112 protein-coding genes and 1 tRNA gene (2 of these 113 running past the window's edge) are annotated in these 111,079 nt (G+C 72.3%); 63 read left to right on the top strand and 50 right to left on the bottom strand.

Annotated features, from left to right (window positions below; genetic code table 11):
- Positions 1 to 388, bottom strand: the 5' end (the start) of a protein-coding gene (locus tag ABLE53_RS12445) for a xanthine dehydrogenase family protein molybdopterin-binding subunit (protein ID WP_348859262.1). Its footprint begins 2,009 nt before the window's first position; 388 of the gene's 2,397 nt are visible here — the first part of the coding sequence; the start codon lies at positions 386 to 388; its stop codon lies off the left edge, out of view.
- A 131-nt stretch (positions 389 to 519) separates the two neighbouring features.
- Between ABLE53_RS12445 and ABLE53_RS12450 the strand changes: the two genes are divergently transcribed.
- Genes ABLE53_RS12450 through ABLE53_RS12495 form a run of 10 tightly spaced genes read left to right on the top strand, consistent with a single transcriptional unit; the run spans position 520 to position 8,594 of the window.
- A complete protein-coding gene (locus tag ABLE53_RS12450) occupies positions 520 to 1,248 on the top strand; it encodes a helix-turn-helix transcriptional regulator (protein ID WP_348859263.1) in 729 nt (242 codons plus the stop codon).
- Complete coding sequence (sufB, locus tag ABLE53_RS12455) at positions 1,245 to 2,690, top strand: Fe-S cluster assembly protein SufB (RefSeq protein WP_348859264.1); 1,446 nt, start codon at positions 1,245 to 1,247, stop codon at positions 2,688 to 2,690. The genes ABLE53_RS12450 and sufB overlap by 4 nt, the downstream gene beginning before the upstream one ends.
- On the top strand, positions 2,687 to 3,877 hold the full coding sequence (gene sufD / locus ABLE53_RS12460) for a Fe-S cluster assembly protein SufD (RefSeq protein WP_348859265.1): 1,191 nt from the start codon (positions 2,687 to 2,689) through the stop codon (positions 3,875 to 3,877). The genes sufB and sufD overlap by 4 nt, the downstream gene beginning before the upstream one ends.
- Positions 3,874 to 4,632 (top strand): Fe-S cluster assembly ATPase SufC, encoded by a 759-nt coding sequence (gene sufC, locus ABLE53_RS12465; RefSeq protein ID WP_348859266.1) that lies wholly within the window; start codon positions 3,874 to 3,876, stop codon positions 4,630 to 4,632. Before sufD ends, sufC begins: the two co-directional genes overlap by 4 nt.
- Position 4,633: 1 nt before the next feature.
- The gene (locus tag ABLE53_RS12470; RefSeq protein WP_348859267.1) at positions 4,634 to 5,908 is read left to right on the top strand and encodes a cysteine desulfurase; all 1,275 of its coding nucleotides are present in this window, start codon (positions 4,634 to 4,636) and stop codon (positions 5,906 to 5,908) included.
- A gap of 5 nt (positions 5,909 to 5,913) precedes the next feature.
- Positions 5,914 to 6,384, top strand: coding sequence for a Fe-S cluster assembly sulfur transfer protein SufU (sufU, locus tag ABLE53_RS12475; RefSeq protein ID WP_348859268.1), 471 nt, complete (start codon positions 5,914 to 5,916; stop codon positions 6,382 to 6,384).
- Positions 6,384 to 6,758: a metal-sulfur cluster assembly factor gene (locus ABLE53_RS12480; RefSeq protein WP_348859269.1), complete on the top strand. Its 375-nt coding sequence runs from the start codon at positions 6,384 to 6,386 to the stop codon at positions 6,756 to 6,758. The genes sufU and ABLE53_RS12480 overlap by 1 nt, the downstream gene beginning before the upstream one ends.
- Positions 6,755 to 6,994 (top strand): ASCH domain-containing protein, encoded by a 240-nt coding sequence (locus ABLE53_RS12485; RefSeq protein ID WP_348859270.1) that lies wholly within the window; start codon positions 6,755 to 6,757, stop codon positions 6,992 to 6,994. Before ABLE53_RS12480 ends, ABLE53_RS12485 begins: the two co-directional genes overlap by 4 nt.
- Before the next feature lie 26 nt (positions 6,995 to 7,020).
- Positions 7,021 to 7,980, top strand: a complete 960-nt coding sequence (locus ABLE53_RS12490; protein WP_348859271.1) for an L-lactate dehydrogenase — start codon at positions 7,021 to 7,023, stop codon at positions 7,978 to 7,980.
- On the top strand, positions 7,977 to 8,594 hold the full coding sequence (locus ABLE53_RS12495) for an acVLRF1 family peptidyl-tRNA hydrolase (protein WP_348859272.1): 618 nt from the start codon (positions 7,977 to 7,979) through the stop codon (positions 8,592 to 8,594). The genes ABLE53_RS12490 and ABLE53_RS12495 overlap by 4 nt, the downstream gene beginning before the upstream one ends.
- A gap of 55 nt (positions 8,595 to 8,649) precedes the next feature.
- On the opposite strand, the gene ABLE53_RS12500 is transcribed toward ABLE53_RS12495, so the two are convergent.
- Entirely contained in the window at positions 8,650 to 9,114 is a 465-nt protein-coding gene (locus ABLE53_RS12500) for a GbsR/MarR family transcriptional regulator (RefSeq protein WP_348859273.1), read from the bottom strand.
- Between the two features lie 54 nt (positions 9,115 to 9,168).
- On the opposite strand from ABLE53_RS12500, the gene ABLE53_RS12505 reads away from it, so the two are divergent.
- Positions 9,169 to 10,086, top strand: coding sequence for an ABC transporter ATP-binding protein (locus ABLE53_RS12505; protein ID WP_348859274.1), 918 nt, complete (start codon positions 9,169 to 9,171; stop codon positions 10,084 to 10,086).
- A complete protein-coding gene (locus ABLE53_RS12510; protein WP_348859275.1) occupies positions 10,083 to 11,651 on the top strand; it encodes an ABC transporter permease in 1,569 nt (522 codons plus the stop codon). The genes ABLE53_RS12505 and ABLE53_RS12510 overlap by 4 nt, the downstream gene beginning before the upstream one ends.
- Before the next feature lie 16 nt (positions 11,652 to 11,667).
- On the opposite strand, the gene ABLE53_RS12515 is transcribed toward ABLE53_RS12510, so the two are convergent.
- Positions 11,668 to 12,333, bottom strand: a complete 666-nt coding sequence (locus ABLE53_RS12515; protein WP_348859276.1) for a response regulator — start codon at positions 12,331 to 12,333, stop codon at positions 11,668 to 11,670.
- Complete coding sequence (locus ABLE53_RS12520) at positions 12,330 to 13,469, bottom strand: sensor histidine kinase (protein WP_348859277.1); 1,140 nt, start codon at positions 13,467 to 13,469, stop codon at positions 12,330 to 12,332. Before ABLE53_RS12520 ends, ABLE53_RS12515 begins: the two co-directional genes overlap by 4 nt.
- Positions 13,470 to 13,678: 209 nt before the next feature.
- Between ABLE53_RS12520 and ABLE53_RS12525 the strand changes: the two genes are divergently transcribed.
- Positions 13,679 to 14,356: a hypothetical protein gene (locus tag ABLE53_RS12525; RefSeq protein ID WP_348859278.1), complete on the top strand. Its 678-nt coding sequence runs from the start codon at positions 13,679 to 13,681 to the stop codon at positions 14,354 to 14,356.
- Between the two features lie 88 nt (positions 14,357 to 14,444).
- Positions 14,445 to 15,362: a phosphotransferase gene (locus ABLE53_RS12530; protein WP_348859279.1), complete on the top strand. Its 918-nt coding sequence runs from the start codon at positions 14,445 to 14,447 to the stop codon at positions 15,360 to 15,362.
- Positions 15,363 to 15,375: 13 nt separating this feature from the next.
- Here the strand turns inward: ABLE53_RS12530 and ypfJ are convergent, their stop codons facing one another.
- Complete coding sequence (ypfJ, locus tag ABLE53_RS12535) at positions 15,376 to 16,332, bottom strand: KPN_02809 family neutral zinc metallopeptidase (protein ID WP_348859280.1); 957 nt, start codon at positions 16,330 to 16,332, stop codon at positions 15,376 to 15,378.
- Between the two features lie 62 nt (positions 16,333 to 16,394).
- Between ypfJ and ABLE53_RS12540 the strand changes: the two genes are divergently transcribed.
- Genes ABLE53_RS12540 through ABLE53_RS12555 form a run of 4 tightly spaced genes read left to right on the top strand, consistent with a single transcriptional unit; the run spans position 16,395 to position 21,174 of the window.
- Complete coding sequence (locus ABLE53_RS12540) at positions 16,395 to 17,993, top strand: ABC-F family ATP-binding cassette domain-containing protein (RefSeq protein ID WP_348859281.1); 1,599 nt, start codon at positions 16,395 to 16,397, stop codon at positions 17,991 to 17,993.
- Positions 17,990 to 18,481 (top strand): DinB family protein, encoded by a 492-nt coding sequence (locus ABLE53_RS12545; RefSeq protein ID WP_348859282.1) that lies wholly within the window; start codon positions 17,990 to 17,992, stop codon positions 18,479 to 18,481. Before ABLE53_RS12540 ends, ABLE53_RS12545 begins: the two co-directional genes overlap by 4 nt.
- Positions 18,482 to 18,540: 59 nt before the next feature.
- Positions 18,541 to 20,439, top strand: coding sequence for an ABC transporter ATP-binding protein (locus ABLE53_RS12550; protein ID WP_348859283.1), 1,899 nt, complete (start codon positions 18,541 to 18,543; stop codon positions 20,437 to 20,439).
- The gene (locus tag ABLE53_RS12555) at positions 20,440 to 21,174 is read left to right on the top strand and encodes an SDR family oxidoreductase (protein ID WP_348859284.1); all 735 of its coding nucleotides are present in this window, start codon (positions 20,440 to 20,442) and stop codon (positions 21,172 to 21,174) included. It abuts the gene before it with no gap.
- On the opposite strand, the gene ABLE53_RS12560 is transcribed toward ABLE53_RS12555, so the two are convergent.
- Positions 21,060 to 22,091, bottom strand: coding sequence for an SURF1 family cytochrome oxidase biogenesis protein (locus ABLE53_RS12560; RefSeq protein WP_348859285.1), 1,032 nt, complete (start codon positions 22,089 to 22,091; stop codon positions 21,060 to 21,062). The genes ABLE53_RS12555 and ABLE53_RS12560 overlap by 115 nt on opposite strands.
- 64 nt (positions 22,092 to 22,155) lie before the next feature.
- On the opposite strand from ABLE53_RS12560, the gene moaA reads away from it, so the two are divergent.
- Positions 22,156 to 23,181 (top strand): GTP 3',8-cyclase MoaA, encoded by a 1,026-nt coding sequence (gene moaA, locus ABLE53_RS12565; protein ID WP_425474871.1) that lies wholly within the window; start codon positions 22,156 to 22,158, stop codon positions 23,179 to 23,181.
- A 12-nt stretch (positions 23,182 to 23,193) separates the two neighbouring features.
- Here moaA and ABLE53_RS12570 read toward each other — a convergent pair whose 3' ends face one another.
- The 3 genes from ABLE53_RS12570 to ABLE53_RS12580 are packed head-to-tail and all read right to left on the bottom strand — an operon-like array spanning position 23,194 to position 24,622.
- The gene (locus tag ABLE53_RS12570; RefSeq protein ID WP_348859287.1) at positions 23,194 to 24,015 is read right to left on the bottom strand and encodes a helix-turn-helix transcriptional regulator; all 822 of its coding nucleotides are present in this window, start codon (positions 24,013 to 24,015) and stop codon (positions 23,194 to 23,196) included.
- Between the two features lie 54 nt (positions 24,016 to 24,069).
- Positions 24,070 to 24,255 (bottom strand): acetone carboxylase, encoded by a 186-nt coding sequence (locus ABLE53_RS12575; RefSeq protein ID WP_348859288.1) that lies wholly within the window; start codon positions 24,253 to 24,255, stop codon positions 24,070 to 24,072.
- Positions 24,245 to 24,622, bottom strand: coding sequence for a DUF3099 domain-containing protein (locus ABLE53_RS12580; protein WP_348859289.1), 378 nt, complete (start codon positions 24,620 to 24,622; stop codon positions 24,245 to 24,247). Before ABLE53_RS12580 ends, ABLE53_RS12575 begins: the two co-directional genes overlap by 11 nt.
- A gap of 66 nt (positions 24,623 to 24,688) precedes the next feature.
- On the opposite strand from ABLE53_RS12580, the gene ABLE53_RS12585 reads away from it, so the two are divergent.
- Genes ABLE53_RS12585 through ABLE53_RS12600 form a run of 4 tightly spaced genes read left to right on the top strand, consistent with a single transcriptional unit; the run spans position 24,689 to position 27,026 of the window.
- Complete coding sequence (locus ABLE53_RS12585; RefSeq protein ID WP_348859290.1) at positions 24,689 to 24,901, top strand: dodecin; 213 nt, start codon at positions 24,689 to 24,691, stop codon at positions 24,899 to 24,901.
- A 59-nt stretch (positions 24,902 to 24,960) separates the two neighbouring features.
- Positions 24,961 to 25,686 carry a 3-oxoacyl-ACP reductase FabG gene (gene fabG / locus ABLE53_RS12590; RefSeq protein WP_348859291.1) on the top strand — a complete coding sequence of 242 codons (726 nt, stop codon included), beginning with the start codon at positions 24,961 to 24,963 and terminating at the stop codon, positions 25,684 to 25,686.
- Positions 25,687 to 25,699: 13 nt separating this feature from the next.
- The gene (fabI, locus tag ABLE53_RS12595) at positions 25,700 to 26,479 is read left to right on the top strand and encodes an enoyl-ACP reductase FabI (protein WP_425474872.1); all 780 of its coding nucleotides are present in this window, start codon (positions 25,700 to 25,702) and stop codon (positions 26,477 to 26,479) included.
- 40 nt (positions 26,480 to 26,519) lie between these two features.
- Positions 26,520 to 27,026 carry a SixA phosphatase family protein gene (locus tag ABLE53_RS12600; protein ID WP_348859293.1) on the top strand — a complete coding sequence of 169 codons (507 nt, stop codon included), beginning with the start codon at positions 26,520 to 26,522 and terminating at the stop codon, positions 27,024 to 27,026.
- A 5-nt stretch (positions 27,027 to 27,031) separates the two neighbouring features.
- Here the strand turns inward: ABLE53_RS12600 and serB are convergent, their stop codons facing one another.
- On the bottom strand, positions 27,032 to 28,273 hold the full coding sequence (serB, locus tag ABLE53_RS12605) for a phosphoserine phosphatase SerB (RefSeq protein WP_348859294.1): 1,242 nt from the start codon (positions 28,271 to 28,273) through the stop codon (positions 27,032 to 27,034).
- 33 nt (positions 28,274 to 28,306) lie between these two features.
- On the bottom strand, positions 28,307 to 29,080 hold the full coding sequence (locus ABLE53_RS12610) for a hypothetical protein (protein WP_348859295.1): 774 nt from the start codon (positions 29,078 to 29,080) through the stop codon (positions 28,307 to 28,309).
- Between the two features lie 73 nt (positions 29,081 to 29,153).
- Between ABLE53_RS12610 and ABLE53_RS12615 the strand changes: the two genes are divergently transcribed.
- Genes ABLE53_RS12615 through eutC form a run of 6 tightly spaced genes read left to right on the top strand, consistent with a single transcriptional unit; the run spans position 29,154 to position 34,495 of the window.
- On the top strand, positions 29,154 to 29,951 hold the full coding sequence (locus ABLE53_RS12615; protein WP_348859296.1) for an ABC transporter ATP-binding protein: 798 nt from the start codon (positions 29,154 to 29,156) through the stop codon (positions 29,949 to 29,951).
- A 46-nt stretch (positions 29,952 to 29,997) separates the two neighbouring features.
- On the top strand, positions 29,998 to 30,447 hold the full coding sequence (locus ABLE53_RS12620; RefSeq protein ID WP_348859297.1) for an NfeD family protein: 450 nt from the start codon (positions 29,998 to 30,000) through the stop codon (positions 30,445 to 30,447).
- A 19-nt stretch (positions 30,448 to 30,466) separates the two neighbouring features.
- The gene (locus ABLE53_RS12625) at positions 30,467 to 31,627 is read left to right on the top strand and encodes an SPFH domain-containing protein (protein WP_348859298.1); all 1,161 of its coding nucleotides are present in this window, start codon (positions 30,467 to 30,469) and stop codon (positions 31,625 to 31,627) included.
- A gap of 4 nt (positions 31,628 to 31,631) precedes the next feature.
- Positions 31,632 to 32,306 carry a nitroreductase family protein gene (locus ABLE53_RS12630; protein ID WP_348859299.1) on the top strand — a complete coding sequence of 225 codons (675 nt, stop codon included), beginning with the start codon at positions 31,632 to 31,634 and terminating at the stop codon, positions 32,304 to 32,306.
- A 24-nt stretch (positions 32,307 to 32,330) separates the two neighbouring features.
- Complete coding sequence (locus ABLE53_RS12635) at positions 32,331 to 33,734, top strand: ethanolamine ammonia-lyase subunit EutB (RefSeq protein WP_348859300.1); 1,404 nt, start codon at positions 32,331 to 32,333, stop codon at positions 33,732 to 33,734.
- Complete coding sequence (gene eutC / locus ABLE53_RS12640; RefSeq protein ID WP_348859301.1) at positions 33,731 to 34,495, top strand: ethanolamine ammonia-lyase subunit EutC; 765 nt, start codon at positions 33,731 to 33,733, stop codon at positions 34,493 to 34,495. The genes ABLE53_RS12635 and eutC overlap by 4 nt, the downstream gene beginning before the upstream one ends.
- Before the next feature lie 5 nt (positions 34,496 to 34,500).
- Here the strand turns inward: eutC and ABLE53_RS12645 are convergent, their stop codons facing one another.
- Positions 34,501 to 35,463 carry an alpha/beta hydrolase gene (locus ABLE53_RS12645; protein ID WP_348859302.1) on the bottom strand — a complete coding sequence of 321 codons (963 nt, stop codon included), beginning with the start codon at positions 35,461 to 35,463 and terminating at the stop codon, positions 34,501 to 34,503.
- 12 nt (positions 35,464 to 35,475) lie between these two features.
- Positions 35,476 to 36,237 carry a glycerophosphodiester phosphodiesterase gene (locus ABLE53_RS12650; RefSeq protein ID WP_348859303.1) on the bottom strand — a complete coding sequence of 254 codons (762 nt, stop codon included), beginning with the start codon at positions 36,235 to 36,237 and terminating at the stop codon, positions 35,476 to 35,478.
- A 131-nt stretch (positions 36,238 to 36,368) separates the two neighbouring features.
- Between ABLE53_RS12650 and ABLE53_RS12655 the strand changes: the two genes are divergently transcribed.
- Both ABLE53_RS12655 and ABLE53_RS12660 read left to right on the top strand, forming a co-directional pair.
- Complete coding sequence (locus ABLE53_RS12655) at positions 36,369 to 37,916, top strand: amino acid permease (RefSeq protein ID WP_348859304.1); 1,548 nt, start codon at positions 36,369 to 36,371, stop codon at positions 37,914 to 37,916.
- 49 nt (positions 37,917 to 37,965) lie between these two features.
- A complete protein-coding gene (locus ABLE53_RS12660) occupies positions 37,966 to 38,346 on the top strand; it encodes a VOC family protein (RefSeq protein ID WP_348859305.1) in 381 nt (126 codons plus the stop codon).
- A 10-nt stretch (positions 38,347 to 38,356) separates the two neighbouring features.
- Here ABLE53_RS12660 and ABLE53_RS12665 read toward each other — a convergent pair whose 3' ends face one another.
- The 3 genes from ABLE53_RS12665 to ABLE53_RS12675 are packed head-to-tail and all read right to left on the bottom strand — an operon-like array spanning position 38,357 to position 41,139.
- Positions 38,357 to 39,853, bottom strand: a complete 1,497-nt coding sequence (locus ABLE53_RS12665) for a glycosyltransferase family 39 protein (RefSeq protein WP_348859306.1) — start codon at positions 39,851 to 39,853, stop codon at positions 38,357 to 38,359.
- A gap of 23 nt (positions 39,854 to 39,876) precedes the next feature.
- On the bottom strand, positions 39,877 to 40,314 hold the full coding sequence (locus ABLE53_RS12670; protein ID WP_348859307.1) for a VOC family protein: 438 nt from the start codon (positions 40,312 to 40,314) through the stop codon (positions 39,877 to 39,879).
- Positions 40,315 to 40,341: 27 nt separating this feature from the next.
- A complete protein-coding gene (locus ABLE53_RS12675) occupies positions 40,342 to 41,139 on the bottom strand; it encodes a GNAT family N-acetyltransferase (RefSeq protein ID WP_348859308.1) in 798 nt (265 codons plus the stop codon).
- Between the two features lie 58 nt (positions 41,140 to 41,197).
- Here ABLE53_RS12675 and ABLE53_RS12680 point away from each other — a divergent pair, with 58 nt between their 5' ends.
- The 5 genes from ABLE53_RS12680 to ABLE53_RS12700 all read left to right on the top strand — a co-directional run bounded on the left by ABLE53_RS12680 (position 41,198) and on the right by ABLE53_RS12700 (position 45,217).
- Positions 41,198 to 41,833, top strand: coding sequence for a pyridoxamine 5'-phosphate oxidase family protein (locus tag ABLE53_RS12680; protein ID WP_348859309.1), 636 nt, complete (start codon positions 41,198 to 41,200; stop codon positions 41,831 to 41,833).
- A 98-nt stretch (positions 41,834 to 41,931) separates the two neighbouring features.
- Entirely contained in the window at positions 41,932 to 43,440 is a 1,509-nt protein-coding gene (locus ABLE53_RS12685) for an MFS transporter (protein WP_348859310.1), read from the top strand.
- A gap of 57 nt (positions 43,441 to 43,497) precedes the next feature.
- On the top strand, positions 43,498 to 44,058 hold the full coding sequence (locus ABLE53_RS12690; protein ID WP_348859311.1) for an NYN domain-containing protein: 561 nt from the start codon (positions 43,498 to 43,500) through the stop codon (positions 44,056 to 44,058).
- Between the two features lie 219 nt (positions 44,059 to 44,277).
- Positions 44,278 to 44,676, top strand: coding sequence for a thioesterase family protein (locus tag ABLE53_RS12695; RefSeq protein WP_348859312.1), 399 nt, complete (start codon positions 44,278 to 44,280; stop codon positions 44,674 to 44,676).
- Positions 44,677 to 44,692: 16 nt separating this feature from the next.
- Positions 44,693 to 45,217, top strand: coding sequence for a nitroreductase/quinone reductase family protein (locus tag ABLE53_RS12700; protein ID WP_348859313.1), 525 nt, complete (start codon positions 44,693 to 44,695; stop codon positions 45,215 to 45,217).
- A 42-nt stretch (positions 45,218 to 45,259) separates the two neighbouring features.
- On the opposite strand, the gene ABLE53_RS12705 is transcribed toward ABLE53_RS12700, so the two are convergent.
- Positions 45,260 to 46,615 carry an HNH endonuclease gene (locus ABLE53_RS12705; protein WP_348859314.1) on the bottom strand — a complete coding sequence of 452 codons (1,356 nt, stop codon included), beginning with the start codon at positions 46,613 to 46,615 and terminating at the stop codon, positions 45,260 to 45,262.
- 106 nt (positions 46,616 to 46,721) lie between these two features.
- Positions 46,722 to 47,735, bottom strand: a complete 1,014-nt coding sequence (locus tag ABLE53_RS12710; protein ID WP_348859315.1) for a zinc-binding dehydrogenase — start codon at positions 47,733 to 47,735, stop codon at positions 46,722 to 46,724.
- A 101-nt stretch (positions 47,736 to 47,836) separates the two neighbouring features.
- Here ABLE53_RS12710 and ABLE53_RS12715 point away from each other — a divergent pair, with 101 nt between their 5' ends.
- Positions 47,837 to 48,913, top strand: coding sequence for an FUSC family protein (locus ABLE53_RS12715; protein WP_348859316.1), 1,077 nt, complete (start codon positions 47,837 to 47,839; stop codon positions 48,911 to 48,913).
- A 33-nt stretch (positions 48,914 to 48,946) separates the two neighbouring features.
- On the opposite strand, the gene ABLE53_RS12720 is transcribed toward ABLE53_RS12715, so the two are convergent.
- The gene (locus tag ABLE53_RS12720) at positions 48,947 to 50,125 is read right to left on the bottom strand and encodes an MFS transporter (RefSeq protein WP_348859317.1); all 1,179 of its coding nucleotides are present in this window, start codon (positions 50,123 to 50,125) and stop codon (positions 48,947 to 48,949) included.
- Positions 50,126 to 50,160: 35 nt separating this feature from the next.
- On the opposite strand from ABLE53_RS12720, the gene ABLE53_RS12725 reads away from it, so the two are divergent.
- On the top strand, positions 50,161 to 50,664 hold the full coding sequence (locus tag ABLE53_RS12725; RefSeq protein WP_348859318.1) for a thioesterase family protein: 504 nt from the start codon (positions 50,161 to 50,163) through the stop codon (positions 50,662 to 50,664).
- A gap of 31 nt (positions 50,665 to 50,695) precedes the next feature.
- Here the strand turns inward: ABLE53_RS12725 and ABLE53_RS12730 are convergent, their stop codons facing one another.
- Positions 50,696 to 51,232 carry a hypothetical protein gene (locus ABLE53_RS12730; RefSeq protein ID WP_348859319.1) on the bottom strand — a complete coding sequence of 179 codons (537 nt, stop codon included), beginning with the start codon at positions 51,230 to 51,232 and terminating at the stop codon, positions 50,696 to 50,698.
- A gap of 158 nt (positions 51,233 to 51,390) precedes the next feature.
- Here ABLE53_RS12730 and ligD (ABLE53_RS12735) point away from each other — a divergent pair, with 158 nt between their 5' ends.
- Both ligD (ABLE53_RS12735) and ligD (ABLE53_RS12740) read left to right on the top strand, forming a co-directional pair.
- A complete protein-coding gene (gene ligD, locus ABLE53_RS12735; RefSeq protein WP_348859320.1) occupies positions 51,391 to 52,335 on the top strand; it encodes a non-homologous end-joining DNA ligase in 945 nt (314 codons plus the stop codon).
- Between the two features lie 25 nt (positions 52,336 to 52,360).
- A complete protein-coding gene (gene ligD / locus ABLE53_RS12740) occupies positions 52,361 to 53,239 on the top strand; it encodes a non-homologous end-joining DNA ligase (RefSeq protein ID WP_348859321.1) in 879 nt (292 codons plus the stop codon).
- On the opposite strand, the gene ABLE53_RS12745 is transcribed toward ligD (ABLE53_RS12740), so the two are convergent.
- Entirely contained in the window at positions 53,236 to 53,826 is a 591-nt protein-coding gene (locus tag ABLE53_RS12745) for a DNA polymerase ligase N-terminal domain-containing protein (RefSeq protein ID WP_348859322.1), read from the bottom strand. The two genes, ligD (ABLE53_RS12740) and ABLE53_RS12745, sit on opposite strands and share 4 nt — an antisense overlap.
- Before the next feature lie 25 nt (positions 53,827 to 53,851).
- Positions 53,852 to 55,231: a hypothetical protein gene (locus ABLE53_RS12750; protein ID WP_348859323.1), complete on the bottom strand. Its 1,380-nt coding sequence runs from the start codon at positions 55,229 to 55,231 to the stop codon at positions 53,852 to 53,854.
- Between the two features lie 74 nt (positions 55,232 to 55,305).
- Here ABLE53_RS12750 and ABLE53_RS12755 point away from each other — a divergent pair, with 74 nt between their 5' ends.
- Positions 55,306 to 56,553, top strand: a complete 1,248-nt coding sequence (locus ABLE53_RS12755) for a glycosyltransferase (protein WP_348859324.1) — start codon at positions 55,306 to 55,308, stop codon at positions 56,551 to 56,553.
- Between the two features lie 14 nt (positions 56,554 to 56,567).
- Here ABLE53_RS12755 and ABLE53_RS12760 read toward each other — a convergent pair whose 3' ends face one another.
- Positions 56,568 to 57,905 carry a hypothetical protein gene (locus tag ABLE53_RS12760; RefSeq protein ID WP_348859325.1) on the bottom strand — a complete coding sequence of 446 codons (1,338 nt, stop codon included), beginning with the start codon at positions 57,903 to 57,905 and terminating at the stop codon, positions 56,568 to 56,570.
- A gap of 251 nt (positions 57,906 to 58,156) precedes the next feature.
- On the opposite strand from ABLE53_RS12760, the gene ABLE53_RS12765 reads away from it, so the two are divergent.
- Genes ABLE53_RS12765 through ABLE53_RS12775 form a run of 3 tightly spaced genes read left to right on the top strand, consistent with a single transcriptional unit; the run spans position 58,157 to position 62,328 of the window.
- Complete coding sequence (locus ABLE53_RS12765; RefSeq protein WP_348859326.1) at positions 58,157 to 59,563, top strand: condensation domain-containing protein; 1,407 nt, start codon at positions 58,157 to 58,159, stop codon at positions 59,561 to 59,563.
- Positions 59,560 to 60,972 (top strand): condensation domain-containing protein, encoded by a 1,413-nt coding sequence (locus ABLE53_RS12770; RefSeq protein ID WP_348859327.1) that lies wholly within the window; start codon positions 59,560 to 59,562, stop codon positions 60,970 to 60,972. The genes ABLE53_RS12765 and ABLE53_RS12770 overlap by 4 nt, the downstream gene beginning before the upstream one ends.
- 3 nt (positions 60,973 to 60,975) lie before the next feature.
- Positions 60,976 to 62,328: a condensation domain-containing protein gene (locus ABLE53_RS12775; protein WP_348859328.1), complete on the top strand. Its 1,353-nt coding sequence runs from the start codon at positions 60,976 to 60,978 to the stop codon at positions 62,326 to 62,328.
- Here ABLE53_RS12775 and ABLE53_RS12780 read toward each other — a convergent pair.
- Positions 62,229 to 63,503: an MFS transporter gene (locus ABLE53_RS12780; RefSeq protein ID WP_348859329.1), complete on the bottom strand. Its 1,275-nt coding sequence runs from the start codon at positions 63,501 to 63,503 to the stop codon at positions 62,229 to 62,231. The two genes, ABLE53_RS12775 and ABLE53_RS12780, sit on opposite strands and share 100 nt — an antisense overlap.
- A 72-nt stretch (positions 63,504 to 63,575) precedes the next feature.
- Between ABLE53_RS12780 and ABLE53_RS12785 the strand changes: the two genes are divergently transcribed.
- Positions 63,576 to 64,430, top strand: coding sequence for a LysR family transcriptional regulator (locus ABLE53_RS12785; protein ID WP_348859330.1), 855 nt, complete (start codon positions 63,576 to 63,578; stop codon positions 64,428 to 64,430).
- A 57-nt stretch (positions 64,431 to 64,487) separates the two neighbouring features.
- The gene (locus tag ABLE53_RS12790) at positions 64,488 to 65,276 is read left to right on the top strand and encodes a phytanoyl-CoA dioxygenase family protein (protein WP_348859331.1); all 789 of its coding nucleotides are present in this window, start codon (positions 64,488 to 64,490) and stop codon (positions 65,274 to 65,276) included.
- On the opposite strand, the gene ABLE53_RS12795 is transcribed toward ABLE53_RS12790, so the two are convergent.
- The 3 genes from ABLE53_RS12795 to ABLE53_RS12805 are packed head-to-tail and all read right to left on the bottom strand — an operon-like array spanning position 65,264 to position 67,827.
- Positions 65,264 to 66,217 carry an ABC transporter ATP-binding protein gene (locus ABLE53_RS12795; protein ID WP_348859332.1) on the bottom strand — a complete coding sequence of 318 codons (954 nt, stop codon included), beginning with the start codon at positions 66,215 to 66,217 and terminating at the stop codon, positions 65,264 to 65,266. The genes ABLE53_RS12790 and ABLE53_RS12795 overlap by 13 nt on opposite strands.
- A gap of 13 nt (positions 66,218 to 66,230) precedes the next feature.
- Positions 66,231 to 67,037: an ABC transporter permease gene (locus tag ABLE53_RS12800; RefSeq protein ID WP_348859333.1), complete on the bottom strand. Its 807-nt coding sequence runs from the start codon at positions 67,035 to 67,037 to the stop codon at positions 66,231 to 66,233.
- Positions 67,030 to 67,827 (bottom strand): ABC transporter permease, encoded by a 798-nt coding sequence (locus ABLE53_RS12805; RefSeq protein ID WP_348859334.1) that lies wholly within the window; start codon positions 67,825 to 67,827, stop codon positions 67,030 to 67,032. The genes ABLE53_RS12800 and ABLE53_RS12805 overlap by 8 nt, the downstream gene beginning before the upstream one ends.
- A 148-nt stretch (positions 67,828 to 67,975) precedes the next feature.
- On the opposite strand from ABLE53_RS12805, the gene ABLE53_RS12810 reads away from it, so the two are divergent.
- Together ABLE53_RS12810 and ABLE53_RS12815 are read left to right on the top strand one after the other, a co-directional pair.
- Positions 67,976 to 69,151, top strand: a complete 1,176-nt coding sequence (locus ABLE53_RS12810) for an LLM class flavin-dependent oxidoreductase (RefSeq protein WP_348859792.1) — start codon at positions 67,976 to 67,978, stop codon at positions 69,149 to 69,151.
- A 39-nt stretch (positions 69,152 to 69,190) separates the two neighbouring features.
- Positions 69,191 to 69,850, top strand: coding sequence for an FMN reductase (locus ABLE53_RS12815; protein ID WP_348859335.1), 660 nt, complete (start codon positions 69,191 to 69,193; stop codon positions 69,848 to 69,850).
- A gap of 24 nt (positions 69,851 to 69,874) precedes the next feature.
- Here ABLE53_RS12815 and ABLE53_RS12820 read toward each other — a convergent pair whose 3' ends face one another.
- The 7 genes from ABLE53_RS12820 to ABLE53_RS12850 all read right to left on the bottom strand — a co-directional run bounded on the left by ABLE53_RS12820 (position 69,875) and on the right by ABLE53_RS12850 (position 81,678).
- Positions 69,875 to 71,032 (bottom strand): glycosyltransferase family 2 protein, encoded by a 1,158-nt coding sequence (locus tag ABLE53_RS12820; protein ID WP_348859336.1) that lies wholly within the window; start codon positions 71,030 to 71,032, stop codon positions 69,875 to 69,877.
- Positions 71,025 to 72,959: a glycosyltransferase gene (locus ABLE53_RS12825; RefSeq protein WP_348859337.1), complete on the bottom strand. Its 1,935-nt coding sequence runs from the start codon at positions 72,957 to 72,959 to the stop codon at positions 71,025 to 71,027. The genes ABLE53_RS12820 and ABLE53_RS12825 overlap by 8 nt, the downstream gene beginning before the upstream one ends.
- Positions 72,956 to 74,626 (bottom strand): hypothetical protein, encoded by a 1,671-nt coding sequence (locus ABLE53_RS12830; RefSeq protein WP_348859338.1) that lies wholly within the window; start codon positions 74,624 to 74,626, stop codon positions 72,956 to 72,958. The genes ABLE53_RS12825 and ABLE53_RS12830 overlap by 4 nt, the downstream gene beginning before the upstream one ends.
- 5 nt (positions 74,627 to 74,631) lie before the next feature.
- Entirely contained in the window at positions 74,632 to 76,746 is a 2,115-nt protein-coding gene (locus tag ABLE53_RS12835) for a cellulose biosynthesis cyclic di-GMP-binding regulatory protein BcsB (protein WP_348859339.1), read from the bottom strand.
- A gap of 107 nt (positions 76,747 to 76,853) precedes the next feature.
- Complete coding sequence (locus ABLE53_RS12840; RefSeq protein ID WP_348859340.1) at positions 76,854 to 79,091, bottom strand: EAL domain-containing protein; 2,238 nt, start codon at positions 79,089 to 79,091, stop codon at positions 76,854 to 76,856.
- A 16-nt stretch (positions 79,092 to 79,107) separates the two neighbouring features.
- The gene (locus tag ABLE53_RS12845) at positions 79,108 to 79,587 is read right to left on the bottom strand and encodes a GtrA family protein (protein ID WP_348859341.1); all 480 of its coding nucleotides are present in this window, start codon (positions 79,585 to 79,587) and stop codon (positions 79,108 to 79,110) included.
- 21 nt (positions 79,588 to 79,608) lie between these two features.
- The gene (locus tag ABLE53_RS12850) at positions 79,609 to 81,678 is read right to left on the bottom strand and encodes an elongation factor G-like protein EF-G2 (protein ID WP_348859342.1); all 2,070 of its coding nucleotides are present in this window, start codon (positions 81,676 to 81,678) and stop codon (positions 79,609 to 79,611) included.
- Positions 81,679 to 81,794: 116 nt separating this feature from the next.
- On the opposite strand from ABLE53_RS12850, the gene ABLE53_RS12855 reads away from it, so the two are divergent.
- Entirely contained in the window at positions 81,795 to 82,658 is an 864-nt protein-coding gene (locus tag ABLE53_RS12855) for a CmcJ/NvfI family oxidoreductase (protein WP_348859343.1), read from the top strand.
- On the opposite strand, the gene ABLE53_RS12860 is transcribed toward ABLE53_RS12855, so the two are convergent.
- From ABLE53_RS12860 to ABLE53_RS12870, 3 genes are read right to left on the bottom strand one after another with little or no spacing between them, the layout of a single operon-like run.
- Positions 82,646 to 83,773, bottom strand: a complete 1,128-nt coding sequence (locus ABLE53_RS12860) for an amidohydrolase family protein (protein WP_348859344.1) — start codon at positions 83,771 to 83,773, stop codon at positions 82,646 to 82,648. The two genes, ABLE53_RS12855 and ABLE53_RS12860, sit on opposite strands and share 13 nt — an antisense overlap.
- Positions 83,774 to 83,791: 18 nt before the next feature.
- Positions 83,792 to 85,135 (bottom strand): type I glutamate--ammonia ligase, encoded by a 1,344-nt coding sequence (locus ABLE53_RS12865; protein WP_348859345.1) that lies wholly within the window; start codon positions 85,133 to 85,135, stop codon positions 83,792 to 83,794.
- Positions 85,136 to 85,145: 10 nt separating this feature from the next.
- Positions 85,146 to 85,676, bottom strand: a complete 531-nt coding sequence (locus ABLE53_RS12870; protein ID WP_348859346.1) for a YbhB/YbcL family Raf kinase inhibitor-like protein — start codon at positions 85,674 to 85,676, stop codon at positions 85,146 to 85,148.
- A gap of 104 nt (positions 85,677 to 85,780) precedes the next feature.
- Here ABLE53_RS12870 and cobA point away from each other — a divergent pair, with 104 nt between their 5' ends.
- Complete coding sequence (cobA, locus tag ABLE53_RS12875; protein ID WP_348859347.1) at positions 85,781 to 87,010, top strand: uroporphyrinogen-III C-methyltransferase; 1,230 nt, start codon at positions 85,781 to 85,783, stop codon at positions 87,008 to 87,010.
- Positions 87,011 to 87,024: 14 nt separating this feature from the next.
- Complete coding sequence (locus ABLE53_RS12880; protein ID WP_348859348.1) at positions 87,025 to 87,828, top strand: TrmH family RNA methyltransferase; 804 nt, start codon at positions 87,025 to 87,027, stop codon at positions 87,826 to 87,828.
- A 1-nt stretch (position 87,829) separates the two neighbouring features.
- Here the strand turns inward: ABLE53_RS12880 and def are convergent, their stop codons facing one another.
- Entirely contained in the window at positions 87,830 to 88,435 is a 606-nt protein-coding gene (gene def / locus ABLE53_RS12885; RefSeq protein ID WP_348859349.1) for a peptide deformylase, read from the bottom strand.
- Positions 88,436 to 88,498: 63 nt separating this feature from the next.
- On the opposite strand from def, the gene ABLE53_RS12890 reads away from it, so the two are divergent.
- From ABLE53_RS12890 to ABLE53_RS12900, 3 genes are read left to right on the top strand one after another with little or no spacing between them, the layout of a single operon-like run.
- The gene (locus ABLE53_RS12890; protein ID WP_348859350.1) at positions 88,499 to 89,863 is read left to right on the top strand and encodes an acyl-CoA dehydrogenase family protein; all 1,365 of its coding nucleotides are present in this window, start codon (positions 88,499 to 88,501) and stop codon (positions 89,861 to 89,863) included.
- A complete protein-coding gene (locus tag ABLE53_RS12895) occupies positions 89,863 to 91,083 on the top strand; it encodes an acyl-CoA dehydrogenase family protein (RefSeq protein WP_348859351.1) in 1,221 nt (406 codons plus the stop codon). The genes ABLE53_RS12890 and ABLE53_RS12895 overlap by 1 nt, the downstream gene beginning before the upstream one ends.
- Positions 91,084 to 91,103: 20 nt before the next feature.
- Positions 91,104 to 91,655 carry a nucleosidase gene (locus tag ABLE53_RS12900; RefSeq protein ID WP_348859352.1) on the top strand — a complete coding sequence of 184 codons (552 nt, stop codon included), beginning with the start codon at positions 91,104 to 91,106 and terminating at the stop codon, positions 91,653 to 91,655.
- A 113-nt stretch (positions 91,656 to 91,768) separates the two neighbouring features.
- Here ABLE53_RS12900 and ABLE53_RS12905 read toward each other — a convergent pair whose 3' ends face one another.
- The 8 genes from ABLE53_RS12905 to ABLE53_RS12940 all read right to left on the bottom strand — a co-directional run bounded on the left by ABLE53_RS12905 (position 91,769) and on the right by ABLE53_RS12940 (position 99,219).
- Positions 91,769 to 93,004, bottom strand: a complete 1,236-nt coding sequence (locus ABLE53_RS12905; RefSeq protein ID WP_348859353.1) for an HNH endonuclease signature motif containing protein — start codon at positions 93,002 to 93,004, stop codon at positions 91,769 to 91,771.
- Positions 93,005 to 93,540: 536 nt separating this feature from the next.
- Complete coding sequence (locus tag ABLE53_RS12910) at positions 93,541 to 94,002, bottom strand: hypothetical protein (protein ID WP_348859354.1); 462 nt, start codon at positions 94,000 to 94,002, stop codon at positions 93,541 to 93,543.
- 104 nt (positions 94,003 to 94,106) lie between these two features.
- Positions 94,107 to 95,276 (bottom strand): galactokinase, encoded by a 1,170-nt coding sequence (galK, locus tag ABLE53_RS12915; protein WP_348859355.1) that lies wholly within the window; start codon positions 95,274 to 95,276, stop codon positions 94,107 to 94,109.
- A 94-nt stretch (positions 95,277 to 95,370) separates the two neighbouring features.
- Positions 95,371 to 95,985, bottom strand: coding sequence for a LysR family substrate-binding domain-containing protein (locus ABLE53_RS12920; RefSeq protein ID WP_348859356.1), 615 nt, complete (start codon positions 95,983 to 95,985; stop codon positions 95,371 to 95,373).
- 20 nt (positions 95,986 to 96,005) lie between these two features.
- On the bottom strand, positions 96,006 to 96,608 hold the full coding sequence (locus ABLE53_RS12925) for an endonuclease (RefSeq protein WP_348859357.1): 603 nt from the start codon (positions 96,606 to 96,608) through the stop codon (positions 96,006 to 96,008).
- 39 nt (positions 96,609 to 96,647) lie between these two features.
- Positions 96,648 to 97,379: an FAD-binding oxidoreductase gene (locus ABLE53_RS12930; protein ID WP_348859358.1), complete on the bottom strand. Its 732-nt coding sequence runs from the start codon at positions 97,377 to 97,379 to the stop codon at positions 96,648 to 96,650.
- A complete protein-coding gene (locus tag ABLE53_RS12935) occupies positions 97,376 to 97,987 on the bottom strand; it encodes a sulfite oxidase-like oxidoreductase (protein WP_348859359.1) in 612 nt (203 codons plus the stop codon). Before ABLE53_RS12935 ends, ABLE53_RS12930 begins: the two co-directional genes overlap by 4 nt.
- A gap of 242 nt (positions 97,988 to 98,229) precedes the next feature.
- Positions 98,230 to 99,219, bottom strand: coding sequence for a cation diffusion facilitator family transporter (locus ABLE53_RS12940; protein ID WP_348859360.1), 990 nt, complete (start codon positions 99,217 to 99,219; stop codon positions 98,230 to 98,232).
- 141 nt (positions 99,220 to 99,360) lie between these two features.
- On the opposite strand from ABLE53_RS12940, the gene ABLE53_RS12945 reads away from it, so the two are divergent.
- The 6 genes from ABLE53_RS12945 (at position 99,361) to ABLE53_RS12970 (ending at position 104,241) form a co-directional block, all read left to right on the top strand.
- A complete protein-coding gene (locus ABLE53_RS12945; protein WP_348859361.1) occupies positions 99,361 to 100,293 on the top strand; it encodes a universal stress protein in 933 nt (310 codons plus the stop codon).
- Positions 100,290 to 101,087, top strand: coding sequence for a universal stress protein (locus ABLE53_RS12950; RefSeq protein WP_348859362.1), 798 nt, complete (start codon positions 100,290 to 100,292; stop codon positions 101,085 to 101,087). The genes ABLE53_RS12945 and ABLE53_RS12950 overlap by 4 nt, the downstream gene beginning before the upstream one ends.
- 4 nt (positions 101,088 to 101,091) lie before the next feature.
- Positions 101,092 to 101,754 carry a response regulator gene (locus ABLE53_RS12955; protein WP_348859363.1) on the top strand — a complete coding sequence of 221 codons (663 nt, stop codon included), beginning with the start codon at positions 101,092 to 101,094 and terminating at the stop codon, positions 101,752 to 101,754.
- Positions 101,755 to 101,843: 89 nt separating this feature from the next.
- Positions 101,844 to 103,556 (top strand): sensor histidine kinase, encoded by a 1,713-nt coding sequence (locus tag ABLE53_RS12960; protein ID WP_348859364.1) that lies wholly within the window; start codon positions 101,844 to 101,846, stop codon positions 103,554 to 103,556.
- Between the two features lie 154 nt (positions 103,557 to 103,710).
- Entirely contained in the window at positions 103,711 to 103,974 is a 264-nt protein-coding gene (locus ABLE53_RS12965) for a hypothetical protein (protein WP_348859365.1), read from the top strand.
- 181 nt (positions 103,975 to 104,155) lie between these two features.
- A tRNA-Leu gene (locus tag ABLE53_RS12970) sits at positions 104,156 to 104,241 on the top strand.
- 65 nt (positions 104,242 to 104,306) lie between these two features.
- On the opposite strand, the gene ABLE53_RS12975 is transcribed toward ABLE53_RS12970, so the two are convergent.
- The 4 genes from ABLE53_RS12975 to ABLE53_RS12990 are packed head-to-tail and all read right to left on the bottom strand — an operon-like array spanning position 104,307 to position 107,262.
- Positions 104,307 to 105,296 (bottom strand): ABC transporter substrate-binding protein, encoded by a 990-nt coding sequence (locus tag ABLE53_RS12975; RefSeq protein WP_348859366.1) that lies wholly within the window; start codon positions 105,294 to 105,296, stop codon positions 104,307 to 104,309.
- 8 nt (positions 105,297 to 105,304) lie between these two features.
- The gene (locus ABLE53_RS12980) at positions 105,305 to 106,174 is read right to left on the bottom strand and encodes an alpha/beta fold hydrolase (protein ID WP_348859367.1); all 870 of its coding nucleotides are present in this window, start codon (positions 106,172 to 106,174) and stop codon (positions 105,305 to 105,307) included.
- A gap of 1 nt (position 106,175) precedes the next feature.
- Complete coding sequence (locus ABLE53_RS12985; RefSeq protein WP_348859368.1) at positions 106,176 to 106,448, bottom strand: hypothetical protein; 273 nt, start codon at positions 106,446 to 106,448, stop codon at positions 106,176 to 106,178.
- A 1-nt stretch (position 106,449) separates the two neighbouring features.
- On the bottom strand, positions 106,450 to 107,262 hold the full coding sequence (locus ABLE53_RS12990; protein WP_348859369.1) for a DODA-type extradiol aromatic ring-opening family dioxygenase: 813 nt from the start codon (positions 107,260 to 107,262) through the stop codon (positions 106,450 to 106,452).
- An 85-nt stretch (positions 107,263 to 107,347) separates the two neighbouring features.
- On the opposite strand from ABLE53_RS12990, the gene ABLE53_RS12995 reads away from it, so the two are divergent.
- From ABLE53_RS12995 to ABLE53_RS13005, 3 genes are all read left to right on the top strand, one after another.
- Entirely contained in the window at positions 107,348 to 107,941 is a 594-nt protein-coding gene (locus ABLE53_RS12995; protein WP_348859370.1) for a TetR/AcrR family transcriptional regulator, read from the top strand.
- Between the two features lie 205 nt (positions 107,942 to 108,146).
- Complete coding sequence (locus tag ABLE53_RS13000; RefSeq protein ID WP_348859371.1) at positions 108,147 to 110,264, top strand: hydantoinase/oxoprolinase family protein; 2,118 nt, start codon at positions 108,147 to 108,149, stop codon at positions 110,262 to 110,264.
- 1 nt (position 110,265) lies between these two features.
- Positions 110,266 to 111,079 carry the 5' portion of a hydantoinase B/oxoprolinase family protein gene (locus tag ABLE53_RS13005; protein ID WP_348859372.1) on the top strand. 1,385 nt of this gene lie beyond the right edge of the window, so the window shows 814 of its 2,199 coding nt (coding positions 1-814); the start codon lies at positions 110,266 to 110,268; its stop codon lies beyond the right edge, outside the window.

A 111,079-nucleotide genomic window follows, 5' to 3' on the forward strand; every position in this document is an offset into this window, starting at 1 on the left:
CGAGCGGCTCGTAGTCGACGAGCACGAGCTCGGCGGCGTCCACCGCGGCCGCCCGCGTCTCGGCGACGACGAGGGCGACCGGGTCGCCGACGTACCTCGCCTTGTCGGCCGTCAGCGCTCCCCGGGGGACGGCGGGGTTGACCGTCGCGAACGGCGTGAACGTCCGGCCCGCGAGGTCCTCCGCCGTCAGGACGCGTACGACGCCGGGCGCCTGCTCGGCCTCCGAGGTGTCGATCGACTCGATGCGCGCGTGCGCGAGCGGGCTGCGGACGAAGACGGCGTGGAGCATCCCGTGCTGCTGCTCGTTGTCGACGAACGTGGACCTGCCGACCAGCAGGTCGGGGTCCTCGACGCGGCGGACGACGGTCCCCAAGATCGATCCCGGCATGGTCGCCACTCTAGACAGGAGGACGAAGTCTCCGCTTTGGAGTTCCCTCGGCCGCGCCCCGTGGCGCATCGCACGCCAGGTAAGGGTCCCCTGGCTTGAAGGGCGCCGGTCAATATCGTCACAATGGTGTTGTGGAATTCGACGAGGCCGCCGTCCAGGCCAAGGACGGGCACAGCGACCGGACCACGCGCCAGCGTGTCGCCCGGTCGATCCTCGTCGACGGTCCCTCGACCGCCGCGGCGCTCGCGGAGCGGCTCGAGCTCACTGCCGCCGCCGTACGCCGCCACCTCGAGGTGCTGGTCGAGGAGGGGGCCGTGGAGCCTCGCGAGCCTCGGGCCCGGGTGCGCGGCCGCGGCCGTCCGGCCAAGGTCTTCGCCCTGACCGAGAAGGGCCGCGAGGGCTTCGACCAGCAGTACGACGACCTGGCCGTCGAGGCGCTGCGGTTCCTGTCCGAGGCGGCCGGCGACGACGGCGTCCGGGAATTCGCCGCGCGCCGGGCGGCTTTCATCGAGGAGGGCTTCGCCCGGGTCGCCGCCAGTGACCCTTCGCTGTCGCCCGCCGAGGTGCTCGCCCGGGTGTTCTCCGACGCGGGCTACGCCGCGTCCGTCAGGGAGCTTCCCATGATCGGAGGAGAGCAAGTGGGGGAGCAGCTGTGCCAACAGCACTGCCCGGTCTCTCACGTCGCCCATGAGTTCCCGCAGCTGTGCGAGGCCGAGACCGAGGCGATCGCCCGGCTTCTCGGCACCCACGTCCAGCGGCTGGCCACGATCGCCCACGGCGACGGGGTCTGCACCACCCACATCCCTCTGACCACCAGCTCGACAGACTCGACACAGAAGAAGGAGCAGGTCACCACATGACCTCCATCGCTGGATCCGATGGCTCGACCAAGGTCGAGCAGCTCAACCCCGAGCTCAAGGGCATCGGGAAGTACGAGTTCGGCTGGGCCGACCCCGACGTCGCCGGTGCCTCCGCGCAGCGCGGCCTCAACGAGGACGTGGTGCGGGGCATCTCGGGCAAGAAGGGCGAGCCGCAGTGGATGCTCGACCTGCGCCTGAAGGGCCTCAAGCTCTTCGAGCGCAAGCCGATGCCCACCTGGGGCTCGGACCTGTCGGGGATCGACTTCGACAACATCAAGTACTTCGTCCGCTCGACCGAGAAGCAGGCGGCGACCTGGGACGACCTCCCGGCCGACATCAAGAACACCTACGACAAGCTCGGCATCCCCGAGGCGGAGAAGCAGCGCCTCGTCGCCGGCGTCGCGGCGCAGTACGAGTCCGAGGTCGTCTACCACCAGATCCGCGAGGACCTCGAGTCCCAGGGCGTGATCTTCCTCGACACCGACACCGCCCTGCGCGAGCACGAGGACATCTTCAAGGAGTACTTCGGCACCGTCATCCCGGTCGGCGACAACAAGTTCGCCGCGCTCAACACCAGCGTCTGGTCGGGTGGCTCCTTCATCTACGTCCCGAAGGGTGTCCACGTCGACATCCCGCTGCAGGCCTACTTCCGGATCAACACCGAGAACATGGGCCAGTTCGAGCGGACGCTGATCATCGTCGACGAGGACGCCTACGTGCACTACGTCGAGGGCTGCACCGCGCCGATCTACTCCTCCGACTCGCTGCACAGCGCGGTCGTGGAGATCATCGTGAAGAAGGGCGGCCGCTGCCGCTACACGACCATCCAGAACTGGTCCAACAACGTCTACAACCTCGTCACCAAGCGAGCGACCTGCGAGGCAGGCGCCACGATGGAGTGGGTCGACGGCAACATCGGCTCCAAGGTGACGATGAAGTACCCCGCCGTCTACCTGATGGGCGAGCACGCCAAGGGCGAGACGCTCTCCATCGCCTTCGCCGGCGAGGGCCAGCACCAGGACGCCGGAGCCAAGATGGTCCACGCCGCGCCGCACACCTCGAGCTCGATCCTGAGCAAGTCGGTCGCCCGCGGCGGCGGTCGGACGTCGTACCGCGGCCTCATCCAGGTCAACGAGGGCGCCACCGGCTCGAAGTCCAACGTGCTCTGCGACGCGCTGCTCGTCGACCAGGTCTCGCGCTCCGACACCTACCCGTACGTCGACATCCGCGAGGACGACGTGTCGATGGGCCACGAGGCGAGCGTCTCGAAGGTCTCCGACGACCAGCTCTTCTACCTGATGAGCCGGGGCATGGCGGAGGACGAGGCGATGGCGATGATCGTGCGCGGCTTCGTCGAGCCGATCGCCAAGGAGCTCCCGATGGAGTACGCCCTGGAGCTGAACCGACTGATCGAACTGCAGATGGAGGGCGCTGTCGGATGACGGCCACTGTTGACAATGTCCGAGACGCGCTCGAGGTCGAGAAGGTGGAGTCGCACCTCCACCCGGAGGGCTCGTTCGACGTCGAGGACCACGCCGTCCCGACGGGCCGCGAGGAGATCTGGCGGTTCACGCCGCTGAAGCGGCTGCGCGGCATCGAGAAGGACGCCCCGTTCGCCGACGGCGCGGTGAAGCTCGAGGTCGAGCCGGCCCAGGGCGTGGTCGTCGAGACCGTGCCCGCCGACTCGCCGCTGCGCGGCTCGTCCGGGCTGGTCCCGACCGACCGCATCTCCGCCCGGGCCTGGGCGGCGGCGACCGGCGCCACGCTGGTCCGGGTGCCCGCCGAGACGGTGGCGCAGGGCGCGACCGTCGTACGCCACCACGGCACCGGCAGCGCGACCGCCGGCGCCGGCCACGGCATCATCCTCGCCGAGCGGTTCTCGAAGGCGACCGTCGTGCTCGCGTTCGACGGCTCCGCCACGGTCGCCGACAACATCGAGATCGTCGTCGAGGACGGCGCCGAGCTCACCGTCGTCTCCCTGCAGGACTGGGACGACGACGCGGTCCACCACTCGACCCAGCACGCCAAGGTCGGCCGTGACGCCAGCCTCAAGCACGTCGCGGTCTCGTTCGGCGGCGACGTCGTACGCCACGACGCCTCGGCCGAGTACTCCGGCCCCGGCGGCTCCGTCGAGATGCTCGGCCTCTACTTCGCCGACGAGGGCCAGCACATCGAGCACCGCCTCTTCGTCGACCACACCGCCCCGAAGACCAAGTCCCACGTGGTCTACAAGGGCGCGCTGCAGGGCGACGGCGCGCACGCGGTCTGGATCGGCAACGTGCTGATCCGCAAGGTCGCCGAGGGCATCGAGACCTACGAGGAGAACCGCAACCTCGTCCTCACCGACGGCTGCCAGGCCGACTCGGTCCCCAACCTCGAGATCGAGACCGGGGAGATCGAGGGAGCCGGGCACGCGTCGGCGACCGGTCGCTTCGACGACGAGCAGCTGTTCTACCTGCGCTCGCGCGGCGTCCCCGAGGCCGAGGCCCGGCGGCTGGTCGTCCACGGCTTCTTCTTCGACCTGATCAAGCAGATCGGCGTCGACGAGCTCGAGGACAAGCTGACCACCACGGTCGAGGCCGAGCTCGCCAAGAACATCAACAACCCGAACGGAGTCACCACCGCATGAGCACCCTGGAGATCAAGGACCTCCACGTCAGCGTCGAGACCGAGGACGGTCCGAAGGAGATCCTCAAGGGCGTCACGCTGACCATCGGTGACGGCGAGACCCACGCGATCATGGGCCCGAACGGCTCGGGCAAGTCGACGCTGGCCTACTCGATCGCCGGCCACCCGAAGTACACCATCACCGGCGGCACCGTCACGCTCGACGGCGAGGACCTCCTCGCGATGACGGTCGACGAGCGCGCCCGGGCCGGGCTCTTCCTCGCGATGCAGTACCCCGTCGAGGTGCCCGGCGTCTCGGTCGCCAACTTCCTGCGTACGGCGAAGACCGCGCTGGACGGCGAGGCCCCGAAGCTGCGCACCTGGGTCAAGGACGTCAACGGCGCCCTGTCGACGATGAACCTCGACGCCTCCTTCGCGCAGCGCTCGGTCAACGAGGGCTTCTCCGGCGGTGAGAAGAAGCGCCACGAGATCGCGCAGCTCTCGCTGCTCGACCCGAAGGTCGCGATCCTCGACGAGACCGACTCCGGTCTCGACATCGACGCACTGAAGATCGTCTCCGAGGGCGTCAACGACTTCCGCCAGCGCGAGCACAAGGGCGTCCTGCTCATCACGCACTACACCCGCATCCTGCGCTACGTGAAGCCCGACTACGTCCACGTCTTCGTCGACGGCCGGGTCGCCGAGTCCGGCGGTCCCGCGCTCGCCGAGGAGCTCGAGGCCAACGGCTACGACCGCTTCGTGAAGGCCACGGTCTGACATGACCTCCCTGCCCGGTCTCCTCCCCGAGCTCGAGGTGGTCCGCAAGGACTTCCCGATCCTCGAGCGCACCTTCGACGGCGTGCCGCTGGTCTACCTCGACAGCGCCAACACCTCGCAGAAGCCGCAGGTCGTCATCGACACGATGGTCGACCACCTCGAGCGCCACAACGCCAACATCGCGCGGGCGATGCACCACCTCGGTGCCGAGTCGACCGAGGCGTTCGAGGCGGCCCGCGACAAGGTCGCGCGCTTCATCGGGGCGCCGGACCGTGACGAGGTGGTCTTCGCGAAGAACATCTCCGAGGGCCTCAACCTGGTCGCCAACACGCTCGCCTGGGCGCGGGGCGACCTCGAGGTCGGGCCCGGCGACGAGGTCGTCATCACCGAGATGGAGCATCACTCCAACATCGTCCCGTGGCAGCTCCTCACCGAGCGCAAGGGCGCGACGCTGAAGTGGTTCGGGCTCACCGACGGTGGGGAGCTGGACCTGTCGAACATCGACGAGGTCATCACCGAGCGGACCAAGGTCGTCGCCCTCACGTGGGTGTCCAACATGCTCGGCACCATCAACCCGATCGCCGAGATCGCGAAGAAGGCCCACGCCGTCGGCGCGATCCTCGTCGTCGACGGCGCGCAGGCGGCGCCCCAGCTGCCGATCGACCTGGCGTCGATGCCCGACGACGAGCGGCCCGACGTGCTCGGCTTCACCGGCCACAAGACGGTCGGCCCGACGGGCATCGGCGTGCTGTGGGGCCGGCGCTCGCTGCTCGAGCAGCTGCCGCCGTTCCTCGGCGGCGGCGAGATGATCGAGACGGTCCGGATGGAGCGCTCGACGTACGCCGGCATCCCGCACAAGTTCGAGGCGGGCACGCCGCCGATCGTCGAGGCGGTCGGCCTCGGTGCCGCGCTGGACTACCTCGGTCACCTCGGCATGGACGCGATCCACCGCCACGAGCAGGCCATCACGGCGTACGCCCTCGAGGGGCTGCAGAGCGTCAAGGGGCTCACGGTGCTCGGCCCGCTCGACGCGGCCCGGCGCGGGGGAGCGATCTCGTTCGAGCTCGAGGGGGTGCACCCGCACGACGTCGCTCAGGTGGTCGACAGCCGCGGCGTGGCCGTCCGCGCCGGCCACCACTGCGCCAAGCCCGCCCATGCGCGGTTCGGCGTGCAGAGCTCGACCCGGATGTCGTCGTACCTCTACACGACGCCCGCCGAGATCGACGCCCTCGTCGACGCGCTGGAATACACCCGGTCCTACTTCAAGTTGGGCTGAGCGTCATGACTACCCAGGATCTCGACGCGCTGTACCAGGAGATCATCCTGGACCACTACAAGAACCCCCACCACAAGGGGCTTCGCGACCCCTTCGAGGCGGAGGTCCACCACGTCAACCCGACCTGCGGCGACGAGGTGACCCTGCGGGTGCACCTCGCCGACGCCCCCGAGGGGACCAAGCTGGTCGAGGACGTGTCGTACGACGCGGTCGGCTGCTCGATCTCCCAGGCGTCGGCCTCCGTGCTGACCGATCTGGTCATCGGCAAGCCGCTCGACGAGGCGATGGCGATCCACGAGGAGTTCCTCACCCTGATGCAGGGCAAGGGCGCGGTCGAGCCCGACGAGGAGGTCCTCGAGGACGGGATCGCGTTCGCCGGCGTCGCCAAGTTCCCCGCCCGGATCAAGTGCGCGCTGCTGTCGTGGATGGCGTGGAAGGACGCCACCGCGCAGTCGCTGTCCAAGGAGGACTCCTGATGACCGAGCAGACCACCGGCCAGACCACCGACGACGGGATCGAGGTCAGCGTCGCCGAGGGTGCCACCCTCGCCGTCGAGGACGTCACCGAGGCGATGAAGGACGTCGTCGACCCGGAGCTCGGGATCAACGTCGTCGACCTCGGGCTGCTCTACGGCGTCCACATCGAGCCGGAGTCGAAGGTCGTGCTCGACATGACCCTCACCTCGGCCGCCTGCCCGCTGACCGACGTCATCCAGGACCAGACAGCGACCGCGCTCGACGGACTGGTCAACGACGTCCACATCAACTGGGTCTGGATGCCGCCCTGGGGCCCCGAGAAGATCACCGACGACGGCCGCGAGATGCTGCGGGCGCTCGGCTTCAACGTGTGATCGGCGGCACGCCCGAGCAGGCCGACCGGCTGCTCGCGCTCGTCCTCGACGGCACCAAGACGGCGACCGCCAGTGCCCTGTGGGACTACGAGGCCGGGGGCGAGGACGACCGCACGCTCGACTCCTGGCGCCACGTGCACCGCGAGTTCTTCTCGACGTACGCCGCCCACGACCGCGGCTTCGCGTTCGACATGCCGGTCGTGCTCGAGCGGTTCGAGGTCCTCTACCGTCGCTGAGCCGCCGGTCGCCCTAGGCTGTCGGCATGGCCGGGAGCGCGGGCAGCAAGCTGAGCATCGTCGGGGCCGGCGCGGTCGGGTCGACGACGGCGTACGCCGCGCTGCTGCGCGGGCTGGCGGAGACGGTGACGCTGTACGACGTCGACGCGGCCCGGGTCCACGCCGAGAGCCTGGACCTGCAGCACGGCATGCAGTTCCTCCAGCCGGCACAGGTGATCGGCTCCGACGACCCGGCGGTGGTCGCCGGGTCCGACGTGGTGATCGTGACGGCGGGGGCGAAGCAGAAGCCGGGGGAGAGCCGCCTGGACCTCGCCGAGCGGTCGGTCGAGATCATGCGGTCGCTGATGCCGAAGCTGGTGGCGCACGCGCCTGACGCGGTCTACCTGATGGTGAGCAACCCCGTGGACGTCATCACGTACGCCGCGCTGCAGCTGAGCGGCCTGCCGCGTCACCAGGTGTTCGGCTCGGGGACCGTGCTGGACTCCTCGCGACTGCGCACGCTCGTGGCGCGCCACGCGGGGGTGGCGCCGCAGCACGTCCACGCCTACATCGTCGGCGAGCACGGCGACTCGGAGATCCCGCTGTGGAGCGAGGCCTCCATCGGGGGCGTGCGCCTCGAGCGCTGGCGCGGCGTCTCCGGGGTCGCCGGCCTCGACGAGGGCATCAGGGCGGAGATCGCGAAGGAGGTCGTCGCCTCGGCGTACACGATCGTGGCCGGCAAGGGCGCGACCAACTACGCGATCGGGCTGGCCTCGGTCGAGATCGCGGAGGCGGTGCTCCGCAACGAGCGCCGGATCCTGCCGGTCTCGACGCTGCTGCAGGGCTACGAGGGCCTGCCGGACGTGTGTCTCTCGCTGCCGTGCATCGTCGACGGCCGCGGCTGCAGCCGACCGGTCGACACCGAGATGAGCGCCGAGGAGCGGGCGGCGCTGGCGGCGTCCGGGCATGCGATCAGGGCCGTCATCGAGCGGGTCGGCCTGCAGTGACGCTCGTCGCCGTCCCCCCGTCCCGGGTGGTGCGCTGGGTCGAGAACTTCGCCTCGCGCCACGGTCCCACCGAGGTCCGGGTCGAGGTCGGCGAGCTGACCGGCTGGGCGGCCGACGGGTCGCACTTCATCGCGTCGCTGCCGTTCCGGACGCCGTACTCCGGGGCTCCCGACGTCGGGGCGTTCGCGTCCGCCGCCGCGCCACCGCCGGACTGGGGCGTGCTGCTGGTCCGCAAGGGTGGCTTCGCCGTCGCCCGGCTGCACGGTGACCAGCTGGTCGCGCACAAGGTGGGGCAGCGCCACGTGCAGGGCCGGTCGAAGGCGGGCGGCTGGAGCCAGCAGCGCTTCGCCCGGCGCCGCTCCCAGCAGGCCAGGGTGGCGTACGAGGCCGCCGCCGACCATGCCGCCCGGCTCCTCGACGGACTGAGCGGCCCGGTCGTGACCGGCGGCGACAAGGGCGCGCTGGAGGAGGTGCTCGCCGACCCGCGGCTGCGCGGCCTGACCGTGGCCGGGCCGCGCCTCGGCGTGCCCGAGCCTCGGCGGGACGTCCTCGACCGGGCGATCGCGGAGGCGACCTCGGTGGGCATCGAGGTGCTCAACGCCGACGAGGCGTGATGCTCGCTCGGCTCTCCGTCGGTCTGCGGTGATCGTGACCTGACGTCGCCGGGGCCTAGTCCAGCCCGAGCTCCTTGCGGCGTACCTCCCAGCGGGCGAGGATCCCGTCGAGCTCGCCCTCGAGGAAGAGCAGGAACTGCACCGCCCGGTCGAGGCGCACGTCGGCGGGCGACTCCTCCCCGAGAAGGTCCCGGCCCGCGGCCAGGGCGGCCCGGATCGGCCCGTAGAGCTGGTCGTGCCTGGTCATCGCGGTGTGCCAGGCGTCGTCGTCGACGACGTAGACGTCGCGGCGGGACCCGGGCTCGCGCTCGCGGCGAACGAGTCCTACGGGCAGGAGGTACTTCACCGCACCCGAGATCCCGGCGGCGCTCGCACCCAGGAACTTGGTCAGCTCGGCGGAGGTCATTCGGCCGTCGTCGTCGACGAGCAGGGCGGCGAACATCCTGGCGGGAAGGCGCGCCATGCCCGCCTGGGCGAGGGCGCCGGCGATCCGCTCCGCCGCTCGCTGCCGCTGGTCCATGGCGACAGCCTAGATAACTTTCAAAATTTTCTGAAATATCGATAGGCTCGTCACGTGACCACATCACCTGTCATCGAGGTCCACGGTCTGGTGAAGACCTTCGGCCGGGTCCGGGCCCTCGACGGTCTCGACCTGACCGTGGCACCGGGAGAGGTGCACGGCTTCCTCGGCCCCAACGGCGCCGGCAAGTCCACCACGATCCGTGTGCTCCTCGGGCTGCTGCGCAAGGACGCCGGCGAGGTGCGCCTGCTCGGCGGCGACCCGTGGCGGGACGCCGCGGCGCTGCACCGCCGGCTGGCGTACGTCCCCGGCGACGTCAGCCTGTGGCCGAACCTCACCGGCGGCGAGGCGATCGACCTCCTCGGTCGCCTCCGCGGCGGGCTCGACGAGAAGCGCCGCGCCGAGCTGGTCGAGCGGTTCGAGCTCGACCCGACGAAGAAGGCACGCAGCTACTCCAAGGGCAACCGGCAGAAGGTCGCACTCGTGGCCGCGCTCGCCTCCGACGTCGAGCTGCTCGTCCTCGACGAGCCGACCTCCGGGCTGGACCCGATCATGGAGGCGGTCTTCCAGGAGTACGTCGAGTCCTTCCGCGACGGCGGCGGCACGGTGCTGCTCTCGAGCCACATCCTCGCCGAGGTCGAGCGGCTGGGCGACCGGGTCAGCATCATCCGGGCCGGCCGCACGGTCGAGACCGGCACCCTCGCGGAGCTGCGCCACCTGACCCGCACCTCGATCTCCGCCGAGGTCGACACGCCGCCGGCCGGGCTGGGCGGACTGACCGGGGTGCACGACCTCGCGGTGGACGGTCACCGGGTGCGGTTCGAGGTCGACTCGGCCGAGCTCGACGCCGCGCTGCGGCTGCTGGTGGCCGGCGGCGTACGCACCCTGACCAGCACGCCGCCCACCCTCGAGGAGATGTTCCTCCGGCACTACGGCGACGAGCTCCCCGAGCTCGCCGAGGAGGAGGCGTGACCGGCGTAGGCGGCCTGCTCCGGTTCCACCTGCGGCGGGACTGGCTGATGGCGCTGTGGTGGTGCCTCGGGCTCACGCTCCTCTACTGGAGCCAGGCGGTGAGCGTGAAGGGGCTCTATGCGACCCAGGCGGAGTTCGACAAGGCCGCGGCCAGCATGGAGGGCAACGCGGCGTTCATCGCGATGGCGGGCCCGGCGCGGGCCCTGAACACCGTCGGCGGCCAGGTGGTCTGGCAGGCGAGCGCGTTCGGGGCCATCGCCGCGGGGCTGATGAGCATGTTCCTGATCGGCCGGCACACCCGCGCGGAGGAGGAGTCAGGCCGCGACGAGCTCGTGCGGTCGGGCGTCGTCGGCCAGCAGGCGCCGCTGGTCGCGGCGATGATCGTCGCGATGGCGGCCAACCTGGTGGCCGGCCTGCTGGTCGCGCTGAGCCTGATGTCGGTGCCGCTGGACGCCGCCGACTCGCTGGCGACCGGTCTCGGGATGACCTTCTGCGGCTGGCTGTTCGCCGCGACCGCGCTGGTCGCCGCCCAGCTCACCCAGAGCACGCGGGCGATGTACGGCATCGCCGGTCTGGTCATCGCCGTGGCGTACGTCCTGCGCGCGATCGGGGACGTCGGCGACCCGTTCCTCAGCTGGCTCTCGCCCATCGGCTGGTACCAGGCGATGCACCCCTTCTCCCGGCTGCGGTGGTGGCCGGCGGTGCTGCTCATCGCAGGCACGGCGGTGGCCGCCATGGCGGCGTACCGGCTGTTCGTCAGGCGCGATATCGGCGGCGGCCTCCTCGCCGACCGCCCCGGACCCGCCCGGGCCGGGGCGGCGCTGGCCAGCGGCTTCGGGCTCGCGTGGCGGCTGCAGCGTGGCTCGGTGATCGGCTGGACGATCGGGATGTTCCTCGGCGGGCTCTCCTACGGCTCGATCGGCAACGACATCGGCGACCTGGTCGGTGACGGCGAGTTCGCCCAGGACGTCCTGGTGCAGAAGGGCGACCTGGTCGACGGCTTCTACGCGACGGCCATCCTCATGCTCGCGATCATCGCGGCCGGCTTCTCGATCTCCTCGGCGCTCCGGCCGCGCGGGGAGGAGGACGGCGGCCGGGGTGAGCCGCTGCTCGCGACCGGGCTCTCCCGGTCGGCCTGGCTGGGTGGGCACGTCGCTGTGACGGTGCTCGGCACGCTCCTCGTGCTCGTCGCCTCCGGGCTCGGGCTCGGCGTCGGCAACGCCATGGTCACCGGCGACGGCGGCGCGGTGGTGCGGCTCGGCGTCCCGGTCCTCGCCCAGCTCGCGCCGGTGCTCGTGCTGAGCGGGCTGGCGCGGCTGCTGTACGGCGTGGCGCCCCGGCTGGCGCAGCTGGCCTGGGTCGGGCTGGTCCTCGCGTTCGTCGTCATGCTGTTCGGCGAGCTGCTCCGGCTGCCGCAGTGGCTGCAGGACCTCTCCCCGTTCGACCACCTCGCGATGGTGCCGGCCGAGGACTTCCGGGTCGTGCCGGTGGTCGTCGTCGCGCTGGTCGCCGTCGCGCTCTCCGCGGCCGGGCAGCTGGCGTTCCGGCGGCGCGACGTCGGCTGACGCGCGCTGGGCGTCCTCAACCGCGGTCCGGTGTGCGACCGGGGCGGACCAGGCCGGTCTCGTACGCCAGCACGGCCGCCTGGACCCGGTCGCGCAGGCCGAGCTTGGTGAGGATCCGGGTCACGTGGGTCTTGACCGTCGTCTCGGAGAGGACGAGGGTGGCGGCGATCTCGGCGTTGGACAGCCCGCCGGCGACCAGGACGAGCACGTCGCGCTCGCGCTCGGTGAGGCGGTCGAGCTCGGCGGGCGAGCGGTCCGGCCCGGGCCCGCTGACGAACTCCTCCACGAGCCGCCGCGTGATGGCGGGCGCCAGCAGCATGTCGCCGGCGGCGATGGTGCGTACGGCGTGGGCCAGGTCGTCGGGCCGGACGTCCTTGAGCAGGAAGCCGCTCGCGCCGGCCCGGATGGCGTCGTACACGTGGCCGTCGAGGTCGAACGTCGTCAGCATCAGCACCCGCACCGAGGAGCCCGAGGTGAGCCGCCGGGCGGCCTCCACGCCGTCCATGACCGGCATCCGCACGTCCATGAGTACGACGTCCGGGTGCTCCCGCGCGCACACCGCGAGCGCCTCGCGGCCGTCGCCGGCCTCGCCGACGACCTCGAGGTCGTCCTCCTCGCCGAGGATCATCGCGAAGCCGCGGCGTACGAGTGCCTGGTCGTCGACGACCACCACCCGGATCATCGGTCTGCCTCCAGCGGGAGCGAGGCAGCGACCGCGAAGCCGTCGGCGCCGTCGGCGGCCGCCGGGCCCGCGCGTAGGCTCCCGCCGCAGGCCTGGACCCGCTCGCGCATGCCGACCAGCCCGTGGCCGCCGCCCGGCGACGGGCGCGCGGGGCCGGGATCGTCGACCTCGACGCAGAACCGGCCGCCCTCGCCCCGGACCCGCAGGGTGGCGCGCCTCGCCAGCGAGTGCCGGAGCACGTTGGTGAGCGCCTCCTGCGCGACCCGGTAGGCGGTCATCGCGACGCCGGCCGGGACGGCGCCGGCGACCGGGCCCGCGTCGTACTCCACCTCCAGCCCCGCCTCCCGGAAGTGGGCGACGAGGGCGGGCAGCTGGTCCAGGCCCGGCTGCGGAGCGGTGTCGCCGCCACGGACGTCGTCGGCGCCGGGGCGGAGCACGCCGAGGAGCTGCCGGAGCTCGTCCATCGCCTCCCGGCCGGAGGCCTGGACGGAGCGCGCGGCCTCGGCGGCGGCGTCGGGGTCCCGTCGCGCCTTCCGCTCGGCGACTCCTGCCTGCACGAGCATCACGGTCACCGAGTGGGAGACCACGTCGTGGATGTCCTGGGCGATGCGCAGCCGCTCCTCGGCGACCGCACGCCGAGCCAGCTCGTCCCGGCTGGCCGCGAGCTCCGCGGTGGTCGCGCGCAGGTCCTCGATGAGCATGTGCCGGTTGCGAAGTGCGCGGCCGGCGCCCCAGGCTCCGCCGATGATCATGAGCAGCCAGCCGAGCGAGCCCCAGGTCACCTCCCCGCTTGCCACCACCGTCACGTAGGCGAAGGCGAAGGCGAGCGCCGCCTCCCGCGTGGGCAGGCGGTAGCCGGTGTGGAACACGAGCAGCAGGCACGCGACGATCGAGGAGAGGAAGTCCTCCTGCGAGAGCCCCAGCCGATAGCTCACCGGGATGGTCGAGAACGCGAGCAGGAACGCCGCCCACAGGGACGTGCACCGGAGCAGCAGCGCGACGGGGTAGCAGACGACCGCGACGGCCGCCACCGGTGTCGGTCCGTCCAGCTGTCCGGCAGCCAGCTCGGCCAGGCCGAGCGCGAGGACGCCGGCCGCGATCGCGAGGTCGAGCAGAGACGGGCGCTGCAGCCGCATGAGGGGAGCGTAGGGCGGCGCGGGGGCCGGCGCGTCGTACTTCCGGAGGAGGTCCCTCGTCCTGGGGACGTATGCCGGCGGGGTGAAGGTCGTCCGCGCTGCGGGCCCGGTCCCTTCCGGCGTACGACGTGGACGCCGGGGCCGCGGACCTAGGTTCGGTGCTCCGCAGGTCGCCGTACGACCACCGTCACGACACAGGAGCACACCTCATGACCGCCATCGCCACCGGGCTCACACCGGCCCCGAGCACCGCCGACGACCCGAGCAGCACGGCCGTCCGCCTGCGCCGCTACCTCGGCGCCGCCTGTCTGCCCGGCGTCTTCGTGCTGATGATCCTCGGCACGCTCGTCGTCGACCCGCTCGACGACAGCGCCTCGAGCACGACGATGTTCGAGCAGGCCGCCGGCCACCTCGGCACCATCCAGGTGCTCGCCTGGCTCGAGCTGCTCTGCGCGCCCGTCGGCGTCGCCGGGCTGCTGGCCGTGGTCGGAGCCGTACGACGCCGGGGCGCGGGCTGGGCGAACGCCGTCGGAGTCCTCGCGGTGCTGACCGCTGTCGGCCAGGTCGCCATCAGCCTCAACCACCTCGTCCTCGTCGGCCTCGCGAAGGCCGACATGTCGGCCGCACAACGCGTCGACGCGCTCGACTCGTTCCACCACGTCGGCGGCCCGATGCCGGTCCTGTTCTTCCTCAGCGCGCTGGCCTACCCGCTCGCCGGGGTGGCCGCCTCGCGGGCCGGGCTGGTGCCGAAGGCCGTCCTCGTGCCGTCGCTGCTGTTCTTCCTCACGGTCTTCCTGCCGGACTCGGAGATCGGCCAGTACGTCCCGCTCGTGGTGGGCGTCGTCCTCGGTGGCTGGATCGGCCGGGGCCTGCTCGCCCGGCGCTGAGGGGGCCGGCTCGCCCGGGGAGCCGGCGGGCGCCGATCGCCGCGTGGTGGCGCTGCCGCCGCGCGGCGATCGGCTAGCGTCCGGAGGCATGTGGCAGCCCGAACCCGGGTGGCATCCGCTGCCCGGCGGCACCGGACCCTCCACGCTGGGGGTCTGGCGGGCTGCCGTCGGCGACCGGCCGGTCGTGATCAAGAGGGTCGCCCCGCCGACGGCGTACGACCCGGAGGCGCTGAGCGACCCCCGGCACTTCGCCTACTGGCGGCGCGGGGCCGACGTGGCGACGTACGGCCTGGTCGACGACACGCCCGGACTGGTCGGATCACCGACCGAGGTGACCGAGGACGCCGAGGGCATCACGCTCGTCACCGACTGGGTCGAGGACGCCGCCAACTCGGGTCTGTTCGTGGCCCTCTCGCTCGGCCGGTTCGCGGGTGCCAAGCTCGGCCATGTCCGGTGGCTCGCACGCAGCCAGCTCCGCGACCGGCTCGCGCGGGTCGAGGAGCGCGGCGGCTGGCGTACGCTCGCGCGGACCACGGCCGCGGACGTCGCCGCCGTGCTCTGGGACCGGCGTGGTCGCTTCCTCGACCTGACCGACGCGCTCCCGCAGGTGCCGCAGCACGGCGACCCGACGCCCGGCAACCTCCCTGGCCGGACCGCCGAGGACGGCGAGGACCGGCTGGTCGCGATCGACTGGTCGAGCCTGGGCTATGGACCGGTCGGCGGCGACCTCGGGCTCTACCTGCTGACCGCGCGGGAGGAGTTCGAGCCGCTCCTCGACGCCTATCTGCTCGGGCTCCCCGACGGTCTCGCCACCCGCGAGCAGGCCGCCCTCGGTGCCCAGGTCAGCGCCGTCTACACCGCGATGAGCCGTGCCGAGTGGGCGCTCGCGCGCGTCGCCGGGGGAGAGGGCGCGCTCGCCGCGAAGTACCGCCACCCGGCCGTCGCGCCGCACCTGCGCGCCCTGCAGCGCCAGGCGGCCCTCGTCGAGGCGCTGCTGGAACGCTAGGTCGTACGCCGGCCTACGGGTTGTCGAGGTCGTTCGTGCCGAAGGTGTCGCACCCGTTGATGTCGTCGTTGGCGCTGCGTCCGGCGTTGAACCACGCGACCCGCTCGGCGGACGAGCCGTGGGTCCACGACTCGGGGTTGGTTCCGTTCTGCATGCGGTTCTGGATGTAGTCGTCGCCGACGTCATGGGCGGCGGCGATCCCTTCCTGGATGTCCTGGTCGGTGATGTCCTCGATGAGGCCGTCGCCCTCGGCGGCCGCGGTCCACATCCCGGCGTAGCAGTCCGCCTGGAGCTCGAGCCGGACCGAGTCGCTCTTCGGGCCCTGCTGCGTCTTGACCTGGCTCATCGTGCCGAGGAGGTTCTGGATGTGGTGGCCGTACTCGTGCGCGATGACGTAGGCGCGGACGAACGGCGAGTCCTGGCCGCCGAGCTGGGCGAAGATCGTGGTGAAGAAGTCGGTGTCGAGATAGATGGTCTGGTCGCCCGGGCAGTAGAACGGGCCCACGTCGCTGGTGGCAGTGCCGCAGCCGTCGGTCTGGACCGAGCCGTGGAAGACCTCGACGGCGTTCTCCGGGTGGAACCTGCCCTGCACCTGGGGCTGGTCCTTCCAGTAGTCGGTCAGCGAGTTCTCGACCGCCACGAGCGCGCACTCCGCGTGGTTGTTGGCGTCGTCGCCGGTCTGGCACTGGGAGTAGTCGAACTCCGACCCCGAGTCGGAGCCGGTGACCCCCGCGCCGCTGAACGCGGAGGCGTCGAGGCTGGTGCTGCTGCTGCCGCCGAGCTGACTGCTCAGGAACCACACGAGCAGGGCGACGATGATCGCGCCGATCCCGCCCCCGGCCTTGAGGCCGCCGGGGATCGGGATGCCCCCGCCACCACCGAGCCCGCCTCCGACGCTGCCACCGGATCCGCTGCCACCGACGTCACGCGTGCGACTGGTGTCGAGCCTGGCCTTCGGGTTGAACCGCATGACTGCCCCCTGGCGTACCGAATCGCGGGGCCCGGCGCCCCGCCCATACACTAGTGACGATCATGATCACCGCCCATGACCTGGAAGTCCGCGTCGGGGCGCGCCTTCTCATGGAGCACGTCAGCTTCCGCGTCGGACCGGGCGACAAGATCGGCCTGGTCGGCCGCAACGGTGCGGGCAAGACGACGCTCACGAAGGTGCTCGCCGGCGACCAGCTACCCGCCTCCGGGAACGTCACCCGGAGCGGCGATCTCGGCTACCTTCCGCAGGACCCGCGGGTCGGCGACCCGGAGGTCCTGGTCCGTGACCGGATCCTCTCCGCGCGCGGCCTGGACGACGCCGTACGCCGGATGCGGGCCGCCGAGGAGGAGATGGGCTCCGACGACCCGGCCACGCGCGAGCGGGCGATGAGGCGCTACCAGAAGGCGCACGACGCGCTCGACGCCGGCGGCGGGTACGCCGCCGAGGCGGAGGCGCTGCAGATGGCGCAGGCGCTCGGCATCCCCGACCGGCTCATGGAACAGCAGCTCAAGACCCTCTCGGGCGGCCAGCGGCGCCGCGTCGAGCTCGCACGGATCCTCTTCTCGGGCGCCGAGGTGCTGATCCTCGACGAGCCCACCAACCACCTCGACGCCGACTCCATCATCTGGCTGCGGGACTGGATGAAGTCCTACAAGGGTGGCTTCATCGTCATCTCCCACGACAACGACCTGCTCGGCGAGACGGTCAACAAGGTCCTCCACCTCGACGCCAACCGGGCGACCATCGACGTCTACAACATGGGCTGGAAGCTCTATCTCGAGCAGCGGGAGACCGACGAGAAGCGCCGTAAGAGGGAGCTCCTCAACGCCCAGAACAAGGCCAAGACGCTGACCGACCAGGCCAACAAGATGCGCGCGAAGGCGACGAAGGCCACCGCCGCGCAGAACATGCTCAAGCGCGCCGAGCGGCTGATGGCCGGCGTGGAGGGCGAGCGGCAGGCCGACAAGGTGGCGGCGATCAAGTTCCCCTCACCCGCGCCGTCCGGCCGTACGCCGCTCACCGCGTCGGGGCTGTCGAAGTCCTACGGCTCCCTCGAGGTCTTCACCGACGTCGACCTCGCCATCGACCGCGGGTCGCGGGTGGTCATCCTCGGCCTCAACGGCGCCGGCAAGACGACGCTGCTGCGCATCCTCGCCGGCGTCGACCAGCCCGACACCGGCATGGTCGTCCCCGGACACGGGCTGAAGGTCGGCTACTACGCCCAGGAGCACGAGACCCTCGACGTCTCGCGCTCCGTGCTCGACAACATGCAGTCCTCGGCCCCCGCGCTGACCGACACCGAGGCGCGCACCGTGCTCGGCGCGTTCCTCTTCTCCGGCGACGACGTCCACAAGCCGGCCGGTGTGCTCTCCGGCGGCGAGAAGACCCGGCTCGCGCTCGCCTCGCTCGTCGTCTCCAGCGCCAACGTGCTGCTGCTCGACGAGCCGACCAACAACCTCGACCCCGCCTCCCGCGAGGAGGTGCTCGACGCCATCCGGCGCTACGAGGGTGCGATCGTGCTCGTCACCCACGACGAGGGCGCCGTCCACGCCCTCGAGCCGGACCGCGTCCTCATCCTCCCCGACGGTGTCGAGGACCTCTGGAACGAGTCGTACGCCGACCTGGTGTCGCTCGCATGAGCAGCGACGACCCCGGCGTCTTCGACGCGCCGCTGCGCCAGCAGCTCGAGGCCTTCCTCGACGACCACCGGGCGGAGCTGGCGGCCTGCCTCGACGGCCTGACCGAGGAGGAGGCGCGGCGCCGCCTGGTGCCGTCGCGGACGACGCTCCTCGGCCTGGTCAAGCACGCGACCTTCGTGGAGAAGGTCTGGTTCGACGAGGCGGTCACCTGCCGCTCGCGCGAGGAGATCGGCATCCCGGCGACACCCGACGAGTCCTTCGGGCTGAGCGACGAGGACACGGTCGACTCGGTGAGGTCGGCGTACGTCGCGGCGTGCGAGGCGTCCCGGCAGGCTGTCGCCGGGCTCGGGCCGGACGACGTCGTACGCGGCAACCGGCGCGGTCCGCTCCCGCTGCGGTGGGTCTACCTGCACATGCTGCGCGAGCTGGCGCAGCACTGCGGCCACGCCGACATCCTGCGCGAGCAGGTGCTCGCAGCCCGCGGCTGACCAGCGCTGTCCGGAAACCGGCTCCGGTCGTGTCGGTGCCGGTCGCTAGCGTTGCTCCCATGTCGGGCATGGTGGGCATGAGCAGCGTGTGGCGGAGCATGCGCGCGGACCGGAGCGTCACCGACGCCCGGATCGACCGCCGGACGCTGCGCCGCGTGCTCGCGTTCGCCAAGCCCCACCGGCGTCCGATCGCGGTCTTCCTCGCCCTCAACGTGGTCAACTCCGCGATGGTCGTCGTGACGCCGCTGCTGATCCAGCGGATCGTCGACGACGGGATCCTGGCCGGCGACGCCTCGATCGTGACCTGGCTGGCGCTCGGCATGCTGGTCGCGGCGGCGGTCAACGCCGTGCTCAACGTCGCGCTCGGCTTCCTCTCGAGCCGGATCGGGGAGGGGCTGATCTTCGACCTGAGGACGGCGGTCTTCGGCCACGTCCAGCGCCAGTCGCTGGCGTTCTTCACCCGGACGCAGACCGGGGCGCTGGTCAGCCGGCTCAACAACGACGTGATCGGTGCGCAGCGGGCGTTCACCTCGGCACTCGGAGACAGCGTCGCCAACGTCATCTCCGTCGTGGTCGTCGGCGCGACGATGCTGGCGCTCTCGTGGCAGGTGACGCTGTGCTGCGTCGCCACGTTCCCGCTCCTGTGGCTGGTGAGCCGCTGGGCGAGCCGACGGCTGGCGGGTCTGACCCGGCGGCAGATGGACGGCAACGCCGACCTGGGCAACACCATGACGGAGCGGTTCAACGTGGGCGGCGCGATGCTGCTCAAGCTGTTCGGCCGTCGCGAGGAGGAGGACCTCGCGTTCGCCGAGAAGGCCGCCGTCGTCCGCGACCTCGGCGTGCAGATCGCGCTCACGACCCGGATCTTCTCGACCTCGATGTGGACGGTCCCGGCACTCGCCACCGTGCTGGTGTTCGGCGTGGGCGGCCACCTCGCCATGGACGGCAGCCCCTCGATCGGCACGCTCACCGCGCTGTCCACGCTGCTGATGCGGCTGCTCGCGCCGATGCAGGGGCTCTCCAACATCCGGGTCGACATCATGACGGCGCTGGTGTCCTTCGAGCGGGTCTTCGAGGTGATCGACCTGCCCTCGCTGATCAGGGAGAAGCCGGACGCCGTCCCGCTCCCCGCCGACGCCGCGTCGGTGGGGTTCGACCACGTCGCGTTCACCTACCCGCGCGCGGAGGACGTCTCGCTCGCATCGCTGGAGGCTGTCGCGAGGACGGAGGCGCGACCGACGACCCAGGTGCTGTACGACATCGACTTCGTCGCCGAGCCGGGGGAGATGGTGGCGCTGGTGGGGCCGTCGGGGGCGGGGAAGACGACGGTGACCCACCTGGTGGCGCGGCTCTACGACGTCGACGGCGGCGTCGTGCGGGTCGGTGGCCGCGACGTGCGCGACGTGACGCTGCAGTCGCTCGAGGACGTCGTGGGCTACGTGACCCAGGACGCCCACATGTTCCACGACACGATCCGCGGCAACCTGCTCTACGCCCGCCGTGACGCCACCGACGACGAGATCTGGGACGCGCTCGAGGCCGCCCAGATCGCCACCCTCGTCAAGGGGCTGCCGGACGGCCTCGACACCGTCGTCGGCGACCGCGGCTACCGCCTCTCGGGCGGCGAGCGGCAGCGCCTAGCCATCGCCCGGCTGCTGCTCAAGGCGCCTCGGATCGTCGTCCTCGACGAGGCCACCGCTCACCTCGACAGTGAGTCGGAGGCCGCCGTCCAGAAGGCCCTCGACGCCGCGCTCGAGGGGCGCACCTCGATCGTCATCGCCCACCGGCTCTCCACCGTCCGCAACGCCGACCGCATCCTCGTGGTCGAGGGGGGCCGGATCGTCGAGTCGGGCACCCACGCCTCGCTGCTCGCCCGCGGAGGGCTCTATGCCGAGCTCTACCGCACGCAGTTCGCGGAGGAGAGCAGCCAGCTCGAGCACCAGGGATCGGAGGACTGAGTGGACCTGCAGGTGAAGGACCGCGTCTACGTCGTCACCGGCGGCAGCCGGGGGCTCGGCCGGGCGACGGTGGACGCACTGGTCGACGAGGGCGCCCGGGTGGTGGTCTCGGGCCGGAGCGAGGAGTCGCTGGACGGCGTACGCCGGGCGCTGGGCGACGCCGTCGTGACCGTCGCCGCCGACAACGCCGACCCCTCGGCGGCGACCCGGCTCGTCGGAACGGCGCTCGAGGCGTGGGGGCGGCTCGACGGTGCGCTGATCAGCGTCGGCGGGCCGCCGCCCGGCACGGCGGGGGAAGCGAGCGACGAGCAGTGGCGGGCGGCGTTCGAGTCGGTCTTCCTGGGCGCGCTCCGGCTCGCCCGCGAGGTCGCCGCCGCGGTCGGCGAGGGCGGCTCGATCGCCTTCGTGCTCTCCTCCAGCGTGAAGGCGCCGATCCTCGGGCTCGGCATCTCCAACGGCCTGCGGCCGGGGCTGGCGATGGCGGCGAAGGCGCTCGCCGACGAGTACGGGCCCCGCGGCGTCAGGGTCAACGGCCTCCTGCCCGGCCAGCTGCTGACCGACCGGATGCTCGAGACCGGCACCGATCCCGACGCCGAGCCTGCGAGCATCCCGCTGCGCCGCTACGGCCGGCCGGACGAGTTCGGCCGGGTGGCCGCCTTCCTGCTGTCGCCGGCGTCGTCGTACGTCTCGGGGGCGATGGTGCCCGTCGACGGCGGCATGCTGCGCTCGCTCTGACCCGGCGCCTCGCCGTCGCGCCCGCGCCTCTCCGCGTCGTACGCCGCCTGGTACGCCGCGCGCACGGCCTGCTTGTGGGCGTTCTTCTCCGTCCGCCTCGCCTTGCGCTCGGCGCGGGCGGTGGCGCGCGGGTCCGGCAGCTCCTCGCCAGACTCGCTAGCGGCCTCGGCGCGCAGAGTCGACCGGCGCTCGTCGTACATCAGGTAGAAGAAGCCGAAGATCGCGAGCGCCCCGAAGAACCACCACTGGATCCCGTAGAAGAGGTGCGGCCCGTCGTTGAGCTCAGGCAGGTCGACCTGCTGCAGCGTGGTCGTGGGCGCGGGGTCCTCGGACTCGAGGTTGACGAAGCCGTCGTAGACCGGGTGCCCGATCCGCGGCCCGATCGTCGTGGACGACACCGCGCGGGTGCCGAGGAGCCCGCCGGAGACCTCGTCCACGCGGGTCGAGTCGCCGGTCGCGTCGACCCGGACCCACCCGGTGACTGTCACGGTGCCGGACGGCGGTGCCGGGATCGACTCCGGGTGGTCGTCCTGGTCGGGCGAGGCCATCCACCCGCGGTCGACGAGGAGGGCGGTCCCGTCGGTGGTGACGAGAGGTACGACGACGTCGATCCCCGCCGTCCCGTGGTCGTCGGTCCGGTAGCGCCAGACGACGGTGTGGGAGGTGTCGTAGGTGCCGGTCGCGGTGACCCGGCGCCACTCGTCCCGATCGTCGACCTCGCGGCCGACGGCGAGGACGTCGCCGACCGGTGCGGGGGAGGCGTGCTCGTTGGTGCGGATGATCTCGTTGCTCTGGCGCTTGTCGTGGAGCCGGCCGAACTGCCATTCGCCCAGCCACCAGGTCCCGTAGACCAGCACGGCGACCGCCACCGCGAACAGCGCCCACCGTCGACTGAGCAGGAACCGGAACGATCGCACCCGACGAGGCTATCCGCCGGGCGGTGAATCGCTCGGATCCGGGCGGACCTCCGCGTAGGCTGGCGTGGTGGAGACGACACCGAGGCCCCAGCCCACCACCGGACAGCTGGTCGATCGCTTCGGGCGCGTGGCCACCGACCTGCGTGTCTCGTTGACCGACCGGTGCAACCTGCGGTGCAGCTACTGCATGCCCGCCGATGGGCTGGACTGGCTGCCCAACGAGCGGGTCCTGACCGACGACGAGGTGGTCCGACTCATCCGGGTCGCCGTCGAGCGGCTCGGGATCCGTGAGGTGCGGTTCACCGGCGGAGAGCCGCTCGTACGCCGCGGCCTGGTCGACATCGTCCGGCGTACCCGGGAGCTGTCGCCGGACCTCGAGCTGTCGATCACCACCAACGGCCTCGGGCTCGCGCGTACCGCGCCGGCGCTGAAGGCCGCCGGCCTCGACCGGGTCAACGTCTCGCTCGACACCATCCGTGCGGAGACCTTCGCGGAGATCACCCGCCGCGACCGCCTCCACGACGTCGTCGCCGGGCTCAAGGAGGCGGCCGACGCCGGCCTCGGCCCGGTGAAGATCAACGCGGTGCTCCTGCGCGGGGTCAACGACCAGCAGGCGCCCGAGCTGCTGGCCTGGGCGATCGACATGGGCTACGAGCTGCGTTTCATCGAGCAGATGCCGCTCGACGCCCAGCACGGCTGGTCGCGCGACGGCATGGTCACCGCAGACGAGATCTTCACGATGCTGGAGCGCGAGTTCACCCTTGCGCCGGCGAGCGAGCCGCGGGGCAGCGCCCCTGCCGAGCTGTTCACCGTCGACGGCGGTCCCGCCACCGTCGGCGTCATCGCGTCGGTGACCCGTCCGTTCTGCGGCGACTGCGACCGGGTCAGGCTGACAGCCGACGGCCAGGTCCGCGACTGCCTCTTCGCCCGCAAGGAGTCCGACCTGCGCACGCCCCTGCGCGACGGCGCCCCGGACGAGGAGCTCGCCCGGCTCTGGACCGTCGCGATGGCCGGCAAGCGCGCCGGGCACGGCATCGACGACCCGACCTTCCTCCAGCCCGACCGGCCGATGTCGGCGATCGGCGGCTGACGCTCCGCCCCGTCACTCGGGTCCCTCCGAGGTAGGGCCCGGCCGCGGCATGTCCGAGTGGACGTTCCACACGAACTCCTGGGTGAGATCCTCCGCCCGCAACAGCCCGAGGTCGCGGCCACGCAGGACCGCGACGAGCCGGTCGGAGGTCCCGAGCTTGCCGTACAGGTGCTGCAGGTGCTTGCGGACCGTTGCGGGGCTCGCGCGGAGGCGCCGCGCGATCGCGTCGGCGGTGAGCCCGCCGGCGAGGTACTCGAGCACCTTCTGCTCCCGCGGCGTGAGTACGACGTCGTGCGGCTCGCCGCTCCGGTGCCGGTCGTCAGCGAGGCTGAGGCTGCGGTAGAGCGCGACGACCGCCGGCTGCAGCGCCACGCAGAACGCGAGCTCGTCGTCGGTGAAGTCGCGGTCGGAGCGGTTCATCGCGAAGTAGACCCATTCGGGGGTCGCCGTCGTCGTCAGCAGGATCACGATCGTGTGCCAGGCACCGATCGGGCCGAGCACCTCCCGGAAGAGCGTGGTCTCGCGGAACTCCCGCCACGGCACCACGTCGCTGATCCGGACCGGGCGCCAGTCCCGCTGCGAGGTGTACCACCGGAAGAGCGGGTGCTCGTCGAGGAGCCGGCTGACGCCGTCGATCCCTGCCTCGTGCTCGGGACGGTAGGGCCGGAAGGACACCGTCGCGGTCCGCTGGACCAGGTCCATCCGGTTGAAGGAGACCACGTCGACGCCGAGTGCCTCGGCGAGCACGCTCAGGGTCCGGTCGACGAGTCCGCCGACGGTGCGCACGGACGCGACGTCGTACCCGACCTCCAGCGCCCGCATCGCCGGCTCCATCCCCGAAACCCTCCTGAGGTCAGTGCTCCCCAGGACGATCTAACACTGCGGGGCTCAGTGCGTCTGGACTTCGCGGAGAAAGCCGCGCGCACCGAGGAAGTCGCTCAGCGACTGACGGTGCTCGTCGCAGGCCAGCCAGATCTTGCGGCGGTCGGGGGTGTGGATCTTCGGATTGTTCCACTGGAGCTCCCAGACGGCAGCGGCCTGGCAGCCCTTGGCGGAGCAGAGGTCAGGATCCATCCGCGCCGTCCTCGTCGTGCTGGTGGCGCTCGCGCCACTCCTTGCCGCCCCGCAGCTCGGGGTCGCCGAAGGGCGAGTCGACGAGGTCGAACCCGTCGCCCTTGGTGTTCGCGGCGTTGGCCATGACCACGGCGATGTACGGCAGCACGATGGCGCAGGCGATCAGGATCGGCCACAGCCAGTTGACGTGGGTGACGCCGGCCAGGACGGCGCCGATGAAGCAGACGGAGCGGATCGACATCGACACGATGTAGCGCTTCTGGCGGGCGGCGATGTCCTCCGCGCGACTCGTCTGGGCCGTCGTGATGCGGATCGGCGCCTCGCTCCTGTGCGACTGCCGGCGCGACGCGCTCCGGACCCTGGACATAAGAGCAACCCTACGTCGCTACGGTGGGAGTCCAACCACCGGTCCGCGCGCCAACGGAGGCCTGCCATGACGAACCGCACCTACCGCGTCACCGAGGTCGTCGGGACCTCGCCCGACGGCGTCGACGCCGCCATCTCCAACGCCATCTCCCGGGCGTCCAGGACGCTTCGCCACCTCGACTGGTTCGAGGTCGTCGGCGTACGCGGCCAGGTCAAGGACGGCGCCGTTGAGCACTACCAGGTCACGATGAAGCTGGGGTTCCGGCTCGAGGACGAGTGACGGAGCAGGTGGGTCGTCGGATTCGGCGTACTGCCCGGTAATCACTAGGTTCACCAGACGTGACCGAGACGACCGCGCCCGTACCCCGATCAGTCCTCGTCACCGGCGGCAACCGCGGCATCGGCCGCGCGATCGCGGAGGCGTTCCTGGCGCAAGGCGACAAGGTCGCGGTGACGACACGCAGCGGCGGCGCGCCGGAGGGTGCGCTGGACGTGCGCTGCGACATCACCGTGCCGGAGCAGGTCGAGGCGGCGTACGCCGAGGTGGAGGCCGCCCACGGACCGGTCGAGGTCCTGGTGGCGAACGCCGGCATCACCAAGGACACCCTCGTGCTCCGGATGTCCGAGGACGACTGGTCCGACGTGATCGACACGAACCTGACCGCCTCGTTCCGGCTGGCCAAGCGCGCCGCCAAGGGCATGCTGCGGCTGCGTCGCGGCCGGATCGTGTTCATCTCCTCGGTCGTCGGGCTGCTCGGCAACCCGGGACAGGTCAACTACGCGGCATCCAAGGCCGGGCTGGTCGGGATGGCGCGGTCGCTGGCCCGCGAGCTCGGCAGCCGCGGGATCACCGCGAACGTCGTCGCGCCGGGCTTCGTCGAGACCGAGATGACCGAGGTGCTGACCGAGGAGCAGCGGAAGGCGATCTCCGACCGCGTGCCGCTCGGCCGGTACGCCACGCCTGACGACGTCGCCGCCGCGGTCACGTGGCTGGCCGGCGACGGCGCGGCGTACGTCACCGGGGCGGTCATCCCGGTCGACGGCGGACTTGGCATGGGCCACTGAGAGAAGAGGAATGATGGGCATTCTGGACGGCAAGCGGATCCTGGTCGCGGGGGTCACGATGGACACGTCCATCGGGTTCGCGGCCGCCAAGGTCGCGCAGGAGCAGGGCGCGACGGTACTCATCTCCAACTTCGGTCGCGCGCTGGGCATCACGAAGCGGATCGCGAAGCGGCTGCCCGTCGAGCCACCGGTGCTCGACCTCGACGTGACCAACGACGACCACCTCGCCGGGCTCGCCGACACGGTGCGTGAGCACCTCGGACCGGACGCGGGGCTGGACGGCGTCGTCCACTCCATCGCCTACGGCAACCCCGAGACGCTGCTGGGCGGCAAGTTCCTCGACGGTCCGTGGGAGGACGTCGCGCAGGCGGTCCGTGTGTCGGCGTACTCCCTCAAGAGCCTCGCCACGGCCTGCCGCCCGCTGCTCTCGGAGGGGTCGTCGGTGGTCGGCCTGACCTTCGACGCGACGGTCGCGTGGCCGGCGTACGACTGGATGGGCGTGGCGAAGGCAGGGCTGGAGTCCACCGCGCGCTACCTCGCCCGCGACCTCGGCCCGGCCGGCATCCGGGTCAACCTCGTCTCGGCCGGGCCGCTGCGGACGCTGGCCGCCAAGGCGATCCCGGGCTTCGAGGAGCTCGACGCGATGTGGGCCAGCCGGTCGCCCCTCGGCTGGGACAACACCGACCAGATCCCGACCGCGAAGGCGATCTGCGCGCTGATGAGCGACTTCTTCCCGGCGACGACCGGCGAGATCGTGCACGTCGACGGCGGCTACCACGCGATGGGCGCCTGAGCGCAGCGCGGAGGCACAAAGGACCGTAGGCTCCACGATCATGCGGACCCTCGTCATCATGCGGCACGGCAAGGCCGAGTCCTCGGCGCCGAGCGACTTCGAGCGCCAGCTCACCGACCGGGGCCACGGCGACGCCCAGGACGCCGGGACCTGGCTGGCCGGTCAGGGGATCGAGCCGGACTACGCGCTCGTCTCCGCGGCCGCGCGTACGACGCAGACCTGGGAGGACGTCGCCGCAGGCGCGGGCTGGGACCTGACCCTGGCGGAGTACGACGACGGGCTGTACGCCGCCTCCACCGACGCCGCCCTCGACCTGATCCGCGAGATCGACCCGGGCGTCTCCTCGCTGGTCGTCATCGGCCACAACCCGACTGCCGCCCAGCTCGTCCAGCTCCTCGACGACGGCGCCGGCGACGACGAGGCGTGCAACGCCATGGCCGTCGGCTTCCCGACCTCCGCCGTCGCGGTCTTCTCCTACGACGGCGACTGGGCCGACCTCGAGGAGGGATCGGCCAAGGTCGTGGGCTACCACGTGGGCCGCGGCTGACGACCTCAGACCGGGGGAGCCGGGGTCACGATCCCGGCCTCCGCGTCGGCCGCCTCGATCTCCTCGCGGGAGATTCCGAGGAGATACATGATCGTGTCGAGGTAGGGCACGTTGATGGCCGTGCCGGCGGCGGAGCGTACGGCGGGCTTGGCGTTGTAGGCGACGCCGAGGCCGGCGGCAGCGAGCATGTCGAGGTCGTTGGCGCCGTCGCCGATCGCGACGGTGGCGGCCTCGGGGAGGCCGAGCTCGGCGGCGAACTCGCGCAGCGCGACCGCCTTGCCGGCGCGGTCGACGACGGGGCCGATCACGTTGCCGGTGAGCCGGCCGTCGACGATCTCGAGCTGGTTGGCGCGGGAGAAGTGGATCCCGAGGTCGGCGGCGAGCCGGTCGGTGATCTGGGAGAACCCGCCCGAGACGATGGCGAAGCGGTAGCCGAGCCGGCGCAGCGTGCGCACCATCGTGCGCCCCCCCGGGTTGAGCTGCAGCGACTCGTAGACCTCGTCGAGCGCCGACGCGGGCACCCCCTCGAGGAGCTTGACCCGCTCGCGGAGCGACTGCTCGAAGTCGAGCTCGCCCCGCATCGCGGCCTCGGTGACGGCGGCGACCTCGGCCTCGCAGCCGGCGTACGCCGCGATCATCTCGATCACCTCGCCCTGGATGAGCGTGGAGTCGACGTCCATGACGATGAGGCGCATCCCGCGGCGGAGCAGGTTGGCGCGCTGGACGGCGATGTCGACGCCCTGGGCGGCAGCCTCGACCGAGAGCGAGGCCCGCAGCTCGTCCGGATCCGCGCCCGACACGTGCAGCTCGAAGGCCGTCACCGGGTAGCCCGCCAGCCGGATGATCCGGTCGATGTTGGCGCCGGCCGCGGCGATCCGCCGGGTGACGGCCCCCATCGCGGAGGCCTTGAGCGGTGTGCCGAGGACGGTGACATGGGCGCGCTGCTTCGGCCGCCGCGGGGTGTCGCCGGTGCCGCTCTCGATCTCGACCGTCATGTCGAGCGCGTGCGCGGTCTCCTCGAGCGCGACCCGGAGCGCCGCGGTGGCGGCGCCGTCGGCGGGCGCGGTGACCAGCAGCCCGAGCACGAGCCGCCCGCGCAGCACGATCTGCTCGAGGTCGACGACGTCGACGCCGGCGAGCGCCAGCGTCGCGAGGGTCGAGGAGGTCACCCCCGGCCGGTCGCGGCCGGCGAGGGTGACGAGCAGCGTGTCGGGCCGCTGGCCCAGCTGGTCGAAGGACTCGGTCATCGGAACGGAAATCTATCGGCTGCCGACGGGTCGTCAGCCCGGAGGCCAGACCTCGGGCGAGCCCGCGGCGGTGAGCGCGCGCCGGGCGGCGCGGTCGAGCGGCAGCAGCGCCTCGCGCCGAGCGGTCATCTCGTACGCCGACACCGCGCCACCCTCGTCCTCGAGCGCCAGCGCGACGATGTCGCGGGCCTGCAGTCCTCGCGCGGCGAGGTCCACGCACCGCTCGGGCACGCCGGGGGCGCCGCGGAGCGAGGGACGGTGCCGGAGGTTCATCAGCCGGTCGGCGACCTCGGGTCGCCAGCGGGCCACGTCAAGGTCGGCGAGCGCCTGCGCGGCCTCGAGCAGCGCCGATCGCAGCGAGCGGTCGGCCTCGCCGACGTCGGGCAGCTGGCGGCGCTCGGCGGCGTACGCCTGCCAGCCGATGACCGCGCCCACCCGCACCGGGACCAGGCCGATGCCGGCGTCGGCGACGACTGCCTCGCCCGCCTCGAGCGCCGCCGCGTTGAACGCCGCCGGGCCGCCGAGCCCGACGGGGTCGCCCTCGACCGGGAACGCCGTCCCGAGCGCCGTCGCGCCCTCGGCGCGGAGCCGGCCCAGACCGGTCACCAGCGTCTCCGCGGTCGCCGCGGTGCCACCGAGCCCGAGGGCGTCGAGACCGCCGACGGTGTGGGTGGCGTCGCCGCCGATCACGGCGTCGAGCATGAGGTCGGTGACGACGTCGCCGCGCAGCCAGGACGTGCCCCACCAGGCCAGCCGGAGGGCGTCCGGGGCGAGGTCGAGCGAGGTGCGCTGGTCGTCGATGCTCACGGCCTGCGACTGTACGCCGGGGGCCTCCGGGCCGGTCGGAGAGACCGCCGTCCGGCTCGCTACAGTGACCGCCATGTCCGCGGTCCTCGAGCTCTCCGACGTCACCATCCGGCGTGGCACCAACCTCCTCCTGGACGCGGTCAGCTGGACGGTCGAGGAGGACGAGCGCTGGGTGATCCTGGGCCCGAACGGCGCCGGCAAGACGACCCTGCTGCAGATCGCCTCCGCCCAGATGCACCCGACGAGCGGGACCGCGAAGGTGCTCGGCGAGCAGCTCGGCAAGGTCGACGTCTTCGAGCTGCGCCCGCGGATCGGCCTGACCAGCGCGGCCCTCGCCGAGCGCATCCCGCGCCACGAGCTGGTCCGCGACGTGGTCGTCTCGGCGTCGTACGGCGTGGTCGGCCGCTGGCGCGAGGAGTACGACGACCTCGACCACGACCGGGCGCGGAGCCTGCTCGTCGAGATGGGCATCACGCACCTCGCCGACCGCACCTTCGGCACGCTGAGCGAGGGTGAGCGCAAGCGGGTCCAGATCGCACGCGCCCTCATGGTCGACCCCGAGCTGCTGCTCCTCGACGAACCCGCCGCCGGCCTCGACCTCGGCGGCCGCGAGGACCTCGTCTCGACGCTGTCCATGCTCGCCTACGACCCCGACAGCCCGGCCACCGTGCTCGTCTCCCACCACGTCGAGGAGATCCCGCCGGGCTTCAGCCACGTGCTCATGCTCCGCCAGGGGCGGGTCGTCGCCGCCGGGCTGATCCAGGACACCCTGACGCCGGCCAACCTGGCCGCGACCTTCGGCATGCCGCTGGAGCTCGAGGAGCGCGACGACCGCTACTGGGCGCGCCGGCGGACCCGCCGCCTCGTCTGACGGGAGCTCCGCCCGCCCGGCTGGAACGGCCGACTACAGTCGGTGCATGGGCATGGACTGGCTGGTGTGGCTGGGCCTCGGCGCCCTGCTGATCGTCGCCGAGCTGTTCAGCCTCGACCTGATCCTGCTGATGCTGGCCGGCGGCGCCCTCGCCGGCGCCGTGACGGCCGGCTTCGTCGACAACATCGTGATCGAGGCGGTGGTCGCGATGGTCGTGGCGTTCGCGCTGCTCGGGGTCGTACGCCCCGGTCTGCTCGGCCGGCTCCACGGCGGGCCCGAGCTCGTCCTCGGAACTCGGAAGCTCATCGGTTTGCGCGCCGTCGCTCCGGGCACCATCAGCACGCACCAGCCCGGCCAGATCAAGATCGACGGCGAGCTGTGGACCGCGCAGCCGTACGACGAGCACCTCGTCATCGAGCCCGGGACCACGGTCGAGGTCCTCGAGATCCGCGGCGCCACGGCGTACGTGCACCCCGTACCCGAACTCGAACTCTAGGAAAGTCAGGGAGCGTCAGATGGTTGTCGTCCTCGCCGTCCTGGTCATCCTCGCGATCTTCGTGATCACGGCGCTGGCCAAGACTGTCAAGATCATCCCGCAGGCTCGCGCCGGCGTGGTCGAGCGGTTCGGGAAGTACCGCGCGACCCTGGCGCCCGGCCTCAACGTCGTGGTGCCGTTCGTCGACAAGGTCCGCTACATGATCGACATGCGCGAGCAGGTCGTGACCTTCCCGCCGCAGCCGGTCATCACCGAGGACAACCTGACGGTCTCGATCGACACCGTCATCTACTTCCAGGTCAACGACCCGATCGCCGCGACGTACGAGATCGCCAACTACATCCAGGCGGTCGAGCAGCTCACCATGACCACGCTGCGCAACATCGTCGGTGGCATGGACCTCGAGGAGACGCTGACCAGCCGCGAGCAGATCAACTCCGGCCTCTCTACCGTCCTCGACGAGGCCACCGGCCGGTGGGGCATCAAGGTCAAGCGGGTCGAGATCAAGAGCATCGACCCGCCGATGTCGATCAAGGACGCGATGGAGAAGCAGATGCGCGCCGACCGCGACAAGCGCGCCGCGATCCTGACCGCCGAGGGCCAGCGCCAGTCGGCCATCCTCACCGCGGAGGGCAACAAGCAGTCGGCGATCCTCAACGCGGAGGGTCAGCGCGAGTCGCAGATCCTGCGCGCGCAGGCGGACCGGGAGGCCTCGATCCTGCGGGCCCAGGGTGAGGGGCAGGCCATCCAGACCGTCTTCCAGGCGATCCACGACGGCCAGCCGGACCAGTCCCTGCTGGCCTACCAGTACCTCCAGATGATGCCGAAGATCGCCGAGGGCGACGCCAACAAGGTGTGGATCGTGCCGAGCGAGATCGGTCGGGCGCTCGAGGGGCTCGGCTCCACGATGAGCGAGCTCCAGGGGATCCCGCAGAACGTGCCCGGTCCGCGCAAGCGGGTCGACATGGGGCCCTCCGAGCCGGCGGTCCCGAAGCCCGGCGACGCCGCGAGCGCCGCCGAGGAGGCGGTCCGCGCCGCCATCGCGGAGGCGGACAGCGCGGCCAACCCCGGTGCCTCGGCCAATGGTGCGGCGGGCGCCCCGCCCGCTGCCGAGCCGACGCTAGGCGACCCCGAGTCCGGGGCCGTCGAGCCCACCGACCCGGAGTCGCCTAGCGTCTAGCTCCATGGAGCTGTACGACGCGATGCGCACCACCGCCGCGATCAGGGAGTTCACCGGCGACCCGATCCCCGACGAGGTGCTCCACCGCATCCTCGACAACGCCCGCTTCGCGCCGAGCGGCGGGAACCGCCAGGGCGTGCGGATCGTCCTCGTCACCGAGCGGGCGACGCGCGAGCGGCTGGCGGAGCTCAACGAGCCCGCCGTACGCCGCTACGTCGCGCAGACCAAGGCGGGCGAGACCCCGTGGAACACGCTGCACGAGCCCGGCCCCTCCGCCGAGGAGATCGCCACGACCAGGGTGCCGCGATCGTTCACCGAGCCCCTGCTCACCGCGGCGGTGGTGATGGTCGTCTTCGCCGACCTCGGGTCTCTGGCCTCGCTCGACTCCGGGCTCGACCGGGTCGGACTGGTCAGCGGCGCCTCGGTCTACCCGCTCGTCTGGAACATCCTCCTCGCCGCCCGCGCCGAGGGCTACGGCGGCGTGATCACCACCATGGCGGTCCCGGAGGAGGCAGCGGTGCGCGACCTCCTCGGCGTCCCCGACACGTTCGCGCTCGCGGCCGTCGTACCCCTCGGGAAGCCGGTCAAGCAGCCCACCAGGCTGACCCGGCGGCCGGTGGAGGAGTTCGTGACCCGGGAGAGGTATGACGGGGAGCCGTTGGCGGTCACGCCCTCGTAACAGGGGCGCGGCAGAGTAGCCCGCATGCGCTACACCCAGACCCTCCACGGCCGTACCTACGCCTTCGACGGCCTCGTCGACCTGCTCGCGAAGGCGACGCCGCTGCGCTCGGGCGACGTGCTCGCCGGGTGCGCGGCGTCCTCGGACGAGGAGCGCGCGGCGGCGCGCTGGGTGCTGGCCGACCTGCCGCTGACGACCTTCCTGGAGGAGCAGGTGGTCCCGGCCGAGACCGACGACGTGACCAGGCTGATCCTGGACGGCCACGACCGGGCGGCGTTCGAGCCGGTGCGGGCTCTCACCGTCGGCGGCCTGCGCGAGTGGCTCCTCGAGGCGGCCGCCCGCCATGACACCGCCGCCCTGACGTCGGTCGCCGCCGGCCTGACCCCGGAGATGGTCGCCGCGGTCTCCAAGATCATGCGCAACCAGGACCTGATCGCCGTCGCGGCGGCGACGGAGGTCGTCACGAGGTTCCGTACGACGATGGGTCGCCACGGGCGTCTCGGCACCCGGCTGCAGCCCAACCACCCGACCGACGACGCCGCGGGCATCGCCGCCTCGATCCTCGACGGCCTGCTGCTGGGCTCGGGCGATGCCGTCATCGGGATCAACCCGGCCTCCGACAACCCGCGCACCGTCGCCCGGCTGCTGCACCTGGTGGAGAGCATCCGGGAGAGGTACGACGTCCCCACCCAGTCCTGCGTCCTCACCCACGTGACGACGACGATCGAGCTGATCGGCCAGGGGCTGCCCGTCGACCTGCCGTTCCAGTCGATCGCCGGCACCCAGCGCGCCAACGAGGGCTTCGGCGTGGAGCTCTCGATGCTCGCCGAGGCCAACGAGGGCGCCCGCACCCTCGGCCGCGGGACGGTGGGTCAGAACGTCATGTACTTCGAGACCGGCCAGGGCTCCGCGCTCTCCGCCGACGCGCACCTCGGCACCGGCGGGCGGCCGGTCGACCAGCAGACCCTCGAGGCGCGGGCGTACGGCGTCGCGCGCGCCTTCGACCCCTTCCTCGTCAACACCGTCGTGGGCTTCATCGGGCCGGAGTACCTCTACGACGGCAAGCAGATCATCCGTGCAGGGCTCGAGGACCACTTCTGCGGCAAGGTGCTCGGCGTCCCGATGGGGGTGGATGTCTGCTACACCAACCACGCCGAGGCCGACCAGGACGACATGGACACGCTGCTCACCCTGCTCGGCGTCGCCGGGGTCACTTACGTCATGGGCGTGCCCGGTGCCGACGACGTGATGCTCGGCTACCAGTCGACCTCCTACCACGACGCGCTCTACGCCCGGCAGGTCCTCGGCAAGCGGCCCGCGCCGGAGTTCGAGGCGTGGCTCGACAGGATCGGGCTGGCCGACGGCGCCGGCGGTGTACGCGAGGTCGACCCGGCGGCGAGCGCGCTGCGGGAGCTGGCGGCCCGGTGAGCGGGTCGGGATCGTCGGCGGACTTCTGGTCCCGGCTGCGGCGTACGACGCCCGCCCGGATCGGCCTCGGCCGTGCCGGCACCGGCCAGCCCACCGCGGCGGTGCTCGCGGCGGGCGCCGCGCACGCGGCGGCCCGGGACGCCGTGCACCTGCCGCTCGACGTGGACGCGGTGGTCGCCGGCCTCGCCGCGCTCGGCCTCGGCGCCCCGGCCGTCGTCGCCTCGGCGGCGCCCGACCGGGCGACCTACCTCACCCGGCCCGACCTCGGCCGGCTGCCCGGCTCCGAGCTGCCTCGCATCCCGACCACCTCGACGGACGGGGTACCCGAGCTGGCGGTCGTCGTCGCCGACGGGCTGTCCGCGGAGGCGGTGCACGCCCACGCGGTGGGTCTGCTCCAGGCGCTGCTGCCGCTCCTCGACGCCGTCACGACGGTGGCGCCGCCGGTCGTCGCGACCCAGGCGCGGGTCGCACTCGGGGACCACCTCGGCGAGGCGCTCGGCGCCCGGCTCGTGCTGGTCCTCATCGGCGAGCGGCCGGGCCTGTCCTCGGCCGACTCGCTCGGCGCCTACCTCACCTGGGACCCGAAGCCCGGCATCCAGGACTCGGCTCGCAACTGCGTCTCCAACATCCGCCCGCCGCACGGGCTGGACTACGACACCGCGGCCCGCACCATCGCCTCGCTCGTCGCGGGCGCCCGCCAGCTGGGTGCCACCGGCGTACGCCTCAAGGACGGTGCGGGCGAGCTCCCCACCGCCGAGTAGCCCCTCTACTCCACGTAGGCGTCGAGCCAGCGGCCGAGCTGGTCGTAGACCTGCTTGCGCACCTCCGGCCGGGAGAGTACGACGTCGTGGCGCGCGCCCTCGACGGCGACGTAGGTGACGTGGGGGCCGATCGCGGTGGCCCAGCGCCGGATCTGCGGGACCTCGAGGACGATGTCGGTGCCGTGGACGGTCTCGTTCATCTCCGAGGCGTGGCCGGAGGCGCCCGACGAGACGACCAGGACGGGGCAGGGCACCGACAGCCCGGCGTGGACCCGGGCGTGCCCGCGGCGGACCGCGGAGAGCCAGCCGGCGTACACGGTGAAGGACTCGACCGGCTTCCAGGTGAGGTCGAAGTCCCACTCGCCCTCGTGGTCCTTGTGGAGGGACCGGGTGTACAGGCCGCTCACGGTGCGCGGGATGGCGCGCAGCGGCCGGCGCTTCGCGACCTGATGGACGATCGGGGTGCCGACCGTGCGCAGCAGCGCCGAGCCCTGCATGTCGAGCCAGGGGGAGTTGAGGAACATCCCGGCGAGCTCCGCGGGCTGGCGCGCGTCGGCCCACAGCGGCGTCGTGAGCCCGCCGGTGGAGTGAGCGGTGACGACCACCTGGCGGTGGGCTTGGCCTGATCCTGGGGAGGTGATCCGCTCCCACGCCTCGTCGAGGACGGGGAAGTAGTCCTCGAGGTCGGTCGTGTAGTTCGGCGTCTGGTGGGGCCGCAGGGACCGGCCGTACTTCGGCAGGTCGAGCGCGTAGAAGTCGTAGCCGCGGGCGGTCCACCACTCGGCGTACTCGGTCTGGAAGAAGTAGTCGGCGAAGCCGTGGACGTGCAGGACCGCCGACGCGCTCGGCCCGGAGTCGGACGGCCGGTGGACCAGGGTGGCGACCAGCTCGCCCTCGTGGTCGTCGGGAAAGGTCAGGGTCTCGGCGGTGTAGGGCTCGCCGAGGACGTCGGGCGTCCCGGTTGTCATGCCCGCATCCTGTCAGACGCCCCGGCTGCGCCGGCGGCCGCTCGCGGCGTACCGTCGCCGGTCCCGCAGCGCCAGCGCCGGGTGGTTCGTGACGACCATCCACGCGCTGCCGGGACGCGTCCACCAGCGCAGCAGCGCGGCCTCGTCGACGGTCCACACCATCAGCCGCATCCGGTGCTTGCGGGCGAAGCGGCGCAGGCGCACCAGCGCGAGGCCGTGGTTGGCGCAGACGACGTTGGCGCGGGACCTGGCGAAGCGCTGCTCGGGCGCGAGCTGGCGGAAGAGCGACCGGACCGCCCGGCGGACCCCCAGCCCGCGCAGGCTGGAGCCGATCGAGAGCCCGACGTTGAGCGGGATGCCCTCCGACTCCGCCCACTCCCGGAGCGCGCGCACGCCGCGCTCGCGGCCGGACGTGGCGACGATCCGCTCGGCGGGGAGGCGCTTGAGGGCCCGCTTGACGACCTCCACCTCCCAGCAGGCACCGAGGCTGTCGTACAGCTCGTCGGGCGAGCCGAACTTCAGGTCGATGTGGGCGCCGGCCCGGTCGCCGAGCGTGTCGAGGAGGGCGTCGTACGCCAGCACCTCCACGCCGTCGTCGGGCAGGTCGTGGGCCACGATCAGGTGGCCGTCGGCCCGCCGGCGTACGTCGAACTCGACGAAGTCGACGCCGAGGGCGACCGAGTGCTCGAGGGCGTGCAGCGAGTTCTCGCCGAGCGGGTCGTCGCCCGCACCGCACCGGTGCGCACTGACCAGGACCGGCTGCTTCGCGACCACGGAGAAACACCTTCCGGGGTGTCGATGAAATCTTCACGGCAACGTAACAGCCGGTGGATGTCGGCTGTCGCAACGCCTCACTACGGTCGCGGCGCAACGGACCATCTCACCACCAGACATCGAGGTGCACCATGACCGACGGCGTCGAATCTGCGGCCGCCGCCTCCGCCTCTCCGGTCCCCGCGCCGCGCATCGGCGGAGTGACCTACTCCCACGCGGAGGAGGGCTACTTCGAGAAGCGCCAGCTCAAGCGGACGGCGGGCTTCTGGGGACTGTGGGGCATCGGCGTCGCAGCCGTCATCTCGGGTGACTTCTCGGGGTGGAACGGCGGCCTCGGCACCGCCGGCTGGGGCGGGCTGCTCATCGCGAGCCTTCTCATGATCGTCATGTACTTCGGCATGCTCTTCTCGATCGGCGAGATGTCGGCCGCGATGCCGCACACCGGTGGGGCGTACTCCTTCGCGCGCGCCGCGATGGGCCCCTGGGGCGGCTTCGTGACCGGGTTCGCCGAGTCGATCGAGTACGTCTTCACGACGGCCGTGGTCGTCTACTTCTCGGCCGGCTACGCCGACGGCGTCGTCGGGGGCGACATCCCGTCGTGGGTCTGGTGGATCATCCTGTACGCCGTCTTCGTGCTGCTCAACGCGGCGGGCGCCGAGGCGTCCTTCAAGTTCGCTATCGGCGTCGCCGTGGTCTCGATCGCGATCCTGGTCCTCTTCGGCGTGCTCGCGGCCGCCAAGGGCGCCCTCGACTTCGGCACGCTCGACGACATCGTGCCCGACGGCGGTCACGGCAGCTTCCTGCCCTTCGGGATCACCGGGATCCTCTACGCGCTGCCGTTCGCGATGTGGTTCTTTCTCGGCATCGAGGAGCTCCCGCTCGCCGCGGAGGAGGCCCACGACCCGGAGAAGGACATCCCGCGGGCCGGCGTCATCGGGATGGCGTCCCTGGTCGTCTGCGCGGCGATCGTCTTCTTCCTCAACCCCGCCGTGATGGGCTCCGGCGCGACCGCCGGCTCCGGTGAGCCGCTGCTCGACGGCTTCCGCGCCTTCCTGCCCGACGGCTGGGCGCGGGTGCTCGCGGCGTTCGCGCTGATCGGCCTGCTGGCGAGCCTGCAGGGCATCATGTACGCCTACGGCCGCAACATCTACTCGCTCTCCCGCGCCGGCTACTACCCGAAGATCCTCTCGCTGACAGGCACGCGGCAGACGCCGTACGTCGCGCTCGTGGTCGGCGCCGTGATCGGCTTCGTCGCCCTCGTGGTCACCGACAACGCCGGCGAGACGGCGGGCAAGATCGTCCTCAACATCGCCGTGTGGGGCGCCGTCATCGCCTACATGCTCCAGATGGCGTCCTACGTCCTGCTCCGGCGGCGGTTCCCGAACGCGACCAGGCCCTACCTCAGCCCGGTCGGCGTCGCCGGCGCCGTCGTGGCCGGGCTGCTCGCGCTGCTGACCTTCGTCGGCATCCTGCGCAACCCGGACTACCGGCCGGCGATCATCGCGATCGTGGTCATCTACCTCGTCGGGCTCGGGGTCTTCGCGGTCTTCGGCCGGCACCGGCTGGTCCTCTCGCCCGAGGAGGAGTACGCCATGAGCGGCGGCCTCCACCGCGACCCGGCGGTCGAGCACTACGGCACCGAGCTGGAGAAGGAGCTGCCGCCGGAGGACTTCGACTGAGCCGTGGCCGCCGGAGCGGCGGGTTGACGGCCCCGGCAGCATGGGGGACATGGAGGTACTCGCCGGCCGCGTGCTGCTGCATCCCGTCGACCCGGAGCGCTCGCAGCGGTTCTACCGCGACGTCCTCGGGCTCGCGGTCTACCGCGAGTTCAGCGGGGGAGTGGTCTTCTTCCTCGGCGGCGGCTTCCTCGAGGTGTCCGGCACCGCCCGCTCCGACGCCGGCGGGGCCGACCTCGACCTGTGGCTGCAGGTCCGCGACGTCGTCGCCGAGCACGAGCGGCTGGTCTCGGCCGGCGTCACGGTCCTTCGCGAGCCGCGGCAGGAGCCGTGGGGGCTGGTCGAGACCTGGATCGCCGACCCCGACGGCGTACGCATCGTGCTGGTCGAGGTGCCCGAGGACCATCCGCTGCGCCGGGACACTCGCTCCTGAGCGGCTCGTCTCAGCCGAGGTGCCTGATCGCCGGCCACTCCTCGGCCCAGCTCCGCCTCGGACCGCTGCACGTCAGGACGTCGGCGCCGTCCTCGTCGTTGTCGACGCCGGCGGTGTTCATGACGGTGGCCGCGACGCGGCAGCCGCGGAGGAAGCGGGCGGCCTGCGCCGGGGTGGCGCCCACCACGATCACGGGCGCGTCGTCGTCCGACGGCCTGCGCCAGTCGGCGTACGCGTTGTGACCGCTGTACGCCGCCGGGAGCCCGAGCGCGGGCCCGAAGCGGTCGATCGCGCCGGCCTCGCCGTAGTTCTGCGCGAGCAGCACGGCTCCGGCCCGGTCGGGCAGGTGGTCGTACACGCCGGCGACGGTGCGTACGAGCTCCGGCCAGCCGATCGTCTCGCCGACGTCGGGGTTCATCGCGATCACGGGTCCTGCGTCGCGGGCGGGGAGGAGGGGGAGGGCGATCGTGGCGCACACGACGGCGCTGACCGCGACGACGCAGGTCAGGAGGGTCCGTCGCAGCCGCGGCCGGCCGCGCTCGAGCCAGCGGTCGGTCGCGATGGCCCCCACGGCCAGCAGGAACGGCACCAGCCCGGCCAGGTAGTAGGGCTTGCCCCCGGTCGCCATGAAGGTGATCGCCAGGACGACCCAGGCCCATCCCAGGAACCGCAGCCCGCGCAGCTCGGGCGCGCGGAAGAGCCGCACCAGCCCCGCGACCCATACTGGCGCCAGCAGCGGCCCGAAGAGCAGCGGCTGGAACGGGACCACGAGCCACCACGGCTGCGAGCTGGTCGAGCCACCGGCGGCGATGGACCGCGAGACGTCGAGCTGCGGCCATCCGTGGCGGCCCTGCCACAGCAGCCACGGCAGCCACAGCAGCACGGCGACCAGGGCCCCCGCCCACAGCCACCTCTCGCGCAGCAGCCTGCGGGGCCCGCTCACCACGATCCCGACGAGCACGCCGGCCGCGAGGAAGGCCGGCAACGGCTTGTTCTCCAGCCCGAGGCCGAGGACGACGCCGACGGCGAGCCAGACCCGCCCGCCTCCGGGGCGCACCGCGAGGACGGTCAGCCAGGTCAGGACCGTCCAGACGAGCAGGTCGAGCGTGGTCGTGCTCAGGGTGTGACCGGTGAACAGGACCACGACCGACGTGGCACAGCAGCAGGCGGCGACGAGCTGGGCGCGCGCGGAGCCGCCGAGGTCGCGGGCGATCGCCGCCGTCACGAGCACCGTCGCACCCGCCGCGGCGGCGCTCGGGAGTCGCAGGACCGTCAGCGAGTCGGGGGCGATCGCCGTCATCGCCCGTGCGATCAGCGGGGTGAGCGCGCCCTGGTCGGCGTAGGCCCAGGCGAGGTGGTGCCCGGCCGCGACGAAGTACAGCTCGTCGCGGTGGTAGCCGTAGCGGGACGCCGTGACGACCAGGACGGCGACCACGGCCACCGCCGTCGCGACGGCCCCGATCGAGAGCCGCCCGTGGGGTGGTACGACGTCCGCCGGCTCTTCCACGTGATCTCCTGGCGCCGGGTCGACTAGGTGGTCGGCTCGGCACCCGCCGGGCCGAGACGGTCGGCGACGAACGCGGCGAGCGCCTCCTGCGACGGGTGACCCCAGCCGATGCAGAACGGGTGACCGGCCGGGTCGGCGTACACCTCGTGCCCCTCGTCGCTGACCAGGTCGGGAGCCGCTTGGAGCAGCCGGGCGCCCAGCGCGATCGCCTGGTCGTGCGCGGCTCGTGGGTCCTCGACATGGAGGTCGAGGTGCACCTGCTGAGGGTTGCCGTCCGGCCAGTCGGGTGGGACGTGGTCGGGTGCCAGCTGTACGCCGATGCGCCACTCACCGTCGGCGTCGATGACCGTGTGCCAGGCCTCGTCCTCGAACACGTGGCCGCCGAGGAGCCCGGCCCAGAACGCGCTCTCCGGACCGAGGTCGGCCGCGTCGAACACGACCACCTGCCGCACCATCCTCATGGGCAACAGTGAAGCACCGACCGGCCCTCAGCGGACCTCGAAGCCGTGACGACCCTGCCCCTGGGAGTCCTCGATCTGCACGTCCGTCACCTGCGCCCGGGGCGGGCCGGTCCGGCACCAGTCGAGCAGCGCGTCGACAGCCTCGGAGCTTCCCTCGAAGTGGCCGGCCACGGTGCCGTCCGGCCGGTTCTCGACCCACCCTTCGACGCCGAGGCACTCGGCCTGCTCCGCGCAGGCGGCCCGGAAGAAGACGCCCTGGACGCGCCCGGTGACGGTGACGTCGACGGCTCTGGTGCTCACGGACCCAGTGTCGCGCCTCCCGAGCCCCGGCCGTCGTACGACGTCTCGCTCGTACCAGGTGCCATGCTTCCCGCCGAGGTCCGCCGGACCGGCCGGCCCCACCGGATGGAAGCCGGCCTTGAGCAGCACCCGCTGGGAGGCCACATTCCCGTCGGAGGTGGCCGCCCGGAGGGTCCTGACCCCGTGGCGGGATGCCGCGAGCGAGCACATCTCGCGCACGGTTGCCGTCGCCACCCCGCGCCCCGCGGCATCTTGTGCGACGCGGTAGCCCAGCTCCGCGGCACCCTCGCCGACGAGGATCAGGTTGAACCTGCCGAGCACCGATCCGTCCTCCGCCACGAGGACGTAGTAGGCGCCCGCGCCTGAGTTCTGGTCGGCGAGCAGCGCGGCGTACCGCTCGGTGAAGTGCTCGAAGTACTCGTCACCGCGATCGGAGATCGAGGTGGCGAAGTACGCGCGGTTCGCCGTCTCGAAGGCCAGCACAGCCGGAGCATGATCGGCTCGCAGAGGCTGCAGCTCGGGCACCGGACGAGACTATCCCCGGGGTGGCGTCCGTGCCCGTCAGCGTTCCTGGCGCCTCGGCGTGGCGGCGTACGCGCTGCTCGGCGGCGCCGTCATTGTCGGTGGCCGGTGCTGGACTGGGCCGACCGAACCGAAGGACCCGGGGGAGATGGTGTCGATGCGCTGGGGCGACTTCGAGGCGACCGCGCCGCGGTTGGCGGCCCTCGCGCGGGAGAAGGTCCTCGGACCGGGGGTGGTCCTGGTCGGCACGATCCGCCGCGACGGCAGTCCGAGGATCAGCCCGATCGAGCCGTTCGTGCTCGACAGCGAGCTGTGGCTGTCCATGCTGTGGCGCTCGCACAAGGCTGCGGACCTGGCCCGCGACCCCAGGGTGCTGGTGCACAGCATCGTCACCAGCCGGGACGGTGGCGAGGGGGAGCTCAAGGTGCGTGGGCGGTGCCGTGCGGAGGAGGACCGCGGCGTGCAGGAACGCTACGCGGACGCTGTGTCCGTAGCCCTCGGCTGGCGGCCCGACGTCGGTCGTATGCACCTGTACTCGGTCGACATCGACTCCGTGTCGTACCTGCGCTACGACGACGCCACGGGCGACCAGTTCACGGTGCTGTGGCCCAGCGGTGGCGAATACGTGCGGAGGAGTGCCGGCGGCACCACACTCGGGCCGCCCGAACGAGCTGACCTGGGCCTGCTCGGGTCGTGAAAGCGGCGTGAAGGTCGCGTGAAGCCGCGATGAAACCGCCGCCGCCTAGCGTCTCCGGTGAGTCGTTCGACACGCGAGCGTCCCACGAGGAGCCACCCATGCCCACCACCACGGAAGCCACGGCACCGACCACGGAGCCCACCACGGGACCTGCCACGGCCGCCGAGTCGCGGACGTACTCGTCCCTGCGCGCGGCGTGGATCCCGCTGGCGGCCCTGTGCCTGGCCTTCTTCGTCGAGATGGTCGACAACACGCTGCTGTCGATCGCGCTGCCCACGATCGGTCGTGACCTCGGCAGCGGTACGACGGCGTTGCAGTGGGTCACCGGTGCGTACTCGCTGACGTTCGGCGGCCTCCTGCTCACCGCGGGGTCCGTGGCCGACCGGTTCGGGCGGCGCCGCGTGCTGATGGTGGGGCTCGCGCTGTTCGGCCTGCTGAGTCTGTGCGTGGTGGCCGTCCACAGCTCGGGCGAGCTCATCGCGCTGCGGGCCGGACTCGGGATCGCGGCGGCGATGATGGCCCCGATCACGAACTCGCTGGTGTTCCGACTCTTCGACGACAAGGCGCTGCGCATGCGCGCCATGACCGTGATGATCGTCGTCGGCATGTCTGGGTTCATCCTCGGTCCGGTGCTCGGCGGCACCGCGCTGGCCCACGTCAGATGGGAGTGGCTCCTGGTCGTCAACGCGCCGATCGCGCTGATCGCCTGCATCGGGGTCCGGCTCGGCGTGGCCCCCGACCGGCGCGAGGACCTGACCGACGACGCCCTCGACCTGCCCGGTGCGGCGCTGAGCGTGCTGACGATCGGTCTGGCGTGCTACTCGGCGACCTCCGGTGTCGAGCACGGCTGGCTCTCCGCCGGCACGCTCGCCTCGATCATCGGAGCCGCGCTGGCGGCGGCCGGGTTCGTCTGGCACGAGCGGCGTACTGCCTCACCCATGCTCGACCTCGGCCTCTTCGCCAACGGCACGGTCCGCGGCGCCACGATCGCGCAGACCGGCACGTCGATCGCGATGGCTGCGGTGATGTTCGGCCTGGTCCTCCACTTCCAGTACGCCTACGGCTGGTCGCCGATGCACGCCGGGTTGGCGAACCTGCCGATGATCGTGACGATGCTGCTCGCCACCCCGGTGTCCGAGAGCCTCATCAAGGGGTACGGCCACCGCGTCGCCTGCGTCGTCGCTGCACTGCTCCTCGCCGGCGGGCTGGGCGGGCTCGCCTGGGGCGTGAGCCACGGCTACCTCCCGATCGCAGCCTCGATGGTGGTCATGACCGTCGGCCTGCGCACCGTGATGACGACGTGTGCCGTCGCGCTGGTCGACGCGATGCCGAGCAACCGCACCTCGATCGGCGCGGCCCTCAACGACACCGCACAGGAGGTCGGCACCAGCCTCGGCACCGCGGTGGTGGGCACGCTGATCGCCGCCCTGGTCACGACCGCGCTGCCCACCGGCACCTGGAGCAGCTCCCTTGTGGCCTCGTTCTTCCACGGCGAGCAGATCACGTACGCCGTGATCGCCGTGCTCGTCGGAGTCATCGCCGTCAGCGGCGCACTGACGCTCACCGACTCCCGCACCGCCGAGGAGACCGCCGAGGAACCCGCCTGACGGGAGTTCGGGCCAGAGTCGAGCGCGGACGGCCGGCCGGACCGTAGGGTCATCGCCATGGGCGAGCCTCAGCGCACGACGTACGTCCTCGTCGACGGAGAGAACATCGACGCCACGCTCGGCGCCTCGATCCTGGGCCGGCGTCCGCGCCCCGAGGAGCGTCCGCGCTGGGAGCGGCTGCTGCAGTTCGCGCAGGAGCGCTGGGCGCAGCCGGCCAAGGGGCTCTTCTTCCTCGCCGCGAACAACGAGCTCCCGATGCCCTTCGTCCAGGCATTGCTGGCGATCGGGTACCGACCCATCGCCCTGTCCGGCGGCCTCAGCGAGAAGGTCGTCGACATCGCGATCCAGCGGACGCTGAGCGAGCTTTGTCGCCACGACGCCGACGTACTCCTCGTCAGCAACGACGGCGACTTCGTCGACGAGATGGGCGAGCTCCTGGACGGGCGGCGTGCGGGCGTCGCCGGGTTCGTCGAGTTCCGCAACTCCCGCTTCCTCGAGCTGATCGAACGAGGGCTGGAGTCCTTCGACCTCGAGTACGACGTCCGAGCGTTCAACGCACAACTGCCGCGTGTCCGCGTCATCCCCATCGACGAGTTCGACCCCGTCGACTTCCTCTGACGTCGGGCAGGGAGCACCGTGACGCGCGGCAGGCGAGGGCGTTCGTATGGGCGTGTCCGCCGCGCTCGCACCCACGGGCATGAGCGTGTCTTACCCGAAGGAAAGACCCGGCGGACACGCTCTACTCCAGTACCCATCCGGCCGGAGTAGAACGCGCTCGCCATGTACACGGCGGAATGTCGGATGTCGTCACGATCTGACGAGGGCACGATGGCTGCCATGGCGGACGACACGATGGCAACGATCGAGCTCCAGGTGACCGAGGCGGACACCGCGAGCGCCCTGATGTCCGGCGATCTCCCGGTGTTGGGCACGCCGAGGCTCATCGCCTGGATGGAGGCGGCCACCTGCCAAGCCGTCCGTCCACGGCTGCAGAGTGGCCAGAGCACCGTCGGCACACGGGTGGCCGTCGAGCACCGAGCACCGTCGGCCATCGGCGCATCGGTGCTCGTCACCGCGCGGCTCACGGCGGCCGAGGACCGGACGTTGACCTTCGACGTCGAAGCGACCGACGTCGGCACGGGCGATCGGCTCGCGGACGGCATGATCACCCGGGTTGTCATCGACGAGCGGCGTTTCCTGGCGCGACTCGGGAGCGACGCGTCGCGATCTGCCTAGGCTGTGGGTCTACGCCGTGGACGTCGGTCTCGGCACCCTCACCACCGGGGAGGTCGCGATGGCGGCGACGACACCAGGAAGGCCGAGCAAGGATCCGTGGATTCCGCCACGCTGGTTCGTCCGGGGCGCGTGGAGGATCCACAAGGCGATCGACAGGGCCAAGGGCGGCACCGGTGTGCTGCGCGCCCCCGCCGCGGGGAAGGCGGGCTTGCTGAAGCTGCGCACCACGGGCCGGCGCAGCGGGCAGGAGCGGACGGTGATCCTTGCCTACTGGCGCGACGGCGACCGCTTCGTGACGCTCGCGATGAACGGGTGGCAGCCCTCGCCGCCGGCCTGGTGGCTCAACCTGCAGGCACAGCCCGACGTCGCCGTCGAGACGGTCGACGGAGAGGTCGCGGTGCACGGCAGAGCCGCAACCGGCGCCGAGCGCGACCGCCTCTGGGAAGGCTTCGCCGACTACAGCGGCTGGGGCGACGGCCTGGAGCGGTACGCCGCGCGGCGTCCGGTGGCGACCCCGGTCGTCGTCCTCGAGCCTCGGTAGCTCCCGCCGCGCACAGTGGCGGGGTGACGCGCTCTCGAGCGTCTACGCGGTCAGGGCGTAGTCGTGGGCGAGGGCGAGGTTGACCAGTGGCCGGGTGGTGGGCCAGGGGTCGGGTGGACCGCTGCGGTAGGTGTGGCCGGTGGGTGTGGTGATGGTGATGCTGCCGTCGGGGCCGGGTCTGGCCTGCCAGCCGGGGGCCTCCTTGGCCTGGTTGCAGCGCTCGCACAGGCCCTGGAGGTTCGCGGCGGTGGTGGGGCCGCCGTCGGCGTGGCGCTGGATGTGGTCGAGGTGCCGGATCGGGGCACCGCAGTTCGGGTTGCGGCAGAATCCTGTGTCGCGGAGGGTGATGAACTCGGCGAGCCCGGCCGGCGCGGTGCGGGCACGGGAGTCCATCGCGACCAGCTGCCCGCTCGTGGGGTGGGTGAAGAGCCGCTTGAGGAACACCTGCGCCTCAGTGAGGGTGTCGGTGAGGGCGCGGGTGACCGCGGTGCGGGCCCACTCGGCGGGCACTGGGCCGTAGCCGGGGACCAGGGCGGGGGTGTCGCTGCCTGGGCTGTCGGGGGCGAGGAGGGCGCGGTCGGTCATCACCAGCCGCAGGTCGATCCGGGCGGGGGCGCCCGCGGGGCGGCCGGTGACGCGTTCGACGAGGGTGTCGGCCATGATCTGGCCGCGCGACCGCTCATCCCCGGTGGCGGGAGCGGTGTCGGCGGCGGTCTTGAGGGCGGCGTAGACGGCGACGCCCTGTTTCATCGGGAGCAGCGCGGTGACGTAGGTCATCAGGTCGGGGGCGGGCCGGATGGTGACGGTCCGCTCGGTCTCGGCGCGGGCGGCACGGGCGACGACGGCGTGGGCGTCGAGGGTGTAGGCGAGCTTCTTGGCGGTGGCCTCGAGCTCGCGGTCGCCGAGCTCGGCGGCGCGGCCGGTGCCGGCCAGCTCGAGGTCGACGCGGCGGCGGTGCTCGAGGTCGAGGCAGGCGGTCTCGCGGGCCAGGATGGTGGCCCGCCATTCGGTGAGCCGCCCGGCGCGCATCAGGGCGAGGGTGGCGGGCATCTCGCGGGTGAGGATGGTGGCCAGGCCGAGCAGCCGGGCGGCCTTGTGCGGGGAGACGCGGCGGGCCAGGCCGATCTGGGCGGCCACGCCCTCACCGATGCGGCGGGCTGGCACGCCCTGCTCCCGGTGACGCGTGCGGGTGGCGGTGTCGAGGGCGACCGCGGCGGTGGCCTGGGCGGCCTCGAGCCGGCACTTGGCCTGCTCGCAGGCGGTGATCAGGTCGACCAGCTCCCGCTCCGGCAGCCGGTCGATGCTCGCCGGGTCCGACAGGGCCTCGCCGAGCGCGTCGACGGCCGCGGCCAGGGCCGCGGGGACGTCGGTCGCGTCGGACGAGGGTGGTTCGAACATGTGATTGATAATAGTCCACCGTGGCTGTCGTGACAACCTGTTTTCCCAGGTCAAAGGCCAGGTCGTGGAATCTGTGGATAACCGGCGATCGATCGACTCTCGCCCGCTATCCGGCAGACGCCGAGCCGATGTCGACGGCGAGCTTCACGGCTCCGTGCCCGAGGTCGCGAGCGACGACCATGGCCTCGGGGAGCCGCTCGAGGTCGTACGCCGACCCCAGGCAGTAGTCGACCTCGATGGCGCCGGTGTCGATGTCACGGAGCGCGTCCCTGAAGGTCACCAGCCCGGGTTCGGCCTGTGCACCGCCCGCCCACTGGATGCGTACGAGCTTGCGGAACGCGTCGTACTGCGGGAAGGGCACGGGCTCCAGCCTCTCGGGGAAGCCGAAGCAGCCGATCGTGCCGAGCGGCCGGACCGCCGCGACGGCGTCCGCGCGGCAGGCGTCGTACCCGGCCGCCTCGATCACGAGATCAGCGCCGGCCCCGCCGCTGAGGTCCCGGACCGCCTCGACGACGGATCCGCCGGGCGCCCTGACGCACACGGCGGCGCCCAGCCGGCGCGCGACGGCGAGCCGATGGTCGTCGAGGTCCGAGACCACGATCTGCTCGAAGCCGAGCCGACGCAGCTGCTGGAGGAAGAACAGCCCCGCCGAGCCCGCGCCGACGACCGCGACGATCCCGGTCTCGACGCCGGTGTTGCCCTTCTCCGGCCAGATCTGGCGCATGGCGTAGAGGGTGGTGCCGTACTGCTGCGCCATCAGGAGCCGCGCCGCGTCGCCGCCGGGCGGAAGGTCGACGAGGTAGCGGTCGGAGATGAGCATGTACGCCGCGAAGCAGCCGCCCTCGCTGCCCATCGGCACCGTGAGGACGCGCCGCCCGATCGGAAACGCGGCCGAGCGGCTCTCGACCACCGTGCCCACTCCCTCGTGGCCGGGGTAGCCGGGCCGGCCGAGGAAGTCCTCGTTGTGGAGCCCGTCGTAGAGCGCGTGGACGTCGGAGCCGCAGATCGACCCACGCTCCATGCGCACCACGACCTCGCCGTCGTACGCCGCCGTCGGCGTGGGGAAGTCCCGCACCTCCATCACGCCGGGCCGGCTGATCGTGGCCGCTCGCATCGTCATCGGCGCGTCTCACCTCCGAGGTCCGCGGGGGTCAGACTACGGCAGGGAGCGGCATGGGCAGGTGCCCGCAGCGGGTACCGCGCGCCGTGGCGGCGAACACGGTGCGCGCTGAACGCCCGCGGGCAGTCGCGGGCCGCCTCCGCCTGCTCGTACGCCTCCATCCACGCGTGCCGGTGGCGGTGAAGGCGGCCTTCGCGGCCGGTCTGGCCTGGCTCCTCGTCCAGCCCATCGGCGGGTTCGTGCACGACTACCCCTACTACGCCCCGCTCGGGGCCGTGGTCGCGATGTCGACGACGGTGGCGGACTCGGTGCGCTACTCGCTCCAGTCGGTCGCCGCGATCGGCCTCGGCGGGGCGCTCGCCCTGGCGGCCATGACCGCCTCGATCGAGGACATCGTCGCCATCGCCCTCGTGATCGGCGTCGGCACGCTCCTCGCGGGCTGGTGGCGTCTGGGTGCGATGGGCAGCTGGGTCCCGGTCGCGGGGCTGTTCGTCCTGATCCTCGGCCGCAACGACCCCTGGCAGTACGTGCTCGTGTACGCCGGCCTCACCGCCGCCGGTGCGGTGGTGGGCACGGCGATCAACGCCGCGCTGCCCCAGTTCCCGATGGAGCCGGTGACCCGGGCGCTGGCCTCCCTCCGCACGGAGATGGCACGGCAGCTGGAGGACCTCGCCGACGGGCTGCAGTCCGACGAGCAGCTGAGCAGCGCGTCCTGGCGCGCACTGCGCGACGCCGTCGACCCGCAGGCACGGCGCGTCGACACGCTGCTCTCGTACGCTCTTGACAGCCAGCGTGGCAACTGGCGCGCGCGCCGCCTGCGCGAGGTGGCCGAGCGGCGCACGGACCGGGCCCGCGCCCTGCGCTACCTCTCCGGCTGTGTCGAGGAGGTCGTCGCGCTGGTCTCGGACCCGCGCTTCGAGCTGCACGAGAGCGACGACGAGGCGGTCAGGCTCCGTGCCGCGATCGCCGACGCGCTGCGCGCCACCGCCGCGATGATCCGTACGGCGGGGGAGGAGCGGGCCGGTGTCCAGCCCGACGACTGGGACAGGGCCGACGCCGCGGTGCACGAGCTGCGGCGGGTGATCCTCGACCTCGACACCGCCTCGCACGACCGCTACCTCCCGGCGGCGGCGATCGTCGTCGGGCTCCGGCGCGCGGTCGCGGCGTGGACCGAGTGATGCCCGCCTAGGGGAGCGCCGCAGGTGGCTTCGTCAGCGGGCCGGACGGGTGGAGGCGGCGGCGAGCACGACGAGCACGGGGAGGACGAGCAGGCCGAGGCGGAGGTCGTCGACCTGCGCGATCGCGCCGGCGGCGAGCGGCCCGGCGATCTGGCCGACGCCGGCGACGGTGAGAGTCTGTCCGAGCGCCTGGTCTGCCGTCCGACGGCTGGCCGCGACGTGGAGCGACGAGGCGAGCGGGAACGTGCCGCCGATGCCGGCGCCGGTGACGGCGAGCCCGATGCCTGCGGTGACGAGGCCGTGCGCCGAGAGCAGGAGCGGCATCCCGGCGAGCGCCGTCGCGAGACAGGCGTAGAGCACCGCTGGGGCGGAGAGTCGGCGGGCGACGCGGCTGGCGATCAGCCGGCCCACGAGGTTGGCGGCGTACAGCGCGCTGACCAGGGCCACGGAGGCGTCGCGGGCGATCCCGACGGCGTCGTGGAGGTAGCTGGCCGACCAGAAGCTGAGCGTGAACTCCAGGGCGACGACCGCGAAGATCGCCGTCAGGGTCCGGCGGGTCCGGCGGGTCCGGCTCCCGGCGCGACCGGCTCCCTCCGGCTCGAGGTGTGGCGCGGCTCCGCCGCCGGGTGATCTGGTCGCCCCGACGGCGAGCGCGGCAGCGGCGACGAGCACGGACACGATGACGGTGGAGAAACCCCAGCCGAGCGAGCCGGCCGCGCACAGGCCGACGAGCGCTGGCGTCAGGACGCCGGCCAGGCTGACCGCGACCTCGCCCTCGGTCATCGCCACGGCACGGTGGCCACCGTGCAGGTCCGACAGGAGCGCCCACATCCGGATCAACGCCGCGGTCGCGAAGGCGCTGACGAGCAGAGCCGCCAGGATCGTCAGCGGCAGGACCCCGCCGTAGCCGAGCAACAGGCCGGCGAGCGCGGCACCGACGAGCCCGACGACGATGGTGGGGCGCCTCGGGGCGGAGGAGCGGATGGCGAGGGCGCCGGCCGCCATGCCGCCGAGGGCGAAGCCCACTTGGTGCAGCGCGCTGACGACGTACGAGAGGTGCTCGCTCTGCCGCAGGTACGGCAGCACCGGCCCGAGCACCGCGTTGAGCAGCCCGAAGGCGAACAGGGCCCCGAAGGTGACCCAGGTCGCCGCGTCGCGCCGGTAGCCCTGGTCCGGGCCGGGCTGGAGATCCGGTCGCGCGACTACGGCCATGCTCCTTCCTGGACGGCCGGCACTAGCCTGCGGACGTGCCGACCTACAGCGCTGCCGACATCGTCGGACTCGTGCCCGCGATGACCATTGTGATGCCGCCGGAGTACGAGGACCACAACGGCCACGTCAACGTGCGCCACTACTACGACCTCCACATGCGTGCCGCCGACGTCGCGTTCGAGGAGTGGGGGATCGACCCGGACTACCTCCGACGGACGAACAGGAGCGTCTTCAGCGTCGAGCACCACATCGCCTACCTGAGCGAGGTGGTCGTGGGCGACCGGGTCAGCCTCTACGTGCGACTCTTCGCCCGCTCCGCCAAGGTCGTGCACGGCATGTCGGTCCTCGTCGACGACACCAGCGGCCTGGTGGCCAACACGGTCGAGTTCGTCGAGGCGCACGTCGACCTCACCAGCCGGCGCGCCAGCCCGTTCGGCGACGACGTCGCCGCGGCGCTGGACGAGGCGATCGCGGCGCACTCAGCACTGCCGTGGTCGCTCCCGCTCGCCGGTCGGATGGGCGCGACCCGCCAGGTGTGACGCCCGAGGGCGCCGGCTGGTCATGGGTGGGCTAATGCGCGGCCCCGGCGTGCTTCGAGCTGTGCCAGTGGAACCGGTGGCCGCCGGTCTCCTCCTCGGACAGCGTCGGCTCGGTCTCGACCGGCTCCTCGGTCGCGGCACGCGCTGCGCGCGCCCGCTCGACCTCGCGGACGCCGACCACGGCGAACCGGCCGAGCGCGAACGCGGCGAGGAACACGATCGCAGCGCCGAGCCCGCCGAAGAACCCGACGTACTCGACCGCCTGCCGGGTCGCCCCGCCCGTCGGGTCGCCGACCGTCGGACTGCCCCAGATCGCCGAGAGGGGTACGCCGACGACGAACCACGCGCCGCTGACCGCGGCGAGCCAACCGCCGAGGGCCGCGGCGAGCCGGTTCGCGCTGCCCAGCACGAGCAGGCCGCCGAGCACGGCGCCCGCGCCCGGCAGGATCTCAAGGATCAGCCGACCGCTGGTGTAGTCCCACGTGTTGTCCGGCGTGTAGGCGTAGTCGAAGTACGGCCCCACGAACGGGATGAGGGCTCCCCACGCACCGAGGAGCACAAGCAACAAACCACTGATGGCCCCGCGACTGCGCGGAACCCGCATCGTCCCAGCCACGACAATCACCTCTGAGAAGTCTCGCCGGACAGATACCTCGATCATTCCTCGCGGATCACACGCGCTCAAACCGTCGTACGCCGGAGCCGTGCGGGGTACTGCGAAATCCGATGGCAGCCAACGCGACGTCCGAGACGCGCACCGTCGGCCTGGCGACCCTGTGCCACGAGCGCTTCTACGAGCCCGGCTGGCTCTACGAGCGCAAGCTGGACGGCGAGCGCTGCCTGGCCATCCACGACGGCGGCGTACGCCTGCTGTCCCGCAACGGCAACTCGGTCGCCGGCAGCTTCCCGGAGATCGCCGATGCTGTCGCCGGGCAGGACGAAGGGCTGGTGCTCGACGGTGAGGTGGTCGCGTTCGAGGGCAATCGGACCAGCTTCGCCCGACTGCAGCCGCGGATGCAGGTGCACGACGCGGCGAAGGCGCGCCGCTCCGGCGTGCGCGTCTACTACTACGTCTTCGACCTGCTGCGCTGCGCCGGCGAGGACGTCACCGATCGGCCGCTGCGGGAGCGCAAGCGGCTGCTTCAGCAGGTCGTCCGCTTCGACGGCCCGCTGCGCTACGTGCCGCACCGGCTGAAGGCGGGCGAGGAGTGGTTCGAGGAGATCTGCGATCGCGGCTGGGAGGGTCTGATCGTCAAGCGCGCTGACGCGCCGTACCCGAAGGGCCGGACGCGCGACTGGCTGAAGTTCAAGTGCGAGGCCGGCCAGGAGCTCATTGTCGTCGGCTACACCGACCCGGAGGGCGCCCGCGTCGGGCTGGGCGCCCTGCTCCTCGGCTATCACCGCGGCGAGGACCTGGTGTACGCCGGCAAGGTCGGCACGGGGTTCTCCCAGCAGGTCCTGCGCGACCTCCAGCGGCGGCTGGAGCCGCTCGAGGTCGACCATCCGACGTGTACGACGGGCACCCTGCCGCGCAAGGGCGTCCACTGGGTCCGCCCGGAGCTGGTCGCCGAGATCGCGTTCACCGAGTGGACCCGGGCCGGGCAGCTGCGGCATCCGCGCTACCTCGGCCTGAGACGTGACAAGGACGCCGCGGACGTCGTCCGCGAGTGAGTCCGCGGGTGAGTGAGGGGAGACGATGAGCAGTACGACGATCGCCGGAGTGGAGATCCCGCGCGCCGACAAGGTGCTCTACCCGACGGACGGGATCACGAAGGCCGACGTAGCGGAGTACTACGCCGACGTCGCCGAGACGATGCTGCCCCACCTGGCCGACCGGCCGGTCAACATGCAGCGCTTCCCTGACGGGATCGAGGGCCAGTCGTTCTACGAGAAGAAGCTGCCCGACCACTTCCCGGACTGGGTCGGGTCGGTCCGCGTGGACGTGACCGGCGGCAGCCAGGAGCAGGTCGTCGTCGGCGACCGCCGGACGCTGGTCTACCTGGCCGGCCAGGCGTGCCTGACACCGCACGTCTGGCTCTCGCGGACCTCCGACCTCGACCGCCCCGACCAGGTCGTCTTCGACCTCGACCCCTCCGACGGCGACCTGGCGCTCGTGCGCCGGGCGACCGGGACGGTCCGCGAGGTGCTCGAGTCGCTCGACCTCCCGGCGTACCTCAAGACGACCGGCTCGCGCGGCTACCACGTGGTGGTGCCCGTCCGACCGCAGCACGACTTCGACGTCGTACGAGGGCTGGCGCGGCGGGTCGCCGAGCTGGTCGTCGAGGAGGACCCGGACGGCTTCACGATCGAGCAGCGCAAGGGCAAGCGCGGCGACCGGGTCTTCGTCGACGTGCTGCGCAACGGCTACGGGCAGACCGCCGTTCCGCCGTACGCGCTCCGGGCGCGGCCCGGCGCCCCGGTGGCGACGCCGATCGAGTGGGACGAGCTGTCCCGGATCGAGCCCGACCAGGTCACGATCGCGTCGGTGCGCGACCGGCTGAGCCGCCGCGAGGACCCGTGGAAGGGCATGCGGCGGCACGCCCGGTCCCTCGACAAGGCGCTGGAGAAGCTCTAGTCCTCGAGGTCCTCGTTGGTGCGCCCGCTCAGCACCGACTCGGGCTGGCTGCGCTCCGGCTTGCGGCGCCGGTCGGCGCCCTCGTCGTCGACCTTCACCAGGATCCAGTTCCGGTCGTCGCCGCGCATCCGCGTCCTGGTGATCGCGAACTCGCCGGTGAGCTTCTCGCCGTGCAGGTCGACCTTGACGTGGCCGTCCTCCAGGGCCTGCTCGAGCGGCACCTCCTCGCCGTCCTTCTCCGTGCGGTTCTCGAAGTCGCCGGTGTCCCACACGACGACCGTCCCGGCGCCGTACTCGCCTTCGGGAATGGCTCCCTCGAACTGCGCGTAGTCCAGCGGGTGGTCCTCGGTCCTGGTCGCCAGCCGCTTCTCCCTCGGGTCGAGCGAGGGCCCCTTCGGCACCGCCCAGGACGCCAGGACGTCCCCGACCTGCAGCCGGAAGTCGAAGTGCAGCGAGGACGCGTCGTGGCGCTGTACGACGAACGTGTGCCCGCCCTTCACCGGGCGTCCGCGTCCGGACGGCTCGCCCGACCGACCGGTGTGGCGCCTGGCCTGGTACTCCTCGAGCCTGCTGTCCTTCCTGGTCATGCCCCGCAGGTACCCGACGGGAGGTTCACCAGAACGACGGCGTCAGGCCCCGGCGGGCGTAGACCCGCTCGACGAGCGAGCGGAGCACGTCGGCGCACGGGAAGACGTCCGGGTCGGCACCCGTGACGCAGAGGGTGGCGGTATCGCCCGCCCGGTCCCACCACGCCGAGAGTCCGGCGCGGGACCGGCGGGCGGCGTTTCGGGTGCCGCGCTGGTAGATCGCCCGGTTGACGACCGCCCGGGCGGGCACACCCACCGGCGCCTCGAGGGCGGGGGAGAGCCGGCCCAGGTTGGACGCGAGGACGAGGGGCGAGGGCCACGAGGTCGCGGCGCGGCGTACGACGGCGTCGGGCACGAGCTGCAGCAGCGGCCTGATCGCGGCGAGCGGGTCGCGGCGGGTCCCGTCGGACAGCGCGGTGAACTCCGCCTTGGCGGCGGCGCGGACCCGGGCGAGCGAGGGTACGACGCCGACACCGTCCGCCTCGGCCGTCTCGACGCAGATCGTGACGCCGGTCGTCGCGTTGGAGCGCAGGTCGCCCGCGCCGCGCGTGCTGACCGGGAGCACGGTCCGCACCGGCTCGCCGGCGCTCACCCGCCCCGATGCCAGCAGGACCTCGACGCAGACGGCGGCTAAGAGCGAGTTCCCCGTGCCCCCGCCGGCAGCCGCGGCCGCCTCCCACTCCACGGCGGGACAGTCGACGACGACGGTCGCGGGACGCCACGGCTCGTCGTCGCCCTCGACCAGGGGCGGGATCGGCGGGGCGGCGCCCTTCTGGTCTGCCTCTTCGGGCGCCGGATCGCGCCGCGCCCGGCACGCGCCGACCAGACCGCGTACGGCGGCGGCCGCCTGTCCGGCGGCATCGGCGAGGTCCTCGCGGAGCGGGGTCTGGATCGCGGCCAGGTCGTCGACCGGCAGCCGCGGCAGCTCGCGCCCCTCCGCCGCCGCGGCGAGCGCGGCCAGCTTGAGACTGCCGTCGGCGACCACGTGGGAGGTCAGGAACGACAGGACCGAGCCGCCGGTCGTCGTACGCGCCACGGCGAGGGACCAGGTCGGGCCCCTCTCTGGGTCGAGGTCGAGGGTGGCGTGCCGCTCGACCCAGTCCATGACGTCGCCGGGTTCGAGCGGCTCCGGCGCGACCACCAGCGGCGCCGTCACCGACGACCGCACCCACCGGTCGCGAGCCCCGGGCACCGAGGACCGGACGACGACCCGGTTGAGCGGGCCGTGGCCGAGCCGGCGGTGGAAGCGCTCGACGTCCTCGACCGCAACCTCGGTGTCGAAGCGCCACACGGTCTGCGTCACGACCGGGACGCCGAGCGCGCGCCGCATCGTCAGGAAGAGCGCGTCGTCGAACGTCAGCCGGTTGGCGCGCGCCGTCCCGGCGGGCCGGAGGAGTGTGGTCAAGGCCATGCCTGCGGGCACGTGGATCACCGTCGTACCTGCCCTACGTTGAGGGCCATGATCGGAGCTCGGAACCGATGAGGATCGTCTTCGCGCTGATGGGCAGCCGTGGCGACGTACAGCCTGCGCTGCCCGTCGCCCGTGAGCTGCGCCGCCGCGGCCACGAGGTCGTCAGCGGCGTCGCGCCCAACCTGCGGCCGCTGGCCGACAAGCTCGGGCTGGAGCCGGTCGAGGTGGGCGTGGACAGCGGCGAGCTGCTGCGCTCCGACCTCGTACGCCGCCGGCTCCGCTCGCGCCACCCGCGGCGCCGGCTGCGGGCCGTCCAGGAGGTGCTCACGCACGGCTGGGACGAGCTCCGGCGAGGGCTGGTGCCGATCGCGCAGGGCGCCGACGTGGTCGTCACCGGGCTGCTCGGCCAGCAGGTCGGGAGCGCCGTCGCCGAACGGGAGGACTGCGGCTTCGCGGCGCTGCACTACTGCCCGGTGCGGAGCAACACCTCCTCCGGGCTGCCGGTCGGCTCGCCCGGCGCGCAGCGGGCCCTCTGGGCGCTGGGAGAGGGGCTGCGCTGGAGCCTGACCCGGCGCGCGGAGACCGAGCAGCGCGCCGCGCTCGGCCTCGCCGCGCCGACGGTCGACCTGCCCACCCGGCTCCGCGACCGCGGCGCCGTCGAGGTGCAGGCCTACGACGCCGCGCTCTTCCCGGGACTCGCCGAGGAATGGGGCCCGCGCCGCCCGCTGACCGGCTTCCTGGCCCTCTCGGAGGAGGAGCGCGCTCTGGTCGGCGAGGGCGGTGTCGACGACGAGCTCGACGCCTGGCTGGCCGCCGGCGACCCGCCGGTCTACGTCGGGTTCGGTTCGATGCCGGTCGCCGATCCCGAGGCCCTGCTGACGGCCGTCGAGCAGGCGACCGGCGACCTCGGCCTCCGCGCCCTGGTCGGGATGGGCTGGAACGACGTCGTCGCCGGCCCGACCCGCGACCGGGTCCGGGTCGTCGGCTCGGTCGACCATGCGGCGGTCTTCCCGCGCTGCGTCGCGGTCGTCCACCACGGCGGTGCCGGCACCACCGCGGCGGGGCTGCGGGCGGCGCGCCCGACGGTCGTCGCGTGGTACTCCGCCGACCAGCCGCACTGGGGCCGCCTGCTCTCCCGCGCCGGCGTCGGCACCCGCTTCCGGGCGGCGTCCCTGGACCGCACCACGCTGCGCGAGGCGCTCGAGGAGGTGCTCCGCCCCGACGTCGTACGCCGAGCCGCGGAGCTGTCTGCCCGGCTGGTCTCTCCGGAGGCCGCGGTCCGGGCCGCGGCCGACGCGGTCGAGATGGCGGGCTGAGCTGACCATCGGCCTCACCAGGGCTCGGCGTCGAGCCCGCACGAGCCGAGCTCGTCGGTGACGAGGGCGGTGAGCGCCGCGGTGTCGGCGATCCGGTCCGGCTCGGCGCCGATGATCGTGAACGTCGTACGCCGTCCGCTGTTGACCAGCCACGCGATGAGGCCACCGCCCATCGCCCGCACCTCGGCCGCCGACGCCTGCTGGTAGGAGGCCATGCCGGTGATGCTGCGGACGTCCGGCCCGAACGCGTGGACGTAGTCGTCCGGGAGGTTCCCCAGGTTGGAGGCCATGCACGACGCGGACGGCGGCGTGGGCAGCTGCTTGACGACCGCGTCCGGGAGCATCTGGATGAGCGCGAGAGGCACGGGGACGAAGCCCGTGCCGGCCGTGGCGAGCCGGGTGTAGGCCTCCTTGCACAGCGCCTTGACCACCGCGAGGTCGCGGTCGGCCAGCGCCTCACGGGGCACCTCGACCCGGGTGACCCGGGTGGAGTTCGACCGGGTGTCACCCGGCCGGAACTCGCTCATCGGCAGCGACACCGGAACCGGCCCGCCGTCCTCGGGCACGTGACCGATCGTCACGAGGAGCCGGGCCATGACCGCGACGAACCAGGAGTTGCTGCTCCCGCCGTGCCTCGCCGCGACGTCGGCGATGGCCCCGGTCTCGAGCTCGACGGTGAGGCGGGCCGCCTCCCACGACGAGTCGGTGGTCGCCGGAGCCTCAGCGGTCGGTGCCGGGCCCCTCTTCCGCGCCCCCGGCGCGGCGGCGCCCGCCCGCTGGGCCCTGATCCGCGCGCCCACCCAGCGGCCGATGGCGGCGAACTGTCCGGCCGCGTCCTTGGCGTCCTCGACCAGCCGGCCGGGGAGGGTGCTGGGAAGCGGCGGCAGCTCGAGCGGGTCGGCGCCGGTCGCAGCCCGCATGACCGAGTCGAGCACCGAGCCTCCGTCGCCGACCGCGTGGGCGAGGATGAGCGAGACCACGCCGGTGCCGTCGTCGAGGTCGGTCGCGGCGAGACGCCAGGTCAGGCCCTCCTCGGGGTCGAGGTGCTCGAGGTGGCGTGCCTTCAGCCAGGCGCTGAGCTCGCCGGCCGGGATCGGGTCGCAGCCGAGGTCGGCGACTGGGGGCTCGCCGGCGTTGGTCCAGATGTCGCGGGCACCCGGGACGACAGCGCGGTGGAGGCGGCGGGAGAGACCGCCCCGGGCGAGCCCTTCGGCGACGGCCTTGACGCGAGCGGCGTCGTACGGCTTCTCGAGGCGCCAGACCCACTGGTTGACGACCGGACTGCCGAGGCCGCGGTGCCTGCGGGCGAAGAGGTCGTCGGCGAACTCGAGCCGGACCGGGGCTGGGGGCATGGCGAGACTCCTTCCGAGACGGGTCCCTCCGTAGCGCCACAGTGAAGCGGCGCCCCGCGCGCGTGTCCAGAGGGGGCGCGCGGAATCGCGGTGTGTTCCTCGACACCCGGCCCGTGCTCGCATCGGCCGGTGCTCGTCCACAACAATGGGCCGCGGGAGAGGGAGCACGACCAGATCGTTTGTCTGGCTCATCCGGGCTCGTGGCGGCGCCGCCACGAGAAGCTACGCAACCGAGAGGACCCGCTCCTGCCATGGAGTACACCGAGCTTTCCGCGTACGACGTACCCCCAGGCGTCGTGACCACGTGGACGCCGTCCACCGACCCCGCGCAGTGGCGCGACGACGACCGCGCCCTGTCGCCCAACCACCGGCTCCACCTCGCCGAGGCCGAGCCCGGCTCGTGGATCGGGTCCGTGATGCGGATCCCCGCGCGGCTCGATCCCGACGCCCTCACCCGGGCCGTCCTGGCGTGGACCGCCCGCCACGAGGTGCTGCGTACGACGGTCGACCCGTCCGGCACCGCACGGCGCACGCTGCCCGCGCCGGCGGTCCGGCTCGACGCCTCCGACCTCGGCCACCACACCGGCGAGGAGGCACAGCAGGCGATCGCCGACTTCCTGGCCGCCGCGGTGTCGCCCTACGCCTGGCCGCACTGCGTCCTCGTCACCGTCGCCGAGCCGGGTGCCGAGGAGTTCACCCTCGCCTTCGGCGCGGACCACAGCGTGATGGACGCCTACTCCCAGCTGCTGTGGTTCGAGGAGATCGCGGTGCTCTACGAGCGCGCGCTCGCCGGCGCCGCGGACCTCAACGACACCGCCTTGGACCGCGAGGTCGGCAGCCACGTCGACCACGCCCACGCCGAGCGGGTTGCGGCCGACCTCCTCGACGCCGGCTCGGAGCCGGTGGAGCGGTGGCGCGCGTTCCTGACCGTCGACGAGCGGACCGGGTTCCCCTCCTTCCCGGTCCCCGAGGTCGCGGTGCCCGCCGACGAGCGCAGCCCGCGCGGCGCTCTCAAGCAGGCCAGCTTCGCCACCTGGCTCGCCGACGCGCCGCGCACCCACGTGCTCAACAAGCTCTGCCGGGCCGGCGGCGCCTCCCTGCAGTCGGGCGTCCTCGCCGCGATGGCGTACTCCTTCCGCGAGGTCCACGGGGCGGAGCGGATCCGGTTCGTGCTGCCGATGCACACCCGGTTCTCGCCGGACTACGCCGCCGCGATCGGCTGGTACGTCGGGCTCTGCCCGGTCGACCTCGACCTGTCCGGCCTCACCGAGCTGCCCGAGATCGTCGGCCACGTCCACGCGAAGGTGGCCGAGGGCAAGGAGCTGGTCAGGCACCCCTTCGCCCGGGTCGGCGAGCTGCTCGGCGTCCACGACACCCCGCACTTCGCGATCTCGTACGTCGACGCCCGGTTCGTACCCGGTGCGGAGCGCTGGGAGGAGTGGCGCGCCCGCGCGCTGCGCAGCCCAGCGTTCGCCGACGACGAGGTCTACCTCTGGTTCGGCCGCACGCAGGACGGGCTCAACGTCTCCGCGCGCTACCCGGAGACGATCACGGCCGAGCGGGCGATGCGCGACCTCGTCGCCGGCATCTCCGGCGTCGTCGACACGCTCACCACGCCGTACCTCGTGGGCGACCTGGCGCTGGAGACCACGGCATGAGGATCGACTTCCTGCACACCTGGGCGCCGGCGCCCGGGCGGGTGCTCACGATCCGGCCGACGGCGGCGGCGCTCGCCGCCGCCGAGGCCGCGCCGGTCAGCCCGGGGGCGCCGTCGTTCCTGCAGCAGGACCACCTCGACGCCTACCGCGCCACCGTCGCCAGGAGCGGCGTCCATCGCGCGTGGACGGGCACCGCGACGCATCTGACCGGGCCGCTGGACGAGCAGGCCCTCGTGGGCGCGCTGCGGCGGTTCGTCGTACGCCACGAGGGGCTGCGCACCTGGTTCGACCTGTCCGGGCCGGAGACGGTGCGCCACCTCGTCGCCGCCGAGGAGGTGGCCTTCGAGGCTGTCGAGCTGGAGACTCCCGATGACTGGGAGGACTCCTGGGAGGACTACGTCGTCGGCCTGTGCGACGAGGCCTGCCGGCCCGACTCGTGGCCGCCGTTCCTGCTCCTCGCCGTCGCGCGCGAGGACGGCTTCAGCCTGCTGTGGGCCTGCGACCACGCCTTCACCGACGGCGCGTCGCAGCTGATGGTCCCGGTCGAGCTGTCGACGGCGTACGCCGCGGAGGCAGGCCTCCCCGCGCCCGAGCTGCCGGAGGCGGGCAGCTTCGTGACGTACGCCGGCGAGGAGCGCGAGCTCGCCGGCACCTTCGGGCTCGAGTCACCGGAGCTGCAGGGCTGGGTCGAGATCATGACCCGCCACGGCGGGCGGCTGCCGCGGTTCCCGCTCGACCTCGGGCTGCTGCCGGGTGAGACCGCCCCGGTCCTGCTGCGCGAGTTCGACGCGCTCACCGGCGACCAGGTGGACGCCTTCGAGCTGCTCTGCAAGGACGCCGGCGGGCGCTTCACCTCCGGGCTGTTCGCCGTGCTGGCCGCGACGGAGCGACGGCTGACCGGCGAGGAGCGCTACCTCGGGGTGACGGTGATGGGGACCCGTAGCGGGCCCTACCTGATGTCGCACGGCTGGTTCTGCAACTTCGCGCCGGTGGAGCTCGCCGTGCCCGACGGCCCGTTCTCGCAGGTGGTGGCAGCTGCCGAGGAGGCCTACCAGGTCACCCGGAGGCTGGTCGGCATGCCGGTCCACGTCGCGATCGGCGCGCTGCTGATGTCCGGGCTCACCACGCCCGAGGAGCTCGGCAGCCCGCAGCTGGTGTCCTATCTCGACCTGCGACGGTTCCCGGGCGCGGGGACCGAGGCGTACGACCGCGGTCTCCACTTCACCGGCGTGGGCCGCACCGCCAACGCCTCTCTGTGGATCAACCGCGAGCACGGCCGGCTCCAGATCGGGGCCCAGACGCCCGACACGCCGCGGGCGCAGCAGGCCGTCGACGCCTACTTCGCGGCGATCGCCGAGACGTTCGCGACGGCGCTGGACGAGGCGGCCGGCTCCGGCGGAGCGGGGTGACGGGTGCAGGTCACCACGGCCGACCTGTGGTCGCCGGCCCCCGGCACCGTGCTCCGCTGGGACGTCACGGCCTCCAGCGCGGGTACGCCGACGGCGCTCTCCCTCAACCAGCGCAACCACCTCGCGGGTGCGCTGGCGGGGGAGGCGCCGGTGTGGCTCGCCGCCGCCTTCGACGTCGACGGCCCGATCGAGCCGGTCGCGCTCGGCCGGGCCTGGCGGGCCTTCGTCGAGCGGCACAGCAGCCTGCAGCTCGAGGTCGTGGCGGGTGAGGACGGGCCGGCGGCGTACCGCCACCATCCCGGGACCCTCACCTGGTCGATGAGCCAGCTCGGCGCGACGAGAACCGTCGAGGAGACCCGCGACCGGCTGCACGAGGCGCTGGGGACGGGCTGCCACCCGTTCGGCTACCCGGCCTACGTCCCGCTCGCGGTCTCGCGCCCGGAGCGATCGACGGTCGTACTCGGGATGGACCACCTGCACTGCGACGCGTACTCCCTCACGGTCGTCGTCGACGAGCTCGACGCGCTGTACGAGTCGTTCCGCTGTGGTGGGACGCCGGCCGCGCTGCCCGACGCGGCCTGCTTCGTGTCGGGCGTCGAGGCGTCGTACGCCCAGCCGGTGCAGGTCTGGCACGACGACGACCGGCTCCGCGGCTGGCACTCGTTCGTGCGGGAGCGGGACTTCGCGGTGCCGAGCTTCCCCCTGCCGCTCGGCGTCGCCCCGGGGGAGCGGGTGCGGCAGTCCTCGCTGGTCCGGCCGCTGGCCGATGCCGAGCTGGTCGGCCGGGTCTCGGCGCGCGCCCGGACCGCCGGCGCCTCGACGTACGCCGCCAGCCTCGCCGCCCTCGCCGCCGCCGTCAGTGACCTCGGCGGCCCCGCGCGGCTCGACACGCTCGCGCCGGTGCAGACCCGCACCGGCGACGCCGCCCGGCGCTCGGTCGGGTGGTACACCACGACGGTCCCCGTCTCCGTCACCGCCGCCCTATCGGACGCCGGGCTGGCCGCTGCGGGCGAGGCGGTTCGGCACGGCGTACGCCTCGGCCAGGTGCCGCTCGACCAGGTCCTCGCCTCGCTGCCGGCGCCCCTCGTCCAGACCCACCGCGACGTCTTCATGGTCTCGTGGATCGACTACCGGCACCTGCCCGGCGGCGACCGCGCCCGCGTCCGGGACGCTCACCACGTCTCGGCGCCGACGCTGGCCGACGACGTCCAGCTCTGGCTCTCGCGCACCGACGAGGGGCTCGCCGTCCGCGCCCGCTACCCGGACACCGAGGTCGCCCGCCGCACCGTCGACGCGCTGCTCGACGTCTGTGGCGCGCGGCTGCGCGACCTCGCCGCGGTCGCGGTCCGCTCGTAGTCGCTCCGCGGCCACCCCGCGACGAGGACGCCGAGTGCCACGACCGCCACGGCGACTCCGGCGATCTCGAGGGTGGGGGCGGCCCCGAGGACGGAGAGGACCGGGCCGCCGACGAGGAGCCCGAGCGCGCTGGCGCCGTTGACCAGGACGCTCTGCCCGGCGAGCAGGGCGCGGCGCTCGTCGCCGGTGCTGGTGCGGGTGATGAGCGCGGTGACGCCGCCGTTCCCGACGGCGACGGAGATGCCGGACACGGCTGCGACGGCGCCGATGACCAGGACGCTGGCGGTGGCGCCCATCAGGAGCCAGGCCACGCCGGTCACTGCCCAGGCCGCGCAGACCGCGGGCAGGACGGGCAGCCTGCGGAGCAGGGGGATGCAGAGCGGGGTGCCGACGAGGGCGCCCGCGCCGTACGCCGCCAGGCCGGTCGCCACGAGGACGCCAGGCTGACCGCGCTCGACGCCGAGGAGCGCCAGGCCGAGCGAGAAGGCGAACCACAGGGCGCAGCCGGCGCCGCGCACGACCCACCCGCGCAGGACGTCCGGCCGCGCGCGCACCGCTGGACCGATCGGCACGCCCCGGCCGTCGGCGGAGGCCGGACGGGCGCCGCGTACGCCGACGGTGAGCGCCGCCGAGACCAGGACCGTCGCCGCCTCGAGCCAGAGCAGCACCAACGGGTCGCCCCAGGTGACGGCGACGCCGCCGATGGCGGGACCGGCGACCATCCCGGCGCGCCGGAAGAACTCCCGGGTGGAGAGGAGCGCGAACGCCCGATCGGGCCCGAGGCGGTCGCCGAGGTCCGCGACCAGCGCATCCCGCGCCGGCCCGTCAAGCGTCTCGAAGACGCCGAGCGCGAGCCCGGCGGCGAGCAGTATCGGCCAGGAGAGCAGCCCGACCGAGGCGGCCGCCGGGATCAGGGCGAGCGAGACGGCCTCCCCCAGATAGCAGGCGGCGATCGCGCGACCGGTCCGGATGCGCGCCCGCAGCCGGCGTGACCACCACGGCGAGAGCAGTACCGGCACCGCCGTGGCACCGGCGCTGAGCCCGGTGAGCGCGGCGGAGGAGGTCCGGGCGAGGACGACGAGGGGTACGGCGACCTGCGCCACCCGGAACATCAGGTCGGTGAGAGCGATGCCGGTGAGGACGAGCGCGGCATCGCGCCGCGGAGCGGTGGTCACGGTCTCAGACTCCCGGATAGAGCCGACGGTGGGTAGCCGCCGCACGTTGCGCTCGCGTCATAGGATGCACCTATGACGGACATCCCCGACGTCGATGATCTTCGGCTGGTGGCGGCTGTGGCCTCGACGGGCTCGGTCGGCGCCGCTGCTCGGCTGCTCCAGGTCAGCCAGCCGTCCGCGAGCCAGCGCCTCGGGCGACTGGAGCGCCGCGTCGGCGTACGCCTCTTCGACCGCGACACCCAGGGGGCTCGGCCGACCCCGGCCGGCGCCGAGCTGGCGCAGCAGGCGAGCCACATCCTGGGCCACCTCGAGCGGGCGTACGACGCCGCGCGGGCGGCGGGAGAGCGACGGAGGCTGCGGATCGGCGCGTTCTACAGCCTGGCCGAGAGCCTCTTCCCGGTGCTCGGGGAGCTCCTCGACGCCGAGGTGGAGGAGCACGCCGACCACGGGCCGGCGCTGCTGGAGTGGCTGGCGGAGGGGACGCTCGACGCAGCCGTCGTCGGGATCGCCGACCAGGTCGAGGTCGCCGCCGGCCTGCGCGTACGCCGGATCGGCCGCGACGAGCTGGTGATGCTGCTCCCCGACGGAGTGGCCGTTGCCGGCTCGCGGCGCCAGCCGCTCCGCGAGACGCCGGTGGTCTTCGCCAGCTACGACGCCGCGCAGGAGACCGTACGCCGGGCGCTGGCCGATCTCGGCGCCCGCCCGCACCGCGCTGCCACGGTCGCCACCGCACTGGCCACCGCCCGATTGCGCGGCTGCCCCGCCGTCGTACCCCGCTCGGCGACGGTCGCCACCATGACCGGCGAGGAGGTCCGCGACCTGCCGTTCACCCACCGGCTCACCCTGAGCCTGGTCGTCCCGCGCCGGGCCGACCGGCGTCTCGACGGCCTCGCCCCGGCCCTGAGGGAGCGGCTGGGGCTGGCCTGACCGACAAACGGGTGGCGTACGACGCGGCCACTCGGAGAGGCTGCCCGGGTGCGAGACATGGCGGGAAGGTTCATCGAGAACGGCTTCGTGAGGGTGGAGCAGGCGTTCCCCCAGGAGGTGGCGGCGCAGTGCCGCGCGCTGCTCTGGGACGACGTACGCCGGCAGGTGCCGGGCATCGACCCCGACGACGCGGCGACCTGGACCGAGCCGGTGGTGCGGCTCGGCGACCACGCGGAGGAGCCGTTCGCGAGGGCGGCGAACGCCGACCGGCTGGTGGCCGCGATCGACGAGCTGGTGGGACGAGGACGCTGGGTGCCGCGGCGGAGCCTCGGCACGACGCCGGTGCGCTTCCCGTCGGACGAGTCGGCCGGCGACGACGGATGGCATGTGGAGGGGAGCTTCCGTGGCGATGCGGACGAGTTCGACTACTTCCGCTGGCGCCTCAACGTCGCCTCGAAGGACCGCGCGCTGCTGATGCTCTTCCTCTTCTCCGAGGTCGGCGAGGACGACGCGCCGACCCGGGTGCGCGTCGGGTCCCATCGCGACGTGGCCTCGATGCTGGCGGCGTACGGCGAGGACGGTGAGGAGATGCTGCCGTTCTCGCTGCGCGCGGCGGAGGAGACCGCCGACCGGCCCGTCGAGCTTGCGACCGGCGGCCCGGGCGACGTCTACCTGTGCCATCCGTTCCTCGTCCACGCCGCCCAGCGGCATCGGGGGACGCGGCCGCGGTTCATGGCGCAGCCAGGTCTCCGGCCGGCGGTCGCCTTCGACGTCGAGGGCGGGACCTCGCCGGTCGAGCGTGCGATCCGGGAGGCGATCGCCCCCGAGCGGACTCAGCGCGAGTAGAGCTCCCGGATCACGCCCTCGATCTCCGGCTCCTGGATGGAGAGGTCGGCGACGTCGTACGCCGCGGCGACCTGGGCGACGAGCGGCGCGGCCGAGGCCTCGGCGGGGAAGGAGAGCCACTGCCGCGGTCCGTCGACCTTGACGACCTCGGCGCCGGTGACGGTGATCGGGTCGGCCTCGTCGACGAGGTCGACGACGAGCGTACGGCTCGCTCCGCCGGTGGCGCGGAGCTTGTCGAGCGGGCCGTCGAAGACGGCGGTTCCGTGGTCGATGACGATCACCCGGTCGCAGAGCGCCTCGATGTCCTGGAGGTCGTGGGTGGTCAGCACGAGGGTGGTGCCGCGCTCGGCGTTGAGCGCGCGCAGGAACTCCCGCAGCCGCCCCTTCGAGATCACGTCGAGGCCGATGGTCGGCTCGTCGAGGAAGAGGATGCCCGGGTCGTGGAGGAGGGCGGCCGCGATGTCGCCGCGCATCCGCTGGCCGAGCGACAGCTGCCGGACCGGCGTGTCCAGCAGGTCGCCGAGGTCGAGCAGCTCGACGTACTCCTGCAGGTTGCGCTCGTAGCGCTCCGGCGCGATGTCGTAGATCCGTCGCAGCAGGTCGAAGGAGTCGCGCAGCGGCAGGTCCCACCACAGCGACGTGCGCTGCCCGAAGACCACCCCGATCCGGCGGGCCAGCTCGCGCCGGTGGCGGGACGGCTCGATACCGGCGACGCGGACGTGACCGCCTGTCGGGACGAGGATGCCGGTGAGCATCTTGATGGTCGTCGACTTCCCGGCGCCGTTCGGGCCGATGTAGCCGACCATCTCGCCGGCGCCGACCTCGAAGGAGAGGTCGTGGACGGCGTGCACGACCCGTGTCGTACGCCGGAACACGCCGCGCCGCGAGCGGACGGTGAAGTCGCGGCCGAGGTCCCGGACCTCGATGAGGGGCTCTGTCACAGTGTGGGACACCTCAGCTCCCGGTAGATCGGTAGTGGCGCACCCCGGTGCGCCAGACGACGGTCATGAGTACGACGAGCACGCCGGCGGCGAGGGGAGAGGCGAAGCGGACCCAGTCGGCGGCGCCGTACGGGTCGGAGCGGCCGAGGAGGTAGAGACAGGGGTACCAGTTCACGAACGCCAGCGGCAGGACGTAGCTCAGCGACTTGACGATCTCCTTGGTGAAGATCGTCATGGGGTACTGCGTGAGCGTCGTGCCGCCGTACGTGAACGCGTTGGCGAACTCGCTCGCGTCGACGGTCCAGAACTGGATCGTCGAGAAGATCACGAACACGCAGAAGAAGATCACCGCGCCCGACACCACCATGCTGACCGCGACGAGCACGCGCGACGGCGTCCAGTCGACGATCGGCACCGCCCACGCGAAGACGGCGACCGCCTGGGCGATCTGCCCGAGCCTGCGCAGCTCGAAGCGGTCGGCGCAGAGCTGGACGAGCACCGGCACGGGCTTGGTCATCATCGCGTCGAGCTCGCCGGAGCGGACCTTCTGGCCGATCTTCTCGACGCTCCCGACGAGCATGTCGGCGATGCGGAACGGGATCCCGGTGGCGCCGTACAGCAGGGCGACCTCGCGCAGCGGGAAGCCGCCCAGGGTGTCGATGGTGTGGAACATGAACCAGATGCCGACGAAGTCGAGGAAGGTGACGAGCAGCCCGCCCACGGTCATGGTCCAGAACGACACCGGGTAGGTCAGCGAGGCGCGGACCCACAGGGCGGCGATCAGCGCGTACGACCGTACGGCGTGGAGCGCGTCAGCCACCCTGGACCACCACCTTCCGCGTCGCGGCGCGCAGCACGAGCGCGCAGGCTGCGAGGAGGGCGGCCGCCCAGAGCAGTTGCACGCCGATCGTGAGGACGACGGCGCCGCCGGTGTGGCGACCGAGCCAGATGTCGGCCGGGGTCTGGACGTACGACGCCCACGGCAGCGCCAGCGCGAGCGTCCGGACGCCGTCGGGGAAGATGTTGAGCGGCAGGGCCAACCCGCTGAAGAAGATCGCCAGCACGCTGGCCAGCACCTTGAGCCCGGCGACGTCGAGGATCCAGAACCCGGCTGCGGCGATGAGGAACCGGATCGCGAAGCTCACCAGCAGTGCGGCGACGACGCTCACCAGGAAGCCGACCATCGCCACCGGCGACGGCACGACGAGCCCGAACAGCACCGCGCCGACGACCGTCGGTCCCACGCCGCGCGCGAGCAGGTGGAAGGCGGCCCGGCCGAGGTCTGCCGCGAGGTACCAGTGCAGGACGCCGACGGGACGGTAGAGGTCGACGGCGATGTCGCCGGTACGGATCCTCTCCTCGAGGTCGTTGGTGCTGCCGCCGCCCCAGATCGCGACGGTCATGAGCAGCGCCTGGCCGAGCCAGACGTAGGTGACGGCGTCGGCGGCGTCGTACCCGCCCGCGTGTGGTCGCTGGTCCCAGAGCGCGAGGTAGGCGTAGCTGTAGATCACGCCGAAGACCGAGTTGGTGAAGATGCCGGCCAGGGTGGCGGCGGTGTAGGTGGAGTACCTCCGGAAGGCCCGCGCCGCGATCGCGAGGGAGAGGGTCACTCGCGAGATCCTTTCACGCCGCGGGTGGTGCATCGCCAATGGAATACCGTGGCGGCGTCCGAGGTTGTCGACACTAGTTCAAGATTCAACTAATGTGGTCCGCGAGGCGATCCGCACGACGCGACCAGGAAGTGGACGAGACATGGGCATGCAGTTCGGGATCTTCACCGTCGGTGACGTGACCACCGACCCGACGACCGGCAAGACGCCGACCGAGCACGAGCGCATCAAGGCGACCGTCGAGATCGCGAAGAAGGCTGAGGAGATCGGTCTCGACGTGTTCGCGACCGGCGAGCACCACAACCCGCCGTTCATCGCCTCGGCGCCGACGACGACGCTCGCCTACATCGGCGCGCAGACCAAGAGCATCATCCTCAGCACGAGCACGACGCTGATCACGACCACCGACCCCGTGCTCATCGCCGAGAACTACGCCAAGCTGCAGCACCTCACCGACGGCCGTGTCGACCTGATGATGGGCCGCGGCAACACCGGGCCGGTCTACCCGTGGTTCGGCAAGGACATCCGCCAGGGCATCAACCTCGCGATCGAGAACTACGCGCTGCTGCGCCGGCTGTGGACCGAGGACGTCGTGGACTGGCAGGGCCGGTTCCGTACGCCGCTCCAGGGCTTCACCTCCACGCCGCGGCCGCTGGACGGCGTCGCGCCGTTCGTCTGGCACGGCTCCATCCGGAGCCCCGAGATCGCCGAGCAGGCGGCGTACTACGGCGACGGCTTCTTCCACAACCACATCTTCTGGCCGGCCAGCCACACCAAGCAGATGGTCGCGCTCTACCGGAAGCGGTTCGAGCACTACGGCCACGGCACCCAGGACGAGGCGATCGTCGGCCTCGGCGGCCAGTTCTTCATGCGGAAGAACAGCCAGGACGCCTGGAACGAGTTCCGGCCGTACTTCGACAACGCCCCCGTCTACGGCCACGGCCCGTCGCTGGAGGACTTCACGGAGGCGACGCCGCTGACGGTCGGCTCGCCGCAGCAGGTGATCGAGCGGACGCTCTCCTTCCGGGAGTACGTCGGCGACTACCAGCGCCAGCTCTTCCTCCTCGACCACGCCGGCCTGCCGCTGAAGACGGTGCTCGAGCAGCTGGACCTGTACGGCGAGATCCTGCCCACCCTGCGCGCCGAGTTCGAGAAGCTGCGCAAGCCGGGCGTCCCGGACGCCCCGACCCACGCCTCGCTCGTCGAGAAGGCCGGCGGCGCCAAGGACAGCACGGTGTACGCAGAGGGCGACTCGGCCACCGGAAGCAGCGACCGAGACCTGGACGACCCGGAGGTCGCCAAGGTCCTCGACGGCGAGCTCTGAGCCGTCCCCGACAGGCTCGACGACGACCGGGAGGAAGAGATGACGAAGAAGATCGTGGTGGTCTCGGCGGGGCTCAGCGTCCCGTCGAGCACCCGGCTGCTCGCCGACATGCTGGGCGAGGCCACGGAGAAGGCGGTCGAGGCGCGCGGCGCCGAGGTCGAGCTCGAGGTGATCGAGCTGCGCGACCTCGCGCACGCACTCGCCGACAACCTGCTGACCGGCTTTGCCACCGGTGAGCTGGCGAAGGCGATCTCGGCGGTGCAGCGCGCCGACGGCGTCATCGCCGTGACCCCGGTCTTCTCGGCGTCGTACTCGGGGCTCTTCAAGACGTTCTTCGACGTCCTGGAGATGGGCGCCGTCGACGCGAAGCCGGTGCTGGTCGCCGCCACCGCCGGCACCGCACGCCACAGCCTGGTGCTCGAGCACGCGCTGCGGCCGCTCTTCGCCTACCTCCACGCGATCGTCGTCCCGACCGGCGTCTTCGCCGCCACCGAGGACTTCGGCAGCAACACAGGCGGCGACCTGCAGAAGCGGGTCGACCGGGCCGCCGCCGAGCTGGCCGCGCTCGTCGCGGCCGGCTCGGCCGGCCCCGGCACCGCCGCGGCGCCGAAGCGGAAGCTGGTCGAGGAGGAGTTCGAGAACCCCACCTCGTTCGAGGACCTGCTCAAGCGTGCCTCGGAGGGGCCTCCGGAGTACTGACGGGAGCGGGTCTGCCGCCGCCTGTCAGGAGCGCGTGCCTGGAGTCGCGCCCGACTCGCTCACGCCGCTGCCGTCCGTGCCGGTCGGCGTCGGCACGGGGCGGGCGGGCGCGGCCGGCGTGGGCGTCATCTCGGCGCCGCGCTCGACCCTGCCGCGTGCGACCAGGGAGAGCGTGTAGAGGGGCCGGTCGAGCACCTCGAGGTACGTGCGGCCGACGTACGAGCCGACCACCCCGATCATGATCAGCTGCACGCCGCCGAGGAAGAACACCCCGATGGCGGGGAGCGCCCACGACGGCGGCCGCAGGTCGCCGGGGTCGAAGATGTAGATGACCAGCGTGAAGACCGCCAGCAGCGCCGAGATCGCGGCGACCGCGGCTCCGACCACGTTGGCGACCTGGAGCGGGAAGGTCGAGAAGCCGAACAGGCCGTCGGCGGCGAGCCGTACCATCTTCCGCAGCGGGTAGTGCGAGCGCCCGGCGTGCCGCGCGTCCCGGTCGAAGGCGATCGGCTCCTGCCGGAACCCGACGTTCGCGACGATACCGCGGACGAACCGACTGTGCTCGCGATAGCGGACCACCTCCGCGACGACCTGCTTGTCCATGAGCCGGAAGTCGCCGACGTTGCGGGGGATCGAGGTCTCGGTCACCTGGTCGAGCAGGTAGTAGAACGTCGCCGCGGTCGCGCGCTTGAAGAGCGTGTCCTGGCGGTGGTGCCGCTGGGCGTAGACCACCTGGGCTCCCTGCTCCCAGCGCTCGATCATGCCCAGGCTGAGAGACGGCGGGTCCTGGAGATCGGTGTCCATGACGACGACGGCGTCGATGTCCTCGGTGCTCGCGGCGTCGATCCCGGCGGTCACGGCCATCTGGTGGCCGTAGTTGCGGGAGAACCCGAGGACCGTGACCCGGCCGTCGCGGTCGCGGAGGCGCAGGAGCCGCTCGAGCGAGTCGTCGGTGCTCCCGTCGTTGACGTAGATGAACTCGAAGTCGAGGTCCGGGCGGGTGGCGACCGCCTCGACGAGGGCGGCGTAGAACGCCTCGACGTTCTCGCCCTCGTTGTACGTCGGGAGCACGTAGGCGACCTTGCGCCGCCCCGGCTCGCAGAGCGTGCCGGCCGCCGCCCGTTCGGCGGTCGCGGCGTCGTGCTCGTAGTCGATGTCGGGGATCTCGCGATGGTCAGACATGGACCGTGCTCTCGTACTGTTTGGTGAGGCCGTGCGGCGTCTTCTCCCAGGTGTGTGGGTCCTTGAGCACCTGGAAGAGCGCCCGCCACGCGGCGTAGCTGTGGAGCAGCCAGTAGACGTTGCAGAAGATCGCGAAGATGCCGATCCGCCAGTTGTAGCGCCAGGTCGCGGCGATTCCCGCGGAGATGATCATGCAGGCGTTGCCGAAGAGGAACGTCGTGAACCCGATCAGCTCGACGATGTGCGGGAGGTAGAGCCCCACGAACTGGACGCCGACATACGTAAGCGCCGTGAAGCCGAGCGACACCGGGTAGACGAGGAACGCCAGCGGCGTCGCCATGATCAGGCCGACCATGCCGATGACGCCTCGGAGCCCGACCCTGCGGGCGAAGCGGACGGGGTGACGGGTGTTCACCGCGCTGGTGACGATGTAGCCCTTGATCCAGCGCGTCCGCTGCCGGATCCATGCGCGGGTCTCCGCCGTCGCCTCCTCGCCGGTGCTGGAGTCGATCACGGACGCGCGGTAGCCGCGCACGGAGGCACGCAGGCCGAGGTCGGCGTCCTCCGTGACGTTCCACGGGTCCCAGGCGCCGAGCTCGCGGAGCCGGCCGGTGTGGAAGTGGTTGGACGTGCCGCCCAGCGGGATCGGGATCCGCGAGTTGTCCATCCCGGGCAGCATCGCCTCGAACCAGTGGGCGTACTCGACGGCGAACATCCGGGTGAGGACGTTGTAGTCGGCGTTGAAGTACGCCAGCGACGCCTGGACGCAGGCGAGGGGCTGCTGCCGGCTGCCCAGCTGCGTGCGCTCGATCTCGTCCCGGTCGAACGCCTCGACCGCCTTGCGCAGCTGGTCGGGGTGCGGCTGGTCCTCGGCGTCGTAGATGACGACGAAGTCGCCGCGGGCGAAGGCCAGGCCGTAGTTGCACGCCCGCGGCTTCGTCTGCGGCTGTCCCGGCGGGACGACCACCAGCCGGACGTACGCCGGCGGGTTCATCGCCTTCGCCGCCGCGATCGTCTCCTCGTCGCTCTCCTCGAGCAGGAGCAGGACGTCGAGTTTCGACTTCGGGTAGTCGAGGGCTCCGATGTTGGCGACGAGCTTCTCCACGATGTTGGCCTCGTGGAACACCGGCATCAGGATGGTGAAGATGGGCAGGCTCCCGTCGGGGCGGCCCCGCAACCACAGCGGCGCCAGCCCGCGGCGCCTCCGTTCCTGCATCTCCAGCAGCTGGTTGCGCTGTCGGCGGTAGGCCCGCAGCGGGGCGAGGATGCCGGAGACCGTCTTGAACGCGATGCTCAGCAGGAAGACGAGGTTCGCTCCGACCAGGATCGAGGCGAGGGCCGTCGTCGGTGCCAGGATCACGCCAACGAGGACGAGCACGAGCACGGTGAGCGGCCCGAGGTTCTGCCACACGGTCAGCCCGCTGCGGGCCGACGCGCCCGGGTCGTCGACCGACAGCTTGTCCTGCGACTCGTAGAGGAGCTCGCGCCGGTGGCTCGCCTCCACGGCCCGCCACAGGTCCCAATCGGTCGTGGTAACGAACGAGACCTCGGCCTTTGGGAAGTGGCGGCGTACGTCGTCCAGGACGGCTCCGGTGGGTGGAACCGTCGTCGCGACCTCGAGACGGCCGTGGGAGCTCCCGCGCCATGCGACCCAGCCCTGGTTGAGCACGTCATGGTAGGGCTGGCGACCGATCAGCTCGCGCTGGGGCGGGTCCTTGATCAGGTCGACGAGCTGCGCGTCCCACTGCTCGGCCAGCGCGCGGTAGAGCTGCAGCCGACTGATCGCCCCGGAGAGCACCAGCTGCTGGCCCAGCGTCCCGCCGTCGTGCCGCTGCCGCTCGAGCGCCGCCTCGACCTGCTCCGGCGTGACCAGTCCCCGCTGGACGAGGAGGTCGCCGATGCGCATCGGTGCCTTGGTGACGGTCACTGCGGATCCCCCGGGTCGATCCGGCGGTAGATCCCGAAGTTGCCCGCCCGGTAGACCAGCGCGTAGCGCGCGTGGAACTGGGGGTCCCCGGCGAGGACGGCGGTGACATGGTCGGTCGCCGACTGGGTGCTGGTGTACTTGATCTGCTTGACGTGCATGAACACCCAGCGCGCATGGGTGGCCGGATTCTCCAGAGCCTGGTCGAACAGCCCACCGGTCGCGCGGTTGTAGTAGTCGGAGAGCGGCAGGCCGATCACCGGTGCGACGGCAAGCTTGTCGGAGCTCTCGTCCATCAGGATGCTCCCTCCGTCGTAGTGGGTCCCGAGCCAGCGGGCCGCCTTCTTCACCTCGCGGAACGCCGTGTGGCCGTTGTCGCCCTCGGTGATCACCGTGAGCCGGTCGTACGGGTCCTTCATCCACCAGTCAACCTGCACGGCGAGCAGCACGGCAACGACCGGTACGACGAGCACGTTGAGTGCCCCGGCCGGGCGGGGTGCGGCCGAGGCGCGGCAGGTGCCGGTGAGGTAGCCGCCGAGGAGCGCGAACCATGGGATCGCGGAGAGCACGTAGCGATTGTTGTAGGCGAGGCCCGGCGGGAGCGAGGCGTTGTTGACCATGATGTGCTGGCCCGTCGTCAGGCTGAACAGCAGGAACGCGCTCGACGTCCCGCCGAGCCACACCAGGAGCGCCCGGTTGCTCAGGCCCCACTGGAGGGTCATCAGAGCCAGGCCCACCGCGGCCAGCAGCAGGGTCACCAGGCCGGCCGTCTGCCAGATGGCCTCGCACAAGACACGGAACGACTGTCCCGGGTTCCCCTTCGTCGTGAGCTGGCCCTGTTGGATGAAGACCTCGGTGAACGCCGCGGCGGAGTAGGGGCCGGTGAGGAACTCGAGCGGGTTGCGGTACCACGCCATGTTGTAGGCGAGCCACCAGATGATCCCGGCCGCGGGCACGACGGCGTACGAGAAGACGTAGGCGAGCGCGCGGCGCCACCCCTCGCCGCGCCGGAGTGCCACGACGGCGACGAAGACCGAACCGCTGACGACCAGCGCCCACGCCTCGTAGCGCGAGAGCACCCCGGCTGCCAGCGGGATCCCCGCGAAGACGGCCAGCTCACCGCCGCTGAGCGGCCGGTCGGCGAACGCCCAGCCGGCGAGGCCGGCGATGGTGCAGACGATGCTGGCGATGAGGACCGGCTCGGTGAGCGCCATCGTGCAGGCGTATATGAGGCTGACGTTGGAGAGCAGGATCCCGAGCCCGACGACACGCCCGGTGGCGCTGTAGCCCAGCCGCGCCATCGACCGGAACAGGCCGGTCGCTGCGGCGCCCAGGCACACCGAACCCAGGACACAGGCGCCTGCGCCCGTGTGCCACATCCACAGGTCCGCGCTGAGCGGGATCAGGAGCAGGTGGGGGAGCGGCAGCCAGACGGTGCCGAGCTGCTGCAGCCCGGGTGCCTTGTTGTCGAATATCCGTCGCGCGATCGTGAGGTGCGCCATCGAGTCGCCGTAGTCGAAGTTGATGCCCGCACGGACGGCGTACACCGACGCGGCGGCGCCGATGACGGCGCCGAGCACGAAGACCCAGACCGAACCGCGGACGCGGCGACCGACCGGCGGGGCGCCGAGCACCCCCCAGACGGACCAGACCGCTTGCGCCGGCCGCACCGGGCTCACTCCCTCTCGGGGCCGGGGGCGTCCTTCCCGGTGGGCTCCGTGCCAGCGTCGTCCTCCCGCGCCGGCGGACTCGCCGGCCGGACCGGCTCGGTGGCGGCCGCGGCGTCGGCGCGCTGCTGCGCGTCGACGAGCTCGGCGATCTTGCGGCGCCGCCGCCGGACGAGGTACAGGTTGCCGGCCAGGAGGACCAGTAGGACGAGCAGGCCGAGGAGCAGCCACTTCACGAAGCCCCCGCTCTCGCTCTTGACCTCCTCCTGCGGGACGAAGGCGCCGCTGCTCAGCGTGAACGGGGTCTTCTCGCCGGTGGAGACGAGGACGTCGTCGACGAGCGACGACCAGCCCTTGGCGGTGATGCGGGCGACCGCCCGCTCGGTCAGCTCCGAGGTGGAGGTCCCGCCCCAGCCGCCGAGCATGAGGACGTCGCGGGAGTCGCTCGAGATGGCCTGGAGGGCGGCGAACGGCGAGCCGGCCTTGACCTGGAACTTTGCGTTGACGTAGTCGAAGGTGCGTACAGCGCCGAGTCGCAGCGGTGCGTGCAGGGCGGCGGCGTCGTCGTCGGTGGCGTCGACGAGCAGCCCGCTCCGGTCGCTGTCGACGAAGTCGTCGGCGTCCACGAGCTCGACGTCGAGGGGCTGGGCGGCCTCGCGCTGCAGCGACCCCGCGATCGCCGCGGCCTCGACGGCGTGGCCGAAGCGGGTGGCACCGGTGCCGCGGATCGCGATCGGCAGCTCGCCACCGAGCACCTGCGGGAACCGCGGGAAGCCGACGACCTTGCCGCCACCGCGGGTGGCATCCATGGTCGAGCGGGTGGTGTCGATGTGGACCTCGAGCGGCAGGTTCGTGGGTGCGCGGACACACTGGCCCTCGCCGGGCACTGCGCTCAGCCTGAAGACGAGACCGTTGGTGCTGTTCAGGTCGGCGGCGGAGACGGTGCCGCGCAGGTCGAGGTCGACGTCGCCGTCGGTCGACGTGGTGAGCCGGTCCAGGGCCACCGAGGCGATGAGGCGGTCGTTGAAGAGGACGTCGAGCTGGGCGGAGGCGCCACGGGGGACGGCGGTGTGGGTGCCGACGATGTGGAGGCGGATCGAGGACACGGGCCCGCCGAAGATGTCCTGCTTGACGCCGACGTACGCCTGCGAGGTGCCGTAGCCGGAGACCACCAGGTCCTTCGTGCCGGCCGCGTCCTCGAGGGTCTGGTGCAGCTCGCTGTCGCTGTCGCTCGGCGTCGGCTTGTCGAGGTAGAGTCCGGCGGTCTCCCCGGAGTTCCCGAGCTGGATCGCGGGGTCGCGGAGCCCCCGGGCGGCGGCGAGCAGCTCGTCGGAGCCCCCCGCGATGGTGAGCACGGGGACCGGTCCGCTGGTGTCGACGCTGGCCCGCACCGTCCCTGAGCCGTGCTCGAAGCGGACGACCCGGTCGCCGGGGGCAGGGTTCGGGATGGTCGTGCCGGTGCTCACCAGGGAGACCTTGGTGGGCGAGGGGTAGCGCCAGGTCAGCGACGACACCGCGGCGATCGCCGCCTGCAGCACGTCGTCGTCGGCGTCCGGGTCCGTCTCTACGTACACGCGCGGGGTTGCCTCGGGGAAAAAGGTGCCCACGGTCGTCGGCGGGGTCTCGGAGCCGCGGTATCCGAGCCTGATCCCGGTGAGGCTGGCTGTCACTGGTTCGAGGGTGTCACAGATCTGCTGGGATTCCGGGTCGCGCACGGCGTACCGGAGGGTGACGTGGAGCCGGCGGTCGGCGTCGAGCGAGTTCGGCGGGACCTTGATCGAGACCTTCGAGCGCCCGGCGCCCGTCGAGGTGTAGGCCGTGACGCCGCCCAGCAGGACGCGGACCGTCCCGTCTGCGACCTCCGAGGTCAGCGTGCCGGTCAGCGTCGTCGGGGTGAGGCCCTCGGGCACCGGGATGTCGAGGGTGTCCGAGGTGCCCTCGACGGCGCTGAGGGTCGAACCCACGACGATCGCCGGCTGCGCGGCCGGTGCCGCGGAAGCGGAGGGCGTCAGCAACGCCGCGGCCAGTGCGAGGACGGTGCCGAGGAGCCCGAGCGCACCGACCCGCCGGCTGCTGAAACGAGTCCGCGTCGAGCCACTGCGGGAACGACGGTGATGACGCACGCTACCCCCTCCGGATCGATCCGTGCCCGACCCTGGCCCCGTTCTCCGCAGCCGATCTAACCGTGCATCTGCGCCGACGTCGAGGAACGCGGCCGTGTGCGGAGTGTCTAGCCGCCGGTCAGAGGGCCGACCTCGTCGAGGAGCCGGTCGGCCGGGATCGGCGGGCTCAGGACGTAGCCCTGGCCGTACTCGATGCCGAGGGACCGCGCGAGAGCCACCTGCTCCGTCGTCTCTAGACCCTCGAGGACGACTTGCAGGCCGAGCTCGTGAAGTGCGTCGACCGTGTGGCGCAGCATCACGACGCCGCCCTCCTCGGTGGTGAGGAAGTCGCGGTCCATCTTGACCCAGTGCCAGGTGCGGCTCGTCACCGGGCGCAGCCGGGACTGGCCGGAGCCGTAGTCGTCGAGGGAGCTCTCCACGCCGCCCCGCCGCAGCCGGTCGACGACGTCGTACTGCTCCTCGGTCCAGGCGGCGTCGCCGCGTTCGGTGATCTCAGTGATGAGGCGCGCAGGGGACTCCTGGGCACGGAGCATGATCCAGTCGAGGAGCTCGCTGTCCCAGCGCAGCTGCTCGGTCTCGAGGTTGACCGAGACGCCGAGCGCGCGCCCGATGCGCCGGCTGGCCTCCTCCACGGTGGCGACGGCGATCTCGGCGACGCGCTGGGTGAGCACGTCGAGGGTCCCGAGCCGGCGGGCCGCCTCGATGAGCTGGTCCGGGGAGACGAACCCGTGGTCGCCGACCCGGCCCCGCAGCAGCGCCTCGAACCCGTCGATCGTGCGGTCGGCCAGCAGGAAGATCGGCTGGAGGGCCACCTCGAGGCCGCCCTCGAGCAGGCTCCGCATCATCTCGGCGTCGGTCGGCCCCTCCTCGGGTCCCGGACGGGCGCTCTTCCGTTTGCGGAGGTCCTCGTCCGCGCGGGCGACGAGCGCGGCCGCGTGGTCCCCCGCGGAGCCCGAGATCGTCCGGCCGATGGTGACCGTGGCGAGGAGCGTCTGCCCGTCGGCGTGGATCGGCTCGGCGACGAGCTGGGCGAGCTGATCGCAGGCCTCGTCGAGCGCCCGCTCGTCGCGGACCTCGCGGATCAGGCCGACGAACTCGTCCCCGCCGAAGCGGGCGAAGCGCCAGTTGCGCGAGGATCCGCGCAGCCGCTGGCCGATCGTGGCGAGCACCTCGTCGGCGCGGAGGTGGCCGTAGGTCTCGTTGAAGTCCTTGAAGTGGTCGAGGTCGAAGAAGACGACGCCGATGAGCTCGCCCGGCTGCCGGTTCGCCGACATCTCCTCCAGGAACGCCGTCCGCCAGTGCCGGTAGTCCCAGAGCCCCGTGAGGGGGTCCGTGACCGACGCGGTGAACAGCGACCGCTCCGTGGTCGCCCGGATGTGGGCGGTCCGGCCGAGGGCGGCCACGGCTGCGACGAGCCTGCGCTCGCTAGGACCGAAGCGGAAGTCGCCCGGCTCGCGGCGCACGACGAGGAACGATCCGGGCTCGATCTCCTCCGACAGCGCGTCCGGGCCGCCGGGCTCGGGCTCGATGGTCGTGCTCTCGGCGCGTACGTGGTCCCGTACGAGCTCGAGCATGATGTCGTCCATCTGGTCGTGCGGCCACGGCGTACGCCGGGCGGCCTCGACAAGCGCATGCGTGAGTTGCCGGTAGGCCATGACCCGCAGGGTCTGCCACACGACGATGCCGGCGAGGACCACGCTGCCGGCCAGCACCCCGAGGTGGAACACGTCCGACCGGGTGGCGTAGAGCGCGTTGAGCAGGGCGAGCATGCCGACGCCGTAGCCGACGCCGAGCGCGACGAAGATCAGGTTCCTGCGGGTCAGCGCATCCCCGATCCGCACCCCGTGCACGTGGTCGTAGAGCCGCCGGACGCACCACGTGAGGACGCCGTACGCCGCGAGGCCCGCGATGAAGCGCCCGTTGGCGCCGAGGCCGAGATCGGTGGCGTCGCGTACTGCGAGGAGCACCGGCCCGGCCACGACGACGGTGGCGGCACGGGCCAGGGTGAGCTGCCGCCGGAGTCGGACGATGACGTAGAGGATCGCCACCAGCAGCACCCAGACCCCGAGTGCGGCACTGCGATTGGGCTCGACCCTCGGGCCGGCGACCGCGGCGAGGGCGACGCCGAGAACGATCGGCGGGACGCTCCGCACCGTCACCGGCTCGTCGGAGGTCATCAGCACCGCCACGAGCCCGGCGCTGACGAGCAGGACGACGGCGGTGAAGAGGCTGACCGAGACGGGTGGCTGCAGCCAGCGGACGACGCCGACCACGAGGATCGCCGCCGCCGCGGCGAGGATCAGCGCGTCGAGGACGCGGGCGAGGCGTGGGTAGCGGGCGGCCACGCACCGAGCCTAGGGCCTAATCATCCGGCGCGACGGGCTGCGGGACCGACGTACGCGGCCAGATGTAGCGGTCGTAGACCAGGAAGTTGATCGTCATGCTGACGGCGGTCGCGCCGAGCTTCGCGGCCAGCGCCCGGTGGTAGTCGTTGCCGACGGCCGACCTGAGCGCGGCGTCGATCGCGAGGATCACGAGCGGCTGGACGACCCACAGGTTGACGGCGTTGAGGCCGAAGAACTGGACGGCGGTCCTCCAGCTGAGCTGGGACGCGCCGAAGGCGAACAGCGCGTTGGCGAAGTAGCTGAACGTCATGCCGCAAGCCGTGGAGACAAGCGTGGCGGGCACGATCCCGAGCGGCCGCTCCAGCGCCGCGTAGATGCCGAGGTCGATCAGGGTGTTGAGCACCCCGATCCCGGCGAAGCGGGAGAGCCGGCGGACGATGACGGCCCACGCGCCAGCGCGCTCGTCGGCGCGCTCGTCGGCGGAGCCCTCTGCCATGGCCCCACTCTAGGAGGCCGGCTACGTCCGCGGCGGCACGTCCTTGGCGAGCTCCTCGGGCATCGGCTCGTAGTGGGCGAAGGCGCGAGTGAAGGTCCCGGCTCCGTGCGTCGCCGCGCGCAGGTCGATGGCGTACCGGACCAGCTCGCGCTGCGGGACGTGCGCCTTCACGACCGTACGGCCGTCGCCGGCCTGGTCGGTGCCGAGCAGGCGCCCGCGCCGTGCGGACAGGTCGCTCATCACCCCGCCGAGCAGGTCGTCGGGGACGACGACCGCCACCTCGTCGTACGGCTCGAGGAGGCTGACCGTCGTGCCCTCGGCCGCCTCGCGGAGCGCAAGGGCGCCGGCGGTCTGGAACGCCATGTCGGAGGAGTCGACGCTGTGCGCCTTGCCATCGCTGAGGGTGACCCGGAGGTCGACGACGGGATAGCCGGCGCGTACGCCGCGCTGCATCTGGTGGAGGACGCCCTTCTCGACGCTCGGGATGTAGTTGCGCGGCACGGCGCCGCCGACCACCTTGTCGACGAACTCGAAGCCGCTGCCTTCGGGGAGCGGCTCGACCTCGATGTCGCAGACGGCGTACTGGCCGTGGCCGCCGGACTGCTTGACGTGCCGTCCGTGTCCCTTGGAGGGGCCGGCGAAGCACTCGCGCAGGGGTACGACGAGGTCGCGCTGCTCCACGGAGACGCCGTAGCGCGCACGGAGCCGGTCGAGCGCGACCTCGGCGTGGGCCTCGCCCATGACCCAGAGGACGAGCTGACCGGTCTCGGCGCTCTGCTCGACGCGCAGGCTCGGGTCCTCGGCGGCGAGCCGGGCGAGGGCGGAGGAGAGCTTGTCCTCGTCGGAGCGGGTGGCGGCCTCGATGGCGACCGGGAGCAGCGGCTCCGGCATCGACCAGGGCTCGAGGACGACGGGCCGCGCCGGGTCGCTGAGCGTGTCACCGGTCTCGGCGCGGGAGAGGCGTCCGATGAGGGCGATGTCGCCGGCGACCACCTGCTGGGCGGGGACCTGGGCGGCGCCGAAGGGATGGGCCAGCCCGCCGATCTTCTCGTCCTCGTCGTGGTCCTCGTGGGCGGTCGTGCCGGTGAAGGAGGAGAAGTGCCCCGACACGTGGACCGGCGCGTCCGGCGTGAGGGTGCCGGAGAAGACCCGGGCGATGCTCACCCGGCCGAGGTAGGGATCGCTGGAGGTCTTGATGATCTCGGCGACGAGCGGCCCGGCCGGGTCGCAGACCACCGGGTCGGCCGGCCGGCCCTGGGTCGTGAAGGCATCCGGCGGGACGTGCTCCGGTGGCGACGGGAACGCCCTGACGCAGAGGTCGAGGAGCTCGGAGAGGCCGACGCCGGAGGTCGCACAGACCGGGATGACAGGGTAGAAGCTGGCACCCGCGATCGCCTTCTCGAGGTCCTCGACGAGGCCCTTCTCGTCGATCTCCTCGCCGGCGACGTACCGGTCCATCAGGGTCTCGTCCTCGGACTCCTCGATGACGGCCTCGATCAGCTCGTCGCGCCGGGGGTCGTCGGTCGTGCCCGTCAGGAGGCCGGTGAGCCCGTCGCCGGCGGTGACGTAGACCGGCAGCACCTTCTCGCCGAACGCCGTCCGCGCCTCGGCGAGGACCCGCTCGGCGTCGGCGCGGGCGTGGTCGAGCTTGGTGATGACGACGGCGCGCGGCATGCCCGCCTGGGCGCACTCGCGCCACACCTGCCTGGTGCTGTCGTCGACGCCGTCGTTGGCGGCGACGACGAACAGCGCGCAGTCGGCGGCGCGCAGCCCGGCCCGCAGCTCACCGACGAAGTCGGCGTACCCGGGCGTGTCGATCAGGTTGACCTTCACTCCCTGGAACACGACCGGCGCCACCGCGAGCGAGATCGACCGCCCGTGAGCGGCCTCGTAGTCCTCGCAGTCGCTGACCGTCGTACCGTCCGCCACGGCGCCTGCGCGGGTGAGCGCACCGGCCTCGACGAGGAGGGCCTCCACCAGGGAGGTCTTGCCTGACTGTGTGGGCCCGACCAGGACGACGTTGCGGATCCGGTCGGGCCCGGTAGCCGCGAGATCCTGGTCCGTGGCCTTTCTGCTGCTCTTCTCGGCCATGGGCCCACGTAACCCCCGTGTGACCTGAGACACAAGGGCCTGGCAGTCCCTCTTCGGATTTCCGCGTGGCAGGAGGGCGGTGGCCGGCGTACGACGGCCGGCGGGACGCTCGCAGGATGACGACCGACCTGACGCCGGGGCTCGAGGACGTGCGCACCGTCGAGGGGACGCTGTGGTACCTCGATCCGGCCTCCACGCTGCTCCGCCGCTTCACCGCGCCGGGGGCGAGCGTGAACACCGGCTCGTACCTTCCGGCCGTGATGTCGATCGGCGACGCCCGCCAGGTGCGCGACGCGTTCACCTTCGAGACCAACGGGTTCCAGCTGTTCGACCATCGCAGCGTTGTCGCCGACTTCAGCGACCGGGCGGAGGTCGACGCCGTCTACCTGGCCGAGGCGGAGGCGTTCCTGCGCGAGGTGACCGGTGCCGACCGGGTGGTCGCGATGAGCTGGGTGCTGCGCCGCTCCGAGGCGCCGAAGGAGAACTCCTCCCAGCCGGCGGCCGCGCTCGTCCACGACGACTACTCCGCCGTCGGTGCGCGCGAGGCCGCCGAGGCGACGTACGCCGCCCGCTTCCCGGACGGGCCCGGCTACCGGCGGGCGCTGATCACCAGCCTCTGGCGGGTCTTCAGCCCGCCGCCGCAGGACTGGCCGTTGGCGGTCTGCGACTACACGAGCGTCGGTCCCGACGAGGGGCTCGACAACCGGCTCTACTTCGTCGACGAGATCCCCGAGGACCTGTACGCCGATGTCGAGCCCGGGCGGCGTACGGCGAGCGGGTCGGAGTTCACGCACAGCCCCGACCACCGGTGGTGGTTCTTCTCGGACATGACCCGCGACGAGGCGCTCGTGCTGGTGCTCAACGACTCCGACCACTCGCGTGCCTGGCGGGTGCCGCACAGCGCGTTCCACGACACCAGGGCGGCCGCGACGGAGCCGCGGCACAGCATCGAGGTGCGCAGCATCGCCTACTTCGAGTAGACCCGCGCGGCGTTCTCCGCGCCGATCATCGCCACGATCCGGCAGGCGTCGTCCTCGGTGACGTCGCCGCGGCGTACCGACTCGCCGAGCACCAGCCCGGCCGAGCGCCGCCAGAGGACCGAGCCGAGCAGGTGCAGCTCGGGGAGGCCGAAGCCGTCGGAGGAGTAGAGCTGCGTGGCGTACGGCGCCAGCTCGAGCGACTCGCGCACCAGCCCGACCGAGCCGGCGCCGAGCTGTGTGACGGCCAGGCCGACGTCGAAGCAGACACCGTCGAAGGCCTGGGCGAGGTAGCCCGCCTGGCGGTGGAACGGCCAGCAGTGCAGCAGCAGGACCCGGGCGTCCGGACGCCCGCGCAGCAGTGGCAGAAGGAGCATCGGGTCCGCGCGGTGGAGGTCGAGGTCGCGGTCGCCGAGGCCGGTGTGCACCTGGAGCGGCAGCCCCATGTCGATGGCGGTGTGGGCGGCGAACGCGATGAGCACCGGATCGTTCAGGCGTCCGTGGTGCGCCGCGGCCCGGGCGGCGACCTCCGCGTCGGCCGGCCGCGACCAGTCCACGTCGAGGCCGGTGCGGTAGGCGGCGATCGTCTTGGCGGCGACGACGGTCGGGGCGAGCTCGGCCAGCCGGGCACGGAAGGCGTCCGGGAAGCCCGGCTCGTGCGCGAGCGACTCGACCAGTGACTCCAGCCGGACGATCGTCGAAGCGGTGCCGCCGCCGAGCGCGGCCAGCTCGTCGGGGGAGGTGACGGCGTCGCTGGCGTGGCCGGTGTCGACGAGCCACCGGTCGACGCCCGCCTCGGCGAGCAGACGGCGGGCCAGCTCGTCGGGGGCGAGGGCCGACCTGGCCTCCCAGTAGTCGTCGCCCGAGGCGTGCGGCGGCAGATCCAGCAGCGGTGCGCACCAGCGGCGTACGGCGAGGCCCACCGGCGAGTCGAACATCGAGATCCCGGACGGCACCGGGCCGGTCGTGCCCTCGTTGAGCGCCGCCTCGAACTCCGCGCGCGAGAGCGGCTCGCGGAAGACGCCGTGGACGTGGTGGTCGACGAGCCGCAGTCCGGTGAGCGCGTCGGCCAGCGCAGTGGGCACTGCGTCGCCCGTGCCGGCGAAGACGTCGATCATCCGGCCCTCGGCATCGGGTCAGCAGGTCCAGGCGAGCCGGAGCGCGCGGGTGGTCTCGGTGAGCGGCCGGTCGGCGTACGTCGCGACCTCGTGGCGGCGCACGGCGGCGACGCCCTCCACCACCGGCGCGCCGAGGACCTGTGTGGCGAGCGGCGAGGCGACGAGGGCGTCGATCGCGGCCGCCTGGTCGCTGGGCAGCGTCGGGAGGTCCAGGTCGGCGCCGACGGGGTTGCCGGGAACCTCGTCCGGGAGCGGCAGCCCGCGCCGGATGCCGTCGAGCGCGGAGCCGAGCAGGGCGGCCACGGCGAGGTAGGGATTGGCGCTCGGGTCGACCACCTTGAGCTCGAGGCTGGCGCCGTGCGGGCTGCCAGGAGTGGCGGCGACCAGCCGGACCGCGGCCTCGCGGTTCTCCAGGCCCCAGCAGACTGTTGCGCCGGACCAGTTGCCGGGCTGCAGCCGCGGCGAGGAGACGGCGGAGCCGGCGTACACCCCGAGCAGGCCGGGCAGCCCGTCGAGGATCCCGGCGATCGCCGCGCCGCCCTCGCGGCGCAGGCCGTGCGGGCCGTCGCCGCCCGAGAGGAGCGGGCCCTCGGCGTCGGCGAGGGAGAGGTGGAGGTGGGCGCCGTTGCCGCCCTCGCCGGCGAACGGGACCGGGGAGAAGGAGACGAGCAGGCCGTGCTTCGCCGCGACCCGGCCGAGCAGGATCCGGGCCAGCACCACGGCGTCGGCCGCGGCGACCGGGTGGTCCGGCGCGAGCGAGATCTCGAGCTGGTCGGGGGCGAACTCGGTGTGGAGCTGCTCGATCCCCAGTCCTGCCCGCTCGGCCGCCTTGAGGAGGTCGACGAGCAGGTCGGAGCGCTCGAGGGACGTGCGTACGCCGTACGGCGCCCACGGGTGGGTCGAGGCGTGCCCGCCGTCGGGGGAGAGCAGCGTGCACTCCAGCTCGGCGCCGACGTACGCCGTCAGGCCGGCCTTCTCGCTGATCCGGCGCAGGATCGACCGTCCACACATCGCTGAGGGCTCGCCGTCCTGGTCGCACAGGTCGCCGGGCGCCCAGCCCACGCCGTCGGCGACCACGCGGACGTCCTCCGGATGGATCCGGATCCGCCGGTCGCCGATGACGTTGAGGCTGGGCGTGAACGCGATCCCGCCGTCGATGGTGAACACGCTCCACGACGGCGAGGCGCCCATCCCGGCCTGGTGGAAGGCGGGCAGCCGGCGTACGGGGACGTACTTCGCCCGCACGATCCCGGCCATGTCCACCACCGAGCCGCCGACCAGCTCGACGCCGCGGCCGTGGAGCCGGTCGACGTACGCCGAGCCGGACGGCTCGAACGACCCGGGCGGATGGTGCGCCACCACCCGGCGGCCCCTAGGCCTGGTAGGTCCCCACGAGCACCGCGCGGGCGAGGCTCTTGAAGACCAGGTTGAAGGAGACGACGGCGGGGGAGACGCTGTCGTCGACGCCGAGGCTCTCCTCCGCCACCGCGTGCACGACGAAGTAGTAGCGGTGGACCTGGTCGCCCGGCGGCGGCGCGGCCCCGCCGAAGTCCTGGGTCCCGTAGTCGTTGCGGACGTGGAACGCCTTGCCGGGCAGCTCGGCGCCTGCGGCGCCCGCGCCCGCGGGCAGGCTGGTGACGTCGGCGGGCACGTCGACGAGGACCCAGTGCCAGAAGCCGCTCGGCGTCGGGGCATCGGGGTCGAAGCAGGTGATCGTGTAGCTCTTCGTGCCCTCCGGCGCGCCGCTCCAGGACAGCTGGGGCGAGGTGTTGCCGCCGTCGAAGACCTGGTCGGACTTCAGCGGCTGCCCGTCGGTGACGTCGTCACTGGTGACCGTGAAGCCCGGCAGCGGGGGCAGCAGGTCGTACGGGTCGGGCTTGACCGGACGGTCGAGGCTCGTCATGCGCACTCCTTCGGCTGTAGCTGGATCTGGCGGTGGTTCCGAACCTAGTCCGCCGACTGGGCCGGCACCACGGCCGGTCTCGCGGACGACGGATGATGGTGCCCATGGACTCTGCAGACGCACGGGTGCCGTACCCCTCGGGACTGATGCTGGCCGGCCGCCGGGTGGTGGTCGTCGGCGGTGGGCAGGTCGCCCAGCGCCGCATCCCGGCGCTCATCGCGGCCGGAGCGCGTGTCGAGGTCGTCTCGCCGCACGTGACGCCGGCGATCGAGGGTCTCGTCGGCTCCGGGGAGATCTTCTGGACCGAGCGCGGGTTCGAGCCGGCGGACCTCGACGGGGCGTGGTACGTCATCACCGCCACCCGCTCGACGGAGGTCAACGAGGCCGTCTCGGCGGCGGCGGAGGAGCGCCGGATCTTCTGCGTACGCTCCGACGATGCCACCCGCGCGACCGCCTGGACGCCGGCGGTCGGGCGGCACGCCGGGGTGACCGTCGCCGTGCTCGGCAATCGCGAGCCGAGGCGCTCCGCCGCCGTACGCGACGCCGTGCTGGAGGGGCTCCGCGAGGGGTTGATCGTCGACCGCCGGCACCGCGACCGTACGCCGGGGGTCATCCTCGTCGGGGGCGGCCCGGGAAGCCCGGAGCTGATCTCGGTCGCCGGCCGCAAGGCGCTGATGGAGGCCGACGTGGTGGTCGCCGACCGGCTCGCCCCGCGCGAGCTGCTCTCCGAGCTGCCCGCCGACGTCGAGCTGGTCGACGTGGCCAAGCTGCCGCGCGGGCGGTCGGCTCAGCAGGAGGAGATCAACCGGGTCATCGTCGAGCGCGCGCTCGAGGGGAAGTCCGTGGTGCGCTTCAAGGGCGGCGACAGCTTCGTCTTCGGGCGTGGGTTCGAGGAGGTCCTCGCCTGCCGTGAGGCGGGAGTGCCGGTCACGGTCGTGCCCGGCCTCACCTCGCCGATCTCGGTGCCGGGCGTTGCGGGGATCCCGGTGACCCACCGCGGCGTCACCCACGAGTTCACCGTCATCTCCGGACACCTGCCGCCCGGCCATCCCGACTCGCTGACCGACTGGGAGGCGGTGGCGCGGCTGCGCGGCACCGTCGTCCTCATGATGGCGGTCGAGAACGCCCCCGCCATCGCCGACGCGCTGCTCGCGGGCGGGCGGGACGCCGAGACACCGGTGGCGGTCGTGTGCGACGGCACGATGCCGACCGAGCGCACCGTCCTCGCCACGCTCGGCACGCTCGAGAAGACGATGGCCGCGGAGGGCGTCCGGCCGCCCGCGATCATCGTCATCGGCGACGTCGTACGCGTCGCCCGGCCCGACGCCTTCTGAGGCCTGGTCCCACGATGGCCACGCTGGTGGAGATCACCGACCCAGATGATCCGCGTCTCGCGGACTACCGCGACCTGCGCGACGTCGAGCTGCGCAAGTCGCTCGAGGCGCAGCAGGGGCTCTTCCTGGCCGAGGGTGAGAAGGTCGTACGCCGTGCGGTCGAGGGCGGCTTCGCCCCGCGAAGCTTCCTCATGGCACCGCGCTGGCTCGAGGGGCTGGCCGGCGTACTCTCCACCACCGACGCGCCCTGCTACGTCGTCTCCGAGGCGCTCGCCGAGGAGGTCACCGGCTTCCATGTCCACCGCGGGGCGCTGGCGTCCCTGGAGCGCAGGCCGCTGCCGCCGGTCGAGGACGTGCTCGCCGGCGCCCGCTCGGTCCTCGTCCTCGAGGACATCGTCGACCACACCAACGTCGGCGCGATCTTCCGCTCGGGCGCCGCGCTCGGCTTCGACGCCGCCCTGCTCGCGCCGCGCTGCGCCGACCCGCTCTACCGGCGCTCGATCAAGGTGGCGATGGGCGCCGTCTTCTCGCTCCCGTGGACGCGGCTCCCGGACTGGTACGCCGCCCTACCGTCGCTCTCCGCCACCGGCTTCACGACCGTCGCGCTCACCCTCGCTCCCGACGCCTCGCCGATCGAGGACGCCGTCGCCGGCCTCGACAAGGTCGCCCTCGTCCTCGGCTCCGAGGGGCACGGCCTCTCCGAGCGCTGGCAGCGCTCCGCCGACCGCCGCGCCGTCATCCCGATGTCCGCCGGCATCGACTCCCTGAACGTCGCGGCCGCCACCGCCGTCGCCTGCTACGTGACATCCCGCCGCTGACTCAACCGTCGGCGGGCCAGTCCTCCGGGTAGTCGTCGGCGAGCTCGTCGTGCTGCTTCTGGAGCTTCTTGCGGGCCTTGGCGGAGAGCCGATCCCCGAAGACGGTGCCGAGCGTGTGGTCGGTCTCGTGCTGGAGGCATCGGGCGAGGAAGCCGTCGCCCTCGAAGGTGACCGGCTCGCCGTCGAGGCCGACGCCGTCGACGCGGGCGTGGTCCGGGCGGGCGAGCGGCACGTAGGCGCCGGGGAACGAGAGGCAGCCCTCGTCATCGTCGTCGAGCCGCCGGTCGCGGCCCTCGGGCAGCGTGAGCACGGGGTTGCAGACGACGCCGACGACCCGCTCGCCGGTCGAGTCGTGGCAGTCGAACACGAACATCGCGACGTCCTCGCCGATCTGGCAGGCGGCGAGCCCGACGCCGTCCGCGGCGTACATCGTCGCGACCATGTCCGCCGCCAACTCACGCAGCGCGTCGTCGAAGACGGTGACCTTCTGCTGCGGGCGGTGCATGACCGGGGTGCCCCAGCGGGTCATGGGCCGGACCCGGCCGCCCTCGGGAAGGGGTCCGTACGGGGCGCGTACGCCGTCGGTCGCTCCAGTGATCTCCGCCATGCCCCGCACCCTAGTCAGCGAGCCCCGTAGACGACGTTGTAACTCAGAGTTACAGTTGCCCGCATGAGCCTTCTCCAGACCCTCCGGGGCGGTGGCCGGTTCGGCATCCCGTCGACTGAGAGCCGTGACCCCATCGGGTACGCCGTGGCCGCCCTCAACCGGCTGGCGCAGTCAGACCTCATCGACCGGCTGGGCATCCGCAAGCAGGCGGAGCAGACCGTGTTCACGGTGACCCGCAGCGGATTCAAGGTCGCGACCAACGCAGGCCGCACCTTCGCGAAGGCGGGGAAGAGGGGCAAGCCCGGTGTCCGCGTCCCGAGCGCAGCCCGCAGCGGCGTGTTCGACCTGACCCCCACCGAGGACGAGCAGATGCTCGTCGACGTGGTCACCGAGTTCGCCGAGGAGGTCGTCCGGCCGGCCGCGGCCGAGGCCGACGAGGCCTGCGCAGCGCCGGACGGCCTCCTCAAGTCCAGCCTCGAGATCGGCCTGCCGATCCTCGGCGTGCCCGAGGAGCTCGGCGGCATCTCCGAGGCCCGCAGCGCCATGGCCGGCACGCTCGTCGCCGAGGCTCTCGCGAAGGGCGACCTCGGCCTCGCCGTCGCGACGCTCGCCCCGGGTGCCGTCGCGACGGCGCTGGGGCTGTGGGGCACCGACGAGCAGCAGCAGACCTACCTCCCGCCCTTCACCGGCGGCGACGTCCCCGCCGCCGCGCTCGCGCTGACCGAGCCGCGGGTGCTCTTCGACCCCCTGGAGCCGGAGACCACCGCGACGCGGACCGCCGAGGGCTACACGCTCGACGGGGTCAAGTCGCTGGTCCCGCGAGGCGCCGACGCCGAGCTCTTCGTGGTCGGCGCTCGCCTCGACGGCAGGCCGGTGCTCTTCCTCGTCGAGTCGAAGACGCCTGGCCTGGCCGTCGAGGGAGACCCGGCGATGGGCGTCCGGGCCGCATCGCTCACCCGGCTGACGCTCACCGACGTGAAGGTCCCGGCGGACGCCGTGCTGGGGGAGACCGACGGGTCGACGTACGCCGAGTGCGTGCGGCTCGCCCGACTCGCCTGGTGCGCCCTCGCCGTGGGCACGGCCCAGGCGGTGCTCGACTACGTGACGCCGTACGTCAAGGAGCGGGAGGCGTTCGGTGAGCCGATCGCCCACCGCCAGTCGGTGGCGTTCATGGTGGCCAACATCGCGATCGAGCTCCAGTCGATGCGGCTGGTCACCTACAAGGCCGCCTCGCGGGTGGCGCAGGGCATCGACGCGACCCGCGAGATCGCGCTGGCCCGTCGGCTGTGTGCCGAGAAGGGCATGCAGATCGGCCTCGACGGCGTCCAGCTGCTCGGTGGCCACGGCTTCGTCAAGGAACACCCCGTCGAGCGCTGGTACCGCGACCTGCGGGCCATCGGGATCATGGAAGGTGCGGTGCTGGTCTGATGGCGATCAATCTCGAGGACCCCAAGAGGCTCCGGCCGCTGCGCGACCAGGTGCACCAGGTCGCGATGAACATGCTCCGGCCTATCTCGCGGAAGTACGACAAGGCCGAGCACGCCTATCCCAAGGAGCTCGACATGCTCGCCGCCATGGCGGACGGGCTCGCGGAGTCCGGCTCGGGTGAGGGGGCGGGCGCGGCCGGCGTACGGCGATCCGCGGGTGACGACTCGGGCGACGCCGCGTCCAGGAACGGCTCCAACATGGCCTCGGTCATGACGGTCGCCGAGATGTGCTGGGGCGACGTCGGCCTGCTGCTCTCCATGCCGCGCCAGGGCCTCGGCAACTCGGCGATCGCGAGCGTGGCCGACGACGAGCAGCTCGAGCGGTTCAAGGGCGTGTGGGCGTCGATGGCGATCACCGAGCCCGGCACCGGGTCGGACTCCGCCAACATCAAGACCACGGCGACGCTCGACGGGGACCACTACGTGCTGAACGGCGAGAAGATCTTCGTCACCTCGGGCGAGCGCTCCGACGCGGTCGTCGTCTGGGCGACCCTCGACCGGTCGCTGGGCCGGGCCGCGATCAAGTCCTTCGTGGTCCCGAAGGGCACGTCCGGGATGAAGGTCGAGCGGCTCGAGCACAAGCTCGGCATCAAGGCCTCCGACACCGCGACGATCACGTTCACCGACTGCCGGGTGCCGGCGGAGAACCTCCTCGGCTCCCCGGAGATCGACGTCAAGCAGGGCTTCGCGGGCGCGATGGCCACCTTCGACAACACCCGTCCGCTGGTGGCGTCGATGGCGGTCGGCTGCGCGCGCGCCTCGCTGGACTACACCCGGGAGCTCCTCAAGGACGCCGGCGTCGAGGTCGACTACGACCGGCCCTCGACCGTGCAGTCCGCCGCCGCGGCGAAGTTCCTCCAGCTCGAGGCCGACTGGGAGGCGGCGTACTTGCTCATGCTCCAGGCCGCCTGGATGGCCGACAACCGCAAGCCGAACTCCCTCGAGGCGTCGATGGCGAAGGCGAAGGCCGGCCGGGTCGGCTCCGACATCACACTGTCGTGCGTCGAGCTGTGCTCGTCGGTGGGGTACGCCGAGGGCGAGCTCCTCGAGAAGTGGGCGCGCGACTCGAAGATCCTCGACATCTTCGAGGGCACCCAGCAGATCCAGCAGCTCATCGTGGCGCGGCGGATTCTCGGGCTCACCAGCGCCGAGCTCAGGTAGGCCGTCGGTAGGCTCCGGCCGTGCCCGCGAACCAGAAGGTGCTCGTCGTCTCCGCGACCCCCGAGGAGGCGCAGCACGTGCCCGACGGCCTGCGCGTGATCATCACCGGAGTAGGGAAGGTGCCGGCGGCCAGTGCGGTCGCCCGCGAGCTGGCCGGGGACCCGGCGATCACGGAGGTGGTCAACATCGGGTCGTGCGGCGCGCTCCACGACCATCTCGAGGGGCTCCACGTCGTCTCGCGGGTGCTCAACCACGACCTGTCGGCGGACGCGCTGCGTGCCTTCGGCTACGACCCGCAGGAGTGGCTCGAGCTCGGTGACGGCGACGTACGCCTCGCGACCGGGGACGTGTTCGTCACCGATCCGGTCGTGCGGGCGCACCTCGCCGAGGTGGCGGACCTGGTCGACATGGAGGGGTACGCCGTCGCCTGGGCGTGCCGTCAGGCCGGCGTACCCGTGCGACTGGTCAAGCACGTCTCCGACAAGGCCGACGAGGCCTCGATGGACTGGCCGGAACTCATCGACCACAGCGCGCAGGCGCTCGGCGAGTGGCTGGTCGCCAAACTCGGCTAGGCGTGTGGGTAAACCGATCTGCGTGGCTCGCCGTCATGACGGATCGCTTCCTGTGGCGGCCACGGGGCTGATGGTGCCATCCCGTACGGCGCGCTGCCCGCCTGCCTGACGGCCTATCTGCGTCGGTGGAAGCGGTAGTCGCCGTTGGCGAGCCGGGTGAGGTCGTAGGCCGGGTCGTGCGCGCAGCGATGATGGTGATGGCAGAAGAGGACACCGTTGTCGAGATCCGTCGTGCCGCCGCGGCTCCACGGATCGAGGTGGTGGGCGTCGGTCCAGGCCGCCGGGACGGTGCAGCCCTCGGCCCGGCACCGGCGGTCCCGAAGCCGCAGCGCCTTGCGCTGTGCCGGTGTGAAGAGACGCTTGGCCCGGCCGAGGTCGAGCGGCTCGGAGCGCCCGTCGAGCACGGCCGGGAGGATCTTGGCGGTGCACGCGAGCCGGCGGGCCTCGGCGGCGGTGATCTTCTCACCGCCCAGGTCGGCGACACCGAGTCCGGCGCCGGTCAGGTCGGTGCGGAGCCGATCGAGCCCGACGGTGACGACGACCGTGGTCGCGTCGCCGCCATGGGCGGGGAGCCGGGCGGGGTCGATCGTCTCGAGGAGCTGGCCGAAGGCGTCGGCCAGGATCCGGTGGCGGGATCGGGTCTGCCCGACGGCCTCGAGAGCGGCGATCCGCGGCTGGGCGTAGGCCTCGACCATCGTGCGCAGCCGCTCGCCGACGGCGGTCGGCACGACGGCGTAGATCTTCGTCAGGCCGTCGCCGATCGGCGTGATCGACATCGAGACCTTCCGTCGTGCGCGCTCCTCGGCCCGGGCAAGGGCGCGGGCGTCGGCGTCGTCGGCGACCTCCGGGGCGGCGACCTCGAGCAGGTGGACCGCGAGGCGGCGCAGATCGCTCGGCCTGTGCTCGGTGGCGAGCTGGAGAAGGTGGGCCTCGGCGCGGGCGAGGACCTCGGCGCCGGGGCTGCCCGATGGGTCGGCGGCGAGGTCGTCGAGGACCTGGACGATGACCGAGGCGTGCTCGAGGCCGATGTCGCCGGCGGCGAGCGCCGCCCTGGTCGCCTCCCAACGGGCCAGCGCCTGCGCGAGCCGCAGCTCGCGATGGGCGGGTCGCGCGTCGGCCACCTCCCGGGCGACCAGCCAGCCGGCGACGTCGCGAGCGGCCGACTCGTCGGCGAGCGGCTGTCCGGCGCTCATCACCCGCAGGACGAGCTCGGTGATCCGGCCCTGGATCCGTCGCAGCGCCAGCAGCGTCTCGCCGGCGTCGTCGGGCGAGAGGAAGGCGGGGTCCAGTCCCGCCGCGTCCTTCAGCGCGGTCTCGAGCGAGTCGATCACGGTGGTGAACTGATGCATCCCGCAGACCTCCTCTCGCACGGACGCACCGTCATGGCGGTGGCGACGAGCGAGGGCCCAGGCCTGGACACATACCCCCGGATCATCTGGTCCGGCGAGCTCCGGCCCTCCGACCCGGAGTCATCACGGGCGGACCGGCTACAACCAAGACCTGCGATTATCGTACGTCAGTTCGACTAGCTGCGCCACCCCGTCTTCCACACCAACCGTCCCGCCTTCTAAGACCATGGACCGGTCTCGGACACCGCTGAACAAGTCCGGCGCAGCGTGGTGCGTTGATGGGACCGTCCTGAAGTCCTGTGTGCAGCAGGGCGAGTCGGATCGACAGCGTGAGCTGCTGGATGTGAGGCAGCCGGGAAGACATCACCCCTTGCAGTCGGTCAACAGACCGCTCAGGATGACCTGAGGCGGGCGGAACGACCCCGTTGTCGCACCCAGAGTGCTGACTCGAACTCGCCGCTCGACGGCCTTGGCGGCGTTCCGCCCGCCACCCACGTCACAGCCGCCACGGAGATGGCTTCTTGTTCGGCATTCGCCTACGAGCCCCGCGGCGTGATGCCCGGGATGTCGTCCTCGTAGTCCCGCTCCACCTCGCGCGCGATTCCCGGCGGGATGTGCGGGGTCGGCCCGGTCAGGTGCTCCTCGGGGACGTCCTCGGTCGGTCCGTCCGCGTCGGCAGGCTCGGTCCCGGCGGCGGACTCCGTGGGGGCCGCGGCGGGCGCCTCGTCGGGCGCCGTCGGCGCCGGAGCCTCCGGAGCCTCCGGAGCCGCCGCGGCGGCCTCGGTGGGAGGAGGCACGGCCTCCTCGGGCGGCCTGGCCATGCCGGGCACCGGCTCGGTGGTCGGCCTGCGGTCGAGCGCACGCCCGACCACGCTCCCGACCAGGGTGAAGGATCCCCTCACCACCTGGGCGGCGGTGCGCCGCGGACGGCGCAGGGCCCGGATCGCGGCTCCCGGCAGCTGGCGCAGCCGGTCCGGATCGAGGGGCAGTTTCGGCATCGTCGTCGCTCCCTTCGTAGCAGACGCTTGTCCCGTACCCCCACCCTGCCGTGTGCACGCCCGTCGTGCCACCGGCTAGCCGGCGGCCGCCGACTGTCGCCGGATCAGCCGACGAGCGAGGCGCCGGCGGACGGCTCGACGAGCAGGTGGCCAGGGGAGCGGTAGCCGGCGGCGGAGAAGGCATGGTCGATGGCGCGTACGACGTCGTCGACGGCCGCCGTCGGGAGGACGGCCACGATCGACCCGCCGAAGCCCCCGCCGGTCATCCGGGCGGCGTCGGCGCCGGAGGCGACCGCGGTCGAGACCGCCAGGTCCAGCTCGGGGGTGGAGATCTCGAAGTCGTCGCGCATCGAGGCGTGCGAGGCGGCGAAGAGCTCGCCGAGCGCCGGCCAGTCGGCGGCGCCGAGGGCGTCCACGGCCGGTCGCACCCGGGCGATCTCGGTGACGATGTGCCGGGCGCGGCGGCGTACGACGTCGTCGGTGAGCGCCTCGACGGCCTCGAGGGTGGCGTCACGGAGGGTGCGTACGCCGAGCGCGGCGGCCGCCTTCTCGCAGTCGGCCCGCCGCGCGCCGTAGCCGCCGTCGGTCAGGGCGTGCTTGACCCGGGTGTCGGTGACGAGGATGGTGCGGTCGCGGAGCGCGAGCGCGACCGGCTCGTGGGTGCCGACGCCGAAGTCGATGAGGAGGGCGGTGCCGGCCTGCCCGTGGATCGCGACGGTCTGGTCCATGCCGCCGGTCGGGGCGTCGGCGACCTCGGTCTCGGCGCGGATGCAGGCCGCGACGAGACCGGCGCGCAGCGGGTCGTCGAGGTCGAGCCCGAGGATGCCGACGGCCGCCATCGCGACGGCGCACTCGATCGCGGCCGAGCTCGACAGCCCGGCACCGAGGGGCACCGAGCTGTCGACGTACAGGTCGAGGCCGGGGAGGTCGTGGCCCGCCTCGCGCAGCGCCCACAGCACCCCGCCGGCGTACGCCGACCAGCCGCGGGCCTCTCCGGGACCGAGGTGATCCACGATGCCGGTGAACGGGTCGGGCTCCTGCGCACTGGCGAGGCGTACGACGCCGTCGGACCGCGGCGCGGCCGCGGCGTAGGTGGCGTGGGGGAGCGCGACGGGGAGGACGAGACCCCCGTTGTAGTCGGTGTGCTCCCCGATCAGGTTGACCCGGCCGGGGGCGCGGCCGACGACGGCGGCCTCGGACCCGAAGGTGTCGCGGAGGCCGGCGCGGGCGCGCTCGGCCAGCTCGGCGGCGCTGCCGGGGGCGAGGAGGACCATGGCGACCACCCTAGGGTCCCGCGGCGGGGCCGGGCGGAGCAGGCCTAGGGGAAGCGGCAGACCGCGGGTGAGCGCACAGGTCGGGCGGCCCGGCTCAGCGGCGCGAGGAGTTCGGCGTACGCCCCCGGACGACACCGACGAACGCCTGGGTCTGCTCGTCGTCGCGCTCGACGAGCCAGGCCAGCGCGACCGTGGTCGGCTCGAGGCCGACGACCGGGCGGTAGGTGACGTCCTTGCGGTGGTGGAGCCGGGCGACCGACATGGGCACGATGGCGACGCCGGTGCCGGCGGCGACCACCTCGATGGCCTCCTTCTCGCTCATCGGCGGCCAGTCCAGCTGCTCGACGGAGGGCCGCCAGCCGGACCGCTCGGGCAGGACGAGCTGCTCCGCGTCGAGCTCCTCGAGGGTGACCTCGTCGAGGAGGGTGAGCAGGTGCTCCCTGCCCATGACCGCGACCGGGACCTCCTCGTAGAGCGGGATCAGGTGCAGCCCCTCGCGCTCGACCGGGAGCCTCACGAGGCACAGGTCGATCTCGCCCGCGCGCAGGAGCTGCTCCTGTTCGGCCTCGGTGACCGGGACGAGCTCGAGCGGCGTCCGGCTCCGCTCCCGCCAGCTCCGGGCCCACTTGTCCGGCGTCGCGCCGCTGACGAAGCCGAGCCGAAGGGGCGCGAGGGGCCGGCGGTCGGGCGTACGGCGATCGTCGGGCATGCCGACACGGTAGAGCAGTGTCAGGCGGCCTTGACCAGCGCGGCAGCGAGGTGTGCCACCTCGCCGCGGCGGGCGAGCCGGGCGAGACGGTCGGGGTCGGTCGGGAGGTCGAGCCGACCGGCGGCCTTCAGGGCGCGCTGGTCGAAGACGGGCCCGACCGGCCAGAGATCCTGCACCTCGCGCACGAAGATGTCCGCCCCGGTCGGACCGATCCGGGGGAACCCGGCGACGGCGTTGCGCAGGTCGTCGAGGTCGTCCGGGCCGGCGTGGGGCAGCCGGCGGAGGTCGCCGGCGTACTCCTCCATGACGCAGCGCGCGCTCTCCTCGAGCTTCGTGGACGTGCTCTCGTCGTACCTCCGGTAGCCGCCCCGACCGAGCGCGTCGACGCGCTGCTGCCAGGTCGCGCCGGCCATCTTCTCCGGCGTACGCCACCCGGCGGCGAAGAGCTCGCGTGCGGTGGCGACGGCGATGTCGGCCGAGATCCGGGCGGATGCGAGGGTCGTGAGGACGAGCAGCTGGTAGAGCGGCGCCGGCTTGTCCCGCAGGGTGATCCCCGCGTCCTGGGCGTACGTCGTGCCGTGCTCCCGCAACAGCTCCTCGACCTGCTGCTTCTGGGTGGTCATGCCCTTCCGGTTCCCCGTCGGAGCGGTCGAGTCACCCGCTCAGCCGGTGGCGCCGAACTGCTCCATCCGGATCGACCGGGTGAGCATGCCGACCTCCTGCAGCAGCCGGACGGCGTACGACGTGAAGCCGACCGACCCGCACACGTAGCCGCGCTCCGCGCCGTCGGCGAGCGGACCGAGCTCGTCGGGGTAGGGCGGCGCCGCGACCCTGCCGTCGAGGTTCTCCCGGGTCAGGGCGACGAACGCACCGGCGTCGAGGAGCTCGCGCGCGTAGGGGAGCGTCTCGAGGGTCCGGCCCACCGCGCACACCCGGAGCCGGTCGGCGAGGCCGAGGCGGCGGGCGTGGCGGAGCATGGCGACGAGGGGTACGACGCCGGTGCCGCCGCCCAGGCACACCGCAGTCACGTCGCCCCGCCAGGCGAACCAGCCGCCGATCGGCCCGCGGACCTCGAAGAGGTCGCCGACCCGCGCCTCGTCGTGGAGGAACGCGGAGACCTCCCCGCCGGGGAGGCACTCGACCATCATCTCGAGCAGCGGGTCGGCGGGGTCGGAGGCGATCGAGTAGGCGCGCGAGGCGGTGTAGCCGTCCTCGGCGCGCAGCCGGATCACGTAGTGCTGACCGGGCAGGTGGTCGACCCGGTCCTCGACGTCGAGGCGCAGCCTGACCAGCCGGTCTCCGAGCCGCTCGACCTCCGCGAGCCGGCCGACGCTCCAGCCGCCGACCGGCGCGGGCGTCTCGACGCCGTCGCCCAGCGGCTCCCCGAGCGTCATGGGTCGCCCTGGTAGCGCTGCTCGAGCCAGGGGTCGCCGCGGTCGTGGTAGCCGTTCTGCTCCCAGAAGCCCGGCCGGTCCGTCGCGAGCAGCTCGAGCCGGGTGACCCACTTGGCCGACTTCCAGAAGTAGAGATGGGGGACGAGCAGCCTGAGCGGGCCGCCGTGGTCGGGGGAGAGCGGCTCGCCGGCGTACGACCACACCAGCCAGGCCTTCCCGCCCGTGACGTCCTCGAGCGGGAGGTTCGTGGTGTATCCCGTCGTCGAGTGCGTCATCAGGTGGCGCGCCTCGGGCCGCGGTCGCGCGGCGCCGAGCAGCTCGTCGACGCTCACCCCGGTGAAGGCGACGCCCAGCTTGGACCACGTGGTGACGCAGTGGATGTCGCCGGCGTACGTCGTCTCGGGGAGGCGGTGCAGGTCGTCCCACGCCCAGGTGCGGGGCTCCTCGACCAGGCCGTCGACGGTCACGGTGTGCTTCTGCGGCACCAGGTACGGGGTGACCTCGGCGGTGAGGACCGGCCAGTCGGTGCCGACGTCGTACTGACCCGGCGGGAGCCGGCCCCGGTGGCCGCGGTCACGGCGCCCGGTGAAGCCACGGGTGATCACCACGCGATCCACCGTAGCGGGCACCCGAGCGCGTCGCCGGAAGTAAAAAGAGTATGTGGGAACCGTGACCCGCGAACGTGACCGTCGTTGCGACGGGCGTGACCCTGCGCCCTCCCGGTGGCGCGGGTCCGCGGCGGGCGACGGCGATGGGGCGCCGGTCCGCCGAGCCGGTGCCGGTGGCGGACGTGGCTGGGGGGCCTTACTGTCACCGGCATCGGCCCCTGCCGATCGGCGCCGCCGACCGTTCAGTGCATGCCCGACTCGTGCGCGACGTGCGCGGCAGGCTCGAGCTGGAAGGTGGAGTGCTCGAGGTCGAAGTGGCCCTGGAGACAGGCCTGGACCTTGTCGAGCAGCTGGGGCGCGTAGCCGTTGAGGAAGCACGAGTCGTCGACGGTGAGGTGGGCCGAGAGGGTCGGAAGGTCCGAGGTCACCGTCCAGACGTGGAGGTCGTGGACGTCGACGACGTGGTCCACCTCGAGCAGGTGCCGCCGGATCTCCGCGAGGTCGACGTCGTCGGGCGCGCGCTCGAGCAGGATGCGGCCGGAGTCGCGGAGCAGCCGGCCGCCGGCGTACGCCATCAGGGCGACGACGACCAGCGAGGCGACCGCGTCGGCGCGCGTCCAGCCGGTGAGCAGGATGACGACGGCGGCGACGGCGGTGCCGAGGAAGCCGTAGAGATCGGTCAGGACGTGCTGGTAGGCGCCCTCGACGTTGAGGCTCGACCGGTTGGCGCGGGCGAGCAGCCAGGCAGCGGCGATGTTGACGGCGCACCCGACGAGGGCGACGGCGAGGACCGGGCCGCCGTCGACGTGCGGGCTGCCGAGCAGCCGCCGGATCGCCTCGACCAGCACGATGCCGCCCACCACGAGGAGGGTGATCCCGTTGACGGCGGCGGAGAGGATCTCGGCGCGCTTCCAGCCGTACGTGAACGGGCCGGTCGCTGGGCGAGCGGCGAGGTGCGCCGCCCAGAGAGCACCGGCGAGAGCGCCCACGTCGGCGAGCATGTGGCCGGCGTCGGCGAGGAGCGCCAGCGAGCCGGCGAGGACGGCGACGACGACCTCGGCGGCCATGAACGTCGCCAGCAGCGTGAGCGCACCGGCGATGTAGCGGCGGTCGGCGTCGTCGGCGACGCCGTGCGCGTGGTCGTCGTGACCGGCGGCGAGGCGTACGCCGTCGCGGTCCTCGGGGTCGGGCGGACCCGTGCACAGTCCCGGCCCGACGAGACGCTCGCCCATGCCCCCGATGCTAGTGCGATCCGGGGTCCACGCGTGCCACGGCCGCGGGCAGAAGGTCCCGCCGTGGCCCTGTCCGGGGGCCCTGTGGACGGCCAACCACGCAGCGGAGGCTGGGAGGGAGGCAGGAAAGGGATGAGGGCGATGACGAGTCGGGAGCAGATCCTCGTAGGCGTGGACGGAGGCCCGGGTGGGGCGGCGGCGGTGCGGTACGCGATCGAGGAGGCGGAGCGCCATCACCGGGACCTCCGGCTGGTGCACGTGGCGCCGTGGTACTCGCCGGCGCCGATGTTCAGCCTCGTCCCCACCGAGCTCGAGGCGATCGGGCGACGGATCCTGTCCGACGCGGCGGCCGAGCCGCGCCGCCGGCTGGGGACCGAGCGGGTCACGACGTCGCTGATGACGGGCAGCCGGGTCGGCTGCAGCGTGCAGGCGGCGACCCACGCCGTCCTCGTCGTGCTCGGCAACGACCGGCCCTCGCTGGTCGACCGGGTGCTCACCGGCGCGATGCTGAGCGGCCTCGCCGCCCGTTCGACGCACCCCGTGGTCGCGGTGCCGAACTCGTGGACCCGCGACCGGCCGCGCAACCGCGTGGTCGTCGGGGTCAAGAACCCCGACCAGGCGACCGAGCAGCTCCGCCGCGCGCTGGCGATCGCCGGCGACCGCGGCGCCGAGCTGCAGGTGGTGCACGCCTGGGAGCTCCCGGGGGCGTACGACGACATCATCGCCGACCGGACCACGCAGGCGGCCATGAACCAGCAGGTCCGCGACCGGCTGCGTGCCGTGGTCGACCAGCTGGTGCCCGGCCAGCCGGTGCCGTCCGTCGACATCCGCATCGAGCACGGCCAGCCCGCCCGGGTGCTGCAGCGCGCGACCGCCCGCGCGGACCTGCTCCTCCTCGAGCGGCGGCCGCACGCGTTCCCGCTCGGCCACCTCGGCGCGACCGGCCGCGCGCTGCTGCGCGAGGGGCTCTGCCCGGTCGAGGTCCTGCCGCCGTCGCGCGACCCGTGGAAGGAGGAGAGCCTCGTGCTCGAGTCCGCGGGCGTCTTCCATGCGGAGGAGGAGCAGCCGCTATGACCGGGGAGTCGGGGGTCGTCGTACCGCTCGTGGAGGGCGTGCCCCCGGACGCGGCGGTCGCCTACGCGGAGGCCGAGGCGGGCCGGCGTGGGTGCGCGCTCCAGCAGGTGCCCGTGCGCCGGCCGATCCCGCGCTTCCTCGGCGGGAGCCTGGTCGGCCGGCTCGTCGCGCTGAGCCGCCGCGCCGCGGTGTTGGTCGTGCCCGCCGAGCTGCCCGGGGCCGACGCGGTGACGGCGCGAGCCCTCTCGCCGGTCGTGACCGTTCCGGCCGGCTGGAGCGACCGCCAGCCGGCGGAGGACGACGTCCCGGTGGTCGTCGTGGGCGTCCGCGACATCGCGGACTCGGCCGACCTGCTGGGGACCGCGTTCGACGCCGCCCGCGGGCTCGGCGCGGTGCTGCACGCCGTCCACGTCTGGGAGGCCGGGGTCACCATGCCACCGCGGCCCCCGGGCGCGATGGACGGCGCCCACCGCGACCTGGAGCGGCTCGTCGCCGACGTGGCCGCGGAGCACCCCGGCGTGCCGTACGCCGCGATGGTCCTCCCGGGCGTGCCGGCGGCGGTGCTGCGGAGTACGTCCGAGGGCGCCGACCTGCTCGTCGTGGGCCGGCTGCGGGCGCGTACGCCGGCCGGCTCGCTGCTCGGCAGCACCGCGCGGGCGATGCTCGCCGGGTCCGCGATCCCCGTCATGGTGGTCCACGTGACCAGGACGTTCGCGCCGTGGCCGGACGGGCCGGCGTACGACGTGCCCGGGACCAAGGCCAGTGTTGCCGCCGGTCGCTCGGGTCTAGGGTGAGGCCGTGTCCATCCCCAGCGCCGGCGATGCCTCGCCGATCACGGTCTACCTGCTGGACGACCACGAGATCGTGCGGCGGGGGATCAGGGACCTTCTCGAGGCCGAGGGCGACATCGTCGTGGTCGGGGAGTCCGGCCTGGCCGAGGAGGCCGCGCGCCGGATCCCCGCGCTGCGCCCCGACGTCGCCATCCTCGACGGGAAGCTCCCGGACGGGTCGGGCATCGACGTGTGCCGCGAGATCCGCTCGCGCGACCCGGAGATCGCGGCGCTCATCCTGACCTCGTTCGACGACGACGACGCGCTCTTCTCGGCGATCATGGCCGGTGCCGCGGGCTACGTCCTCAAGCAGGTCCGCGGCAACGACTTCATCGCCACGGTGCGCCAGGTCGCGGCCGGCAACTCCACCCTCGACCCGGCGGTGACGGCCCAGGTGCTCGAGCGGATCCGTGGTGGCTCGCCGCAGGACCCGCTGCTGCAGCACCTGACCGCGCAGGAGCGGCGCATCCTCGAGCTGATCGGCGAGGGCCTCACCAACCGGCAGATCGCACGCTCGCTCGGCCTCGCCGAGAAGACGGTCAAGAACTACGTCTCCTCCGTGCTCGCCAAGCTCGGCGTGGAGAGCCGGACGCAGGCGGCGATCTTCGCCACCAAGCACCTCGGGACGTGAGACGTGGGTCTCCTCGGTTCGGCCCTCGCGTTCCCCGCGCGTTGCTAGGGTGACGCCATCGCCTGGGGAGGCGAAGGGGAGCGACGGGTATGAATGACGCGGTCGACGCGCCGTACGGCGAGCACCGGTGGCAACTGCTGCTCGACGCCGTCGTCACGCTCGCCGCGGACCTGACGCTCGACGAGCTCCTCGCCCGGATCACGCGCGTGGCGGCCGACCTGGCGGAGGCGCGCTACTCCGCGCTCGGCGTGCTGGGCAATGACCGCCGCCAGCGCCTGCGCACCTTCATCACCCACGGGCTCAGCGGCGAGCAGATCGCCGATATCGGCCCGCCGCCGGAGGGCCACGGGATCCTCGGGCTCATCATCGACCACCCCGAGCCGCTGCGGCTCGACGAGATCTCGACCCACACGGCGTCGTACGGCTTCCCGGCGAACCACCCGCCGATGACCTCGTTCCTCGGCGTGCCGATCCTGACCCGAGGCAAGGTCTTCGGCAACCTCTACCTCACCGACAAGCTCGACGGCGCCTCGTTCACCGAGGAGGACGAGCGGATCGTCATCGCGCTCGCCGCCGCGGCCGGCGTCGCGATCGAGAACGCCCAGCTCCACGAGGAGGCCGTACGCCGCGAGCGTTGGCTCCAGGCGACCGCCGAGATCATCGCCAAGCTGGTCTCCGGCGACAGCGGCCACCACGCGCTGCAGCTGGTCGCCGACCGTGCCCGTGCGCTCGCCGACGCCGACATGGCCTGGGTCGTGCTCGGGAAGGAGCCCGACAACCTCCGGCTCAGCGTCGTCTCGGGCTTCGACGTCGACCCGTCCGCGCTCGAGACGGTGCAGCTCCAGCACTCGATCTCCGCGAAGGTCGCGGCCACGGGGACCGTCCTGACGGTCGAGGACCTCGCCGCCGACCCGGACTCGGCGCCGGTCGCCCACCAGGCTGGCTGGCCCGTCATCGGCCCGGCCATCATGGTCCCGCTCTCGGGCGGCGACGGCACCGAGGGCATCGTCGCGCTCGGCTGGACGCCCGCGCGCCGTGAGCTGTTCCACGACCTCGACCTGGCGATGGTCACCAACTTCGCCGAGCAGGCGGCACTGGCGTTGCGGATCGCGCGCAGCGCCCGCGACCGGCAGCGGCTCGGGCTCTTCGAGGAGCGCGACCGGATCGGCCGCGACCTCCACGACGTCGTCATCCAGCGGCTCTTCGCGATCGGGCTGAGCCTGCAGGGCGCGCTGCGCTCGGGCGACGCCGCGATCATCCAGCGGGCCAGCGACCGGGCCGTGGACGACATCGACGAGACGATCCGCGACATCCGCCGCACGATCTTCGAGCTCGGCACGCCCGAGCAGGCGGACGACGTCCAGAGCTCGGTCACCCGTGTCGTCGAGCGGGCGGCGAGCGCACTGAAGTTCCGCCCGTCGGTGAGATTCGAGGGACCTGTCCGCACCGAGGTCGAGCCGGCGCTGGTCCCTCACCTCATCGCGGCGCTCAGCGAGATGCTCTCCAACGTCGCCCGGCACGCCGACGCCACCCGCGTCACGGTGCTGCTGCGCGCCGGCGACGGGGTCCTGCTCCGCGTCACCGACGACGGCTGCGGCGTCCCCGACGACGTCGTCGAGAGCGGCCTCGCGAACCTAAAGGAGCGCGCCCGCCAGCTGGGCGGCCGATGCACGGTGACGCCGGCCCAGCCGACCGGCACCGTCGTGGAGTGGTCCGTGCCCGTCGTACCCGCTGGCAAGGTCGTGCCCCCACCGCGCCGCTCGGGAGAGCTCGCCCCCGGCGAGACCTCCACCGGGCGCTAGGAAGAACACCGCCGGCGCCGAGGCGACGCGCCACCCGCGCGACCAGAGGCCGACAGCCGTCCCCGCGGCCGCGCCGCGGAGCCCCGCGCGCCGGCTGAGCCGGGTCTCGTACGTCGCCAGGGCCGGTCCGTCCTCCCGGCCCGTCGGCAGCGTCGTGAGCCAGCGGCGCAGCTCGGCGGGACGCTGCGACGCCAGCGCGATCGCGGAGGAGCCCACCACGAGCAGCTCGATCTGGCTCCAGTCGATGTCCGGGCGCGGCTGGGTCATCGACACCCGCAGCCCCTCCTCGCGGAGGCCGGTCGCGACCGCCGCGGCCACCCGCGCCACCGGACCGACCGGTTGCTCGTGGACCACCACCAGCGCCCGTCGTACCTTCTCCGTCGCGTCGTCGACCATGGCCGGGACCCCCTCCCAGTAGTCCGGTCCACCCCAGCGTGTACGCCCCGCACGGGCTAGTGCAGGGCCCTTCGGGTCCACCCGCGAAGGGCCGAAAGTCCCGGGCGCGGGACGGCGCGGATGACGTATCCGACGGCGCCACACCGGTGTGCCACCCCGATTCGATTCGCGGCCGCCTCGCTGCTAACGTTCTCTTCGCACTCGCGCGGGTGGCGGAATAGGCAGACGCGCTAGCTTGAGGTGCTAGTCCTCGTATTAGAGGGTGGGGGTTCAAGTCCCCCCTCGCGCACGCGAGTGAAAGCGGCCCTGACCATGAGAAACATGGTCAGGGCCGCTTCCGATTTCGAGCGTGCCTCAGACGAGGGTGGACTCCAGTGTCTCGGGGGCGAACAGCTCCTCCGCGGTGACCGGCCGGGCGGCGATGCCCTGGTCGAGCGCGTAGCCGAGGAAGGTGTCGAGGACGTGCCGGTTCGGCTCCAGGCCGTACGCCCAGAAGTCGGGTCCCATCAGCTCGCGGGTGGCGTCGGCCTCGTCGAGGAACCAGGGGAGCATGACCCGCAGTGCGGCGGTCTCCTCGAAGTTCTCCTCGGCGAGGCGCTTGGCCTCCGCAAACGCGTCGTACAGCGAGCGGGCGAGCCAGCGGTTCCGCTCGTAGACGTCGCGACGCAGGACGACCACGTGCATCGTCGGGAAGATGCGGGTACGCCGGAAGTACTCGGCCTCGGCCGCGCGGGAGTCCGCGAACAGCCGCCTGATCGGTGCGTCCGGGCCGCCGAAGCCGCGCGGCGCCCTCGGGGAGTAGATCGCGTCGATCTCGCCCTCGGCGAGCATGGCCGAGAGCGTCTGGTCGGCGTCGATCGGAGAGAGCCGGATCTGCGACGGCAGCTCCACCTTGAGCTTCTCGGGCCGGCCGGGGTCGAGGAGGCCGCCGGTCCGGTAGGACACGGCGTCGACCGGGAGGTCGTACTCGTCGGCGAGGATGCCCCGGATCCAGACGTTGGCCGTCAGCTGCCACTCGGCGATGCCGACGGTGCCGCCGGCGAGCTGCTTCGGCTCCGTGACCGGCGAGTCGGCGCGCACGTAGATGCCGCTGTGCCGGAAGAAGCGTGAGGGGAAGACCGGGATCGCGACGAACGGCGGATCCTCGCGGGTCAGGCCGAGGACGTAGCTCGACAGCGACATCTCGGCGGCGTCGAACTCCCTGAACCGGGCCATCCGGAAGAAGGTCTCCTCGACCTGCTGCGGCAGGTAGGTGAGGTCGACGCCGGCCGGTACGACGCGCCCGTCGCGCAGGGCCTCGGTCCGGTCATAGCGCTCGCAGGCGAGGGTGATGGGTACGGACAACGGTGCCCTCACTTCGCGAGCCAGGGCCCGACGAGGGCGTTGAACTGCTCGGGCTGCTCGAACATCGGCCAGTGCCCGGCGTCGGTGATCATCTCGAAGGAGGCGTTCGGGATGATGTCGGCGGCGCGCTTGCCGACCTCCCAGGGAGTGGTCGGGTTGTGGTCCGACCAGACGATCAGGGTCTCGTGGGGGAGCGCGGCGAGGTCGGCCTCGGTCAACATGTACGGACGGCCGGCGGCGCCGGGGGCCTGCTCGACGAGCTTCGGCATCGCCTCGCGCGAGTCGGGGAGCGTGTAGATCCGGTAGCGGGTCTCGACCAGCTCGTCGGTGACCGTCTCCGGCTTGTACATCAGCCACTCGAGCCGCTTGCGCACCGTGGCGAGGTCGGGCTCGTCGAGCGCCTTCTTGGTGACCGTGGAGACGGCGCTGCCGACGTTCGCGGCCTCCTGGGCGCGGGCCTCGTCGTCGAGCAGGATCCCGGCCCCCGTGACGTGGACGAGCTTGCCGACCCGCTCGGGGTGGGTCTTGGCGGTGTACAGGGCGACCCACCCGCCGAGCGACTGTCCGACCAGGTCGGCCTTCTCGGCGCCGATCGCGTCGAGGAAGGCGACGACGTGCTCGGCGAAGGTCGGCGCCACGTAGTCGACGTCGAGCGGCTTGTCGGAGAAGCCGTGCCCGATCAGGTCGATCGCGTGCACGTGCAGTCCCTTGTCGGCGAGGGCGAGGACGTTGCGCGTCCACCCCTCGACGTGGCCGGTGATCCCGGAGAGCAGCACCACGTGGTGGTCACCTGCGCCGGCCTCGAGGGCACGGGTGCGCCACGGCCCCGCCTGGTGGTAACGGATCTCGGCGCCGAGCGCATCGGTCCACAGCGACATGTCATGCCTTCCTTGTTGGGTGACGGAGGGTCCGGGCGTGGGTGTAGAGGTCGGGCCACGCGATCCCAGCGGCGCCCAGGATGTTCCACATGACCATCGGGTTGAGCCCGAGACCGACCAAGCGCTCGGCGTCGAGGTCGAGGACGGCCTCGCGCTCGGTCTCGGTGAGGTCATAGGCGGCCAGGAACGAGACCGGGTCGGCGACGAAGGACTCCTTCGTGCCGGGAACGCGGTCCAGATCGCGGGCCAGCTGTCCGAGGGCGACCAGGCTCATGTCAGGCCACCTCCAGCTCGACGATGCCGATCCCGGTCACCCACGTGTACATGGGCGCGTAGGCCAGCGCGCGGCCCTTGCCGCCGGCGCAGGCCGCGGCGAGCAGCCAGGTGCGGATCTCGAGCGCACCGTTGCCGGCCTCCTCGAGGATCTCGTCGTCGGTCATGGCGGCGATGGCGTCGAGGTCGCCGGACTCGAACCAGCCGAGCACGCGCCTGTCCCACTCCTCGTTGAGCTCGCCCATGCGGGGGACGGCGACCCAGTGGGAGAGCGCACCGAGGCCGAGCACCGCGACCCGCACGTCGCCGGGCAGGTCCTCGATCGCCTGCCGCAGGGCGACGCCGAGCTTCCGGCAGCGGGTGAGCGTCGGGAGCGGGGGAGTGTTGCAGCCGACGAAGAGCGGCACGATGTGGCGCTCTCCGAGCTTGAGGCGCATGGCGGGCACGAGGAAGCCGTGGTCGAGCGGCATCTCGTGCGCGATCGCGACGTCGAACTCGGACGCGACCAGGGACGCGTGCAGGGCCTGGGCCACCTGAGGGTCGCCCGCGACCGACTCGGTCGGGAGGCCGTGCTCCCGGATCGCGGGGTGGGTCACTGCGGAGCCGATGCAGAACACCGGGAGGTTCTCCATCCCGAAGGCCTCCTGGTGGTCCGGCGCCACGAGGATGACCACATCGGGGTCGGCGGCGGCCAGATCGGCCGCCATGGTGTCCCAGGCGGCGTGGAGCGCGGGAGTGTGCTCGGGCTGGGCGTCGGGGTCGCGGATGATGCCACTGACGTGCGACGTCGTGCCGGCGAAGACTAAGGAACCCATGTCTCGCAACGTGCCATGTGACCCCGCTCACTGTCAAGTGAAACAACAGGGCGTTGCGTGAATGTCGCTCCGCTACCCTTGGGTCATGAGCCTGCGGAGCGCCCAGAAGCAGATGACCCGAGACCTGCTGCTGCGCTCCGCCATGGACCTCTTCCGTGAGAAGGGGTACGTCGGCACGACTGTTGACGACATCGCCGGTCGCGCCGGCGCCAACCGGGCGACCTTCTACCTGCACTTCTCCTCGAAGGCCGAGCTGGTCGCGGCGCTGATCGGAGAGGTCAACGACCTCGTGGTCACCACCGACAAGCCGTCGCTGACCGAGGTCGTCGCCTCCGGCGAGCGCGGCAAGATCGAGGCCTTCTTCGCCCGTCGCTTCGACCAGTGGCCCGAGATGATGCCGTACGTCATGGTCGCCAACCAGGCTGCAGACGTGGAGCCGGGTATCCAGGAGATGGTGGACGGCTGGCACGAGAGCGCGATCTCGGAGATCACCGACGGGCTGCGGATCGCCGAGCGGTTCGCGCCGGAGACCCGCCGCGCCCGGGCTCTGGCCGCGTTCGGCCAGCTGGAGTACTACTCCCGCCGGTGGGCGCACGTCGGCGGGTGGACGAACCTGGTCACCCGCCAGACCGCGCTCCACGTCCTGACCGACGCCTGGTACTCCCTGCTCGTCGGCTGACCGCCGGCGCTCTCCCCGGCCGGGGCCCGCCTGCCCGCCCGCCCCGGCTCGTGTCGTCGCCACTCGCCGTCGTACGGCCGCTGGATGCCGTCTCCATGCGGCGCGCCATTTCGTCGAGATGATTGACACTGTGTCGAGTGACTCTGCATGATGTGGGTCACATCCCGTGATCGCAGTCACAACCGACAACCGTGGAGGCCCACTCGTGAGCTATTACGTCGGTATCGACATCGGCGGTACTTTCACCGATGCCGTTCTCCTGGACGACGCGGGCGTGGCGCGCCTGCTCAAGACCCCGACGACGCTGGACGATCCGGCGCGCGGGGTGAACAACGCGCTCGCCCTGGCCGAGAAGGAGCTCGACCTCGCCGAGGGATCGTTGCTCGCCGAGGTGTCGTACTTCGGCCTCGGCACCACCGTGGCGACCAACGCCCTGATCGAGCGCAAGGGCGTGCGCACCGGCGTGATCACCACCCGCGGCTTCCGCGACACCCTCCTGATCCAACGGGGGATGGGGCACTGGGCGGGCAAGGATCTGCACGAGATCGTCCGCTTCTCCCAGCGTCGCCTGCCCGAGCCGATCGTTCCCCGCCACCTGATCGAGGAGGTCATCGAGCGGGTCGACTACAAGGGCGCCGTGATCACTCCGCTGGACGAGGACGACGTACGCCGCGCCGTCCGGGCGCTGCTGGAGGACGGTGTCCAGGCGATCGCGGTCGTCCTGCTGTGGTCCTTCCGGAACCCTGCCCACGAGCAGCGGGTCGCCGAGATCGTGCGCGAGATGGCACCCGACGTCTATCTGTCGGTCTCCAGCGACCTGGCGCCGGTGCTGGGGGAGTACGAGCGCACCTCCACGACCGCGATGAATGCCTACCTCGGCCCGCATGTACGCCGCTACATGGAGAGCCTGCAGGGCTCCCTGCGCGGTCGTGGCATGACCGGCACCCTGCGCATCCTCGACTCCGGCGGCGGCGTCATCACGCCGGAGCGGTGCGGCGAGACAGCCGTCTCGATCCTCACCTCCGGGCCAACCGGTGGCGTGCTCGCCAGCGCGAAGCTCGCCGAACAGCTCGGTACGCCGAACGTGCTCACCACCGACATGGGGGGGACCTCCTTCGACGTCGGCATGATCCTCGACTACGAGCCGGTGGTCTCGCCCAGCCAGCAGGTCAACGGCTACCACGTCCTCAAGCCGGCCGTGCAGGTCACCGCGATCGGCGCCGGCGGCGGGTCCATCGCCCAGGTCGTCAACGGGCAGCTCACCGTCGGCCCCGAGAGCGCCGGTTCCGTTCCCGGGCCGGCCTGCTACATGCGCGGCGGCACCCGTCCGACGGTCACCGATGCCGACGTCGTGCTCGGCATCATCGACCCCGAGTACTTCCTCGGCGGCACCTTCCCGCTGGACAAGGAGGCCGCCACCGCAGCGATCCGTGAGCACGTGGCCGAACCGCTCGGCATCAGCGTCGAGGACGCAGCCGCCGGCATCAAGCGCATCGCCGACCACATGATGGCCGACCTCCTCGACACCCTGACCGTCGGCAAGGGCCACGACCCACGCGACTTCGTCGTCTTCGCGTACGGCGGCGCCGGCGGCGCGCACTGCCACCGCTACGGCGCCGAGCTCGGCGTCCAGTCCGTGATCGTGCCCTCGACCGCCACCGTGCACTCGGCGTTCGGGGCGGTGATGAGCGACCTGCACGTCGCCACCGAGCTCTCCGACCCGATGCACTCGCCCAGCTGGGAGCAGGCACCGGAGGTGCTCGACGCCGCCCGGCTCAGCGCCAACTTCGAGCGTCTCGAGGAGCAGGCGCGCGAGCAGCTCGTCGAGTCCGGCGCCGCGCCCGACCGGGTCTTCGTCCATCGCTTCGCCGAGATCCGCTTCCGGATGCAGGCCAAGAGCCTCAGCGTCCCGGTGCCGGACGGCCGGCTCACCCCCGAGTCGATGGCGACGCTGCTCGCCGACTTCCTCGCCCTCTTCGAGGAGACCTACGGCCCCGAGGCGGTCTTCCTCGGCGCCGGCGTCGAGATCCCCTCGGTCCGGGTCCAGGCCCGCGGAGAGCTGACCAAGCCGCAGATCACCAGCGTCGTCAGCGGCGGGTCCGCCCTCGAGGGCCGGCTGCCGGAGTCGCGCAAGGTCTACTTCGGCCCCGACCACGGCTGGGTCGAGACGCAGGTGGTGAAGGGCGTCTCGCTGCACGCGGGCGACGTCGTCGACGGGCCTGCCGTCATCGAGCACCCCGGGACCACCGTCTTCATCGGGATCGGCCAGCAGGCCCGCATCGACCACCTCGACAACACCGTCATCACCAGCAAGGACGCCTGACATGACCGACCTGACCCTTGCCCCGGAGACCACCGCAGAGATCGCCTACCGCGAGGTCGACCCCATCACCTACGAGGTGGTCCGGCACCGGCTCCTCGCCGTCGTCGCCCAGCAGTCCGCCGTGCTCAAGAACGTCTCGGGGTCCCCGCTGGTCACCGAGGCCAACGACTGCAACACCGGCATCTACCTGCCCGACGGCCAGATCGCCGCGATGGGCCCGCACATCGTCTTCCACTCCGGCTCGATGGAGCTGGTGGTCGGCCACATCATCCGTGGCTTCGAGGACGACCAGGGCATCAACGAGGGCGACGTCTTCATCACGAACGACCCGTACTCCGGCGCCCTCCACCTGCCGGACGTCACGATGGTCGAGCCGGTCGTCCACGAGGGCGTCCGGGTCGGCTGGGTGGGATCGTGCTGCCACGTCCTCGACATCGGCGGCATGACGGCCTCGAGCTGGTGCCCCGAGGCCACGGAGGCCTTCCAGGAGGGGCTGATCCTCCCGCCGACCAAGCTGGTGGATGGAGGGAGGACCCGCAGCGACGTCTGGCGGCTGATCCTCAGCGCCTCGCGGCTGCCGGCGAACCTCGGACTCGACCTGAAGGCCATGATCGCGGCCAACACGCACGCGCGCCGAGGCGTCCTCCGCCTCATCGACCGGTACGGCGTCGACGTGGTCGCCTCCGTCATGCGCACCATGCTCGACAAGTCCGAGGAGGCCACCCGCCAGCGGATCGCCGACCTGCCCGATGGCGTCTTCCGGTCCCGCAACTACTTCGACTCCGACGGCCGCAAGCCCGGCCTGCACCGGATCG

Source organism: Nocardioides asiaticus, assembly GCF_040049175.1.
Lineage (GTDB): Bacteria > Actinomycetota > Actinomycetes > Propionibacteriales > Nocardioidaceae > Nocardioides > Nocardioides cheoyonin.

Coding starts and splice junctions, on each gene's coding strand:
- ABLE53_RS12630 (WP_348859299.1), top strand. CDS start 31,632: ATGGAGCTGTACGACGCGATGCGCACCACCGCCGCGATCAGGGAGTTC.
- ABLE53_RS12615 (WP_348859296.1), top strand. CDS start 29,154: ATGTCCGCGGTCCTCGAGCTCTCCGACGTCACCATCCGGCGTGGCACC.
- ABLE53_RS12985 (WP_348859368.1), bottom strand. CDS start 106,448: ATGAGCCTGGTCGCCCTCGGACAGCTGGCCCGCGATCTGGACCGCGTT.
- ABLE53_RS12470 (WP_348859267.1), top strand. CDS start 4,634: ATGACCTCCCTGCCCGGTCTCCTCCCCGAGCTCGAGGTGGTCCGCAAG.
- sufB (WP_348859264.1), top strand. CDS start 1,245: ATGACCTCCATCGCTGGATCCGATGGCTCGACCAAGGTCGAGCAGCTC.
- ABLE53_RS12945 (WP_348859361.1), top strand. CDS start 99,361: ATGACGAGTCGGGAGCAGATCCTCGTAGGCGTGGACGGAGGCCCGGGT.
- ypfJ (WP_348859280.1), bottom strand. CDS start 16,332: ATGCGGTTCAACCCGAAGGCCAGGCTCGACACCAGTCGCACGCGTGAC.
- ABLE53_RS12815 (WP_348859335.1), top strand. CDS start 69,191: ATGACGAAGAAGATCGTGGTGGTCTCGGCGGGGCTCAGCGTCCCGTCG.
- ligD (WP_348859321.1), top strand. CDS start 52,361: ATGAGCAGTACGACGATCGCCGGAGTGGAGATCCCGCGCGCCGACAAG.
- ABLE53_RS12500 (WP_348859273.1), bottom strand. CDS start 9,114: ATGGACCAGCGGCAGCGAGCGGCGGAGCGGATCGCCGGCGCCCTCGCC.
- ligD (WP_348859320.1), top strand. CDS start 51,391: ATGGCAGCCAACGCGACGTCCGAGACGCGCACCGTCGGCCTGGCGACC.
- ABLE53_RS12550 (WP_348859283.1), top strand. CDS start 18,541: ATGTCGGGCATGGTGGGCATGAGCAGCGTGTGGCGGAGCATGCGCGCG.
- ABLE53_RS12905 (WP_348859353.1), bottom strand. CDS start 93,004: ATGCATCAGTTCACCACCGTGATCGACTCGCTCGAGACCGCGCTGAAG.
- ABLE53_RS12810 (WP_348859792.1), top strand. CDS start 67,976: ATGCAGTTCGGGATCTTCACCGTCGGTGACGTGACCACCGACCCGACG.
- ABLE53_RS12540 (WP_348859281.1), top strand. CDS start 16,395: ATGATCACCGCCCATGACCTGGAAGTCCGCGTCGGGGCGCGCCTTCTC.
- ABLE53_RS12515 (WP_348859276.1), bottom strand. CDS start 12,333: ATGATCCGGGTGGTGGTCGTCGACGACCAGGCACTCGTACGCCGCGGC.
- ABLE53_RS12600 (WP_348859293.1), top strand. CDS start 26,520: ATGCGGACCCTCGTCATCATGCGGCACGGCAAGGCCGAGTCCTCGGCG.
- ABLE53_RS12755 (WP_348859324.1), top strand. CDS start 55,306: ATGAGGATCGTCTTCGCGCTGATGGGCAGCCGTGGCGACGTACAGCCT.
- ABLE53_RS12910 (WP_348859354.1), bottom strand. CDS start 94,002: ATGCCGAAACTGCCCCTCGATCCGGACCGGCTGCGCCAGCTGCCGGGA.
- ABLE53_RS12530 (WP_348859279.1), top strand. CDS start 14,445: ATGTGGCAGCCCGAACCCGGGTGGCATCCGCTGCCCGGCGGCACCGGA.
- ABLE53_RS12660 (WP_348859305.1), top strand. CDS start 37,966: ATGGAGGTACTCGCCGGCCGCGTGCTGCTGCATCCCGTCGACCCGGAG.
- ABLE53_RS12645 (WP_348859302.1), bottom strand. CDS start 35,463: ATGACAACCGGGACGCCCGACGTCCTCGGCGAGCCCTACACCGCCGAG.
- ABLE53_RS12720 (WP_348859317.1), bottom strand. CDS start 50,125: ATGGCCGTAGTCGCGCGACCGGATCTCCAGCCCGGCCCGGACCAGGGC.
- ABLE53_RS12760 (WP_348859325.1), bottom strand. CDS start 57,905: ATGCCCCCAGCCCCGGTCCGGCTCGAGTTCGCCGACGACCTCTTCGCC.
- ABLE53_RS12920 (WP_348859356.1), bottom strand. CDS start 95,985: ATGCCCGACGATCGCCGTACGCCCGACCGCCGGCCCCTCGCGCCCCTT.
- ABLE53_RS12895 (WP_348859351.1), top strand. CDS start 89,863: ATGGCGATCAATCTCGAGGACCCCAAGAGGCTCCGGCCGCTGCGCGAC.
- serB (WP_348859294.1), bottom strand. CDS start 28,273: ATGACCGAGTCCTTCGACCAGCTGGGCCAGCGGCCCGACACGCTGCTC.
- ABLE53_RS12520 (WP_348859277.1), bottom strand. CDS start 13,469: ATGCGGCTGCAGCGCCCGTCTCTGCTCGACCTCGCGATCGCGGCCGGC.
- ABLE53_RS12930 (WP_348859358.1), bottom strand. CDS start 97,379: ATGACGCTCGGGGAGCCGCTGGGCGACGGCGTCGAGACGCCCGCGCCG.
- ABLE53_RS12705 (WP_348859314.1), bottom strand. CDS start 46,615: ATGTTCGAACCACCCTCGTCCGACGCGACCGACGTCCCCGCGGCCCTG.
- ABLE53_RS12960 (WP_348859364.1), top strand. CDS start 101,844: ATGAATGACGCGGTCGACGCGCCGTACGGCGAGCACCGGTGGCAACTG.
- ABLE53_RS12745 (WP_348859322.1), bottom strand. CDS start 53,826: ATGACCAGGAAGGACAGCAGGCTCGAGGAGTACCAGGCCAGGCGCCAC.
- ABLE53_RS12790 (WP_348859331.1), top strand. CDS start 64,488: ATGGCGGGAAGGTTCATCGAGAACGGCTTCGTGAGGGTGGAGCAGGCG.
- ABLE53_RS12990 (WP_348859369.1), bottom strand. CDS start 107,262: ATGGGTTCCTTAGTCTTCGCCGGCACGACGTCGCACGTCAGTGGCATC.
- ABLE53_RS12980 (WP_348859367.1), bottom strand. CDS start 106,174: ATGTCGCTGTGGACCGATGCGCTCGGCGCCGAGATCCGTTACCACCAG.
- ABLE53_RS12925 (WP_348859357.1), bottom strand. CDS start 96,608: ATGACCACCCAGAAGCAGCAGGTCGAGGAGCTGTTGCGGGAGCACGGC.
- ABLE53_RS12690 (WP_348859311.1), top strand. CDS start 43,498: ATGGGCGAGCCTCAGCGCACGACGTACGTCCTCGTCGACGGAGAGAAC.
- ABLE53_RS12490 (WP_348859271.1), top strand. CDS start 7,021: ATGGCCGGGAGCGCGGGCAGCAAGCTGAGCATCGTCGGGGCCGGCGCG.
- sufC (WP_348859266.1), top strand. CDS start 3,874: ATGAGCACCCTGGAGATCAAGGACCTCCACGTCAGCGTCGAGACCGAG.
- ABLE53_RS12765 (WP_348859326.1), top strand. CDS start 58,157: ATGGAGTACACCGAGCTTTCCGCGTACGACGTACCCCCAGGCGTCGTG.
- ABLE53_RS12890 (WP_348859350.1), top strand. CDS start 88,499: ATGAGCCTTCTCCAGACCCTCCGGGGCGGTGGCCGGTTCGGCATCCCG.
- ABLE53_RS12850 (WP_348859342.1), bottom strand. CDS start 81,678: ATGGCCGAGAAGAGCAGCAGAAAGGCCACGGACCAGGATCTCGCGGCT.
- def (WP_348859349.1), bottom strand. CDS start 88,435: ATGGCGGAGATCACTGGAGCGACCGACGGCGTACGCGCCCCGTACGGA.
- ABLE53_RS12570 (WP_348859287.1), bottom strand. CDS start 24,015: ATGGAGCCGGCGATGCGGGCGCTGGAGGTCGGGTACGACGTCGCGTCC.
- ABLE53_RS12870 (WP_348859346.1), bottom strand. CDS start 85,676: ATGACGAGCCTCGACCGTCCGGTCAAGCCCGACCCGTACGACCTGCTG.
- galK (WP_348859355.1), bottom strand. CDS start 95,276: ATGGTCCTCCTCGCCCCCGGCAGCGCCGCCGAGCTGGCCGAGCGCGCC.
- ABLE53_RS12820 (WP_348859336.1), bottom strand. CDS start 71,032: ATGTCTGACCATCGCGAGATCCCCGACATCGACTACGAGCACGACGCC.
- ABLE53_RS12770 (WP_348859327.1), top strand. CDS start 59,560: ATGAGGATCGACTTCCTGCACACCTGGGCGCCGGCGCCCGGGCGGGTG.
- ABLE53_RS12845 (WP_348859341.1), bottom strand. CDS start 79,587: ATGGCAGAGGGCTCCGCCGACGAGCGCGCCGACGAGCGCGCTGGCGCG.
- ABLE53_RS12855 (WP_348859343.1), top strand. CDS start 81,795: ATGACGACCGACCTGACGCCGGGGCTCGAGGACGTGCGCACCGTCGAG.
- ABLE53_RS12695 (WP_348859312.1), top strand. CDS start 44,278: ATGGCGGACGACACGATGGCAACGATCGAGCTCCAGGTGACCGAGGCG.
- ABLE53_RS12635 (WP_348859300.1), top strand. CDS start 32,331: ATGCGCTACACCCAGACCCTCCACGGCCGTACCTACGCCTTCGACGGC.
- ABLE53_RS12670 (WP_348859307.1), bottom strand. CDS start 40,314: ATGAGGATGGTGCGGCAGGTGGTCGTGTTCGACGCGGCCGACCTCGGT.
- ABLE53_RS12620 (WP_348859297.1), top strand. CDS start 29,998: ATGGGCATGGACTGGCTGGTGTGGCTGGGCCTCGGCGCCCTGCTGATC.
- cobA (WP_348859347.1), top strand. CDS start 85,781: ATGGACTCTGCAGACGCACGGGTGCCGTACCCCTCGGGACTGATGCTG.
- ABLE53_RS12480 (WP_348859269.1), top strand. CDS start 6,384: ATGACCGAGCAGACCACCGGCCAGACCACCGACGACGGGATCGAGGTC.
- ABLE53_RS12625 (WP_348859298.1), top strand. CDS start 30,467: ATGGTTGTCGTCCTCGCCGTCCTGGTCATCCTCGCGATCTTCGTGATC.
- ABLE53_RS12685 (WP_348859310.1), top strand. CDS start 41,932: ATGCCCACCACCACGGAAGCCACGGCACCGACCACGGAGCCCACCACG.
- sufU (WP_348859268.1), top strand. CDS start 5,914: ATGACTACCCAGGATCTCGACGCGCTGTACCAGGAGATCATCCTGGAC.
- ABLE53_RS12655 (WP_348859304.1), top strand. CDS start 36,369: ATGACCGACGGCGTCGAATCTGCGGCCGCCGCCTCCGCCTCTCCGGTC.
- sufD (WP_348859265.1), top strand. CDS start 2,687: ATGACGGCCACTGTTGACAATGTCCGAGACGCGCTCGAGGTCGAGAAG.
- ABLE53_RS12525 (WP_348859278.1), top strand. CDS start 13,679: ATGACCGCCATCGCCACCGGGCTCACACCGGCCCCGAGCACCGCCGAC.
- ABLE53_RS12785 (WP_348859330.1), top strand. CDS start 63,576: ATGACGGACATCCCCGACGTCGATGATCTTCGGCTGGTGGCGGCTGTG.
- ABLE53_RS12545 (WP_348859282.1), top strand. CDS start 17,990: ATGAGCAGCGACGACCCCGGCGTCTTCGACGCGCCGCTGCGCCAGCAG.
- ABLE53_RS12950 (WP_348859362.1), top strand. CDS start 100,290: ATGACCGGGGAGTCGGGGGTCGTCGTACCGCTCGTGGAGGGCGTGCCC.
- ABLE53_RS12575 (WP_348859288.1), bottom strand. CDS start 24,255: ATGGATCCTGACCTCTGCTCCGCCAAGGGCTGCCAGGCCGCTGCCGTC.
- ABLE53_RS12585 (WP_348859290.1), top strand. CDS start 24,689: ATGACGAACCGCACCTACCGCGTCACCGAGGTCGTCGGGACCTCGCCC.
- ABLE53_RS12860 (WP_348859344.1), bottom strand. CDS start 83,773: ATGATCGACGTCTTCGCCGGCACGGGCGACGCAGTGCCCACTGCGCTG.
- ABLE53_RS12940 (WP_348859360.1), bottom strand. CDS start 99,219: ATGGGCGAGCGTCTCGTCGGGCCGGGACTGTGCACGGGTCCGCCCGAC.
- ABLE53_RS12880 (WP_348859348.1), top strand. CDS start 87,025: ATGGCCACGCTGGTGGAGATCACCGACCCAGATGATCCGCGTCTCGCG.
- ABLE53_RS12580 (WP_348859289.1), bottom strand. CDS start 24,622: ATGTCCAGGGTCCGGAGCGCGTCGCGCCGGCAGTCGCACAGGAGCGAG.
- fabI (WP_425474872.1), top strand. CDS start 25,700: ATGGGCATTCTGGACGGCAAGCGGATCCTGGTCGCGGGGGTCACGATG.
- ABLE53_RS12710 (WP_348859315.1), bottom strand. CDS start 47,735: ATGACGATGCGAGCGGCCACGATCAGCCGGCCCGGCGTGATGGAGGTG.
- ABLE53_RS12995 (WP_348859370.1), top strand. CDS start 107,348: ATGAGCCTGCGGAGCGCCCAGAAGCAGATGACCCGAGACCTGCTGCTG.